The 89,126-nt window shown below is 69.0% G+C and carries 86 protein-coding genes, 15 pseudogenes and 1 riboswitch; of the genes and pseudogenes, 48 read left to right on the plus strand and 53 right to left on the minus strand.

The features are described 5' to 3' along the window. Nucleotides 1-527 precede the first annotated feature (527 nt). Entirely contained in the window at nt 528-743 is a 216-nt protein-coding gene (locus AB0D93_RS35125; RefSeq protein WP_362128628.1) for a hypothetical protein, read from the minus strand. Then, nucleotides 740-1,702 carry an alpha/beta hydrolase gene (locus AB0D93_RS35130; RefSeq protein ID WP_362128631.1) on the minus strand — a complete coding sequence of 321 codons (963 nt, stop codon included), beginning with the start codon at nt 1,700-1,702 and terminating at the stop codon, nt 740-742. Before AB0D93_RS35130 ends, AB0D93_RS35125 begins: the two co-directional genes overlap by 4 nt. A gap of 130 nt (nt 1,703-1,832) precedes the next feature. Between AB0D93_RS35130 and AB0D93_RS35135 the strand changes: the two genes are divergently transcribed. After that, on the plus strand, nt 1,833-2,486 hold the full coding sequence (locus AB0D93_RS35135; protein ID WP_362128634.1) for a helix-turn-helix domain-containing protein: 654 nt from the start codon (nt 1,833-1,835) through the stop codon (nt 2,484-2,486). Nucleotides 2,487-2,795: 309 nt separating this feature from the next. On the opposite strand, the gene AB0D93_RS35140 is transcribed toward AB0D93_RS35135, so the two are convergent. The 4 genes from AB0D93_RS35140 to AB0D93_RS35155 all read right to left on the minus strand — a co-directional run bounded on the left by AB0D93_RS35140 (nt 2,796) and on the right by AB0D93_RS35155 (nt 7,356). After that, the gene (locus AB0D93_RS35140) at nt 2,796-4,376 is read right to left on the minus strand and encodes an MFS transporter (RefSeq protein WP_362128637.1); all 1,581 of its coding nucleotides are present in this window, start codon (nt 4,374-4,376) and stop codon (nt 2,796-2,798) included. A gap of 386 nt (nt 4,377-4,762) precedes the next feature. Further along, entirely contained in the window at nt 4,763-5,227 is a 465-nt protein-coding gene (locus tag AB0D93_RS35145; RefSeq protein WP_362128639.1) for a pyridoxamine 5'-phosphate oxidase family protein, read from the minus strand. 267 nt (nt 5,228-5,494) lie between these two features. After that, on the minus strand, nt 5,495-6,034 hold the full coding sequence (locus tag AB0D93_RS35150; protein WP_362128641.1) for a hypothetical protein: 540 nt from the start codon (nt 6,032-6,034) through the stop codon (nt 5,495-5,497). Between the two features lie 164 nt (nt 6,035-6,198). Beyond that, nucleotides 6,199-7,356, minus strand: a complete 1,158-nt coding sequence (locus AB0D93_RS35155) for an aromatic acid exporter family protein (protein ID WP_362128644.1) — start codon at nt 7,354-7,356, stop codon at nt 6,199-6,201. Nucleotides 7,357-7,570: 214 nt separating this feature from the next. On the opposite strand from AB0D93_RS35155, the gene AB0D93_RS35160 reads away from it, so the two are divergent. After that, nucleotides 7,571-7,831: a hypothetical protein gene (locus AB0D93_RS35160; protein ID WP_362128647.1), complete on the plus strand. Its 261-nt coding sequence runs from the start codon at nt 7,571-7,573 to the stop codon at nt 7,829-7,831. A gap of 70 nt (nt 7,832-7,901) precedes the next feature. Here AB0D93_RS35160 and AB0D93_RS35165 read toward each other — a convergent pair whose 3' ends face one another. Together AB0D93_RS35165 and AB0D93_RS35170 are read right to left on the minus strand one after the other, a co-directional pair. Then, nucleotides 7,902-9,014: a histidine kinase gene (locus AB0D93_RS35165; RefSeq protein WP_362128650.1), complete on the minus strand. Its 1,113-nt coding sequence runs from the start codon at nt 9,012-9,014 to the stop codon at nt 7,902-7,904. After that, nucleotides 9,011-9,679, minus strand: a complete 669-nt coding sequence (locus tag AB0D93_RS35170; protein WP_362128653.1) for a response regulator transcription factor — start codon at nt 9,677-9,679, stop codon at nt 9,011-9,013. The genes AB0D93_RS35165 and AB0D93_RS35170 overlap by 4 nt, the downstream gene beginning before the upstream one ends. A 209-nt stretch (nt 9,680-9,888) precedes the next feature. Here AB0D93_RS35170 and AB0D93_RS35175 point away from each other — a divergent pair, with 209 nt between their 5' ends. Beyond that, nucleotides 9,889-11,160: a DUF418 domain-containing protein gene (locus AB0D93_RS35175; RefSeq protein WP_362128655.1), complete on the plus strand. Its 1,272-nt coding sequence runs from the start codon at nt 9,889-9,891 to the stop codon at nt 11,158-11,160. Nucleotides 11,161-11,211: 51 nt separating this feature from the next. Here AB0D93_RS35175 and AB0D93_RS35180 read toward each other — a convergent pair whose 3' ends face one another. From AB0D93_RS35180 to AB0D93_RS35190, 3 genes are all read right to left on the minus strand, one after another. Next, nucleotides 11,212-12,294: a PP2C family protein-serine/threonine phosphatase gene (locus tag AB0D93_RS35180; RefSeq protein ID WP_362128658.1), complete on the minus strand. Its 1,083-nt coding sequence runs from the start codon at nt 12,292-12,294 to the stop codon at nt 11,212-11,214. A 524-nt stretch (nt 12,295-12,818) separates the two neighbouring features. After that, entirely contained in the window at nt 12,819-13,655 is an 837-nt protein-coding gene (locus AB0D93_RS35185; protein ID WP_362128661.1) for a hypothetical protein, read from the minus strand. A 140-nt stretch (nt 13,656-13,795) separates the two neighbouring features. Beyond that, nucleotides 13,796-14,659: an LLM class flavin-dependent oxidoreductase gene (locus AB0D93_RS35190; protein ID WP_362128664.1), complete on the minus strand. Its 864-nt coding sequence runs from the start codon at nt 14,657-14,659 to the stop codon at nt 13,796-13,798. A gap of 209 nt (nt 14,660-14,868) precedes the next feature. On the opposite strand from AB0D93_RS35190, the gene AB0D93_RS35195 reads away from it, so the two are divergent. The 4 genes from AB0D93_RS35195 (at nt 14,869) to AB0D93_RS35210 (ending at nt 18,213) form a co-directional block, all read left to right on the plus strand. After that, complete coding sequence (locus AB0D93_RS35195) at nt 14,869-15,450, plus strand: Type-2Aa cytolytic delta-endotoxin (protein WP_362128667.1); 582 nt, start codon at nt 14,869-14,871, stop codon at nt 15,448-15,450. 482 nt (nt 15,451-15,932) lie between these two features. Continuing rightward, complete coding sequence (locus AB0D93_RS35200) at nt 15,933-16,370, plus strand: MscL family protein (protein ID WP_362128670.1); 438 nt, start codon at nt 15,933-15,935, stop codon at nt 16,368-16,370. 116 nt (nt 16,371-16,486) lie between these two features. Beyond that, on the plus strand, nt 16,487-17,125 hold the full coding sequence (locus tag AB0D93_RS35205) for an HD domain-containing protein (protein WP_362128673.1): 639 nt from the start codon (nt 16,487-16,489) through the stop codon (nt 17,123-17,125). Between the two features lie 167 nt (nt 17,126-17,292). Continuing rightward, the gene (locus tag AB0D93_RS35210) at nt 17,293-18,213 is read left to right on the plus strand and encodes an NADP-dependent oxidoreductase (RefSeq protein ID WP_362128676.1); all 921 of its coding nucleotides are present in this window, start codon (nt 17,293-17,295) and stop codon (nt 18,211-18,213) included. A 355-nt stretch (nt 18,214-18,568) separates the two neighbouring features. On the opposite strand, the gene AB0D93_RS35215 is transcribed toward AB0D93_RS35210, so the two are convergent. Next, nucleotides 18,569-21,028 (minus strand): SpoIIE family protein phosphatase, encoded by a 2,460-nt coding sequence (locus tag AB0D93_RS35215; protein WP_362128678.1) that lies wholly within the window; start codon nt 21,026-21,028, stop codon nt 18,569-18,571. A gap of 348 nt (nt 21,029-21,376) precedes the next feature. Here AB0D93_RS35215 and AB0D93_RS35220 point away from each other — a divergent pair, with 348 nt between their 5' ends. Then, entirely contained in the window at nt 21,377-23,662 is a 2,286-nt protein-coding gene (locus AB0D93_RS35220) for a PQQ-binding-like beta-propeller repeat protein (RefSeq protein WP_362128681.1), read from the plus strand. Nucleotides 23,663-23,821: 159 nt separating this feature from the next. Here the strand turns inward: AB0D93_RS35220 and AB0D93_RS35225 are convergent, their stop codons facing one another. Next, nucleotides 23,822-24,379, minus strand: a complete 558-nt coding sequence (locus AB0D93_RS35225; RefSeq protein ID WP_362128684.1) for a TetR/AcrR family transcriptional regulator — start codon at nt 24,377-24,379, stop codon at nt 23,822-23,824. 147 nt (nt 24,380-24,526) lie between these two features. Between AB0D93_RS35225 and AB0D93_RS35230 the strand changes: the two genes are divergently transcribed. Both AB0D93_RS35230 and AB0D93_RS35235 read left to right on the plus strand, forming a co-directional pair. Next, the gene (locus AB0D93_RS35230) at nt 24,527-25,354 is read left to right on the plus strand and encodes an alpha/beta hydrolase (RefSeq protein WP_362128687.1); all 828 of its coding nucleotides are present in this window, start codon (nt 24,527-24,529) and stop codon (nt 25,352-25,354) included. 151 nt (nt 25,355-25,505) lie between these two features. Continuing rightward, entirely contained in the window at nt 25,506-26,333 is an 828-nt protein-coding gene (locus AB0D93_RS35235) for a class I SAM-dependent methyltransferase (protein ID WP_362128690.1), read from the plus strand. Nucleotides 26,334-26,354: 21 nt separating this feature from the next. On the opposite strand, the gene AB0D93_RS35240 is transcribed toward AB0D93_RS35235, so the two are convergent. Next, a complete protein-coding gene (locus AB0D93_RS35240; protein WP_362128693.1) occupies nt 26,355-26,972 on the minus strand; it encodes a hypothetical protein in 618 nt (205 codons plus the stop codon). 123 nt (nt 26,973-27,095) lie between these two features. Between AB0D93_RS35240 and AB0D93_RS35245 the strand changes: the two genes are divergently transcribed. After that, on the plus strand, nt 27,096-28,160 hold the full coding sequence (locus tag AB0D93_RS35245) for a YihY/virulence factor BrkB family protein (RefSeq protein WP_362128695.1): 1,065 nt from the start codon (nt 27,096-27,098) through the stop codon (nt 28,158-28,160). Nucleotides 28,161-28,166: 6 nt separating this feature from the next. Here the strand turns inward: AB0D93_RS35245 and AB0D93_RS35250 are convergent, their stop codons facing one another. From AB0D93_RS35250 to AB0D93_RS35265, 4 genes are all read right to left on the minus strand, one after another. Continuing rightward, on the minus strand, nt 28,167-28,688 hold the full coding sequence (locus AB0D93_RS35250; RefSeq protein ID WP_362128698.1) for a hypothetical protein: 522 nt from the start codon (nt 28,686-28,688) through the stop codon (nt 28,167-28,169). Next, complete coding sequence (locus AB0D93_RS35255) at nt 28,672-29,163, minus strand: RNA polymerase sigma factor (RefSeq protein ID WP_362128700.1); 492 nt, start codon at nt 29,161-29,163, stop codon at nt 28,672-28,674. The genes AB0D93_RS35250 and AB0D93_RS35255 overlap by 17 nt, the downstream gene beginning before the upstream one ends. 120 nt (nt 29,164-29,283) lie before the next feature. Further along, entirely contained in the window at nt 29,284-29,904 is a 621-nt protein-coding gene (locus AB0D93_RS35260; RefSeq protein ID WP_362128703.1) for a class F sortase, read from the minus strand. Then, nucleotides 29,901-30,302 (minus strand): sortase-dependent protein, encoded by a 402-nt coding sequence (locus AB0D93_RS35265; RefSeq protein ID WP_362128705.1) that lies wholly within the window; start codon nt 30,300-30,302, stop codon nt 29,901-29,903. Before AB0D93_RS35265 ends, AB0D93_RS35260 begins: the two co-directional genes overlap by 4 nt. A 471-nt stretch (nt 30,303-30,773) precedes the next feature. On the opposite strand from AB0D93_RS35265, the gene AB0D93_RS35270 reads away from it, so the two are divergent. Both AB0D93_RS35270 and AB0D93_RS35275 read left to right on the plus strand, forming a co-directional pair. Beyond that, on the plus strand, nt 30,774-31,982 hold the full coding sequence (locus tag AB0D93_RS35270) for an FAD-dependent oxidoreductase (RefSeq protein WP_362128708.1): 1,209 nt from the start codon (nt 30,774-30,776) through the stop codon (nt 31,980-31,982). Between the two features lie 85 nt (nt 31,983-32,067). Continuing rightward, the gene (locus AB0D93_RS35275; RefSeq protein ID WP_362128712.1) at nt 32,068-33,054 is read left to right on the plus strand and encodes an L-threonylcarbamoyladenylate synthase; all 987 of its coding nucleotides are present in this window, start codon (nt 32,068-32,070) and stop codon (nt 33,052-33,054) included. Nucleotides 33,055-33,148: 94 nt separating this feature from the next. Here the strand turns inward: AB0D93_RS35275 and AB0D93_RS35280 are convergent, their stop codons facing one another. The 6 genes from AB0D93_RS35280 to AB0D93_RS35305 form a co-directional block, all read right to left on the minus strand. Continuing rightward, the gene (locus AB0D93_RS35280) at nt 33,149-33,790 is read right to left on the minus strand and encodes a carbonic anhydrase (RefSeq protein WP_362128715.1); all 642 of its coding nucleotides are present in this window, start codon (nt 33,788-33,790) and stop codon (nt 33,149-33,151) included. Between the two features lie 476 nt (nt 33,791-34,266). Beyond that, nucleotides 34,267-35,121: a DUF427 domain-containing protein gene (locus AB0D93_RS35285; RefSeq protein ID WP_362128854.1), complete on the minus strand. Its 855-nt coding sequence runs from the start codon at nt 35,119-35,121 to the stop codon at nt 34,267-34,269. After that, on the minus strand, nt 35,007-35,468 hold the full coding sequence (locus AB0D93_RS35290) for an ATP-binding protein (protein ID WP_362128718.1): 462 nt from the start codon (nt 35,466-35,468) through the stop codon (nt 35,007-35,009). Before AB0D93_RS35290 ends, AB0D93_RS35285 begins: the two co-directional genes overlap by 115 nt. 23 nt (nt 35,469-35,491) lie before the next feature. Continuing rightward, a complete protein-coding gene (locus tag AB0D93_RS35295; RefSeq protein WP_362128721.1) occupies nt 35,492-36,361 on the minus strand; it encodes an alpha/beta hydrolase in 870 nt (289 codons plus the stop codon). A gap of 512 nt (nt 36,362-36,873) precedes the next feature. Then, on the minus strand, nt 36,874-37,572 hold the full coding sequence (locus tag AB0D93_RS35300) for a TMEM175 family protein (RefSeq protein WP_362128724.1): 699 nt from the start codon (nt 37,570-37,572) through the stop codon (nt 36,874-36,876). 193 nt (nt 37,573-37,765) lie between these two features. Next, a complete protein-coding gene (locus AB0D93_RS35305) occupies nt 37,766-38,197 on the minus strand; it encodes a VOC family protein (RefSeq protein ID WP_362128727.1) in 432 nt (143 codons plus the stop codon). Between the two features lie 833 nt (nt 38,198-39,030). Between AB0D93_RS35305 and AB0D93_RS35310 the strand changes: the two genes are divergently transcribed. Next, on the plus strand, nt 39,031-39,639 hold the full coding sequence (locus tag AB0D93_RS35310; RefSeq protein WP_362128730.1) for a hypothetical protein: 609 nt from the start codon (nt 39,031-39,033) through the stop codon (nt 39,637-39,639). Nucleotides 39,640-39,900: 261 nt separating this feature from the next. Here AB0D93_RS35310 and AB0D93_RS35315 read toward each other — a convergent pair whose 3' ends face one another. After that, nucleotides 39,901-40,596, minus strand: a complete 696-nt coding sequence (locus AB0D93_RS35315) for a glycerophosphodiester phosphodiesterase family protein (protein WP_362128732.1) — start codon at nt 40,594-40,596, stop codon at nt 39,901-39,903. A 272-nt stretch (nt 40,597-40,868) separates the two neighbouring features. Continuing rightward, nucleotides 40,869-40,936, plus strand: a riboswitch (guanidine-III (ykkC-III) riboswitch). Between the two features lie 12 nt (nt 40,937-40,948). Here AB0D93_RS35315 and AB0D93_RS35320 point away from each other — a divergent pair. Further along, a complete protein-coding gene (locus AB0D93_RS35320; protein ID WP_362128735.1) occupies nt 40,949-41,827 on the plus strand; it encodes an MBL fold metallo-hydrolase in 879 nt (292 codons plus the stop codon). Nucleotides 41,828-42,151: 324 nt separating this feature from the next. On the opposite strand, the gene AB0D93_RS35325 is transcribed toward AB0D93_RS35320, so the two are convergent. The 6 genes from AB0D93_RS35325 to AB0D93_RS35350 form a co-directional block, all read right to left on the minus strand. Further along, complete coding sequence (locus tag AB0D93_RS35325; protein ID WP_362128738.1) at nt 42,152-42,568, minus strand: SsgA family sporulation/cell division regulator; 417 nt, start codon at nt 42,566-42,568, stop codon at nt 42,152-42,154. Between the two features lie 86 nt (nt 42,569-42,654). Beyond that, entirely contained in the window at nt 42,655-43,089 is a 435-nt protein-coding gene (locus tag AB0D93_RS35330; RefSeq protein ID WP_362128741.1) for a hypothetical protein, read from the minus strand. A gap of 872 nt (nt 43,090-43,961) precedes the next feature. Then, a complete protein-coding gene (locus AB0D93_RS35335; RefSeq protein WP_362128744.1) occupies nt 43,962-45,221 on the minus strand; it encodes a SpoIIE family protein phosphatase in 1,260 nt (419 codons plus the stop codon). A 703-nt stretch (nt 45,222-45,924) separates the two neighbouring features. Further along, nucleotides 45,925-46,122, minus strand: coding sequence for a hypothetical protein (locus AB0D93_RS35340; protein ID WP_362128747.1), 198 nt, complete (start codon nt 46,120-46,122; stop codon nt 45,925-45,927). Nucleotides 46,123-46,497: 375 nt separating this feature from the next. After that, complete coding sequence (locus AB0D93_RS35345; RefSeq protein ID WP_362128750.1) at nt 46,498-47,289, minus strand: hypothetical protein; 792 nt, start codon at nt 47,287-47,289, stop codon at nt 46,498-46,500. A 242-nt stretch (nt 47,290-47,531) separates the two neighbouring features. Beyond that, nucleotides 47,532-47,924 carry a peptidase inhibitor family I36 protein gene (locus AB0D93_RS35350; RefSeq protein ID WP_362128753.1) on the minus strand — a complete coding sequence of 131 codons (393 nt, stop codon included), beginning with the start codon at nt 47,922-47,924 and terminating at the stop codon, nt 47,532-47,534. 295 nt (nt 47,925-48,219) lie between these two features. Between AB0D93_RS35350 and AB0D93_RS35355 the strand changes: the two genes are divergently transcribed. The 3 genes from AB0D93_RS35355 to AB0D93_RS35365 all read left to right on the plus strand — a co-directional run bounded on the left by AB0D93_RS35355 (nt 48,220) and on the right by AB0D93_RS35365 (nt 52,812). After that, complete coding sequence (locus AB0D93_RS35355) at nt 48,220-51,435, plus strand: helix-turn-helix domain-containing protein (protein ID WP_362128755.1); 3,216 nt, start codon at nt 48,220-48,222, stop codon at nt 51,433-51,435. A 175-nt stretch (nt 51,436-51,610) separates the two neighbouring features. Next, nucleotides 51,611-52,069 carry an NUDIX hydrolase gene (locus AB0D93_RS35360; protein ID WP_362128758.1) on the plus strand — a complete coding sequence of 153 codons (459 nt, stop codon included), beginning with the start codon at nt 51,611-51,613 and terminating at the stop codon, nt 52,067-52,069. 86 nt (nt 52,070-52,155) lie between these two features. Then, nucleotides 52,156-52,812 carry a hypothetical protein gene (locus AB0D93_RS35365; protein ID WP_362128761.1) on the plus strand — a complete coding sequence of 219 codons (657 nt, stop codon included), beginning with the start codon at nt 52,156-52,158 and terminating at the stop codon, nt 52,810-52,812. Between the two features lie 45 nt (nt 52,813-52,857). On the opposite strand, the gene AB0D93_RS35370 is transcribed toward AB0D93_RS35365, so the two are convergent. The 4 genes from AB0D93_RS35370 to AB0D93_RS35385 all read right to left on the minus strand — a co-directional run bounded on the left by AB0D93_RS35370 (nt 52,858) and on the right by AB0D93_RS35385 (nt 56,596). After that, complete coding sequence (locus tag AB0D93_RS35370) at nt 52,858-53,751, minus strand: phosphorothioated DNA-binding restriction endonuclease (RefSeq protein ID WP_362128764.1); 894 nt, start codon at nt 53,749-53,751, stop codon at nt 52,858-52,860. Nucleotides 53,752-54,466: 715 nt separating this feature from the next. Next, nucleotides 54,467-54,862, minus strand: a complete 396-nt coding sequence (locus tag AB0D93_RS35375) for a hypothetical protein (protein ID WP_362128767.1) — start codon at nt 54,860-54,862, stop codon at nt 54,467-54,469. 659 nt (nt 54,863-55,521) lie between these two features. Continuing rightward, on the minus strand, nt 55,522-56,199 hold the full coding sequence (locus AB0D93_RS35380) for a TetR/AcrR family transcriptional regulator (protein ID WP_362128770.1): 678 nt from the start codon (nt 56,197-56,199) through the stop codon (nt 55,522-55,524). Then, nucleotides 56,192-56,596 (minus strand): PaaI family thioesterase, encoded by a 405-nt coding sequence (locus AB0D93_RS35385; RefSeq protein WP_362128773.1) that lies wholly within the window; start codon nt 56,594-56,596, stop codon nt 56,192-56,194. Before AB0D93_RS35385 ends, AB0D93_RS35380 begins: the two co-directional genes overlap by 8 nt. A 472-nt stretch (nt 56,597-57,068) precedes the next feature. Between AB0D93_RS35385 and AB0D93_RS35390 the strand changes: the two are divergent. The 3 genes and pseudogenes from AB0D93_RS35390 to AB0D93_RS35400 form a co-directional block, all read left to right on the plus strand. Then, nucleotides 57,069-57,215: pseudogene (locus AB0D93_RS35390) on the plus strand (transposase family protein); the annotation flags it as partial. A 21-nt stretch (nt 57,216-57,236) separates the two neighbouring features. Further along, a complete protein-coding gene (locus AB0D93_RS35395) occupies nt 57,237-57,410 on the plus strand; it encodes a hypothetical protein (RefSeq protein WP_362128863.1) in 174 nt (57 codons plus the stop codon). Between the two features lie 38 nt (nt 57,411-57,448). Beyond that, nucleotides 57,449-57,691, plus strand: a pseudogene (locus tag AB0D93_RS35400) (transposase); the annotation flags it as partial. A gap of 223 nt (nt 57,692-57,914) precedes the next feature. Here the strand turns inward: AB0D93_RS35400 and AB0D93_RS35405 are convergent. Continuing rightward, entirely contained in the window at nt 57,915-58,547 is a 633-nt protein-coding gene (locus AB0D93_RS35405; RefSeq protein WP_362128866.1) for a helix-turn-helix transcriptional regulator, read from the minus strand. Between the two features lie 286 nt (nt 58,548-58,833). Continuing rightward, on the minus strand, nt 58,834-59,268 hold the full coding sequence (locus tag AB0D93_RS35410; RefSeq protein ID WP_362128776.1) for a hypothetical protein: 435 nt from the start codon (nt 59,266-59,268) through the stop codon (nt 58,834-58,836). A 568-nt stretch (nt 59,269-59,836) separates the two neighbouring features. On the opposite strand from AB0D93_RS35410, the pseudogene AB0D93_RS35415 reads away from it, so the two are divergent. Continuing rightward, a pseudogene (locus AB0D93_RS35415) lies at nt 59,837-60,188 on the plus strand (chloride channel protein); the annotation flags it as partial. Nucleotides 60,189-60,315: 127 nt separating this feature from the next. Here the strand turns inward: AB0D93_RS35415 and AB0D93_RS35420 are convergent. Together AB0D93_RS35420 and AB0D93_RS35425 are read right to left on the minus strand one after the other, a co-directional pair. Continuing rightward, nucleotides 60,316-60,855, minus strand: coding sequence for a hypothetical protein (locus AB0D93_RS35420; RefSeq protein WP_362128779.1), 540 nt, complete (start codon nt 60,853-60,855; stop codon nt 60,316-60,318). Nucleotides 60,856-60,896: 41 nt separating this feature from the next. Continuing rightward, a complete protein-coding gene (locus AB0D93_RS35425; RefSeq protein WP_362128869.1) occupies nt 60,897-61,136 on the minus strand; it encodes a hypothetical protein in 240 nt (79 codons plus the stop codon). Here AB0D93_RS35425 and AB0D93_RS35430 point away from each other — a divergent pair. Both AB0D93_RS35430 and AB0D93_RS35435 read left to right on the plus strand, forming a co-directional pair. Beyond that, a pseudogene (locus AB0D93_RS35430) lies at nt 61,089-61,313 on the plus strand (hypothetical protein); the annotation flags it as partial. The gene AB0D93_RS35425 and the pseudogene AB0D93_RS35430 overlap by 48 nt on opposite strands. A 121-nt stretch (nt 61,314-61,434) precedes the next feature. Continuing rightward, a complete protein-coding gene (locus AB0D93_RS35435) occupies nt 61,435-62,055 on the plus strand; it encodes a LysE family translocator (RefSeq protein WP_362128782.1) in 621 nt (206 codons plus the stop codon). A gap of 120 nt (nt 62,056-62,175) precedes the next feature. Here the strand turns inward: AB0D93_RS35435 and AB0D93_RS35440 are convergent, their stop codons facing one another. After that, nucleotides 62,176-62,934 (minus strand): helix-turn-helix domain-containing protein, encoded by a 759-nt coding sequence (locus AB0D93_RS35440; RefSeq protein WP_362128785.1) that lies wholly within the window; start codon nt 62,932-62,934, stop codon nt 62,176-62,178. Between the two features lie 3 nt (nt 62,935-62,937). Here AB0D93_RS35440 and AB0D93_RS35445 point away from each other — a divergent pair, with 3 nt between their 5' ends. The 3 genes from AB0D93_RS35445 (at nt 62,938) to AB0D93_RS35455 (ending at nt 64,252) form a co-directional block, all read left to right on the plus strand. After that, nucleotides 62,938-63,309, plus strand: a complete 372-nt coding sequence (locus AB0D93_RS35445) for a hypothetical protein (RefSeq protein WP_362128788.1) — start codon at nt 62,938-62,940, stop codon at nt 63,307-63,309. A 170-nt stretch (nt 63,310-63,479) separates the two neighbouring features. Further along, on the plus strand, nt 63,480-63,833 hold the full coding sequence (locus AB0D93_RS35450) for a DoxX family protein (RefSeq protein ID WP_362128790.1): 354 nt from the start codon (nt 63,480-63,482) through the stop codon (nt 63,831-63,833). A 65-nt stretch (nt 63,834-63,898) separates the two neighbouring features. Continuing rightward, on the plus strand, nt 63,899-64,252 hold the full coding sequence (locus tag AB0D93_RS35455) for a DoxX family protein (protein WP_362128792.1): 354 nt from the start codon (nt 63,899-63,901) through the stop codon (nt 64,250-64,252). Nucleotides 64,253-64,542: 290 nt separating this feature from the next. Here AB0D93_RS35455 and AB0D93_RS35460 read toward each other — a convergent pair. Then, nucleotides 64,543-64,910: pseudogene (locus AB0D93_RS35460) on the minus strand (recombinase family protein); the annotation flags it as partial. A gap of 518 nt (nt 64,911-65,428) precedes the next feature. Beyond that, a complete protein-coding gene (locus tag AB0D93_RS35465; protein ID WP_362128795.1) occupies nt 65,429-66,343 on the minus strand; it encodes an RNA polymerase sigma-70 factor in 915 nt (304 codons plus the stop codon). 198 nt (nt 66,344-66,541) lie between these two features. Here AB0D93_RS35465 and AB0D93_RS35470 point away from each other — a divergent pair, with 198 nt between their 5' ends. The 4 genes and pseudogenes from AB0D93_RS35470 (at nt 66,542) to AB0D93_RS35485 (ending at nt 68,954) form a co-directional block, all read left to right on the plus strand. Further along, nucleotides 66,542-67,024, plus strand: coding sequence for a carboxymuconolactone decarboxylase family protein (locus AB0D93_RS35470; protein WP_362128799.1), 483 nt, complete (start codon nt 66,542-66,544; stop codon nt 67,022-67,024). Between the two features lie 70 nt (nt 67,025-67,094). Further along, nucleotides 67,095-67,589 (plus strand): annotated as a pseudogene (locus AB0D93_RS35475) (carboxymuconolactone decarboxylase family protein). Nucleotides 67,590-67,923: 334 nt separating this feature from the next. After that, nucleotides 67,924-68,076 carry a hypothetical protein gene (locus AB0D93_RS35480; RefSeq protein WP_362128802.1) on the plus strand — a complete coding sequence of 51 codons (153 nt, stop codon included), beginning with the start codon at nt 67,924-67,926 and terminating at the stop codon, nt 68,074-68,076. Then, entirely contained in the window at nt 68,073-68,954 is an 882-nt protein-coding gene (locus tag AB0D93_RS35485) for an NmrA family NAD(P)-binding protein (RefSeq protein WP_362128805.1), read from the plus strand. Before AB0D93_RS35480 ends, AB0D93_RS35485 begins: the two co-directional genes overlap by 4 nt. 318 nt (nt 68,955-69,272) lie before the next feature. On the opposite strand, the pseudogene AB0D93_RS35490 reads toward AB0D93_RS35485, so the two are convergent. The 3 genes and pseudogenes from AB0D93_RS35490 to AB0D93_RS35500 form a co-directional block, all read right to left on the minus strand. Next, a pseudogene (locus AB0D93_RS35490) lies at nt 69,273-69,431 on the minus strand (IS256 family transposase); the annotation flags it as partial. A gap of 53 nt (nt 69,432-69,484) precedes the next feature. Beyond that, the gene (locus tag AB0D93_RS35495; protein WP_362128808.1) at nt 69,485-69,706 is read right to left on the minus strand and encodes a hypothetical protein; all 222 of its coding nucleotides are present in this window, start codon (nt 69,704-69,706) and stop codon (nt 69,485-69,487) included. Nucleotides 69,707-69,781: 75 nt separating this feature from the next. Next, on the minus strand, nt 69,782-69,904 hold the full coding sequence (locus AB0D93_RS35500) for a hypothetical protein (protein WP_362128811.1): 123 nt from the start codon (nt 69,902-69,904) through the stop codon (nt 69,782-69,784). A gap of 1,318 nt (nt 69,905-71,222) precedes the next feature. On the opposite strand from AB0D93_RS35500, the gene AB0D93_RS35505 reads away from it, so the two are divergent. Continuing rightward, nucleotides 71,223-71,831 (plus strand): flavin reductase family protein, encoded by a 609-nt coding sequence (locus tag AB0D93_RS35505; RefSeq protein WP_362128857.1) that lies wholly within the window; start codon nt 71,223-71,225, stop codon nt 71,829-71,831. 555 nt (nt 71,832-72,386) lie between these two features. On the opposite strand, the gene AB0D93_RS35510 is transcribed toward AB0D93_RS35505, so the two are convergent. The 4 genes and pseudogenes from AB0D93_RS35510 to AB0D93_RS35525 form a co-directional block, all read right to left on the minus strand. Beyond that, the gene (locus tag AB0D93_RS35510; RefSeq protein ID WP_362128813.1) at nt 72,387-72,659 is read right to left on the minus strand and encodes an IS110 family transposase; all 273 of its coding nucleotides are present in this window, start codon (nt 72,657-72,659) and stop codon (nt 72,387-72,389) included. 79 nt (nt 72,660-72,738) lie between these two features. Next, nucleotides 72,739-73,068 (minus strand): annotated as a pseudogene (gene acnA, locus AB0D93_RS35515) (aconitate hydratase); the annotation flags it as partial. A gap of 251 nt (nt 73,069-73,319) precedes the next feature. Beyond that, a complete protein-coding gene (locus AB0D93_RS35520; protein WP_362128815.1) occupies nt 73,320-73,724 on the minus strand; it encodes an STAS domain-containing protein in 405 nt (134 codons plus the stop codon). A 144-nt stretch (nt 73,725-73,868) separates the two neighbouring features. After that, nucleotides 73,869-74,231, minus strand: a complete 363-nt coding sequence (locus tag AB0D93_RS35525; protein ID WP_362128818.1) for a DUF488 family protein — start codon at nt 74,229-74,231, stop codon at nt 73,869-73,871. Nucleotides 74,232-74,475: 244 nt separating this feature from the next. Here AB0D93_RS35525 and AB0D93_RS35530 point away from each other — a divergent pair. Then, nucleotides 74,476-74,833, plus strand: a pseudogene (locus AB0D93_RS35530) (Ku protein); the annotation flags it as partial. Between the two features lie 82 nt (nt 74,834-74,915). Here the strand turns inward: AB0D93_RS35530 and AB0D93_RS35535 are convergent. Beyond that, nucleotides 74,916-75,923, minus strand: a pseudogene (locus AB0D93_RS35535) (transposase). A gap of 290 nt (nt 75,924-76,213) precedes the next feature. On the opposite strand from AB0D93_RS35535, the pseudogene AB0D93_RS35540 reads away from it, so the two are divergent. Then, a pseudogene (locus tag AB0D93_RS35540) lies at nt 76,214-76,798 on the plus strand (DinB family protein). A 102-nt stretch (nt 76,799-76,900) separates the two neighbouring features. On the opposite strand, the gene AB0D93_RS35545 reads toward AB0D93_RS35540, so the two are convergent. Continuing rightward, complete coding sequence (locus AB0D93_RS35545; protein WP_362128821.1) at nt 76,901-77,878, minus strand: GlxA family transcriptional regulator; 978 nt, start codon at nt 77,876-77,878, stop codon at nt 76,901-76,903. A 137-nt stretch (nt 77,879-78,015) separates the two neighbouring features. Here AB0D93_RS35545 and AB0D93_RS35550 point away from each other — a divergent pair, with 137 nt between their 5' ends. From AB0D93_RS35550 to AB0D93_RS35595, 10 genes and pseudogenes are all read left to right on the plus strand, one after another. Beyond that, on the plus strand, nt 78,016-78,654 hold the full coding sequence (locus AB0D93_RS35550; protein WP_362128824.1) for an HD domain-containing protein: 639 nt from the start codon (nt 78,016-78,018) through the stop codon (nt 78,652-78,654). Nucleotides 78,655-78,766: 112 nt separating this feature from the next. Further along, a pseudogene (locus AB0D93_RS35555) lies at nt 78,767-78,961 on the plus strand (MFS transporter); the annotation flags it as partial. 53 nt (nt 78,962-79,014) lie between these two features. Next, entirely contained in the window at nt 79,015-79,554 is a 540-nt protein-coding gene (locus tag AB0D93_RS35560; protein WP_362128872.1) for a hypothetical protein, read from the plus strand. Nucleotides 79,555-79,577: 23 nt separating this feature from the next. Further along, entirely contained in the window at nt 79,578-79,949 is a 372-nt protein-coding gene (locus tag AB0D93_RS35565; RefSeq protein WP_362128827.1) for a hypothetical protein, read from the plus strand. Between the two features lie 164 nt (nt 79,950-80,113). After that, entirely contained in the window at nt 80,114-81,004 is an 891-nt protein-coding gene (gene sigJ / locus AB0D93_RS35570) for an RNA polymerase sigma factor SigJ (RefSeq protein WP_362128829.1), read from the plus strand. 180 nt (nt 81,005-81,184) lie between these two features. Beyond that, entirely contained in the window at nt 81,185-82,105 is a 921-nt protein-coding gene (locus AB0D93_RS35575; RefSeq protein WP_362128832.1) for an NADP-dependent oxidoreductase, read from the plus strand. A gap of 15 nt (nt 82,106-82,120) precedes the next feature. Then, nucleotides 82,121-82,603 (plus strand): cupin domain-containing protein, encoded by a 483-nt coding sequence (locus tag AB0D93_RS35580; protein ID WP_362128836.1) that lies wholly within the window; start codon nt 82,121-82,123, stop codon nt 82,601-82,603. A gap of 124 nt (nt 82,604-82,727) precedes the next feature. Continuing rightward, a complete protein-coding gene (locus tag AB0D93_RS35585) occupies nt 82,728-83,186 on the plus strand; it encodes a carboxymuconolactone decarboxylase family protein (RefSeq protein WP_362128839.1) in 459 nt (152 codons plus the stop codon). A gap of 445 nt (nt 83,187-83,631) precedes the next feature. Continuing rightward, nucleotides 83,632-83,799 (plus strand): annotated as a pseudogene (locus AB0D93_RS35590) (IS5/IS1182 family transposase); the annotation flags it as partial. Further along, nucleotides 83,792-84,737 (plus strand): annotated as a pseudogene (locus AB0D93_RS35595) (IS5 family transposase). The pseudogenes AB0D93_RS35590 and AB0D93_RS35595, both read left to right, overlap by 8 nt. Before the next feature lie 200 nt (nt 84,738-84,937). Here AB0D93_RS35595 and AB0D93_RS35600 read toward each other — a convergent pair. After that, entirely contained in the window at nt 84,938-85,585 is a 648-nt protein-coding gene (locus tag AB0D93_RS35600; protein WP_362128860.1) for a dihydrofolate reductase family protein, read from the minus strand. Nucleotides 85,586-86,240: 655 nt separating this feature from the next. Here AB0D93_RS35600 and AB0D93_RS35605 point away from each other — a divergent pair. Continuing rightward, on the plus strand, nt 86,241-87,215 hold the full coding sequence (locus AB0D93_RS35605; RefSeq protein ID WP_362128842.1) for a hypothetical protein: 975 nt from the start codon (nt 86,241-86,243) through the stop codon (nt 87,213-87,215). A gap of 64 nt (nt 87,216-87,279) precedes the next feature. On the opposite strand, the gene AB0D93_RS35610 is transcribed toward AB0D93_RS35605, so the two are convergent. Then, nucleotides 87,280-87,489, minus strand: a complete 210-nt coding sequence (locus AB0D93_RS35610; RefSeq protein ID WP_362128845.1) for a hypothetical protein — start codon at nt 87,487-87,489, stop codon at nt 87,280-87,282. A 107-nt stretch (nt 87,490-87,596) separates the two neighbouring features. Here AB0D93_RS35610 and AB0D93_RS35615 point away from each other — a divergent pair, with 107 nt between their 5' ends. From AB0D93_RS35615 to AB0D93_RS35625, 3 genes and pseudogenes are all read left to right on the plus strand, one after another. Next, the gene (locus AB0D93_RS35615) at nt 87,597-88,223 is read left to right on the plus strand and encodes a hypothetical protein (RefSeq protein ID WP_362128848.1); all 627 of its coding nucleotides are present in this window, start codon (nt 87,597-87,599) and stop codon (nt 88,221-88,223) included. Next, entirely contained in the window at nt 88,223-88,456 is a 234-nt protein-coding gene (locus AB0D93_RS35620) for a hypothetical protein (protein WP_362128851.1), read from the plus strand. The genes AB0D93_RS35615 and AB0D93_RS35620 overlap by 1 nt, the downstream gene beginning before the upstream one ends. A gap of 73 nt (nt 88,457-88,529) precedes the next feature. Continuing rightward, a pseudogene (locus tag AB0D93_RS35625) lies at nt 88,530-89,126 on the plus strand (transposase); the annotation flags it as partial.

The raw sequence follows: 89,126 nt of genomic DNA on the forward strand, positions 1-89,126 counted from the left end.
GGGGGGGTGTTCTTTAGTTTTTTTGTTGGGCTTTTGTGGGTTGGTGGGGTTGGGCGGCGCCCCCCCCGGGGCGCCCGCGCGGAGCCGAACGGAGCCGACGTCGCGTCAGGCGCAGTCTTCTCCACAGCAGTGTGACGGCGACGGCGCCCGCCAGGCAGGGGTTTCATCCCGGGCCGGCCCAGCTCCGGGGGGCAGTCCGGTCGCGTCGGAGTGTCCTTGGTCAGCAGCCCGGCCAGTCCGATGCTGGTGCCGAGCATGAACATCACGGTCGCGGCGGGCCGGGCCTACCGCTTGTCTTCCTTGACTGCTCAGGCCGTCGTGAGCCGGGCAAGGCGTCGAGCACTCCGTGAGTCGACTCGCGCCTGGGGCGTAGCTGGGACAGTCGGCCCGGATGCGGTCGTCCGTCAGGTGGGTGGTGCCGCGGTCGACGTGCGTGGCGATTGTCGCGACAGCGGGCGCAAGGCCCGCGTACCTCGTTCCGAGCGGCTCTCGTGCGCGGGGTGGGTTCGTCATCACGGCGCTGTTCTTCATTGGTCGATCAGGGCGATGCCGTGGTCGCCGTATCGGGCCCCTTGGGCCCCGGTGTCGGGGACGGTGGCGTCGATGTCGCCGAGGTCGGTGGCGGTCAGGTGCAGGTCGAGGGCGGCCAGGTTGTCGCGCAGGTGGGGGCGGCGGGAGCTGCCGGGGATGGGGACGACGTCGCTGCCACGCCGCGAGCAGCAGGACGCCGGCTCCTCCGTCACTTTGCCAGGGACGCGCGGAGGAACGCGAGGATCTCCGCCTGGGCGGCCTCGGCCTGTGGTTCCACGCCGGGCATGGCGAGGAACGCGTGCTTTGCTCCCGGGTATTCGGAAAGCCGCACGAGGGTTCCCGCCTCGCGCAGCTGCTCGGCGTAGCGGCGGCCGTGGTCGGCGATCGCGTCCTGGGTGGGCACCACTACGAGCGCCGGGGCGAGCCCGCCCAGGTCGTCCGCATACAGCGGCGAGACCGCGCGGGCGTCGGCTCCCGGCGGGACGGACAGCCGCTGGAAGAGCCGGAGTTGAGGCAGGGCCCGGGGCGGGCTGTATGCGTATTCGGCGATCGAGGGGTAGTCGAACATCGTCTCGGTCACTTCGACTGCGGGGTTGACCAGCACCTGCGCCTTGAGCTCCAGGCCGGCCTCCCTGGCCCGGATGGCCGTCAGCGCGCTGATCAGGGCGCCGCAGCTCTCGCCGAAGACGGCCGTGCGCGCCGGGTCGACACCCCACTGGGCGGCGTGCCGCATCACGTGCTGGAGCACGTCCCAGGCATCGTCGGCGGCGTTCGCGAGTGGGCTGTCGGGGGTGAGGAGGCGGTGCTCGACCGAGATGACGAGGGCGGGCAGCCTTGCGGCGAGGTGGCTGTTGGTCCAGTCGCACTGCACCGCCGTGCCCACGAAGCCGCCTCCGTGGACATGCACCACGAGTGGCAGGTCGGGTCGGGCTGCGGCTTCGTCGTCTCCGCTCCGGGCCGGCCGGTAGACCCGGACCGGTAGGTCGCGGCCGGGCAGGGCGAGCTCCTGCCAGACGATCGCGGCTCCGGTGTCCGGCTCTCCGAGGATCGTCCGCGCCGCGCCGGAGGCCCGGAAGCGGTTCTCCGCGTCGCGGTAGGCGCGCAGTTCCTCGGTCGTTATCACCGAAAAGTCGGGCTCGGGCGGTCGTGGCGCGCTAGTCGTCTCGCTCATGTGTCCTACTCCCCTCCCGGCCGGATGCCGGGTGTCGTTGTGGCCGGACAGTGCGTTGCCCTCATTATGCACGCAGTGCGTGCATCAACAAGTGCATAGGCTAGGCTGAGTCCCGGACGAGAGGGGCGAGATGACTGGCCGAAGGCGATGGTCGACCGAGGAGATCCTGGACAGGGCGGTGGAACTGCTGCGCACGAGCGACGCCGAGTCGTTCAGCGTGCGAAAACTCGCCGCAGCGCTCGGGACCGACTCCTCCAGCCTCTACCGGCACTTCCGCAACAAGACCGAACTGCTGCGCGCGGTTGCCGACCGGATCCTGCTGACCGCCATGGACGGCTACCGCCCTGAGGGCAACTGGAAGCAGCGCATCACCTCCCTGGCTCTGCGCCTGCGCGAGGCCTTCGGCGAGCAACCCCAACTCGCCTCGGTGTGGGGACGCTATGGGTCCGGCGGCACCGGATCCCGACTGGTCATGGAGGAACTGCTGCAGGCCCTGCGCGCGTCCGGCCTGCCCGACAAGGAGGTCCCGGTGCGATACCACCGCATCGTGATCCTCCTCGCCGCGCTGATCGCCTCCGAGGCCGGTATCAGCACCATCACCCCCGAGGAGTACGAACAGGGCATGGAGCAGTTCCGTGTCGCGGTGCTCGGCGCCGACCCCGAACGCTTCCCCGCCCTGGCCCACTTCGCCCGCGACATCCGTCCCCTCGGAGCAGATCGCCGCACCGCATTCGAAGAGATCCTCGCCGCCCAACTCGCCCACATCGAGACCCAGATCCCCTGACGCGCCGATCAGGCGTGCGATGCGGTCGGGGCGCGCCACTGCCGCAGGCTCGCTGCCCGAGGCCGGGTGCACGAGCAGCGGCCGACGGGGTCGATGCGGTCGTACCGCCTTCACTCGCTGGGCGATGTACGTCACCGCCGGCATTGGGCTCTCCCCGGCGTCTCCCGGGAACCGGGCCACCCCTCGAAGAGCTTCAGCAATAGTGCGAACCTCAACCGGTTCGCACCCCACTTGTTCCGCAGGCGCTCCTGGTCCTCCACAAGGGCCTGCCGTCGAAGACGAGGCGCGGTAGGAGGTCGTCAGGGATGACTACTCGGACTTCGCATCGGCGGCGGACGACGTCGTTGCGTGGTCGGCGATGCGGGCACGGACGATGCCCCATCCGACGAGCGCCGCGGCTACGACCGTCAGTACGAGGCCGGCACACGTGACCGCCTCGTGGAAGTCCGCGGTCTGGTGGGCGGTCCAGCTCGAGGTGGCGATGTCGCCGGTGAAGAACGCTGCGAGGATGGTGCCGCTGACCGCGACGCCGATTCCGGTGGTGACTTCGCCGGCGGTGTCGACCAGCGCCGCGCCGACCGTCGTGCGGTTCTGCGGGACGCCACGCATCACGTTCGTCCCGGCGACGACACCGACCACGCGCATGCCGACAGCGCTGAGCACGAGTGCGAGGGCGACCCACAGGTACCCGAAGCGGCTGAGCAGCCCGTAGGCAGCCAGTCCACACACAACCGCTCCGGCGCTGAGCCAGGCGGCCTTGTCGAGACCGACGCGCTTGACGACCGGACCGATGACAGCACCGCCGGCGATGAGAACGACGACCTGCGGCAGCATCCCGAGGGCCGCTTGCGCCGGCGTCCACCCCCAGTCGAGCTGCAGTTGCAGCGTCACCAGGTAGCCGAGGCCGGCGGTGGCCAGTCCGGCCGCCCCCTTGAACGCCAGGCCGCTCGAGACAAGGGGGTGAGCAATGAGCTTGGTGTCGAGGAGCGGGTGGCGGGTCGAGCGCTCGCGGACCACGAAGAGGATCCCCGTCACGATGGCTGCCGCCGTGGTCAGCCACGGGAGATACGACTCGGTGCCCGCCTCGACGAACAGCGTCGGGGCGACCAGCGCCAGCACGATCGTCGCGGTGCCGAGCAGCGCACCCGCGGCATCGATGGGATCGCGGTGCAGGTCGTCCGCCCGGTCAACGGGGATGCCGCGTCGAATGCCGATGAACGCGAGCGCGGCGATCGGCACGTTCACCAGCAGCAAGGCCTGCCACGGGGTGAAGGCGAGTACAAAACCACCTGCCGTGGGCCCGACCGCGAGCCCGATCAGGCCCACCGTCGATATGAGTGTGGTCGCACGGACGCGGAGCCCGTCGTCATCGAAGAGGCGGAACGCCAGGGCGAGTGAGCCCGGCGTCGTCATCGCGGCCGCTATGCCCATGGCCGACCGGACGAGGATGAGCTGCTCCGCCGTGGTGACGAACACGGTGGTCAGACTCGTGACACCGAGCAGTACCAGCCCGACCAGCATGATCTTGCGTCGGCCGACCCGGTCGGCCAGCGCGCCGAGGGCCAACATGAGGCCGCCGAACACGACGGCATACGCGCTGGTGACCCACTGCAGCGCGGTCGCCGAGGCGGACAGCTCGCGCCCGATGGTGGGGAGTGCGACGTAGAGGATCGAGTTGTCGAGCATCTCGAACAGGAACACGGCCGAAAGGCCGGCGATGGCCGCCCATGCCTCTTGGAGGGACCGTGGCGAGCGAGGAGGTTTGGTCGGTGTATCGAGATTCTCGACAACTTCACGGTGACGACGGGGATTCACTGCACACTCCTTCGATGTGAAGAAGTGGCGGCTCGTCAGACACCGCGTGTGCCCGTGAGTCAGCGACGGACTCACGATTTTACTTCCGATGGCCCCAGGCTAACACGCGCGTTGCCGCGCCCTGGGTGCCGGCCGACGACGCGACCGGGGACGCGGCCGGCCTCGCACGGCCCTTTGGGGCGAGCGCACACGCCGGGGGATCGCGGTCGCCGACAGGAGACGTCCCCATGACGGCCCGTGCACGTATGGTCCAGCTGGCTGCCGTCAACTTCCCTAGCAGACAGGGGATTTGAACCCACGGTGACTCGCGCCACGACGGCTTTCCACGTCTGGTGCGGCGCGCGGTTCGGCGACGCAACCCCCACGCTCTGAACCGGCCGTTCACGAAGGCGCCGACGCTGAGCGACAGCGCGATCAACAAGGTCGACGGCACGACGTGCTGGCGTTGCCTTCGGGACGGCCTACCCCTGTACTACGCCGTACGCCTCGGCCCAGGCACGTTTGAGGTCGGATTCGCTCCAGTGCCCGAAGGTGTAGGCGGGCGAATCCACCGGCAGCGCCCGTTGCACCCGGATCAGCACCGCCTCGTGACAGGGATAGGAGGGGCCGTGCGTGTCCAGCACCCACTGGCGGGACCAGGTGTACACGGGGTCGCCCTCACCACGGAGCTCAGCGGTTCCCTTGAACCGGAAGCCACGTCGGAGGAGAAAGTCGATCACATTCACCTCGAGGCGGGGATCCCGCCTGAGGTTCGCCGCCGTCGCGGGCGAGGCCATGTTCATGAACACCAGGTGGTCGTCGTCGTAGACACGCAGGGACCCCTTGGGCGACAGGTTCGGGGAGCCGTCCTCGCAGACGGTCGCCACGAACGCGAGCTTCGCGCTGTCGATGATCCCGCGCATGTCCGGTGTAATGATTCCCATCATGTACCTCGCCTGAGGGTGACCCACTGTTGACGGCCGAGCTTCGATGCCGCACCAGTGTCAGCGCGGTTCCCGCGGTGCGCATGGACGACGGGCGGCCGTGTCCGTCGAATGGCCGCCGGTTCAAGGCCTTCCGCAACGACCTGAAGACGCCCGACTGGGTGACGGCAGCGTCGTTTTGAAGAACAGGAGACGCGTGGGAACGGCCCGCGTCGCCGTGACCCGGCTGACGACGCAGTGGCAGGACCGAACGCCGCAGCTGTGGGCGGGTCAGCCCTCTTCCTCCTCCAGACCGGCCACGTCTCCAATGGCGACGCGGAGGTCGTGCATGCCCTGCAGGATGTCGATGAGGGCTTCCTCCGCCCCGCCCAGAGCCCGTCGGGTTCCCTCGACGTCACCGTTCTCCGCATGCACCTGGGCGCTGAGCGCATACACCGCCGTCATGGCGGCGGCGAAGGAAGCCTCCCGGCCCGGTGGGAGTTCCTCCGCGTCGGGCGCGACCTGCATCGCGGTGCGGTGCAGCCGGTTCGTGAGGACGTTGACCGCAAGACCCGGGTCAGGCCCGACCTGCTCCGACCAGCCGAGCATGGTGTCGAGGACGTCCTCGATCTCCTCTTCCTCCGTCAGACGCGTCGCGGCGGTGATTTCCAGCTCTGTCTTCGCCAGCAGGCACCCCAGCAGATGCAGCCGGTTCTCTTCCTGCGGCCCTTCGGGCGGGGCCTCTGGATCAGCGACCGGCTGAGCGCCGAGAGCGACCAACGCGGCATTGACCTGTTCAGCAGTCACCGGACGCTCGCTACTGATGCTCACCCCTTCAGTTTCAACCCGAAAGGGGCCGACCGCCGCCCGCACACACCGACGGGTTCCAAAAAGCGGGCCGAACAGCGCCTCGCGAGCAGCAGCCAGGTCGCCGGCAGGAGCACGCCGGTCAGGTCGACAGCCGTACGCGGGCGGATCCCGGGTGGTTCGCCCGGTCAGTGGACGTCCCCGCGGTCGAGGTCGCTCAGCAGTCGTTCCACGTCCGTCATGAGCGAGCCGTAGACGTGCCAGGCGCCTGGCTTGGTGAGCCTGCCCTGACCGATCATGTCGGTCATCGCATGGTGCCAGGTGAGCGTCCCGTCGATCGCTCTGCGCAGCCGCTCCCGGGGAGATGTGTTCGCGGTGTCCGCCACCGGGCGGGCCTGGACGAATCCCTGTACGGCTGCCGCGGCCAGTTGCAGGGCCTCGGCGTACCGGTCGAGGAACTGTTGCCCCAGATGGTGATCGGCGTGGTCGTCGTGGGCGCTGTCGGTGAGGGTGCGCGCGATTCCACGAACCTGGATCGACACGCCGCGCAGGACCTGGAAGGCGTCGGCATCGGTGTAGGTCATGTCCTTGCGCCGTGTGTGCGCGACGCAGCGCGTGTTCCAGCGCAGGCTCTCATCGGCCTGCTGTACCTGTTCCTCCGCTTGGGTGAGGCGCTTGTCCAGGTTGCGGGCCTGGTGCAGCCAGGCGTGCGCGTCCGAGGTCAGCTGTCGTCGGGCGAGGCCGGCACCCATGTCCTGCAGCAGCGCTCCCAGTGCGTGGGCGAGGTCGCGTACCGCGGAACCGGATTCGTTCAGATACAGGGGAGGCAGGACCAGGGCGTTCACCGCGATGCCCGCGGCCGCGCCGGTGAGTGTCTGCAGGACGGGGGACAGGAGATGGCCCATGGGGTCGGTCGCGGTGGCGGTCAATGCGATCACCGCCGTCGCGGCGACCTGGAGACGGTCGTCGGTGGTGCGGCGGGGGCCGGCCAGGACCGCGATGACGGCAATGACTGCGACGGCACCCATGGTCGGTCCGAGGAGTCTGGTGGTCGCGAGGGCGAGCACCAGGCTGGCGATCCTTGTCGCCACGCTTTGCGCTGATTTCCTTACGGACTGGTACACCGTGGAGGCGTTGACCATGAGTACGGCTGTGGCGACCGCCAGGTAGGGCTGGTTCCCGGGGGCCCATGGAGCAACGACGGCCCAGGTCAGTAGGGCCGCGATGACGGTCTTGACGCCGTGCACCACATGGTCGGCCGGTTTGATGATCCGGCGGGTGAGCGTACGCAGCAGTTCCCTGACGGCCGCCGCCGTACGCCCCAAGGGGATGGTTGAATCTTGCACGACATGGATGGTGGCACTGTTTGCCCTTTTTGGCCGTGATGTCGGCCACTCTCACCCGCGGACACCGCTGAGTCTCGGGTGTGTGCGGTGCCGCGGCGGTCCCGCCCCGTGCGAGTGACCTGTTTCACCGCAGTAGTTTATTGTTCAACCAACTGGAGGGGCGTAGCTTCCATGGCGCAGGAGCAACGGCGGTTCCACGCAAGGAGGAAAGACAATGAAGAAGATCATGTGGCGCATTTCTCGTGCAGGCATTTCCGCTGTACTCGTGGGAGGTGCCCTCCTGGCCGCCGGCGGCTCCGCGACTGCGGCCACCTCTCAGGCGGACGCGCGGGTCGCGCACCACCACCCTGACCCGTGGGTCGCGGGGCAGCTGGCGATGTTCGACCCTTGGATCACCGACCAGCTGGCGATGTTCGACCCCTGGATCAGCGACCAGCTGGCCATGTTCGCGCCCTCCGGCAGTCACGTTCGGTGAGACCCGGCGAACGCCTGGACCGCGGCACCCATGCGTGGGCGAATCCACCGGCCGACCGAAGCGCTCGGTGTCAGCGGGTGCGCTCGACCGGCAGTTCCATGTGGAGTTCGTAGCCGCCCTCGGCGGTGGAGCCGGATGTGACGGTGCCGCCGAGCAGCTGGGCCCGCTGGGCCAGACCGACCAGGCCGTGGTGGGCGCTCGGCAGGGACAGTGCGCGCCGGGTGGGGGCGGTGTTGGTGACAGTGGTGCACAGGGAGTCGCCACGGTGTGTGATGCGCACGGTCGCCATGGCACCGGGGGCATGCTTGCGGACGTTCGTGAGCGCCTCCTGCACCGTGCGGTAGACGGCGCGCTGCACCGTAGGCGGGATGTCGTCGGACAGATCGGTTTCCAGTTCCGCCTCGATACCGCTGGCGTCGACCAGGCGTTTCAGGTCGGCGAGGGAAGGCTGCGGGGTGAGCTCGGTGGGGCTGGTGCCGGAGGCGCGCAGGACGCTGACCATGTGCCGCAGTTCGTCCAGGGTCTGCACGCTCAGTCGGCGGATCGTGGCCGCGGCCTGCCTCGTCTCGGGGTCCCCGCTGCCGACCTGGAGGGCTCCGGCCTGTACGGCGATGAGGCTGACCTGGTGGGAGACCACGTCGTGCATCTCCCGGGCGAGCTGGGCGCGTTCCTTGGCGAGAACGCTCTGTGCGGTCAGCATCCGTTCGTTCTCGCGGGCCTCGCAGATGTCGGCGAGGCGCAGGGAGAGTTCACGCCGGGCCTGGACGAGCTGGCCCAGGAAGACGGGGGCGGCGGCGGTGGCGAGCGTGTAGCTGAGGTGGAAGAGGTTGTTCGTCTGGGACAGTTCGGTGGCGTCCAGGGACGACCACGGCCAGGGCAAGTAGTCGATGACCGCGTAGGCGAGGGCACAGCCGGCCAGCAGGCCGCGGTGGCGGTTGAGCGAGGAGAGCGTGTACAGAGCGGCCATGGGAGCGAGAACCGCGTCGGTCACCAGGGCCGTGGGGAGCGTGAGGACGAACGTCGTCAGGGGCAGGCGGCGGCGCACGGTCAGGGCGAGCGCCCCGAGCAGCGCGCAGCCGGCAGCCGGTTGGTCCGCGATGCCGGTGTGGGCCCACGCGTCGACCAGCGCCAACCCGACGAGGGCGAGGTCGAGCCGCAGATCCGACGAGGGTCGCGGGCTCACCGAGCGCCCTCGCCCGGCTCTGGGGAAAGCAGGCCCGCGCGCTCCGCGATCAGGGCTGCCTGGACCCGGCTGCTGACCCGCAGTTTGCCGAGCACGTTGGTGACATGACCTTTGACGGTGCCCGTGCTCAGGTGCAGCCTCTCGCCGATGTCCGTGTTGGCGAGACCCTCCGCCATGAGCGCGAGAACAGCGCGTTCGCGTTCGGTCAGGCGACCGGTGAGGCGGATCGCTGTGGGCTCGCGCACGCCGTGGTCGAGATAGCCGTCCACCACCCGTCGAGTGACCTTGGACGACAGCACGGTCCCTCCATGGGCCAGGGTGCGCACCAGGTGGGGAAGCTCCTCGGGGTCGGTGTCCTTGAGCAGGAACCCGGCCGCGCCCGAGCGCAGTGCCGTCGCCACGTATTCGTCGGCGTCGAACGTGGTGAGCATGGCGACCACCGGGGGCTGTGGCATGCGGCGCAGATCGGTCAGGATGGTGAGCCCGTCCACGTCCGGCATCCGGATGTCGAGCAGCACGACGTCGGGCCCCGTCTCCCGCACCGCGCGGATGGCCCGGCCACCGGGTACCGCCCTGACGACGTCGATGTCGTCCGCCGCGTCGAGGATGTGCGTGAGTCCCGTGCGGATCAAAGCTTCGTCATCGACCACCAGTACCCGGATCACGTGCGCTCCGCTCGTCGCCTGCCGCCGTGCGATGCCTAGCCCCGCAGGAGCCCGCTGCGGGGGACCGGCACGCGATACCAGCCGTTCGGCGGCGTGACCTCAGCCGGTCGGCAGAAGCCGGGTGGCGGGGGTGGCTCCGACCGGGTGGCGGGGGGACTTCGGAAAGCTGTCCGGGTGGTTGGGACGGGATCGCGGTGAACCGATGGAGCATGGCTCGCAATGCACTCTCGGTCCAGACGGCGCCAGTGTCACCGTCGACTCGGCGTGCCCGCGTCCCAGCCCCCTCCTCCGTCCCGGGCGGCGCGGCCCCGACGGGGCGGCTGGTCGGTATCGACCTGGCCCGCGGACTCGCGGTCTTCGGCATGTTCTCGGTCCACGTCGGGCCCGATGTGACCGTCGGAGGCCCGCTGGGATTCCTGCTGGAGACCGCGCGTGGCCGCTCCTCCGCCCTCTTCGCCCTGCTCGCCGGCTTCTCGCTGGTCATCATCACCGGCCGACCACAGCCGCGTACCGGGCGCGCAGGCCGTCAGGCCGTGGCCAGGATCGTCATCCGCGCCGTCGTCCTGCTGGTCCTCGGCTACGCGCTGACGGCCCTGGACACCGATGTCGACGTGATCCTCAGCTTCTACGGGGTGCTCTTCCTGGCCGTTCTCCCGCTGTACCGGTTGCGGGCCGGCCCGCTCGCGTGCATCGCCGCCACGGCCGCGCTCGTCCTTCCCCAGGTCCTGTACGTGAGCAGAGCGGCCATCGAGGACGGCAGCTGGGCGGACGCCGTCACCGCCCATGACCCGCTGGCCCGGGTCAGCGGCACGGACGGTGTCACCGAACTGTTGTTCACCGGCGCGTACCCGGTGCTCACCTGGATCCCGTTCCTGATCGCGGGCATGGCCGTGGCCCGGCTGGACCTTGCCCGCCCGGGCGTCAAGTCCATGCTGGCGCTCACCGGCGGGGCACTCGCCCTGCTGGGCTACGGCGGCTCCTGGCTAGCCCTGCGTTTGGTACCGCACGCCCTGTCCACCGTCGCCGCTGCCACGCACGGCCCGGCAGCGTCCGCGTGGTGGTCCGACACAGCCGGTGATCCCCCGGGGCACCCCCCGCTCGCCTGGCTGCTGGTGGCCGCACCGCACAGCCAGACCACCTTCTCCATCGTCGGCAACACCGGCGTCGCCGTGGCCGTGGTCACCGCGTGCCTGACCGTCGCCGAACGGATGCCGCGCCTGACCCGCCTGGCCACGCCCCTTGCCGCGGTCGGCACGACGGCGCTGACCGCGTACGTCCTGCACATCCTCGCGCTGTGGTTCTTCAGCGACGTCTGGTACGTGGCCGCGGTCGACAGCGACGCCCTCTCCGCGCTGACGGTGCTGGTCAGCTTCATCGTGGCCACCGTGCTCCTGTCGATGATGTGGACCCGGCTGTTCGGGCGCGGTCCCCTGGAACAGCTTCTCCACATCGCCACCCGACCGGCACGGAACATCAGATGAGCCGACCCCGTGTGCGTCCCGCCCGAGGTGCCACTGGTGCTCCCATCACCTTCACAGGGCGCGGGGGCCGTGCAGCCTGCTCTCACCGCCTTCGTCGAGCCGTTCAACGAGGAGCATCGCCGCATCGTCCGCCAGGTAGCCGTGGGTGTGCCGGATCAGTTCCTGGTGCAACTGCTCCAGGAACTCTGACGGGGAACAGGTGTGCACCGATTCCGTGGTCTTGGGCAGGGGGAAGAAGTCGCCGTCGGGGCTGCGGGCCTCGATCACGCCGTCGGTGTGCAGCAGGAGACGGTCTCCGGGAGTGAAGGGGTAGCTCTCTGCTGCGGCAGGCGGAACGGTGATGAAGTCTTCCAGGCCCAGGGGCGGCATGGGGCAGGCGGGAAGGAGGGCCTTCACCTTGCCCCGGCGGAGCACCAGCGGGGGCGGATGGCCGCGGTTGACGACCTCGACCACGTAGGCGTCCGACACCTGAGCCACGAGCGCGGTGACGAAATCCTCGGCCGGATTGTCCTCCTCGGCCTGATGAACCGCGCTGAGCGCCGCCCGTTCGCGTTCCAGCGCTGCCGCGCAGTGGTCGACCACCTCCGCCAGGTCCTCGTCGTAGTGCGCGGCCTCCCGGAACGCACCCAGCACGGCTGCGGCCAGGCGTACGGCGGGCAGGCCCTTGCCCCGGACGTCTCCCACGATCATCCGGACGCCGTACCGGGTGTGCACCGCCTCGTACAGATCGCCGCCGATCTGCGCACCCGTCTCTGCCGCGAGGTACTTGCAGGCCATCTGGACGGGCCCGAGCCGGGGCGGCACAGGCCGCAGCAGAACCCGTTGTGCTGCCTCGGCGACCCGGCGAACCTGGTTGAGCTCGCTCTGCCTGCGGGTACGCACCGCACTGCTCATCGTGACACTGGCCGCGGACACCACGAGGAGGGAGATGAGGTTGCTGTACACCTGGCCTCCCCAGCTGTGGTGGAGCGTGGCCGTGATGACGGTGACGGCGAAGGCCCCGGCCGCTGCTGAAAGGGGGCCCTTGGGGCCCATCGTCAGCGAGGCCAGTGCCGGCATGGCGGCAAGGAGCGGACCGGTGACCAGCGCGTGCGCAGGTGAAAGCTCGATCCCCAGCGCGAGCAGTATGATCACGAATGGCACACACTGCGTGAGTCTGAAGAGGAACCGGCTGTGACCGCCCGCCGCTGATGGTCCGGCTGGGCGGATGAGCGACCGCATGACTACAGCCTGCCTCCCCGGTGTTGGGTGTTCCACCCGACGCCGTCTGGAGCGCTCGGGAACGGCAGGCGGCCGCTGATTCCTGCCGGTATCCCCGGCAGCGTCGGACAGCCACGGTCGGTCACCCCGGCCACCGGGTAACAGACACACCGGCAGCGTCGCGACGAGCGCCGCGATCATGGTCCCGACGGACGCCATGGCGAGGGCGTGGCCAGCTGGATGGGCCCGGCCGGCGGTCATAAGGCCGAAGACGGCGAAGAACACGGCGCCGATCACCGCGACACCGGGCGTGGCGCCGATCTGCCGGACCGTCGACAGCACGCCGGAGGCGACGCCTGCGTCGCCGGGTGCGATCCGCGCCAGGGAGACGCCGGGCGGCCAGCCGGATCGTCGCCACGTCGATGCTGACCAGGGGTGATGACGACTCGGCACACGCCCTAGTAGCGCCGCTGCTGTGGCGCCGTCTGCTGCGGGTTCGGCGCTGCTGGTGCAGGTGGGGCCGTCTGCGCGGTGACCATCGACTGTACGAGTGTGGTGAGCACCTGGGCTCGTTGTACCTGGGTCAGTTGGGCGCCTGCGATCAACCGCTCTGCGGCGAGGTACCGGGCGAACTCCAGCGGTTGGTCGAAGTAGGCACGCAGGTGCGTGGCAGCGATGTCCTGGGAATTGACGAATGTTCGGCTGACGCATGCCGCGAGGGCCGCTGATACAGCCCCCAGAGCACCCGCCACCACGCTTCCTGCTGTGGTGGTTGCCTGCATGGCCACCGCCACGAACACGATCAAGAGCAGGAAGCCGCTGATCACGGCCATCTGCGCGTTGCGGAACGACCTGTGGGACTGAGCGGTGGCAATGCCGTGATACAGATCCATCCGGCTGTGGGTCACGGCCCACAACTCGGGCAGCGTGAGCTGCGACGACGCCAGCGGGCGCTCTGCGGCGGGGGAGGGCAACTCCTGGCTGAAGGGCGGCAGTTCCTCTACGTCGGGCAGCTGTGCGGATGCTTCGGCCTCTGGGAGGTTCTCAGGTTGGTTCTGCGCTACACGCAGTGCCTCCTCCAGGTTGCGCTCGGCGGCACGCACACGTTCACGACCCTCGATGATCCCCCTGTCCTCGCGTCGCACATTTGTGTATGCCGCCGTCCCCACAATGATCGCCCCCAGGAAACCGGTGGCAGTGGGTATCAAAGTTGAAGCACTTCGTTCGGACAGTGCGCTGCTGTCCCAATGGCTGGCGAGAGCCAGCAGGGTGAGAGCCAGGACAGCAAGAACCATGCGGAGCGTCCATCTGATCCTGGGGCGCCCACCTGAAGATTCACCGTGCGTCACGGGATCAGCCTGCAGGCTGCTGAACAGCCACGCCAGTCCTTCGGTGAAACTTCGTCGTTGCGGCCGGCGGAAGGTCGGACGGCGGATCAGACCACCGGCGGTCCCGCTTCGATGCGGCGCAGCACCGGAGGGAGGCGGTCCAGGTCGGGGCCGGTCTGGACCTGTCGCTCGTCCCACCAGGTGGCGCCGGCGTCGTGCAGGGGACCGACCACGTCCCTCGCCTTCGTCCCGTCTGCGGGCGTGGCACCGCCGAGAACCAACTCGAAGGGGCGCTCAGCCCCAGCGGTACGGTGCTTGCGCACATAGCCCACCAACTCGCGTACCTCCGCCACGTCGGGCACATGACCATGCCGGGCCGTCTCGAAGAGCGGCACCGCGCCGTCCCACCGCGCTGCCCTCCGCATGGGCGCACGACGCGGCCAGAACCCGCCGATCCACACCGGCGGACCGGGCCGTTGCACCGTGGCGGGCAGCAGCGCCACGTCCCGGACCTCGTAGTGGCGACCGTGGTGGTTCACCGGCTCGCCGGACCAGAAGCGGCCCAACAGCTCCAGTCCCTCGTCGAGCCGTTCGGCGAGCACGCGTGGCTCGGCGGTGTCGCCGAAGCTGCGGTATTCGTCCTCCACCGGACCGCCCAGGCCGGCGGCGAAGATCACCCGGCCACCGCTGAGGTGGTCCAGGGTGGCCACCTGGCGGGCCAGCTGCTGCGGCCGGTAACGGGGGACCGGTGTCAGCAGTGTGCCCAGTCGGATCCGGGAGGTGGCCAGCGCGGCCGCGGTCAGCAGCATCCAGGGGTCTCCGAAGGGACGCCCCTGGTGCTGTCGGTGCAGTACGTGGTCCCAGATGAAGAGCCCGTCCCAGCCGGCCTGCTCGGCGGCAGCCGCAACGGTCGCGACGTTTCGGGGGTCGGCGAAGTCACCGAAGTTCGGGATGTTGACGGAGAAGCGCATCCCAGCAGGATCCGCAGCCGGCCACGAAGCAGCAACTGGTTTCGAGTGCGGGTGCGTTCACCACAGACTGCGGACCAGGCACGGTTCCCGAGGATCCGCAGCCGCCCCGGCAGGCATGGTGCCGGTCGCACCGGTGCCCCGCGGGCCATGATGACGCGCCGCTAGGGCATACTGACGCCTCACCTATGCAACAAAATGTTTAAGGAGGGGTGTTGGCAGCCTGTTTCAAGACGGTCACCGAGGTGGGAGAGGTACATCTTGCCCAAGCGGAGGCACTGGGACGTGCCTTCCAGGAGGCGATCGCTCCCGCCACCGTCAACTACGACTTCGGTCACATTCGCGATGCCGCAGCCATGCTTCCCGACAGCGAAATCGTCAAGATGGTCCGTGGCTGGGGGCTTCAGGAGGAGGCGCCGATCCTGGTGATGGCGCTCTCCCTCAAGGAGGCCGTCCGCCAGGCCCTCCCACCGGAGGCGGCACAGGCGTCGTTCTGGGACACCGTCGAGCGCGAACTCGCGGACGCCTTCACCGGCCTCGCGGCGCAGGAGGGCGATCCGGGACTGTCCTACTACGAGGAGGGTCCGGACCACACGAGCTACTACCGCGACTTGTTCTTCGCCCTCCAGGACGAGGAAGCCGGCGCGTACCTGTACGCCGTCGCGTTCTGCGCCGACGTCACCGTCGGCTTCGGCAGGACCCGTGTGGGGACCCTGAGTCTGACCGACACCGCGCCGTTCGCGGTCCGGCTCAACGCGATCGTCGTGCGCCAGAAGCTCGCGAACACGGCCTGAACTTCCGGGCGTCGCCTGCCCCTTCACTTCGGGGCTGTCCTGCGTACGTCGTGCGGGCGGGCCTCGTAGGTCCCCGCGACCAGTCACGGCCCGCCGTCCCGGGCCGCCAAATCGCGCACCGCATACCGGGCTACCACGACGGCCCCTTCAGGGCAACGCAGGCAAGCTGCTGCGGGGCGGACGGAACTGGTCGCGGCTGCGGACAACGCCCCGCCCGGCGGGACGACTGCCGATCCCCATGCCGACCTGCTGACCGCTGATCATTGCGGGGACGACTCCTACTCCGGCTGCGATCGGGTGAATCCCGCCAGTTATGCGTTTCCTGGACGTATTCATTCATTCGATCGGCGTACCGGTCGCGGGCGGATCTCGGCGGGCGAGGGAAGAGTGCCTCCCATGTCCGCGCCGTAGCGCTCGAGGCATGCCGAAGAATGTAGCGTTCTTTCCGGTCCCGAACGGGGCCCTGTCGCGAGGAGCCGGGAATGCTCAAGGGTTTCAAGAACTTCCTGATGCGCGGCGATGTCGTCGTCGTAGCCGTAGGTCTCATTGTCGCACTGGCTTTCAGTACCTTGATCAAGGCATTCACCGACTTTGTGATCAATCCGATCATTGCGCGTGCGCAGGGCAGGCATTCGGTCGGCTTGGGGTGGCAACTCGGCCAGGCGGGCAACAAGGCCACGTACCTCGATATCGGCTCTTTCATCTCGGCGGTGATCTATTTCGTCATCTTCATGGCGGTCGTCTATTTCCTGATCGTCCTGCCGTACAAGTACTATTCGGCGCGGCACGGTGCGGTGGTCTTTGGAGAACCGGGGCCCGTCAAGACGTGCCCGGCCTGCCTGTCGGAGGACCTGCCGGCCGCTGCTGCCAAGTGCCGGCACTGCGGTACCGAACAGCCGCCCGTGACCCGAACTCCATGACTCCGGTTCGGTCAGGTCACGCGTGAGGAGGCCCTGGCTGGTCGACGCCGAGCGGATTCGCCTCCCTGGACACCTCGGCGGTGAAGTAGCACATCGCATCGGAAAGCGCGGATATCATGACCGACATCATCGCAGGGGTGGAAATGCCCGACACCTCTGCTGTCGCCGAGGCCACGGACTTTCTTCGGGTGAGGACGAGTCCTCTGATCTTCCATCACTCCCGGCGTGTATTTCTCTTCGGGTCCCTCCACGCTCGGGAGCTGGACCTGCGGCCCGATCCCGAGTTGCTCTATATCTCGGCGATGTTCCATGACGTGGGCCTTTTGATCCCGTTCTCCGACGCACAGCAGCGTTTCGAGCTGGACGGCGCCGACCACGCGCGGAGGTTCCTGCTCGACCGCGGGTTCTCCGAGAGCGCCGCCGAGGTGGTCTGGAGGGCGATCGCCCTGCACACGACGCCGGGGATCCCCGGTCGCATGGACCCGGAGGTCGCTGCCACGAACTACGGTGTGCTGACCGACGCGGTCGGCTGGGGGCTGGACAGGCTGGACGGCGACCGGCTGGACGAGATCGTCGCCGCTCATCCGCGCGGCGATTTCAAGAAGGAATTCCTGCAGGCTTTCGTCGAGGGCCTCAAGGACCGTCCCGACACCACCTACGGGACCATCAATGCGGACGTCCTGGAACGCTTCGTGCCCGGTTTCCGCCGTACGTCCATGGTGGACCGCATCATCGATGCTCCCTGGCCACGGTGAACCGGCAGCAGCCAGGCTGACCGCGTACCACCGTCGTAATGATGGCGGCCGCGCGTGCGCCCCCACCGATCCGTCCCCTGCCGTCGAGCGGCGACGGTTCCCCGTCGAAGATCCACTCACGTGTTGGCGTCTTGCATCTCTCACCCCACACCAAGGAAGGAACGCTCGTGCGAGCCATCACTGTGCGGGATCGCGAGGCTGGGATCACGGGACTGTCCCTCGAGGACCTTCCCTGTCCCTACGCTGCCGAGAACGACGTCATCGTGCGGGTGCACGCCGCCGGTTTCACCCGAGGAGAGCTTGCCTGGCCCGCGACCTGGGCCGACCGCGCCGGCCGCGACCGCACCCCGAGCGTGCCCGGCCACGAGGTCTCGGGGGTGGTGGCGGAACTCGGATACGGGACGACCGGCCTCACCGTCGGCCAGCGGGTCTTCGGACTGACCGACTGGGCCCGCAACGGCTCGCTCGCCGAGTACGTCGCCGTGGAAGCCCGCAACCTCGCCCCGCTCCCGGCCGACGTCGACCACACGGTGGCAGCCGCATTGCCGATCTCCGGACTGACCGCCTGGCAGGGCCTGTTCGACCACGCCCGTCTCACCGCGGGCCAGACCGTCCTGATCCACGGTGCCGCTGGCGGCGTCGGCTCGATCGCCGTCCAGCTCGCTCATGAAGCGGGAGCACGTGTGGTCGGCACGGGCCGCTCCGCCGACCGGAACACCGTCCTCGACCTGGGCGCGCATGCGTTCCTCGACCTGGGGGCCGGTCGGTGGGATGACGCCGGCCAGGTCGACGTCGTGTTCGACGTGATCGGCGGCGACATCCTCGACAGATCGGCCGCCCTCGTACGCCCGGGCGGCACGCTCGTCACCGTCGCCGCCCCGCCCACCGTGCGCCCTGACGAGGCGCGGGCCCTTTTCTTCGTCGTGGAACCGGACCGCGCACGCCTCGCCGACCTGGCCCAGCGCCTGCGGGGCGGCCGGCTTCGGGTACGGGTCGGCGCGGTTCGGCCGCTGGCCGAGGCAGCCGCCGCCCTCGCGTCGCGACAGCGCGTCCCCGGTCGCACGATCATTCGGGTCGCCGAGGACTGAGGGCGAGAGGGCGGGCCGACCGAGCGGCATCAACGTTCGTCGGGCCCGCCCGGATCGGTGCCCCTGATACGGCGGTCGAGGGGCAGGCGCGCCACAGCCACGCCTGCGCCGGTCCCTTGCCATGGGGGCGCTTCAAGGCGCTGCGGCCGCCGCCGTGAGGGCCGTTCCCGGCCGAACCGGTCAGCCGTTGACGGCGGTGGTACGGCACGCCGGCCGGTCTCGTACGTGGCGGTCTGCTGCCTGTTCCACGGCTCGCGGGGTGGCGGCCCGTGCTCGGCGGCGAGCCACGTCGGCGCTGTTTCAGGCGGCAGGCCCACCCGAGGGGGCCACTCGGCGGCCGTCTGTCATGTGGCCATCAGGCTGGACCATGTTCGGTGACGAGCAGCGCGATGTCGTCGGCCCGGTGGGAGGAGCCGCGGGCGTGGCGCAGGAGCCGGTCGGCGAGTTCGTCCAGTGAGTCCGCGCGAGCGTGGGCCAGTGAAACTCGCAGCCGGTCGATCCCCATGCCGATGTCGGTTCCGGGTTTCTCCACCAGACCGTCGGTGTAGAGGGCGAGGACGGATCCGGGTGGGAGAACCAGACGGGTGGGAATGTAGGCGCTGGCGTGGTCCACGCCGAGGACTGTTCCGACGTCGAGTTCGAGGGCGTTGGCCGTGCCGTCGGGGAGGCGGAGCAGGGGTGCGGGGTGGCCGGCGGTGACTGCGTAGGCGTGTCCGCGGTGGGCTTCGAGGTGGATGTAGCAGCAGGTGGCCAGCAGGTCGCTGTCGAGGTCGATGAGCGTGCGGTTGACGCCTGACATCACGTCGCCGGGTTCGTGGCCCGCCGCCGCGAACGCGCGTACGGCACTACGCAACTGGGCCATGGTGGCCGCGGCGGCGACGCTGTGGCCCTCCACGTCACCGATGACGAGGCAGACCCCGTTGTCCGTGGGGATGACGTCGTACCAGTCGCCACCGATGTCCATACCGCTGGTGGCGGGCAGGTAGCGTGCGACGATCCGGATACCTGGGACTTTTGGTAGGCGGTGCGGCAGGAGCGCCTGCTGCAACCCGTGCGCGACGGCATACTCCGAGTCGTACAGCCGTGCTCGTTCCAGGGCCTGGGCGATCAGCCCGGCGAGTGCCGTCAGGACGCCGCGGTCCTTCTCTGTGAAGTGATGGGGCTCGTCGAAGCCGAGGACGCAGGTGCCGACCGGGCGCCCGGAGGCGAGCAGGGGCAGATACACCCAGGAGCTCACCGGTCCCGTGGGGATGCCTGGATAGCCCCGGGCGAGATCCTTCTGGGACTCGATGAAGAGGGGAGCACCGGAGGTGAGGCTCTCCGTGCCGGGCAGGCGGGCGTGCAGGGGAACACCCTGCAGCCAATCGAGGAACGTCTCGTGGTGGCCGGTGTGGTGGAGAAGCTGCATCGCCTTGTGGCGCACCACATAGATCGCCATCTGCTGGCCCCCGAAGGCCGGCAGGAGCTGGTCGGAGACCACTTCGCAGACTTGCCGTGTGGTGACCGCCTCGGTCAGCGCGCTGCTGAGCTGCAGGACGTGGTACATGACGCCCAAGCGTGCTGGTGCGGTGACGGGTGCCACCGTCGGTGGAAAGGCGGGGGCTGCCGCGGCCGATGAAGGACCGGCAGTGGGGACCACCCGGCCGGTCACCCCGTCAGGCTGCGGGTGGAGGGAGAAGGCGAGCCACTGGTCGGGCGGCCGGCTCACCAGGAAGGAGGACGGCGCCTGCGAGATCATCGCAGAGCGGTGCCGGTACTCGACGCTGGGGTCGGAGAGCCACGGCAGCACGTCCCACAGGCACTGGCCGAGCACCTCGTCGGCGGAGACCTCCAGCAGGTCCAGGGCACGGCGGTTGGCGTAGGTGACACGCCCGTCGGGGGCCAGGGAGAACAGCCCGTCCGGCAGTCGTTCGACCGCTGCGACGGCCGCACCGCCCGCCCGGGCATCCACGACCGCGCCGACGAGATGCGTGACCGGGCGTGCGTCGTCGGCTTCCGGCGCACGACCCCACAGCTCGACCGTGCGGTATCTCCCGCCGCCGTCGCTGTGATCCCCTACGCGCAGTCTTCGAGCGGTGATCCGGCCCTCGCCCACTGCCTCGCGCACGCAGGCCCGGAAGGCGGCACCATCACCGGGGTGCAGGCACGAAGCAAGTGTTTCGGGACGTCCGTCGAAAGTGCTCGGATCGAGACCGAAGATCGCGCAGAACGCGTCGTCCACGCTGAGGATGCCGGAGCCGAGGTTCCAGTCGAACAAGCCCACCCGCACGGCCGCTGCCGAGTAAGCCGGGGTCTCGACGGCAGTCGCCCCGGCTTCGCACTCGACAGGATCACCGGTACGGGCCAGGAGTTCGGCCAAGGAACCACCGAGCCGACAGGCGACGCTCCGCAGGTGGCGACGCTGGGCCTTGGAGAGCCCCTCGCTGCCCGGTGAAGCCGGCCACACGATCGTCAGCGATCCGAAAAGCTCCCCACCCGCGCGCACCGGCACCGAGCAGGAGCCGAAGGCATACGGCAGGGCCACCGCGAGCTGCGGATAATGCCGCATCGTCTCGTCGGCGTTTGCCAGATGAACCGTACGTCCCGACGTGTACGCCACGGCGACCGGGATGGGACTGCTCACCGCGATGAGGCGCCAGCCACCCAGCAGAGACGGCGGCACGCCGCACGTCGCAGCAAGGACGAGCGACCGACGGTCGGGGGAGCGCAGGAAGATACTTCCCGCATACGCGCTCGTCCCCCGGACGGCCTCCACGACAGCGGCCGCGAGCAGGTCCTCACGCTCCGTCGCCCCGATGGGGATCAACCTGCGCATACATCCAGTGTGCGCAGGTCACAGCACGGGAGCCCACCTGGAGGTGGAGGTGGAGGTGGAGGTGGAGGTGGAGGTGGGCGCGAGGCAGTGTGATCCGGTGCTTCTACGTCCGGTACGTCACCGGCTTCGGCGGTTGTCCGGTCGGCATCAGGCAGTTTCCCAGCCACCGACAGTCGGGCAAGCCTCTGGGCACCGCAAGGAGCACCGGACACCGGTGTCCCGGCGCGCTCCTGCGCGTGAGCGGACGGGCGATGTCTGCTGTCGCCCGGGCCCTGTGTCATCGGAGGGGCACGGTCTACGATCAACGCTGCCGAGTGAAAACCGCTTACCGTCGGGGGACTTGGGGTCGTGGACGACCGGGATCTGATACTCGCTGACCGCTACCGCCTCCTGCGCCCGCTGGGGCAGGGCGGGATGGGGGAGGTGTGGGAGGCCCAGGACGCCAGTCTACGGCGGCCGGTCGCGGTCAAGGTGATCTCGGTCCTCGCGGGCGGCGGCAGCCGGGCCGACGAGGCGCGCGCCCGATTTCTGCGGGAGGCGCGGATCACCGCCGCGCTTCAGCATCCCCATATCGTGACTGTCCACGACCTCGGTGAGGCGACCACCGGCCAGGGCACGACGCCGTTCCTCGTGATGGAACTGCTCCGGGGCGAGGGCCTGGACGCCGTTGTCCGGCGCGGACCTGTCGGCGAGGAGGAGGCGGCGCGGTGGGGCGCGCAGGTGTGCGACGCCCTCGGTGAGGCGCATGCCGCCGGCATCCTCCACCGCGACATCAAGCCCGCAAATCTGTTCGTCGCGGCCTCGGGCAGCCTGAAGGTGCTCGACTTCGGGATCGCCCGCGCCGCCGACGCCTCGGCTACCGGTGACCGGCTGACCCACACCGGGTTCATGGTGGGCACGGCCGCGTACATGGCGCCGGAGCAGGCACGCGGGCGCCCCGAGCAGCGCAGCGACCTGTACTCCCTCGGGTGTGTGCTGTTCGAACTGCTCACCGGGCGGCCGCCGTTCGACGCCCCGGACACCCTCGGGTACGTCACGGCGCACCTTCACGATCCGCCCCCCGCGCCGAGCAGCCTCGTGCCCGGCCTCTCCGCTGCGTGGGACCGCCTGGTCGGTCGGCTGCTGGCCAAGGACCCGCGCGAACGATACGAATCGGCCGCCGTGCTCGCCGACGAGCTGCGGCGCTTCGGTGGTGTGCGGCAGGCCGTGCCCGCGGTTGGCTACACCCCCACCGTCGCCGACCGAGAGGAGCACGGGGCGAGCGCACCGCCTTCGGCTGACTCCCGGTCCGACGGTCTCGCGGCGGCACCCACGGTCCAGGCACCCGCCGGTCCGTTCGGCGGAACAGGCATGAGCCGGCGCAGCCTGCTCCTGGGGGGCGCGGGGCTCGCGGCGGTCGCGGTCGCCGGCGGGGCGGCGGCGATGTACCTGACCGGCGACCCCGAGCGGGACCCGGTCACCTGGTCGCAGAAGATCGCAGACATCGACTTGATCAACTCCGACGGTCCGGACGTCGTCCTGGCCGCCGGCCGGTGTCATGTGGCCGCCGGCCACTACTACAAGGAGACCGCCGCGCTCCACACCTTCGACCTTGCCACCGGTAAGCGTCTGTGGGAGGCGTCCCTCAACGTGGCCTGGGCCCGGGAAGCACGCTTCACGGTCATCGGTGACACGCTGCTCGCCCTGACCCAGGACTCCGATCACAAAGGCGGAGAGCTGCACGCCTTCGACGCTGCCACCGGCGAGCGCCGGTGGCAGCAGTCGGTCTCCAGCAGTGCCATGGGCCTGGATGTGCACCGGCCCAGCGGCCTGCTGATCACCGGAGAGGGGGGTCTGGTGACCGGAGTCGATCCGCGCACCGGCCAGCAGCGATGGGTGATCGACGTATCCTCCCCCTACGACGCCACATGGATCCTGGCCGGCGACCTGATCCTCTGCAGCGGCGGAATCGCAGTACGCGGCAAGACGGGCAACAAGCTGTGGACACGCTCCGGCTTCCAGCCACAGGGTGACCTGGCGCAGCCCCTGGGTGAGGGCCTGCTCTGCTACGAGGTGGGCAGGACAGTCCCCGTCGACCTCGTCTGCCGCAAGGCGGACACAGGTGAGGTGATGTGGCGGAGCCCGTTCCAGAAGACCAAACCGGACACCCTCAGCACCGGGGCCTTCCAGCCACTCGACGAGTTGGTGTCGGGAACCACCGTGTTCCTCCCGCTGGCCGCGGGGTCCCGCCGGAAACCGACCGCACTGAACGGCCTCACCGGCGAGCAGACCTGGACCTACGGCAGTACGTACCAAGAGGTCGACCTGGAGGAACAGGGGACGATCAGCGTGGCCGGCGGGTTCGTCCTGTCCACGGGATCGGGACCGGTGTGCCTGGCCGCCGCGGACGGCACCATCCGGTGGCACGCCGATACTCGTAGGGTGCAGACCACCGGCGAATACGTCGTGCTCTCCGGGACAGGCCAGGCGCGCGTGTTCCAGCGTTGGACCAGCGTGCGGATCGTCGGAGTGGAACACGGCCGCACGCTCTGGACAGGCCAGTTCGACAGCACGGCCCTGAGCGATCCTGTAGCGAGCGGCGACTCGGTCGTTCTCCTCGACGGCAGTGGCTCACTGTGGGCGATGCGCGTGTGACCTTTTGGGCTTGGCGGGAGAGCGGCCCCGGCCGTCGGCTGACCTGCGTCTTCGGGCAGTGCCCCTGCTCCCGCTCACCCCCGCGTACCCGCTGCGTACGGCTTACGGCGCCTCCGGACGCCCGGCGACCGAGTCAGTCATGTGACGAGGTCAAGCAGGTCAGCGGACCGGTGCGCCCAGGACGGCGTGTGCGGCCCTCGCGAGGGCATCCGAGGTGGCTGCGCGGTCGAGGTAGCCGCCGACCATGGCGCCGTCGCGCAGCATGACCAGGGTGCCGGCGGCGGTGGACGGGTCGGGATGTCCGCAGGCGGCGGCCAGAGAGACGAGGGCCTCGCGGAACCAAGTCCGGTGCTCGTCGATGAGCCGACGGACCGCGTGCTCCGGGTCGGGGTATTCCGCGGCGGCGTTGATGAACGGGCAGCCCCGGAAGCCGGGCCCGCAGGACTCTTCGGAGATGCCGGCGACGAGCAGGTCGAGCACCTGCCGGGGTGTACCGGTGCCGGCAGAGGCGGCGGCCAGCCGTGCGCGGATGCCGGCGTCGCGGCCCCGCAGATAGGCCAGCACCAGGTCATCCTTGCTGGGAAAGTGACGGTAGAAAGTGGCCTTGGGGACTTTGGCCTCGGCGATCAGCCGGTCCACCCCGACCGCGTGGATGCCCTCGGCGTAGAAGAGCTCCGACGCGGTTTCCAGCAGGCGCTCGCGAGGCTTCGACCTCACGGCGGCAGGGTCGGTCACAGCATCCATCCGACCAACGTAACAGACAGGTCTGTCTCATCGCTTGACAGCAGGTGATGGGCGCATTCACTCTGGGCGAGAGACGAGACAGACCTGTCTGTCTCGTATGAACAGAGCAAGGAAAGAGTGATGACCATGTCCCCGCAGTCCATCGTCCTGGTCCACGGCCTGTGGCTCAGCCCGCACAGCTGGCAGCCCTGGATCGACCGCTATCGAGCCCAGGGCCACACGGTCCACGCCCCGGCCTGGCCCGGCATCTCCGAGCTACACGAGCCGCTCGACCACGACCGGGCCCCCGCCGGCCTGGGAGTGAGGGAGATCGCCGACCACTACGAGTCCTTCGTGCGCACACTGGCCGAGCCGCCCGTCATCATCGGCCACTCCTTCGGCGGCCTGATCACCCAGATCCTGCTCGACCGCGGGCTCGGGGCCGCCGGCGTCGCCCTCCACCCCGCCCCGGCCAAGGGCGTCCTCCGTCTGCCGCTGCCCACCCTGCGGGCCACCCGGCCAGTCCTCGCCAACCCCGCCAACCGCCACCGCACCGTCAAGCTCACCGACCGCCAGTTCCACTACGCCTTCGCCAACACGGTCTCCCCGGACCAGGCCGCCGCCGAGCGCGCCCGGTGGGCCGTACCCGGCGCGGGCCGGCCCCTGTTCCAGGCGGGCTTCGCCAACATCACCCCCGCCGGCCGTGCCGCCACCGCGGTCCGATTCGCCAACTCCGACCGCGCCCCGCTGCTGCTGGTGGCCGGCACGGCCGACCGCATCGTGCCGCCGGCGGTCGTCCGCGAGACCCACCGCCGCTACCGGCGGTCCGCCGCACTCACCGAGTACCGGGAGTGGCCCGGACGTGACCACGGCACCGGCTTCCACGACGGCTGGGAAGCCGTCGCGGATGACGCCCTCGCCTGGGCCCTGCGGGCACGGCGTCCCGCCCACTCCTCCTGCAACAGCTAAAACACAATGCGGTCGATCAGCGACGATCGACGTACCCGGGGCCGGGGGTGAGCGTTCATGGTCACCAGCCGCGTCACCGGCGGCAGCGCTTCAGCGGGCGCCGGTAAACCCAATGGCGTCTCCGCGGTCGAGCCCCATAGCTTGTGCGTTCGTGACCGACGAGCAGGAGATGCCCCCGAATCGACACGACCTCGGCCGGGTGTTCAACGAGGTCCCGGAGCTCTACGACCGGGTACGCCCGGGATACCCCGCCGAGTTGTTCGCGGACCTTCGCGCCATCACCGGCATGGACGAAGGGTCGTCGGTGCTGGAGGTGGGCTGCGGTACCGGTCAGGCGACGCGCTCGCTGGCAGCGCTCGGCTGCTCAGTGACCGCCATCGAGCCCGGCGCAGACATGGCCGCACTTGCTCGCCGGCGGACCGCCGCCTGCCGCAACGTCGAAGTCGAGATGTCGACGTTCGAGGAGTGGGACGACGGCAGCCGGCGCTTCGACGCCCTCGTGGCTGCGTCCTCGTGGCACTGGGTCGACCCGTCGATTGGCTGGCAGCGTGCGTACGACGTGCTCCGTCCCGCAGGGTGGATGGCGCTGCTCGGCAACGTCGTTGTCCGCAGGCCGGGAGAGCCGGAAGTTTACGCCGAGACCGCCGATCTCCACGAGCGGTTCTTTCCGGGCAACCCCGGCTGGGGTCATCCGCCGCTGGAGGACGAGGTGTGCACCACCGACGAGGGTTGGGGCCTGGTCGACGATCCCGGCGGATTGTTCGGCCCGACGATCGTGCGCTGGTACCCGACCGTTCAGTGGTTCGACGGGGACGGCTTTGCCGATCTCCTTCGCTCGACGTCGCTGTATCGAAGGCTCGACGGTGACGTTCGTGAGTGCCTGCTCGACGCCATCGCCGAGCGCGTGCGCACCCGGATGGGCGACCGAGCGTCACGCCGTTACCTGAGCGTCCTTCGTGTGGGTCAGCGAGCCAAGTGACGTCGGGGGCCGATCTCTGACCTACCGGCCGGCTTGGTCAGAAGCTGGAGAGGGATCCGCTGCTGCATAGAGGAACTCCAGGAGCTTGCCGTATGCCTCGCTGTGCGCTCTATCGTGCTCTTCCCCGTGCTGCGGCGTCTCTGATTCGTTGTCAACCGCGTGCAACCACTCGATGACTGCGCCGAAAAACGGCACCAGAGCGCCTGTTGCGGCTTGGGCGGCAGCGCCCATCTCGGTGGGACCTTCCATGAAAACGATGTGCTGAAGGCGGTCGAGCCGGCGGTGCAGGGCTCGTGCTTCGTTCCAGAGGCGGCGGGCGGCTTGGCGGCGCTCTTCGCGTTCCTCCGGAGGGTCGCTCGCCGCGATGCCTCCGAGTTTGATGCCCGCTTCGCTCAGCGTTCCGTGTACCAGGTGACAGCCTTCGGCGAAGGACAGGTAGGCACTCTTGCGTGATGCGCGAAGAGCACGTGTCCGTTCGGCATCTATCTGAAGGCGGACTTGCCTCAACTGTGTCTCGGACTGGATCTCGGCCTGTCGCTCTGCCTTCCTTCCGGTGATCCAGGCGGATGCCGTAGCACCGACGGCGCCGACCGCGGCGCCGATGACGCCACCGAGGAGTCCTGCAAGTCCTGCGTCCATAGCGTGATTCTGGTGGCCGGGCAGTGCGCGTCACCAGTGGGGGACGGGGGAGGTGTGCACGGCACATGGATGCGATCAGGCGCTGATGGCGTAGGTGGCGCCCTGGGGGTTACCCGGAGGGTTATGGCGAAGCTGCATCTTCCAGGGCGGAAAGCGGACCACGGCAGCGACGAGGCGGAGGCACGCGAGATGCCCGCGCCCGAGGACGTCGGGCCCGGGCCCGAGGTGGAGCGTCGGGCACCGGACGCGCCGACGAAGCTGCCCAAAGGGGCCTGGGGTGCCGTGCTCAAAGGCGCGCTGCGGGAGTTCAAGGACGATGAGCTGACCGACCGTGCGGCGGCCCTGACGTACTACGGCGTGCTGTCGCTGTTCCCGGCGCTGCTGGTACTCGTGTCACTGCTGGGCATCACCGGCAGGTCGACGACCGACGCTGTGCTGGCCAACATCAGGAAGTTCGCCCCTGGCTCGGCCCGGGACATCATCATCCGGGCTGTGGAGCAGTTGCAGAGCAACGCCGGCGTCGGCTCGATCATGGCGATCGTCGGCATCGTGTTGGCGGTGTGGTCGGCATCCGGCTACGTGGCCGCGTTCATCCGCGCGGCGAACGCCGTCTACGACATGCCGGAGGGCCGCCCGGTGTGGAAGATCCTTCCGGTGCGGGTCGGTGTGACGGTCGTGCTGATGGTGCTGGCAGTGATCAGTGCGCTGATCGTGGTGTTCACCGGCGGCCTGGCCCGTCAGGCGGGCACCGCACTCGGCATCGGGAACACGGCACTGACGGTGTGGTCGATCGCCAAGTGGCCCGTCCTGATCGTCCTGGTCACCATCATGATCGCGATCCTGTACTGGGCCAGCCCGAACGCCAGGGTCAAAGGCTTCCGGTGGATCACCCCGGGCAGCTTCCTCGCCCTGATCGTCTGGATGACCGCCTCCGCCGCCTTCGCGTTCTACGTCGCCAACTTCGCCTCCTACAACAAGACCTACGGCACCATGGCCGGCGTCATCGTGTTCCTCCTGTGGCTGTGGATCACCAACCTGGCCATCCTGCTGGGGCTGGAGTTCGACGCCGAGACCGTACGCCAGCGGGCGATCGCGGGCGGCCTGCCGCCCGGGACCGAGCCCTACACCCAGCCCCGCGACACCAGGAAGTGGGACGAAGAGGACCGCCGCCGACTTGGCGATGTCTGATGCCCCTCACTCGTGGCGGGTACCGGCGGCGGAAGGGGTCGCCGAGCGCGCCGGGTCCGTCGATGGCCCCACCGTGCGCGGGCGGGTGGGGGTCGGCGGCTCGGGTTCGGTCGGGACCGTAGTGGGGGTGGCGGAGGGCGAGGCGGTGGCGGCCGGGCGGCGGCCGGGAAGGGCCGTCGTACCCGTCGAGGGGCGTGCGCTGGGGCGAGGGGTGACCCTCGGGGGAGCGGACACGGCGGGGGTCGGCAGGGCCGTGGGGCTGCTCACGGGAGGCGGGGCGAGGGGGACCGTCGGAGAGGCGGGGTCCTGGTGGGTGGTGCGCAGCAACGGTATGGCGAGGAGGGCGGCGACCGTGCACGTCGCGCCGGCTCCGACGACAGCGCGCAGGACGCGGCGGCGGGCCGCGCCACGACGGATCTCCTCGTACCGGCCGGGGGGCGGGGCGAGGTGCTGGGAGGGCGGCCGCATGATGACGGCGAGAGGGTCGTCGGACTCGAAGTCCGGACCGTCGTCATTGTATGTGATCAAGGCTTCTCCTCAGGTGGGCGCGGAGCAGTTCGCGGGCCGCGTGCAGGTCGGCCTTGACGGTTCCTTCCTTGCGCCCGGTCAGCACGGCCACCTCCCGGATCGGCATGTCAGCGTAGTAGTGCAGGAGGGTCGGTATGCGCAGTCGTTCGGGGAGCGCCTGGACGAGCAGGCGGACCGAGGGGTCGGTCTGCTCGGTGGACGGGTGGATGGACGCCTCCACGGTGGCGCGACGCATGGCCGTACGCTCGCGCTCCAGCCGGCGCCAGTGGTCCCGGACGATGTTGGCGGCCGTGACGTAGAGGAAGCCCCGGGGTTCCGACACGGACGTCCAACGGGCCCATAGACGGGTGAACGCCTCCGAGGCGATCTCGTGGGCGGTCTCGTCGTCGTCGACCAGGCGACGGCACCAGCCGGCCAAGCGCGGGTAGAGAGCGGCGAACAGCTCTGCTGCCGCCTTCTCGCGGGACCGTTTCAACGCTCTCCATGGGGGACGGGGGCACTCTTCGCGCCCGGGGCGCGAAGAGTGCCCGTGGGAAAGACCCCGGATCGACGGCGTACGTTCCATCGGCCCGGGACCGGGGCGGGCGGCAACCGGTCAGTGACTCGCGCTGCTCAACGCGGCGAAGACGATCACGTTGTCGCGATAGCCGTCGCCGGTACGTGGTCCGCCGCACGTGATGAGCCGCAACTCCGGCCGGTCGACGTCGCCGTAGACCGCCTTGGTCGGAAAGTCGGCCTTGGCGACGGTCCGAACGGAGGTGACGGTGAACTCGGCCGATCTGCCGTTCTCCAGGCGCACCGTGATCCCGTCGCCCCGGCGCAGCCGGTCGAGGTGGCGGAAGACTCCGTCCCCATAGGCGCCGACGGTGACATGGCCGAGGATCACCGACGGACCTGTCTGACCCGGTGTCGGAGAGTGCTGGTACCAGCCTGCCTGGTCGTGCGCCGTGATAGGGGGCACCTGCACGCTGCCGTCCTGCGCCAGCCCGAGTCGCATGACCGGCGTGTCGACGCCGATCTCGGGAATCCGCAGCCGCGCCGGGAACGAACGGCCCGGCGTCTCCGGCGGTTTCACCGGGTCCGCGGAGGACCGGGCGGTCACGTGCGTGCCCACGGGGCGGGTGGTGGATGCCCCGTCGCCGCCGTGGCCGGCGCAGCTCACGAGCAGCGAGGCCAGCGCCGCGGTGACGAACGCGCGCCTGGAGAAGTGCGTCATGCCCCGGTCGCCCGTCGGCGGCGCACGAGGAAGACCGCCGCGCCGCCCACCGCGAGGGCGCCGGCGGCACCGCCGCCCATCAGCATGCCGCCCGACCCGGAGTCGTCGGAGCCGGTGGTCACGCCGGTGTTGGGAGCACCACTCGGTACGACACCGACCTGACCCCGCCCCTCGCTGGGCGCGACGGTCGGCACCGGGGTGGCCGCGCGGCTCGGCTCCCGGGTGGGAACCGCGCTCGGTTCCGCGCTGGCCGGCGCGCTGGGCCGGGCCGACGGCTGGGAAGTGGCAGAGGGACGGGGGGTCGCAGAAGCGCTCGTCCCGTGGGCGAACGCGGGCACCGTGCTCGCCAGCACGGCGACGCACGCGGCTGCCGTGGCGCTGAGGACTGTTCGGCGCATGAATCGCTCTCTTTCGTCGGCCGGCCCGGCGGGTGGCCGGACAGGCTGTGTGATGGATCGAGCGAAGAGACGAGGCAGGACCAGCACAGGTTGTAAAGGGTCGGCAAAGTCGCGCGGGGCGCGGACTGGCCGTACACCCCTTCGTCCGCTGCTCCGGCACAGCTGGTCCCGAAGCGGTGAACGACTCGGAGGGTGGGAGATGGCGGTGCGGACGCACCGCGTTCAGCCGGCTGTTTTGACTGGCTTGGGTCAAGGGGTATTGAAATCCTGGGCGGGCAGTGGCTGAGGGGTCACACTCGGTCGTGGAGGGGGGATCGCGTGCGGTGGGCCGTTGGCCGCCGTGGCGTTCCGAGGTGTCGCGCTGCCCTGGGGAGGGCGGCGGGCTGATCGGTTGGGGGATGTGTGACGCAGTCGCTTCCAGGGCAGCACGCTGCCCGCGAGCGGGCGGTCGGGGGGCGCGAAGGGCTTCCGGTGGTGGTGATCGGCGCCGGTCCGTACGGGTTGTCGGTTGCCGCTCATCTGCGGGCCGCCGGGGTTCCGGTGCGGATATTCGGGGAGGTGATGGGCAGTTGGCGGCATGCCATGGCCACGGGGATGTTCCTGAAGTCGACCCCGGACGCCACCGATCTGTCGGCGCCCGAACCAGGGGGACGACTGTCCGACTTCCGGCGCCTGCACGGTGAGTCGGAGCTGACGGAACTGACGCCGATCCCGTGCGACGTGTTCGTGCGGTACGGACAGTGGTTCCGGCACAGGTACGTCGGTGACGTTGATCCGGCCAGGGTCGTCGACGTCGACCGTGGCCCCAGCGCTTCCGGGTTCGTCGTAGGACTCGACGACGGCCGGCAGTTGGCGGCGGCGGCGATCGTGGTGGCGACCGGCCTGAACGGACTGGCGTGCATACCGGAGGAGTTGCTGCGGCTCGCGCCCGAAGGGCCGGGAGCCGGTGCCCTGGTGTCGCACACCAGCCACCACAGCGACCTGTCGAGGTATGCCGGCCAGCGGATCGCGGTCATCGGGGGAGGTCAGTCCGCGCTGGAGAGCGCCGCCCTGCTGCACGAGGCCGGAGCCCACGTCCAGGTGCTGGTGCGGGACAGGCGCGTTCGGTGGGGCTCGGTTCCGCAGCCCGACCGGCCTTGGCCGCAACGGCTCGCGCAGCCCGCTTCGCCCTTGGGGACGGGCTGGACACTCGCGGCGGTCTGCCGGGCCCCAGGCGGAGTGCGACGGTTGCCCGTTGCCGCCCGGTTGTTGCTGTTCCGCCGGGCGCTGGGACCCTCGGGCGGCTGGTGGCTGCGCCATCGGGTCGAGGATGTCGTGCCGGTGCGCACCTCGTGCCGTGTCATCCGCGCCGAGGCGTCCGACTCCACGGCCAGGCTGGACCTCACCGGCCCGGGTGGTTCGGAGCGTCTGACCGTCGACCACGTGCTGGCCGCCACCGGCTACCGCCTCGACATCGACGCGCTCGCCTTTCTCGCCCCGGCGCTACGGCGCGGCATCGTGTGCGTGCCCGGCTCCAAGGCACCTCGACTGACCAGCATGTTCGAAACATCCATGCCTGGGCTGTACGTCACCGGTTCGCTGGCCGCCCCGATGTTCGGCCCCATGATGCGCTTCGTCGCCGGAACGGAGTACGCCGCCGCTCGCGTCGCCCGCGATGCCGCTCGATGGGTCGCCGCTTGACCGAATCCGACGCCCACGTGTGGCCAGGTTCCATGAGCGCGACCGGGCCCGACCTGGCAATCGGGCGCAGTGGAACAGTGAGAGGATGGCGAGCGTGACGGCACGAACCACTGACATCGAGAAGGCAGCCGGCGTGCTGCGTGGCGGCGGCCTGGTGGCTTTCCCGACCGAAACCGTCTACGGCCTGGGCGCCGACGCCGAGGATCCCGCCGCCGTCGGGCGTATCTTCCAGGTCAAGGGGCGCCCTCCCTCCCACCCGCTGATCGTCCACATCGGCGGCGCGGAGCAGTTGGGCGACTGGGTCGAGGACGTGCCCGCGACGGCACGCCTGTTGGCCGAACGCTTCTGGCCGGGGCCACTCACTCTGGTCCTGCGGCGCGGTCGCCGGGTGCCGCTCGAAGCGACCGGCGGCCTGGAGACGGTGGCCGTGCGCGTGCCCGACCACCCCGTCGCCCTCGCGCTGCTGTCGGACTTCGGCGGCGGTGTCACGGCCCCGTCCGCCAACCGCTTCGGCCAGGTCAGCCCCACCACGGCGGACCACGTCCGTGCGGAGCTCGGGGACGCCGTGGACTTTGTACTGGATGGCGGTTCCTGTGCCGTCGGTGTCGAGTCGACCATCGTCGACGCCACGGGCGAGATCCCGAGCATCCTGAGGCCCGGCGGGGTGACGCGCGAGGACCTCGAAGCGGTGCTGGGTTTCCCGCTGGCGGTTCCCTCGACGAGCCCTGTCAGGGTGCCGGGCCAGCATCCGTCCCACTACGCACCGCGTGCGCGGGTCGTCCTCGTCGAGCCCGACAAGGTCGTCGCCGAAGCGGAACTCGCGCAGGAGCTGGGGCACCAGGTGGGCGTCTTCCTTCCCTCCTCCCTCGCCGGCGCCGCGGTGAAGGCGCACGCCGTGGTGACGGTCCCCGGTTCGACGACCGCCTACGCGCGCGGGCTGTACGGGTTCCTGCGCGAGCTCGACCGGCAGGGGTGCGACCTCATCGTCGCCTCCCTGCCGGCGGAGGAGGGCCTGGGGCTCGCGATCGCCAACCGGCTCCGCCGCGCCGCCGGGCCCCGGACCCCCGCGTAACCGGTATCAACGCCGTTCGACGCGCCTGCCGGATCGCCCACGGACGCACTGCCCCGGTGGGCGGCCTCGTGCCCGATCCGCAGGACCGTGCTCCTCACACAGCCGGGGCAGCGGGCATGTCCAGGCCATGTGCCGCGACGAGGCGTGCGGTCCCGTCGGCCAGGCTGTAGCACAGGCCCACCACAGCGGCGTGCCCGGCGGCGACGCGCTCGGCAAGGAGGCGGGAGCGGTCCAGCAGCAGGTCGACCGTGTGCCTGACGTGCTCCGCGAGGATCTCTTCGCCACTCACGCGTCCGGCGGCCCTCGCCGCCAGCACGCTGGGAGTCACTCGCTCGACGACGTCCCGGACGTAGCCGGCCGGCGCCATGCCGTCCTCCAGCGCGGCGCACGCCGCGCCGACCGCCCCGCACGAGTCATGACCCAGGACCACCACCAGAGGGCAGTCCAGCACGTCGACGCCGTACTCGATGCTGCCGATCACTTCCGGCCCCATGACGTGGCCGGCGGTACGCACCACGAAGAGATCGCCCAGACCACGATCGAAGATGATCTCGGCGGCCAGGCGGGAGTCGGAGCACCCGAACAGCACCGCGAACGGGCGCTGGGACGGAGCGACCTCGGTGCGGCGGGTGGCGTCCTGGTTCGGGTGCGCCGGGGCACCCGCGACGAACCGCTGGTTACCGGCCAGCAGCAGCTCGAAGGCTTCACGGTGGTTTTCGGCCTGGATCTCTGTCATGGCCGCAGGTTACGGCCGACCCACCAGATACGCGCGGGCGGGTCGACGACCACGCAACCCCCAGTGGCCGAAACGCCCCGATGTCGGGTGGTGTCCCCTCGCGGGTGGGTAGTCGGTGACTGCGAGGCCCTGTGCCTCGGTGGCGCGCCGCAGTTGGCTGTAGATGTCCTGCGGGCCGGTGGCCTTCTGCCACGTTGTCCAGGACGGTCCTGTGGGGGGAACAGTCCGGCCTGCCGGATGACGTAGCCGATGCCGCGGCGCAGTTCGTGGGGGGTGATGGCGGCCCGAACGGCTCGCCTTGGCCTGCTCACCGAGGGCGTCCCGCGCGCCGGGAACGAAGGAGCCGTCATCGACCATCGTGGGCGCGGCGTGCTCGGCGAGCGCGATCGGCCGACAACCTCGTGAAAAGAACCGCAGGAGCGCGGCGCGTTCCAGTTCGGCGACAGGCCCCGGATCCGGGACTGTTCCGGCAGGCGTCAGTGGGCGTTGACCTCGTCGACGTCCAGGCCGCGGTCGACACCGTGTGAGATGACGTTCTGTCCGGGTTCGGGCTGCAGGCGCGCGCCGTCCAGATAGACCTCGACCCTGTCCGCTTCGAACGACACCAGGTCGTTGACCTTGTCGACCTCTCGGTAGGCGTTGCGGTACGACCAGGCGGCGCGGTGCGCCTCGTCGATGTCGTAGTAGTCGCACAGGCCCTTGTAGGGGCAGAAGGTCCGGCCGTCGACCGGACGGAGGCGGGACTCGTCGATGTCGGCGCGCGGGACGTACCAGCGCGGCGCGAATCCGGACTCGAAGAGCACCACAGGGTGCTCCGAGCGGGCGATCACGGTGTCGCCGAGGCGGACTTCCAAGGTGCGCGAGGTGTTGCGGATGTCGATGCGGTGGTAAGGGTCAGCCGCATGCCCCAGGATGCGTTCGTCCTCCTCGTAGAAGGCGTCCATCGCCCGCCAGGCGAACGCGATGCGGCCCTGGAGTTCGGCCGCATACTTGGGCAGCGCGGTGAATTCCCAGGCGGCGCGTTCCGTCGTGCGGTCTCCGGCGTGCACTGCGTACCAGGCGGTGTCGCCCAAGTCCTTGTGGTGGGTGACCTTCTCGCCGGCGACCAATGCCTGCGCGTCGACGTCCTCACGGGGGAAGTAGGCGACGGGGTAGCGGCCCGGTTCGTGGAGCAGGATCACGTCCTCGCTGTCGGCGACCCAGGTGTCGTTGAACTTCACGCGCATGCGACGGCGCAGGCGCTCGGCGAACAAGAGGCGTTCGGGCAGTGGTTCGGGGGTGAGGAAGTGTCCGATGGCGCCTGATGAGAGGGGCCCTTGCTGCCAGGACAGTCCCATGGCGGGATTCCTTCCGGTACGGGGTGTGCGGGTGGCCGCACACCGAGGTGGGTGGCTCTTTCCCGACGGTCGTGGACTTCGACGTGGAGGCAGTCCGGGTGCCGGATGAGGCGGACCAGGTAGGCGTGGCTGTTCGGGCTTCCGTGCCGGACCGCGTTGCCGGCCAGTTCCGACACGCAGATCCGGAGGTCGTCGCCGCGTCGGCATCCGCCCCAGCTGCCGAGGGCCTGCATCGCGAAGTCGCGTGCGACGCGGACGGTTTGCGGGGTGGCGCTGAAGGTGTGTTGGGCGAGGTGTCGCATGGCGGGTCCTTTGCCGGCTGCGGCGGAAGGGGTGGACATACGTCCGCCGCCAGCCCTTCGCGTCAGGCGAGGACGCGGGCGAGGAAGTCGCGGATGTGCTCGGTGATGGTCTGCAGGTGGCTTTCCAGGGCGAAGTGCCCGGAGTCGAGCAGGTGGATCTCGGCGTCGGGCAGGTCCTGGCGGAACGCTTTGGCACCCTCCGGGCCGAAGATCTCGTCGTTCGCTCCCCAGACCGCCAGGAGCGGGACCCGGGAGTCGCGGAAGTACTGGTGGACCTGCGGGTAGAGGTTCACGTTGGTGGGGTAGTCGCGGAAGAGCTTGAGCTGGATCTCGTCGTTGCCGGGGCGGTCCAGCAACGCTTGGTCGTGGACCCAGTTGTCGGGGCTGACCAGGCTGGGGTCGGCGACTCCGTTCACGTACTGCCAGCGTGTGATCTCCGGGGTCAGGGCGGCACGCATGGGGGCTTCGGTGTCCGGGCCCGGGGCCTTGGCGTAGGCGAAGACGCCGTCCCAGAAGGGCCTGACGAAGCCCTCTTCATAGGCGTTGCCGTTCTGGGTGATGATCGCGGTGACGCGGTCCGGGGCCTGGAGGGCGAGCCGCCAGCCGATGGGGGCGCCGTAGTCCTGTACGTACATCGCGAACCGGTCCACGCCCAGCTGCCGGAGCAAGCCGGCGGTGACGTCGGTGAGGGCGTCGAAGGTGTACGGGAAGTCCCGCAGGGCTGGCATTGCGGACTGGCCGAACCCGATGTGGTCGGGGGCGATGACGTGGTAGCGGTCGGCCAGTGCCGGGATCAGGTGGCGGAACATGTGCGAGCTGCTCGGGAAGCCGTGCAGAAGCACGACTACGGGCGCCTGGGGGTCGCCGGCCTCCCGATAGAAGACCTCGAGACCGTTGACGGCTGTGCTGCGGTGGTGGACTGCGGAAGACATGTCCCTAACCCTTCTATCGAGCTTGGGTGGTTACATATCCAGTCGAGCACGCTCGATCTAACCTGTCAAGTCGACTTTACTGGTTAGGTCGCGGTGATGGGTGTGCGCTGCTGCGCCCGACGGCGGGCCGTGGGCCTGCCTCAAGCCTCCGCCCGCGAAGGGGTGCCAGCCAGCGCACCGCCCCGCTCGGGCTCGCTCGGGCGATCGATTTCCGTGGGCGCCGGCCGGGAGTGAGCGTTCTTGGCCCCTCCGTGCGCCGCTGCCACGACCGCCGCCAGAATGACCTTGGCCTCCTTGAGGGCTTTGCGGCGACGTGTAGGCGAGAAAGGCCCCGATGGTGACGGGGGAAGCGCAGCGCTCTCCAGTAGCCCGGTATCGACCCTGGTGTCGGCGTTGGCCAGGGCGCACCCGCGACGCCGCAGCCGGGTAGCGCCTCCGGCGGTCGTCCCGGTGCCGGGGAACGCTCCGGGTTCACCGGCACCGGAGGCAACGACGGACGCGGCCATCGGCCGTCAGGCCCGATGGCCACGGTGGCGCCGACGCCTGACCTCGGTGATCTCGCCCGCGATGGGAAGCCAGTAGTAGAGGATGAAGGCGGCGATCACCGCCACGCCGAGTGGGGGAAACAGGGCCCCGAGCAGGATTCCGGTAGCGAGCCAGACAAGGGCGAGGCGGAAGCGCCGGCTGATGGCTTCGACACCGGCTGAATCGATGGTGGCGGTGAGCAGCCGGCGATCATGGCGGACGTAGCCCCAGATGACGTTGAACAAGATGGCCAGGAGCTCGAAGGCGGCGCCGTGGAGGACGACGGCGACGCGCTGGCCGTGTCCGTCACGGAACGCCTGAGCCAGCACCGAAGCGGCGAATGGCAGGAACGCGACGTCCATGAGCAGCACGGTGTTGAGGAAGAGCACCGCGCGGTCGACGCTGCGGATGTGGTCGAACATGATGTGGTGGTTGGCCCACACCTGGCCGATCAGCATGAACGTAAGGACGTAGGCCAGGTAGGACGGCCAGAGCGTGGCCAGGCCGTGCATCAGGTGCCGGGTGTCGTGCGGCGGGCGGATATCCAGAACGAGCAGCGTGATGGCGATGGCGATGACGCCGTCGCTGAACGCGACCACCCGGGCAGGATCGCGCTCCACGCCGAACGACGTCGCCGCTCCTTCTGGTCCCTCTTGTCCAGCTGGCCCGTCAACAGGCTCGCTCATCGCCCCAACCTCCGGCACGGGCCGCTCCTACGTGCGCACCCGAGGACCGTTGCCCCGGCGGTGCACGAACCACAGATCCTCATCCACATCCGCCGCCGCCGTCGTCGTCGCCGTCGGCTCGGGGCCACAATCGCATCTGCCGATCGCTCTGCCGCCATCCCGCCGCCAACCCGGTCGAGGCGGTGGCTCCACCTCACGAGCGAGGAAAGCCGCGCTCCTGCAGCGTCCACGTATTGCCGTCGGGGTCGGAGAACTCGGCGAAGCTCGCGTAGTCGCGGTGCTCCGGGTCGGCGCCGGGCTCGAAGCCGCCCTGCCACGCGTCGAGAGGTGCCTTGTGCCTGATCTCCCCGACATCGACCCCGCGCTCCACCAGCTCGCCCCATGCAGCTTCAAGATCGGGGACCACCAGGTACAGGCCCCGCGCTGAGCCAGGCTCGGCGTCGGTCAGACCGACACCGATCTGCACCGAGCACGCGGAACCGGGAGGCGTCAGTTGCACGACGCGGAAAGCGGGACCGGGCCCGTAGTCCACGTCCAGGTTGAAACCGAGACGCTCGGTGTAGAAGACCAAGGATCGATCGACATCGCTCACAGGCAGGATGACGACCTCGAGCATGCACTCCATGTGATCAGTTTCGTGTGCATGGGGCGGTGCCACCACCTCGCGGGCATGCGCGCCACGAATGATCCGCCCAGAATGAGCACATGGACGCGGCCTCCGCACCGCCCTGCCGGCGAAGAATCCCGGCGGCTGCACCAAGATTCGTGATCATGGGCTCGCGGCGGCATCCTCCCGCTCGCTCGCTGTCCATGCGGAAGAAGAGCACCGGCTCCACCTGCCTCGGTGGCGCCCTTCACCGCTGACTCCGGTACCACCCGGCGGGTCGGCTAGGCGGTACGCCTTCTCCGTCGAAGCGGTCCGTTGCTTCGTTCCGCACGAGCTGATCGACACCCTGGGCCTGGGCCTGTTCACGGCGACGATCGGCGGGCCTGCTCGGCAAGGGCGAGGAAGACAACTCAGGTGCCTTGGCCGGCCTCGGCGACCAGCCGCGCCAGGGTGGAAACGAAGTCCTCGGCAGCCGCGGCGGCTTGGGGCGCCGGCGCGCACGGGAAGGCCAGGCGCTCGCGTTCGCGCGGAGATACGGCCCTCCGCAGACTGGTGCTGTGAGCGGGAACGTTCACCGGGACGGGCCGTCCGGTGCGGCGATGTCGGCGACCCGGGTGTCCGCGCCGCCGTCGGGCCGAGGGACGAAAGCCCGTAGTTCGCGCTCCCGACTTGCCGGCTGGAAGCGGGCCCGGCTGCGGGACACGCGGGCCCTGGGGGAGCTGCGGGGAAACGTGTTCTGTGCCCTGGGTGCGCGGCGTGAGGACGAGCCACCGCAGTGGTCGGCGGTGATCGACGCAGTCGGGGGAGCCGCGCTCCGGTAGCGAGCTGCGACAGCCAGCGGGGCCGAACCTATGCTGACGATCGTGCACGTACTGGGCATGAGCAGCGAGGACGAGATGATCGCCTGCTTCTTGAGCGGCGAGCTGTCCAGCCGGAGGTTCGGCCGGACGCTCCGGTCCCATCTGACGGGCGGCGGGCAGCCCGAGCAGTTGCTGACGCATCCGGACTTCTCCGACGCCGGGGCGAACCACGCACGTCGCGCTCTGCTCGCTGCGACGCGCGGGTATGGCGAGAACCGCGACCTGTTCGAGAACTTCCCCGCTCAAGTCACGTGGATCAGGGCACTCCTGTCCGCCGACGAGACGGCCGGCGTGCGCTACCTCGACTATTCCTACTGGGTCGAACTGTCGGGTGGCAGCCGTCGGCCGACCGACGCAGCGGCACGCATCAAGGCAGGCCTAAGGGCATTCGACGTACCCAACGAACTGTTCGTCGACGCAGCCCGGGCGCTCATCAGAGGCGAGCGGTTTCCTCCGGTCATCCTCGTCGGAGAGGGGCAGGACAACCTGGTCTGCCTTGAGGGCCACCTGCGCCTGACCGCCTACGCCCTCGCCGGCTTCCCGACCGACGTCGAGTGCCTCATCGGCACCGCACCGACGATGGGACGTTGGGCGCAGTAGCCTGATCGCAGGCGCTCCGAACGAATGTCGGACGCCCACGGTCTTCCGCACTCGCAGCCACCACCAGTAGGCGCTGGGCGGAGAGATCGTCGGGGATCCGGGGGACCGTGGCGCCGTCCGGGCAGGCGGCCCGGATGCACTCGAGCGCGGCAGGGCTGTGGTCGGTTCTCTGCTATCCGGTAAACGGGCCTTCCGGCCACTTCGCGCACACGGCTCACGTCCGACCGCACCGGCGCCCGCTTCGGCCCCGGACCTCTGAGTTCAGGCCGTGGCCTCGACCAGCCGCTTCATGCCGGGCTGGTCGGTCACGCAGCCCACCAGGCCGAGCGTCCGGGCCAGCGCCAGGTCGCACTCGTCGTTGACGGTCCAGGCCATCACGTCGATGCCGGCGGCGCCGCACTGCTCCACGATGGCCCGGTTCAGCTGGCGCAGTTCCACGCTGACCAGGCTGGAACCGACCTTCTGAGCGCGGCCGACGAAGGTGGGGCGGTGCGCGCTGGGGCCTGCCACCAGGACGGTACGGGCCTGCGGCAGCAAGTTGTGGATCTCGATCAACGCCACGTCGTGGAACGACAGTACCGAGACGCGGTCCAGCAGGTCGCGGTCGGTGAGCACCCTGGCCAACGAACGGGCGGCGGCCACGTCCTTGATCTCCGCCTGGATCGGCAGCGCCGGCCCGACGGCGTCCAGCACCTCCCCGAACGTGGGGATGCGCTCGCCGAGGCCGGCGTCGAGCTTCTTGAGCTGCCGCAACTCCTGGTCGGCGATCGGACCGGAGCCGTCCGTCGTGCGGTCGAGGGTGTCGTCGTGCATGACGACCAACTCACCGTCCTTGCTCAGGTGCAAGTCCAGTTCGATGCCGTCCAGCCCCTCGCGTTCGGCCCGCAGGAAGGAGCGCAGGGTGTTCTCCGGCTCGGCAGCCATGACACCGCGGTGACCGATGGTGAAGAAAGACACTCGGTTGCCGTCCTTGAGTGTGGTGGTCCGAGGCAGCCGCACGAGCGCCGCACCCCCGCCGGCCGACGGGCGACCGCCCGTCGGCGCGCCCAAGCCTAATACCGTTCATCACTGAGTTCGGCGGCCGAGCTGCGCTCCCGCGGATCTGTCCACCACGCGCGTTCCCCCCGGGTACCGAGTTCCTCGTCATGCCGACGGTGCCTCCTGGACAGGAGGCACCGTCGGCCCCTGCCTGGCCAAGAGCAGCTGATCAGCGTCGTGGTAGCTTCACGACGGAGGCTGACAGCTGCCTGCCCCGGACGAGATGTGCGCCGTACCCGGCCTGCTAAGACGACGCACTCAAGGAGGCGTCATGGGTGCAGGCATCCCCTTCATTGACTTCGCGGGCCAGGCTCCCCGGCCTCGCGAGCTGGACGTCCGCTGGATCCACGGCTCACCGTCCGCCAAGCACAACACGGACCCAGATATCCAGCTCTACTGGTACGACGAGCACACGGTCATCCTGCGGCAGAACATGGCGATCCACTACGAGGCGCCGTTCCTGTTCCTGCTGTTCGGAAACTCTCAGGCGGTTCTGATCGACACCGGTGCCACCGCATCCGCCGAATTCTTTCCCCTGCGCCGAGTGGTTGACGAACTCCTCGGCGGCTGGCTCGCCCGCCATCCCAGGGAGAGGTATCACCTGCTGGTGCTGCACACGCACCCTCACGGCGATCACATCGCCGGCGACGGCCAGTTCGTTGACCGCCCTGACACCACGATGGTCGGTGCGGACCGCACCACTGCCTGGGCTCATTTCGGATTCGACGAGGACGCCGACAGCGTGGCGCGCGTCGATCTGGGGGGCCGTGTGCTTGAGTGCCTGGCTACCCCTGGCCACCACGAGGCAGCCGTCACGTTCTACGACCCGTGGACCGGGCTCCTGCTCACCGGCGACACGGTCTACCCCGGCCGACTGTACGTCCGGGACTGGTCCGCCTTCGCCCGGAGCATCGACCGCCTGATCGAGTTCTCCGAGCGCCGACCGGTCACACACATTCTGGGCTGCCACATCGAGATGACCACCGAACCGGGCGTGGACTATCCGGTCCGCACCACCTACCAACCCGACGAGCCCCCGCTGCAGATGACCACGGGTCACCTGCACGAGATCCGCGCCGCGCTCAACGAGATCGGAGACCGGCCCAGTCGACGCGCCTTCCCTCTCTTTGTCCTCTGCCCAGACGACTGAGCAACCTCAACGACGCGATCTTCGAGCGATCCGGCACATCTGGCTCTGGCCGCGGTCTCGTGAGTGATCGCGCGCGCCCACCGCGCCGAAGCCGGTGATGGCCGGATCAGGCCCGGCGGGCAGTAGGTCCACGGCCGGATTCATGCCCTTCGGGGATGACGAACTCCGTGCGGGGGCGCGAAGGCGGCACTCCGGGTGCTGGCTGCTGCTGTCCCTGAAGCAGCTACGAATGCCGCCTCCGCTGTCCATAGGGGGCTCACGTACGGGGCGCCGTCGAACCGTCCGAGACGGGTGGCTTCCGTACCGGGTGGCCGTCTGGCGCGCTCACGGTGCCCCGTTCAGGAATCGGGTGAGGTGGTTCTCGAGGTCCAGCGCCTGGGCCTCCTCGGCAGTCGGCACGAGCTGGTACGTGGAGTGAAGCCATCGCTCGACCTCCGGGAGTGAGGTCAGGAGATGGGCGGAACCGTGAGGCGACGACAACAGGAGGTGCAGGACCGCCTCGGTGTCGCTTCCGGTGGGCCAGATACGCACGTCACCGGTCCCGCTGGGGCCCCGAGTCCCTGAGGCGAGCAGGTCGCGTGCGAACACCCAGGGGATCAGGCCTCGGATGCTGTCGTAGAAGAGGAGCTGTACCGCGAGCGGGTCCTGCGACCTGTAGAGCAGATGGGTCGGTACGACGATCCGCTGGCCCGGAAGGGAGACGAGCTCCATATCGAGCATGTGGTCTATGCAAGTGGTCATGATCGCGACTCGTTTCGGGGCTCGGGCGCCGGGTCCGGGCGGTTACGACTCGTGCCCGGACCCGGCGCTCGCCATGGCCCGTGCGCTCAGCGGGAGACGCTGCCGTCGAAGCCGGGCTCGTCGCTGATCACGACGATCCACATGCCGCGCTCCCACTGGTAGAAGCGGTGACCGTCGAAGCGGTAGTGACGACCCTGGTCGGGGCTGTACCAGTACCGGACTCCCCGCTCCCAGCGGCGGTGGCCGTCGAAGCGCCACTCGCCATGGTGGTGCCCGCGGTACTCGTCCCAGTGGTGGCGACGGTCGTGTCCGTCTCGCTCGTTCGATCCGTCGCCACGGTTGTTCCGCTCTCCGTCGTGATCACCGTAGGGTGTGGCGTTTGCGACATGGGAGACAGCGGCGTGGTCGGCGGCCAGGTTCGGAGCGGCCGAGGCGGCGGTGCCCACGGCCAGCAGCGTGCCGGCTGTCGCGGCGAGAGTGACGGCCGTGGTGACGACGCGACGTCCGAAGGTGTGATTCATGGACTTTCTCCTTGATGTGCACCGTGGCCCTGTGGGGCCCGGGCGGGCGCCCCGGGGTGGTGGGGCAGGAGCGACGCTACTCCAGAAAAGTTGAAGATTGAACTAGGATGAGTGTGACATGGTTCATCCTTTTTGGATCCTTTTTCCGGTTCACTGGGCGTCGGCTGTTTCTTCCGGTGCCGGTGCAGTTCCTCGGCGAAGCGGTCGGCTTTCTTCTGCGGCGACCGCGACCCGGGTGCGAGGTACTGGCAGGACTCCCGCGCTGTTTTCCATCCAGAACCGGGGCCTGTCAATCGCGGCTGTGTACGCGGGAGCCGATCGACGCCGAGGGTCGTCCCTGCGGGTCTGCCGAGTCGTGGACCGACCTCTGCCGCACATGCCACAGGGGAAGCACAAGGTCAAGAAGGAGGCGCCGCACCCACCGTCGAGGGCCGGGAAGCGCGAAGGAGTGAGGCGGACGAATGACCTCAGCTCAAGCCGGACGGTGCCGCCGTACCACGGCCATTGTCCGGCTCCTCATCTGCCGGGCGAACCGTTTCTTCCAGGTCCCCCCGCGGCGACTGCTTCCGCACGGCCATCGCAGCGGCCGCCCGAGCCAGCTGCGCTTGCACCTGCTCGAACGCTCGCGACGCCGACCGCTTCCGCTTATGACTTCCGCTCATACACGTTCAACGCCCGACGGCACTGTTCGTAACCCCAATACCGCCGAATGGAGTACATGACTTCCGGCCCCGGGCGACGTCATCCGACGACCGCCGAGGAGAGGGGATCGCGACCCGGGACCGTCTTCCCAGATGTGCTGGGCTACGACCGCGCCGAGCCGGCCGCCCATCCCCACGGCCGCAGGATCACCGACGACGGCATCGTCCTGATCAGAACGGTCGGGTCGTCCGGTCCAGGCGGACGACGACGATCGCGATGTCGTCGCCTGCGCCGCTGGCGAGGCCCAGCCGGGCGAGGAGGGCGTCGGCAAGGTGTTCCGCGCCGAACTCGGTGCAGGTGGCGAGCGTGGAGATCAGACGGGTCAGGCCGGTGTCGATGTCCTCGTCTCGGCGTTCGATCAGGCCGTCGGTGTAGAGGATGAGGGTGTCGCCGGGGGCGTAGGTCTTGTTGGCCTGGGGGCGGGGGATGTGTTCGGGGCGGGCGCCCAGTGGTGGGTCGGTGGCCTGGTCGAGCAGGTCGCAGCTGCCGTCGGGGTGCAGGAGGATGGGCGGGGGGTGGCCGGCGCTGCTGTAGATGAGCAGGTGGCTGTGGCAGTCGACGAGGACCTGGACGGCGGTGGCGGCCAGGGCTCCGTCGACCGAGCGCGCGTACAGACCCAGGACCTCCAGTGCTTGGGCGGGGCCGTGGACGGTGCGGGTGGCGGCGCTCAGTGCGCTGCGCAGCCTGCCCATGACGGTGGCGGCCGTCAGTCCGTGGCCGACGACGTCGCCGACGGTGACGGTGAAGCGGTCCGCGGGCAGGTCGACCGCGTCGTACCAGTCGCCGCACACGTTCAGTGATCCGGTTGCGGGCAGGTAGCGCACGGCGATGTTCGGGTGCCGGGCCAGGTCCGGGGAGTGGAGCATGGCTTCTTGGAGGGCGACGGCGATGCGCCGTTCACGGGCGTGGGCCTGTCGCAGTTCCTCGTTGAGCTGCTGCAGTTGCCGGGCCCGGGCGTACAGCTCGGCTTCCATGGCCGCTTCCCGGCCGGGGCTGACCGCGGGCTGGTGCGTGGTGCGGCGGGCGCGGACGACGTCGGTCATGTCCTCAGAGCGGTGGATGATCCAGGCGACGCTTCCGTCCGGGCCGAGGACGGGCACGTTGATCGCGGTCCACCACCGCTCCTTGAACACCTCGCGGTTGCCGGGGACCGGGATGTCGTACTTCTGCAACGCCATGTGATCGGTCTGGCGGGAGGACAGGACACGGTGCAGTGAGGCTTTCAGCGTCTCCACCCCGTCGGCCGCCGGGTCGGTGGGATTGTCCGGGAAGACGTCGAACAGGTACTGGCCGAGCAGCTCGGCCCGGCTGCGTCCGGTCACCTCGCAGAAGGCCGAGTTGGCGTCGACGATCACCAGGTCCGTGCCGAGCACCAGGCACGGGCTCGGAAGGGCGGCGAACACCCCTGGGTAGTCGATCTCCGGTGTCACACGCATTCCCTGCCACTCGCTCGCTCCTCAATCTACGAAAGGTCCCGCTCCCGCGCCTGCCGAGCTCGCTCGTGGGCAGCGGGTGGCAGCGGCGTAGGCTCATCGGACGACGCCGTGATCGGGTCCGCCTCGCGTGCGAGACCGGGGGGACCTGGAGCCATCGGTCACAGCCGAACCTACTGGCCGGTTACTTGTTCTCTCACGGTGTCCTGCTGTCGTCGGGCCCACTCCAGCAGCCTGTAGGGAAGAGCAGGACTCAGACCCTCGTCCGTGCTGGTGAGCCGGCGCAGGGTCTGCCGTCCGGCCGTCGCGCCCCCACCGCCAGCCGCAGTACCCGCCGACTTCCGTGCAGTGCTCAGCGGAGCGGAGCACGAGGCGGCCGTTGCCCTTCAGCAGCGTCGGTTTCTCCGCGCCCCAGCCTGCGGCCGCGCGGCCGCCGCAGCGGTCCGACGCCGGCGCCACATCGTCCTCCGCGAAGGGTTCCTCGTCCCGGCGTCGGCAGAAACGCACTACACCCAGCGCCCGGCCGGGCACGGTGAGTGGCGCGACGGGCAGGGAGTGCGGGTCCGACCGGGCGATGGCGCTGGCCCGTGCAGGAACCGGGTGTCCAACGGCCGATCCCGGACGCAGGACAGCTACCGCCTTTCCCGCATCGCCGCCCAGGTCGGTGCCGCTATCAGCCACGTCCTCACCGCACCATCGGTCACGGGCTCGCGTGGGTCTTCTGGGGAGCCGGCCCGATCGGCGCCTTGGTCCCGTCCAGCCGGACACCGAGCGGGACCAGCACGCACCTGTCTGCCTGCCCGAGCCGGCCCTCGGCGTGCACCCGCCAGCCCACACGCACCCGTGGTGTGGCGTGATCGTCCTGCCCCTGCTTCGTCAGCCACGTCAGCCACGTCACGGTCGCCGCCGACAGTCTCGCCGCACTGCCGCGGAACTGCTCCAGCGCCTGGACGAAGCCCTCGGACGGCAGGCCATGCAGATGCAGGCTGTGCAGATACAGCAGCGGCAGCGCCTCGGAGAACGCCGGCGACTTGTGGCACCGGCCTCCGGGGCGGCGGCGAGCATCCAGCGCGCACCCTCGCGCACGATCCCGTCGACCAGGAACCGGAATCGGTGGAGCCCTGGTCGGTGACTGCGCTGAGCATGCGCGTGCCCTTCATTCGGGGAGGTACGCCCGCGGCGTCCCTCACAGCGCTGATCCACAAGTCTCGTGCATGGCTCGGCCCGTATGGCTGCCCCGACTTTGCGAACACGAGCCAGCGGTGCAACTGCGCTACCGCCGACCGACCTTGGTCAATGCCCGGCTGACCAGATCCTGGTACGCCAGGATCTGTGTGGCGCGCTGCTGGGCAACTTGCTCGCTGTAGTGCCGATCGAGAGCCCGGACGAGCCGCGCTCTCCTGACCCGCCGATCGCACCGGGCGTCGTCGAGAGCCTGCGCCATCTCCGACTTCCGAACCGCAACTGCCTTGGTGGGCAAGGGCTTGTTGCCCGAGCCTGTGAATCGGCGCCTGGCGTCATCGGGAGTACGGTAGTGGTACCCGAGGGCCGCCATGCACGCGCTCCAGCGCCGGTCCGACGCGACGACCCTGGGGTCGCGCCGGACATGGTCCTCTATCTCGAAACGGAGATTGACGACCACCGTGTCGGCGAGGACCCAGGACTTCAGGTCGCCGTAGACACTCTGCTCTGCTCGGCTCGTGCATCCGTCCGTGTAGACGAAGGTGACTTCCCCGTTGGGCAGGGTGATGTCCAACTGGTGCCGGGGCGTGCCGAAGAGGGCCTCGGAGTACTTCTGGCGGTTGTCGTTGGACAGGCGCTGGACGTAGTCCTCATTGGGGTCGGCCGACCGACTCGTGGCCGTGGTGGCGACTCCATAGCCCACGGCGCGGTGCAGCGCCACGTCATCACCATGGCGGGGGTCCTGCGCGACGGGCTCCGGTGCCGGTGGCTGCCAGGGGACGGGCCGATAGCGCCAGCCTCGTGCCGTCATACAGCGGCTGACGGCTTCTTCCTGAGCGTCGAAGAGGAGCTTCTGCTTGCCCTCTTGAGTCAGCTTCTCCATGCGTGCACCGGAGATCGTGCCAACGGCGGGAGCGGGGACGCGGGACGATGCGGTGTGGCAGCCGGCGACGGCACCACAGAGGACCATGCAGCACGCGGAAACCACGGCCACGGCTGGTCGGATTCGGTAGTCAAGTATGCGCATGAAAACCGGCCTTTGCGTCGTGAATGGGCCAGAGAACTCCCTGGGCGGCAGTCTGCCGCCCAGGGAGAACTGCTCTTACCTGTTCGCCCGAGTGCCTGTCAGCAGTTGCTCGTCCACCGGTTGCCTTCGCCTCGGTTCGCGGGGTTGTGGTGCCACCAGCCATGACCTCGCGGGAGGCAGCCGAGAATCCGTCCACCGTCCCCGATGAGGTAGACGCCCAGCCCGCTGGTCCCCGAGTTCCAGGAGGACTGGTCGTTGTGGTAGGCCCCGGACTGTGAGGTCGCGAGCCAGTTCGGGTTGCTGTACTGGAACTTGAACCGGGTTCCTTCGTAGCTGTCGAGCGTCCACACGCAGTAGTAGCCGGCGACGCACTGCTGCGCCTGTGGTGAGGCGTTGTCGGCAGCGGCGGTGCCAGTGGTGCCGGCGATCGCGCCAACAGCCGTGAACGCCACGGCAGCTGCTGCCGCGGTGAGACGGGAGCGGAGCTTCATTGCGATACCCCTCCATCGAAACGGGAACGGCGGATCACACAGGGACTGCACAGCGGCGTTCCGCATCAGTGTGATCAGTGGTCGATATCGGCGTGCTGTCTGACGCCGACCACGCACCAGAGTTCTGCGCCCCGTCGTTGTTGCGCACCTCTCCACCGTCGCGTGCAACAAATCTCCGGGCCGTTGACTGCATGCCGCAATCGGCTGAAACGCGCTGTTCAGAGGCGTTGCAAGTGGCTCAGGGCGGTGCGAGGGTGGTCCCTCACCGGCCGAAGTCGTCAGCGGGGGATCACGGATGGGGCGTCGCGAAGGTGCGCTGGATCCGGCGGCGGGTCCGGTCCAGTCGTTCGCTTTCGAGTTACGCAAGCTGCGCCAGGAAGCCGGAGGTCTGACCTACCGGACCATGGCGCAGCGCGCTGGCTATTCGGTGGCAACGCTCTCGCGAGCGGCTGCGGGGGAGAACCTGCCGTCTCTTGATGTCGCGCTCGCCTATGTCCGAGCGTGCGGCGCAGACGAAGCGGCGTGGGAACAGCGCTGGCGCGCGGTGGCCCTGGAGGCTTCCACGCCGGAGCCGGGCGACGATACGCAGGCGCCCTACCGTGGGCTGGCCCGTTTCGAAGCCGCCGACGCAGAGATGTTCTTCGGCCGGGACGAGCTCGTGGCGCAGCTTGCCGAGCGGGTGCATGCCCACCGTCTGGTCGCCGTGGTCGGGGCTTCCGGAAGCGGCAAGTCCTCACTGCTGCGTGCAGGGCTGATCCCTCTGCTGCAGAGCGAGACAGCCACCAACCGCCGGCCGGCGGCCATCCGCATCCTCACCCCCGGTCCCCGGCCCATGTCCGCCATCGCCACCGTGATGAGAGCGAGCGACGAGCGCGGGGACACGGTTGTCGTGGTTGACCAGTTCGAGGAGCTGTTCACCCTCTGCGCCGACCCTGCGGAACGACGGGCCTGCCTGGACCGGCTGTTGACCGCGACGAACGCCGAGAACAAGGTGCGGGTCCTGATCGCCGTACGCGCGGACTTCTTCGGCCACTGCGCCGACCACCATGCCTGGGCCGCCGCGCTGCGCGGCGCCACCCTGCTCGTCGGCCCGATGAGCCCCACCGAACTACGCCAGGCGATCGTCAGACCCGCGACTGCCGCCGGCCTGATCGTCGAGCGGGACCTGACCGCGCGGATCATCAAGGACGTCACCGAGAAACCCGGCGGGCTGCCGTTGATGTCCCACGCTCTGCTGGAGACCTGGCGCCGGCGAAAGGGACGTACCCTCACCCTCACGGCCTACGAGGCCGCCGGTGGCGTCGCGGGCGCTCTCGCCCAGACCGCGGAACAGCTTTACACCCGTCTGTCCCCGCACGAGGCCCGATCAGCCCAGCACATCCTCCTCCGGCTGATCACTCCAGGGGAAGGCACGCAGGACACCTGCCGGCCCGTGTCGTCCGAGGAACTGGGCACGGACGACACCGAGGGCTCCACGGCCACCAGTGAGGTTCTGGAGCGGCTGGTCAAGGCCCGCCTTGTGACGCTCGACGGGCAGACGGTCAACCTCGCGCACGAAGCGCTGATCACGGCCTGGCCGCGGCTGCGCCTCTGGATCGACGAAGCCCGGGAGCGCCTGCGAGTCCACCGTCAGCTCACCGAAGCCGCCCGCACGTGGAACGACCTCGACCACGACCCCGGCGCGCTGTATCGCGGCACGCGGCTGGCAGCAGCCGAGGAGGGCTTCGCCGGGCGTCGCGCGGACCTGATCCCGGCCGAGCGTACTTTCCTTGACGCCAGCATCGCCGCACGCGAACAGGAACAGCGCGTGGCATGGCGAACGGCTCGACGATTTCGACGACTGCACGTGGCTGTCTCCGCGGTCGCGGTCTTGGCGATGATGGCCGGCCTGGTGGCGTGGCAGCGGGACCGGACGGCGCAACAGCGGCTGGCCGACGCGGCATCCCGGCGCGCCGCAGCGGTCGCCGAAAGCATGCGGTACGCCGACCCGCTCACCGCTCTCCGCCTCAGCGTGGCCGCATGGCGCATCAGCCCCACGCTGGAAGCCAGAGCGGCTCTCATGGGCGCTTCCACCCAGCCCGATCAAGATGTCTTCGCCGAGCCACGCGCGGCCGGCAAGGACGCGTCGGACCCCTTCTTCCTGAGCGCTGACGGCAGCACGCTGGTGACCGGCGGCACGGGACGTGCGCGGCTGTGGGACCTGACAACCCGCCGTCTCCTCCGTGCCCTGCCCGTCGGCGGGGACGACCGCCTGATGGAGGCGTCCTCCGACGCACGGCGGTTGCTGTTCCGTGCCTCGGATGCCTGGGAGGTGCGCGACGCGGTCTCCGGCGCAGCAACCCGACTGCCGCTCCGCTCCTCCGACGGAGTGGTTCGCTTCGGCCCCGACGAGGACACGTTCGTTGTCCTGGACAACGGTCTCCGCTTTACGAAGCTGTGGCATCTGCCGCGTCACCATCACGCACGGGTTGCTGCCGAGCGGACGAATCAGCAGCTGGGGACGGTATGTACGCGGACAGGCGACCTGCTGGTGTGGGGCGGCGGCAGGCAGCGTCGTCTGGCTCGTCGGGGATCGTGGGCCTCCGCCGTGCGACTGGCCTGCGGTCCGCGTGGCGATGCACTGGGGCGGTACCCGCTGCACATGGATGAGGAACACCTCGTCATCGTCGCCGGCAACCGGATACACATCTGGAGCCTGCGTACGGGAGAGGAAGGCCAGTCCATTCCTGCCTCGGCGCCCACCTGCCTGTCCATGACCGCCGACGGCCGATTCCTGACCGTCGCAGACAACAGGGCTCTTGCTCTGTGGCGGCTCGGCAGCCCCGCGCGCCAGGTCTTCCGGTATTCCCTGCAAGGCCGCCGCGTCAGGGGGGCGAGCCTCGACCCGCGCCGGAAGGTGATCCGGTACATGGAAGGGGGGTACCAGACCGGCCCCGTCATCCGGTCCCTCTACGTCGGGGACGCCCTGGACCCTGCATGGAGGACCGACGAAGTCCGGCAGCCGCCTCCGGCCACTGATCCCAACTACCCGGTCGAGAGCCAGATCACCGCTATGGACGCCGCCTCCGGTGACGGCGGCCGCGTGGCGACCGGCGACGGCACGGGCTGGGTGACCCTGTGGGACCGGTCGTTCAAGCACCGGTTCGGTCTGTTCGACGCCGTGCCCGCAGACGCGGCGGACGGCAGACCCCACGCGGTTTCCGCTCTCGCCTACTCACCGGACGGCCGCATCCTGGCTGCCGCCGGCGGCGGGAACGTCCGGCTGTGGGACGCCGCGACCTCCCGGCCACTGGGGACCAGCCTGCTCGCAGCCGGGGACGACGTGGTCTCCTTGGCCTTCAATCATGCGGGGACAAGCCTCATCGTTCATGGAGCCCATACACCGCCACGCGCCTACCCGGTGTCAGCTCAGCAGGTGGCCGCGTCCGTATGCGCCCGCGCAGGATCCGGCCTGAGCACGGCCGCCTGGAAGACACTCATCCCGGATGTTTCCTACCGGCGGACCTGCTGAACCGCATGCAGCCTCGTCGGCGATGTGACGCCGGCAGACCGAGAGGAGTTCCAGTCCGTCCCGTGAAGAGAAGGATCTCGGACGAAGCATGGCACCTCACCACTGTCGGGCATGACGACCTTCGTGGAGGGGTAGCCACTGGTACCTCAAAGGCAGCGCGATCGAGCGGGGGGCCATGCAACTTCCGGACAGTCTGCGCCTTGTCGACGGGTCACTGATTTTCCCCGATTCAGTGTGTGCCCTCCATGTGAGCGACACGGGCGAGATGTTGCTGATTCGCCAGGACCGCACGGCGCACGGCCACCACACCCTCGAATTGCCTGGGGGGAAGGTCAATGAGGGGGAGCCTCTCGTGGACGCGGCCTTGCGCGAGCTTTCCGAAGAGTCCGGCTGTGTGGGGATGGACGCGGACGAGCTTCTCACCCTTGATATGGACTTTTCGGTGTCCGTGCACCGCACGCACCTGGTGCGCGTGCGCAAGCTCACCGTAGATGCCCGCCGCACCGCGGAGTTCGATCTGGTGTGGATGCCGGTCGGGGAAGCACTCAGCCACGTCTTGGAGGGCAAGATCACGCATGCACCCACGGTGGCGGGGATCCTGCTCTCGGCGAGAGAAGACCGAGCCGAGCAGTGAGCGTGCTGACGAACGGGGTGCCCTCTCTTGCGTCTGAGGTGGTCGGCGGCTTACTCCTGGTCGTGGGTACGGCTACCGCCCATCGCATGACCGCAGCCTGGAAGACACGGGCGGAACGAAGGATGTGGCGGCCGATACTCAAGAACGGCCGCCCCTTGAAGCTCGTACTCACCTGCCGGAAGGGGCCGTTTCCCCGGAGCACGCATCGTACGAGCATCAACGAAGTACGAGTCCTGCTGGAGTTCACTCCGATCTTCGAAAGCATCGGCATCGAGTACAAGATCACGGACTCGTTGGAGGCGCCGGACACAGAACTTTCCTCAGCGAACCTCCTTGTATTGGGCGGCCCGGCCGTGAACGACGTCTCCCGGCGGACCTTCGGCGCCATCCAGGACACCTTGCCCGTCAGCATCAACCTGGAAGAGGTCGCGATCACGATCGCCAATCGGAGATACGCGCCCGAGTACGACTCCGAGGGCCAGAAAGTCGTCAAGGACTACGGTCTGGTTGTGCGCTGTCAAAACCCGTTCGACCCCTCCCACAAGACCGCCGCCTTCATTGTGATGGGCTGTCACGGATTTGGTACGGCTGGCTCGGCGCAGCTTCTGCGAGACCGTAACCTGGCGCGACAGTTGGCCGCCGAAGTGGATCAACGTGACTTCGTGGCCATCGCGGAAATCCGGGTGCACGGCTACGAGTACGACACCCGGATCATCGAATCCTTCCTCTTCCCACGCCGCTGAAGCAACGAGCCCGTTTCCGGCCCCAAGACGTCGCCTCAGTATTCGTCAGGCAGCCCCAGCCGAGCGCGGCTCACCGTGGAAGACCTGGCGGGCGTGCCAGTCGCGGTGAGCGGCAGCGACAGGGCGCAGGCCGGGTTGTGGGCCGACGAGCGGGCGGCCCGCGAGGGCTATGACGTGCTCGCGGGCGGCTGGACTGTGACCGACGAAGCGCTGTGAGACCAGGACCCGGTGACCGTCTCCGACCCCCAGGACGCCCTTGTCGAACAGCTTGTGGTGCAGCGAGCACAGGCACAGCCCGTTGTCGACGGCGTCGGGGCCGCCGAACGCCCACCATCGCACGTGGGCGGCCTCCAGCCCGACCGGCACCGCGCCGATCCTGCCGTCGTAACCGCAGAAGGCGCACCGGTATTCGTAGGCGGTCAGCACCAGCTCCCGCATCCGCCGGTCCCGTTGCCTGCGTGCCGGCGACACGGATTCCGTCTCCGCCGGCTCGAGCTCCAGGCCGACGGCTTCGCACAACTCGCCGTGCAGGGACGGCGGAAAGTGCAGATCAAGGAGCAGCCGCGCCATCCTGCCGAGCAGTTGCGGATCGCGTCGCAGCGCTGTTCGCAGGTCGGGCGCGAGCCGCCCGGTGGCACCCGTCTCACGGAGGTCCTGTACTCCGCTTCCGGGACTGCCGGGCCCGCGATCGGTGCGCACTTCCCATACGCCGTCGCTGACGAGGTGATGGAAGGGGTAGGCGGGCGTCGTCTTGTTGGGCGGGCCGTACTCGGTCAGCAGTCGCTGCAAGTCCTGCTCCACCGCGCTGTATCGCAGGTCGCTCTCCGCGTCTTGCTGGAACCGGCCGAGGGCGTACAGGAGCAGAAGCGGTTTGTGTGGGGCGCGCGTCCCGCTCCTGGTCCACTGTCTCAGCTTCGTGGTCCGCTCCAGCCAGTCCATGACGGTCGATCGTAGACGGACCTCTCGGGTGCCCGGTGTGTGGTCGCGGCCTACGCAGTGGTCTCCGACCGTGTCGGTGCTCAGGCACAGGGAGCAGAGGACCGCGTCGTGGGTGGCGCAGGCGGTCAGGTCCGGGCACTCGTACGGCTGGTGGCAGGCGTGGCAGTCCAGGTGATGAGACTTCCTGGATTCGGCCAGAGCTGCTCTTCCTCCTCGGTTGATCTGGTTTTGAAGGGTGTGGGGAGACTGGGGAGCGCGAGCCATGAGGGGCCGGCCGTGAGGGCAGTTGCGGGTTGCCGTGGGCTCCAACGGGCCGCGTTTGTCGACGAGTTGACGCCGAGGGCGAGTGACGGCTTGGGTGGCGGTGGGAACTCTGGCCGTGTCTGCGGCGGTGGGAGCGCCGCCTCACGCAGGCGGCGGGCCTGGGCCTTGTCACGTTCATGCTCGCGCTGCCGTTCGTAACCCATCATCCCCCCGGTAATCGCCTCCGATCGTCATCAGGATCGGCGGATGGGCTTGGACCCGGCCAACCGTACTTGCGGGGTTGCCTGTTGCAAACGGCATGTTCCGGTACCAGGACATGACTGAACCTTGCCGTCTTCCGGCAGGGTTCAGCCAACGAGCCCTGCCTCGCACCCGACGCACGCGTCGGACATACGGGACAGCCTTTGGCCGGGAGTTGCCGTATACAGCGGAGCGGTCGCAGTTTGGCCGCTCAGGTTTGGCACTGCGCCGTGCCGGCGGCGGACCACCCGCTCCAGGCGGCCTTGTCGGCACGGGCGTGTACGCGAATCTCGACCTTCACGGGCCCGCACACCCGGGTCGAGCTTCCCACCTGCGTGGGTTCGACGGTCCCGCCTGCCGGGACATAGGTGCGACCGCTGCCCAACTTCACCCAGTGACCACCGTCGACGACACGAAAGAACGCCTCGTAGGAGACGTTCACCGGTCTCGGCCCCGTGTTGCGCGCCTTGATGTACGCCGTGATCTCCCGCGTGTAGATTCGGCCTTCCTTTCCGCGTTGGGCGCTGATGCAGCCGTTGACGGCCACCCGGCCGGTCGACACCCCACCGCCGCAGGCGACTGCTGTGGCGTGCGCGTTCGTCGGCATGACCAGCATGGTGAGCGCCGCAGCGCTCAAGATTGTTCCGATACGCCTCACATGCACAACCCTGCTCCCTTCGGCCGTGATTTGCCTCAGAGAAACCATGACGGGTTGAGGCGTGGAGGGCAGCGGCTCGTCGCGTTCTTCACTCCAACGGAAGCGGGCCGTGCTCCGGCACGCGAGGCAGAACAATCGAAGTTTCTGACACGGGCGCTGACGCAACGCCACGCCCTGACGCCCACGGACAACCTTAGGCGTCAGCACGTACGCCTCCCAGTACGCCGGGCCAGCGGCGCTCTCCGCCGTGCGGGACGGAGAGCGAAGTCGCCGGAGCTTCTGCCGGGACGCGGCCGACGCGCAAGCCGCGGAGGCGATGGAGAGGGGTGAGGGCGCACCGCAGTCGAAGACCATGTGGTGGGCCGGCTGCTGGCGCGCTGCTCGGCCGTACCGGACCCGCGCCGTGTGAGACGTCGCTGATGCCGCTCAAACGCCTGCCGGTTCCGCTCCCGCACCACAGCGCGGCGAATTGCGCCGGCACTGCCGCAAGGGGGTGGATGGCGAGCCGTTTTCCGGCCTGCGCGGGCCGGCCACCGGCCGCTGCGCCGGTCGTCGGCCGATGAGAACGCCGGCGAGGCGGAGTGGAGCGTTGTCCAGGGCAGAGCAGTTCACGTTTCGTGGCGGCCATGGTGCGCGCGTGAGAGGGCGGCGGCGCCGTGGCAGGCGAGGGTGGCGGCATCGTCTGCGTACTGGGGAATGTCGTCGGGCCATTTCGAGGTCGGCTGGAGGATCAGCAGCGAGACGGCACCGTGCAGGCACGCGCAGATGGCCCGGGTCAGCGCCGTCACATCGCCGTGGAGCACGCCGGCGTCGGCGCATCGCTGCACCGTTTCCCGCAGGAATCGGAAGCAGGCGTCGGCGACCTGCTCAGTGGCGGCTGTCGCGGGTCCCGTCGCGACCAGGCGGTAGCGCAGGGGATGCTCGAGCCCGAACCTGATGTAGGCGACACTGCGCTGGTGGAGTTCGGCGAACGGGTCGGTGGTCTGGGCGCTGATGCTCAGCATCCGTCGGCCGAGCTCGTCCCAGACCCCGAGGCACACGGTGTGCAGCAGTTCGAGCCGGTTGTCGAAGTGCAGATATACCGAGGGGGTGCTGACCCCGACAGCCTGTGCCACCGCACGGATGGTCACGCCGTCCTCGCCGGCGTCGTCGAGCAGCGTGCCGGCTGCTTCGATCAGCTCGTCCCTCAGCCGGCCGCCGTGGCCTCGCTTGGCGCGACTGCGCCGACGGCCTTCGGTTGTGCTGGCGCGGCCGTCGGCCGTGGTCTGGCCGGGTCCCTCAGTCATGGCGCCTCCGGAGGGCGACGAGCTGAGTGACGCGGACGCAGAGCCGGTCCTTGTCATCCCTGATGTCGATTTCCACGGCGACCGTTGACTTGCCGACGTGCAGCGGGCGGGAGGTCGCGAAGGCGCCGGTGCCGTGTACGGGCCGCAGGAAGTGGGTGGTGGATTCCATGGTCGCGGGGACGGTGCCGGCGGTCCCGTTCAGTGTGGCGCACACGGCGCCGGCTACATCGGCCAGCCCCATCAGTGCCCCGCCGTGCATCGCGGCGCCGATGGTGGACTGCTCGGGCGTGTAGGCGAGTTGCGCGGTGACGGCGTCGGCCTTGAGGGATCCGAAGCGTATCCCGAGCGTCCTGGCGAACGGCGCCAAGGTGTAGACGTCTTGCGCGGTGATGGTCATCGCGGCTCCTCAGGTTGTCACCGTTAAGTTAACGGTGACATGTTATGCGGACGTCACGGTTCGCGTCCACGCCTGTGGCGCGAGGCTGCAGGGCTGCGCGGTCTTCCGGTGGCGATCCGAGGCGTGCTGACAGCGCCGAGCTGTCACCCGGATGAGACAACTCCAAGTGTCCGGAGAACCGCCCCACTTCGGCTCGGCAGCCCGCCCCGGCGTCAGGACAGGGTTGTTCAAGGCGGTGGTGAGCATCGGCTCGGGCAGCCTCCAGGGCATGCCCGGATGTCTTCCACGCGGTCCGCTGTCGGCGACGCCTGAATCGTGGTTCTGGATCACTTTCAGTGCTGGAGCCACGGGCGGGGGCACCACAGCCGCGATCATGAACGGCCGTGGCTGATGTACTCCTCGAGGACCTGTGGTTCCACCAGGTCGAAGGTGTGTGGTCGAAAGTGTCGTATCCAACGGCGAGTCGGTGGTGGTGCGGGCCCGGACGGCTGCGAAGCGGGCTGCGTGTCCCGCGTGCGGAACGGCGTCGGTGCGAGTGCACAGCCGGTATGTTCGTCGGCTTGCCGACAGCGCGGTCGGCGGCCGCCCGGTGCTGATCGAGTTACAGGTCCGGCGGTTTCGCTGCTCTCAACAGGGCTGCTTGCAGGCGACGTTCGCCGAGCAGGTCGACGGGCTGACGTTCCGCCACGGCAGACGCAGTGCCGGGCTGCAGAGAGTGCTGGAACGGGTGGCGGTGATGCCGACCGGCCGGGCCGGTTCCCGCCTGGCCCACGCGCTGGCGGCCAAGGTGAGCCGTCGGCCCGGTTACGACTGATCCGCCGCCTGCAGGACCCCGGGACGTCGACACCGCGGGTGCTCGGGGTCGACGACTTCGCGCTGCGCAAGGGGCACAACTACGGCACCATCCTGCTCGGCATCGAGACACACCACCCCGTCGGCCTGCTGCCGGACCGCACCACTGCCACTGTGGCCCGGTGGATCGCGGGGCATCCCGGTGTCGAGGTGATCTGCAGAGACCGTTGCACCGCTCACGCCGAGGCCGGACGCCTCGGCGCCCCGGATGCGGGGCACGTCGCAGATTGGTGGCCCATCTGGTCGGACCTCGCCGAGGGCGTCGAGAAGGCCGTCGTCCAGCACCGTGCTCTGCTGCGCGAGCCCCAAGACACCACCACTGCTGCGGCGGCCGCGGCGCTGGAAGGGCTGGACGTCGCCCTGGCTCCCGCAGGGCCGCGGACCACCGGCCGCCTGTCCGACCGAGTTCGCGAACAGCCCAAGGCCGTTCACGCTCTGCTCGAACAACGCATTGCGATGCGGGCCATCAGCCGCCGCCTGGGACTGGCCCGCAACACCGTGCGCCGCTCTCGGTGGCCGCGTCGAGGACGAGCAGCGGGCCGTGCGGGTACACACCGCCGGGCGCGGGCGTGTTCGCCGGGGCGGCTTTCGTCGCCCCCGGACGGCGCGAGCCCCGCGATTCGCGCTCGGCACGCGGGCCCGGCGCGGCGGCCGGTGCCCGGACGGCCGCTGGGGGAGCGGAGGGGGCATCCTCTGGCCCGGCCCGGGCGGTGGCCGTGCTGTCCGGTGCCTCGCTCGGCGGTGCCTTCGTCGGGCTCGCCGTCGGCGTCGACGGCGCTGCGGCCGTGGCTTGGGCTGCGGGTGCCGCAGCGGGCTGCGGCCCCGCGGTGTCCTCCTGCTCGGCACCGGTGCTCTCGGGGGTGTGGTAGAGGGTGGCGAGCTGTTGCAGCAGGCGTGCGTAGGCCTCTCGCTCCGGTGGCCTGGGCTCGGTCTTGCCCGACTCCCAGCCGTCGACGGTCGCCCGCCGCAACTGCAGCGCGGCGGCCACCTCGTCCAGGGCGAGCGCGTGAGCCTGGCGCAACCGCCTGCGCTCCGCCGGCGGCGGCAGCGGGGACCGGGTCGCGACCAGCGCGTCCACGGCATCGAACGACTCGGACATGAAACACCTCCGTCCCCGTCCTACCGGCCCGAGCGTACTTTCCCGTACCAATTGCGTACTTTCTGCGTACTGTGGGTGTACCGGTGGTAGCTTTCCGTGAAAGCCCTCGGGGGTAACGGCGGGGGAGGGCGCCGCGGTGCCGGAGTCGCTGGACGCTGGCGTCGGGAGGTGCTGGCGGCGTCGGCCGGGGCGCTGCCGGTCCAGGTCGGCGGGCACTGACGGCTCCGCTCGCGGCTGCCCGGGGCGGTGCCGGGTACCGGACCCCGGCTCACCGCCGTCGTCGCTCTCAGCCGGTGATGCCCTTCTCGAGGATGGTGCTGGGGTCCACCGGATCGTCCGGCTGCTCAGGCTGCGCCGGGGGGTCGGCCGAGGGGCCCTCCGGCTCCTCGTAGGGGTTGGGCGGGGCCTTTTCGGGCGTGTCCACCGGATTGTCGGGCTGCGCCGGGGGCGGGGGGTCCCCGGTGATGCCCTTGTCGAGGATGGTGCTGGGGTCCACAGAATCGTCCGGCTGCTCGGGCTGCACCGGGGGCGGGGGGTCCGCCGGGAAGGGGCCCATCGGGGGGTCTACCGGATCCACCGGCGAGGCGGTGGGTGCCTCGGTCCTCGGGGCTGCCATCGCCGTGGTGGCGGGGAGGACGACGCCTCCCGTGACCGCCGCGGCCGTCGCCGCGATCGTCGCGACCCTCAGGCGGACCGCGTTCTTCCGGAACGTGCGAGCCATGGATGTCTCCCGCTGGTAGTGAAGGGCGCTCATCTGGCGTCCTTGGCCTCGGTTCCAGTAGGCCGGAGCCACCCCTGCGGGGTCATGCGCCGGGTTTTCGGGGCTTGACACCGCAAGGGCCGGCTGCCACTGCCTCGCGTTAGCGGGCCCGCGGAGGACGACGCGAACGGCACGAGGCCTCCGGGCCCTCCCGGCTCCCGGAGCCTCGCTTGATCCGGGCCGGCCGTACGCCAGGCAGCGCAAGCGTCGGTGTCACGCCTAGTCGATGCCGAGCTCTCGGAGTGCGTCGAACTGCTCCGTGTTGACCTTGTCGCGCCTTGTCTTGGTGTTGCTGTACCTTCCCCGGACCCTTCGTCGCGCTCGTGGCGGCTGGTTGCTGGGGACAGCATCTCGAGCGGCGTCACGCCCAGCTGTGAGAGCCGTTCCTGCTGCTCGGTGGAGAGCTGTGCCCAGGTGGCTGGCTTGCGCTCTGCTGGGTGCCCGAACGGCCGCCGGGAGCGGAGAGAGACTCCTGTGGCCCGGCCGTGGTCGCAGCATCCGGTGCCCCGCTTCTCGGCGGCTCGCAGGGCTCACCATTGGCATCGGCGGCTCCGGCGGCGTCTTCGCCCCACCCTGTTCATCGGCGCCATGCTCGGCTCCGCCTTCGGCCAGACCGCCCGCCACCTCCTGCCCCACCTCGCCGGCCCGGCCGGCACCTACGGCCTGATCGGCATGGGCTCGGTCTTCGCCGGCGCCGCCCGCGCCCCCATCACCGCCGTCATCATCCTGTTCGAACTCACCGGCGAATACACGATCATCCTGCCCCTGATGGCAGCCATCGTGCTGGCCACCGGCGCCAGCCGCCTGCTCACCGGCGAAACCATCTACACCGCCAACTCCGCCGCCGCGGCGTCGACACCGACACCCCCGCCCCCGGCTCCCCGGCCGCGGCGCTGACGGTCCGCGACGCCCTGTACCGATGTTCCGAGCGCCGCCAATTGCATCGGATGCGAAAGTTCGAGTAAACCGAAGCTGGTTCAGCGTGAGCTCGCGGGTGATTGGTGTGCTTCAGGTCGGTGAGTCCGTGGGTAGCGAGGGACCTTGAGGCTGTTGCGTCACCCGACGAGCCTCAGTCGTGACCTCTGCGTCGACTTTCGCAAGCGTTCTGTCGCGGTCCTCGAGGGATTGGTGCTCTTCTTCGAGGTCCTGATACGCATAGTCGAGCAGTGCGAGCCGTTCAGCGACGGGCAGCTCGTATCCGATGTACTGGTTGATCTGGCGGGCCAGTTCCCGTGGTGTCAGCTCGCCGGCCAGTATCCGTGCTGCAAGTGCTCGTGCTGCGACTTCCTGGGCGGCAACGCTTCCCACCGGACAGAAGGGGAGGCCCAGTTCTTCGAACACAGTAGGAAGGATGACGGGCACGACGTCGTCGGCCTCGCCGGGTGTGCACAACGCCAGCAACGCCAGCGTCTGAAGTGTGGGGCTGTCGAGCCCGGCGTCGAGTGCGTTGCCTGCGGCGCCGACGACCTCGATTGCGCGTACTGCACCGATGCTCCACAGAGCCGTAGTGTCCTGCAGGTTGCGGGCTGCTGTTTCGATGGACGGCACCCACACATGATCCCTGCACGATGCGGCCCGGTCGAGGAGGCTTAACGCTCCTGCTCGGCCGCCTCCCCGAGGAGCGCGCGTGCTAGGTCCGCGTAGCGGATCGCGGTCTTCTCGTCGAGCCCGAACACCTCGGCGAGGTGGAGCGGGTCGGGGCCTTTGGCCATGGCCTCTTCGAGCTGCCGGTCAACGCGGAGTCTCTCCAAGGGCGCCCCCTGCCCGCCGCGCAACGTGAGCACCCGGTGCTGGACGAGGACGTCGCCCGGCTCTCCCCGCTCAAGCACGCCAACCTGAACATGCTGTGCCGCTACAGCTTCCGTCCCTCCGGCCCGGCTGGCGGCGGGCTGCGGCCCCTGCGGGACCCCGCGGAGGCGATGGATGGGGACGATGAGGCGAGCCGGACTGAGCGTCAGAACCAGGGGGAACGGATAGTCGATGTAGCTGGCTGTCCGCCGCCGTAGATCGTGGCCGGGTCGGCCTCGGTCAGCGGCGGGTTCTCCCGGTAGCGGCGGACCAAGTCCGGGTTGGCCAGGCAAGGTAGCCTATGGACACGATCGGCAGCGGGACTCCACGATGAGGCCCATGCTGAGCACCCTTTTCGCCTTTCTCGGCGCCTGCACCCTGATCGCGGCCTCGCCCGGCCCGAGCACGATGCTGATCATCCGCCAGTCCTTGCGTAGCCGGCGTGCCGGTTTCCTCACTGTGCTGGGCAATGAGACTGGCGTCTTCATTTGGGGTGTCACTGCGGCACTCGGACTCACCGCAGTGCTCGCGGCCTCCCAGTTGGCGTACGACATCATGCGGATCGCCGGTGCCGTGACTCTGGTCGGCTTCGGTATCAAGACGCTGCTGGACGCCCGTGGCGAGCAGGGAGAAGGGGAGAGCCAGGATGCACAGGCAGTGCAGTCGGGCTGGGCTTCGTACCGCTCGGGCCTACTGCTGAACCTCGCCAACCCCAAGGCCGCAGTGTTCGCGATGTCCTTCCTGCCGCAGTTCGTGCCCGCAGGCACCCCTTATCTGTCCACCGTGATCGGCCTGGCGGCCATCTGGGCCGTCTTCGAGGTCGGCTACTACGGACTATATGTATGGTTCGTCGGCCGAATGAAGAAGATCATCTCCCGAGCCCAGGTACGCCAGCGCCTCGAGCGAGTCTCCGGCACTGTGCTGGTCCTTCTTGGTGTTCGGATGGCCATGGAGAGCTGACGACGGCTGACGCCGTGGGTCAAGTCTGACCAGACCGCCGAGGCGTAACGGGCTCAACCGTTCTTCCTGCCACTACCTACTGGCGGAGGCTCCAAGCAGGGAGCCGACCGGGTGGCCGGTTCAGGGCATCCGGCAGGTCGGGGGCTGCCCCATGGAGGCGGGCGTGCGGCCGAGGAGGCTGCGGGCGGTGCGGGCGAGATGTGCTTGATCGGCGAAGCCGGCTGACGCGGCGGCCGCCGCCACCGTGGTGCCGGGCAGGGCGGCAACGGCGGTCCGCAGGCGCGCCCACATCCTGAGCTGTACGAGCGGCACTCCCACTGACGTACGGACCAGGGCGCGCAGACGTGCCGGAGACAACCCGACGTTGGCGGCGATGGAGCCGATCTCCGCGGGCGGGGTGTCGCGGGTGCTCACCTCGATCGCATGGGCCACGCGGGGATCGAGACGGTGTGCGGCGCCGGTCAGAGCGCTCAGTTCGACTGCGGCTGCGGCGAGGTCGGCGTCCGGACCAGGTGCCGCGTTTGGGTCCAGGGCGGCGAGGACACGGCGCACGGCGGCCCGGTCGAGGTAGGTCAGACCCAGGTCGGGAGGCAGCTTCCAGGGGTCGAGGAAAAGGGCGGTGTAGGAGGACGAGGCCCCGGCCGTGTGGACGAGCCGAGGGGGCACGATCACGCCGGCCGAGGTGACCGGACGCTTTCCTGGCAGCCGGGTCGCGACGAGCCCGTCGGGCGACAGGACGACCTTCCACACCGGGTGGCGGTGCGCGGTGACGCTGAACGCGCCGGTCTCGGCGAACATCGCCCCGTTCGGATCCGAGGCGAACACCAGGCGGCGATCGTTTCGTTCAAGCGCCCAGGCGCGGGCAGGGGCGATGCTCACGCCATGAACCGTATCGCGGCCGTTTCGCTGGGGATCTTCCTGTCGGGGGTGGGGGTGGCGCACTTCGTGGTGCCCGGTTACTTCCGCACCCTGGTTCCACGGTGGCTTGCCCGGCCCGGGCTCTTGGCCGCCACCGCCGGCGCGGCGGAGATCGCGGTGGGCGCGCTGGTGCTGACCCCGCGGTGGCGTGCGGCGGGCGGGTGGGCCGCCGCCGCGCTGATCACCATCTATCTGGTCTCCCACCTCGACGCCCTGCGGTCTGCCCGTGCCGACCGGGCCCGGTTCCTGGAGCGGCCGGTCGGAGCGGCGGCCCGGATGGTGGTCAACGTCTTCTACATCTGCTGGTCGATCGCGGTCGCCAAGGCGGCCGCTTGATGCGGTACCCGACGGGGACGAAGGACGCCGACCACCGCTCCTCGGCCGCCACGCCCACGCCCCGACCACGGGCCTTCGGTGTCGATGTCACGAACCGCCGCGCCGCCCCGTCTCTCCGATGTGCCCCTGCTCGACGCACGCAGATCCGAACCTGTGAAGGAGCAACAACTGTGGTCCAGCCCTGGTGGCCGCTGGCCGGCCTCGCCGTCATCCATCTCGCGGACGCCGCGATGTGCCTCAAGCCGGTCGGCTTCATCCGCGACTGCCTGCGGGACGTCGGATTCCCCCGCCGGTTCTGGCCGCTCCTGCCGCTGCTGAAGACCGTGACGGCCGCAGGACTGGTCGCGGGCATCTGGTCCGCCCCGCTGGCGGTGCTGACCAGCGCCGCCGTCGTCTGCTACTTCCTCACCGCCGTGGGCATGCACATTCGCGCCCGCGATCTCGGACGCAACCTCTTCCTCAACGCCACCGGCATGCTCGTGCTCTGCACGGCCACCTTCGTATTCGCCCTGCAGAACGCCTGAGAACGTGTTGTGAAGCCTGGTCAGATCGGCTTCGCGACGCCAAGGCCCGAAGAAGGAGACTTTTCGTGTTCGCCACCTACCTCGTGGTCATGATCCTCACCTCGGCCGTCAACGGCTTGGCCGCCATGGCCAACTTCATCGGCCACGAGTACCCCAAGCGCCAGGCGGACAAATTGCGCGTGCCTCGGTCCTGGATGCGCCCGCTGGGCGCACTGCTGGCGGTGGGGGCGCTGGGACTGCTGGCCGGGTTCGCTGTGCCGGTGCTGGGCACGCTCGCCGCAGCTTGTCTCGTGCTGTACTTCCTGGGTGCGTTCTGTGCCCACCTGCGGGTTCGTGACCACCAGTTGGGCCCCTGGGCCGTATTTTTCTGTCTGCCGGTGGCCGCCCTGGCCGTGAGCTTGGTGTACAGCGGCACGTGATGGCCTCTGGGGAGGAACGGCCGGTAGCGGGAGCGGTCGGCCGGTGGTGAGCTGCCCGGGGATGCGACCGAAGGCGCGGATTTCCTGTAGGTCGGGGATGTGGTTGCAGAGGGTACCGGGGCTGGCGCCGAGGATCTTGGCGATCGAGGTGATCGAGGTCTCGGGGTTGGGGAGCATGTCGCGGGCGGCACGGATGATCTCGGGGAGGCGACGGTGGGTCGGCCGCCGACGCGGCCGCGGGCGCGTGCGGCGTCCAGGCCTTCGCGGGTGCCGGAGACGATCAGCTCGCGGATGAACTCGGCGAGGCCGGCGAAGACGTGGAAGACGAGCCGACTGCCGGGGGTGGTGGTGTCCAGGCGCTCGGCAGCGAGCAGAAGCGGATCTCGCGGCGCCGCAGTTCGCCGACCATGTTCACCAGGTCCTTGAGTGAGCGGCCGTAGCGGTCGAGCGCAGGCACCACGAGGGTGTCGCCGGCGGCGAGGAAGGAGTGACGGGCCTTCAGCTCGGGTCGGAGGTCGTCCTTGCCGGACGTCTTGTCGGCGAAGATCCGCCGGCAGCCAGCACCGGTGAGAGGGTCGATCTGGCGGTCGAGCTTCTGCCCGCCGGTTGAGACCCGGGCGTAGCCGATGAGGATCTCGGTCGGGTGGGCGGGTAACACGCATCCTGCGCGAAGCTGTAAAACGCCTCAAAGTCGAGGGGGCCTGCGGCGAGTTTCACCACCGGCCAGCGCCTGGCCGACCAGATCGAAGAACTCGCCGGCGCCTGCTGATCCACGGGCGGCACAGGCGGGGGCCGCTTCGGTCTTGCCAGGGAACCGATCGAAGAGGCACCTGGGCCGAAGGATTCCTGTACGACGCTGCGGGAGCGGTCGAGGGTCTCGTACGTGGGCACGCTGTCCTCCGGGCAGCACGACGAAGCCCCGGCAGTTCGGTCGGCCCTGTAGATCTGGTCGCCTTATCGGCTGGTCGCAGGACGAGATCGACAACCGGTGTCGCCCTTCGGATCGAGCTGGGACAGTTCGGCGCCAGGCGCCGGGCGATGCAGGCCCCGCGCCCCGGCGGCCAGCCTCACGCCGCTTGGTCCGGCGCCGGCAATGATCACATCGATCATCAAATGCCTGATTTTCCCCAGGGCGTACTTCGGGCAGCGGGCCTCCCCACCGCTTGAGGTGTGAGTTCAGCGGTGCAGCGCGGTCTCCCGCTCCAGGCGCGACAGCTTCTCCGGATTGCGCACGAAATACAGCCCGGTGATAAGGCCGCCCTCGGTCCGCACCGCCAGGACGCCCTCGACCTGCCCGCCGATCCGCATGATCAGTGCCGGGTGGCCGTTGATCTGTGCCGACTCCACCGACGCGGTGCCCGCGATCCTGCCCAGCCCCGCCGTCAACAAGGCAGCGACCGGATCGGCCCCCGCGATCGGCGCCAGCGCGGCCTGGACGACTCCGCCGCCGTCGCTCAGGAACACGACATCCGGGGCGAGCTGATCGAGCAGGCTCTGCAGGTCACCTGTTTCGACCGCTCGTTGGAAGGCCAGCAGTGCCGCGCGGTTCTGGGCCTGGGACACGGCAGCACGTGGTCGCCGAGCCGCGACATGGTGCCGGGCCCGGTGCGCGATCTGCCGGACAGTGACCGTGTTCTTGTCCACGGCCTCGGCGATCTCGTCGTAGTCCAGAGCGAACACCTCCCGCAGCACGAACACCGCGCGCTCGGTCGGCGTCAGCGTCTCCATCACCAGCAGCATCGCCATCGACACGCCCTCGGCCAACTCCACATCCTCGGCCACGTCCGGCGCGGTCAACAGCGGCTCGGGCAGCCAGGGACCGACGTAGGACTCCTTGCGCCGGCGAAGCGAACGCAGCCGCATCAGCGCCTGGCGGGTGGTGACGCGGACAAGATACGCGCGCGGGTCTTGCACGGCGTCCTGGTCGACCTTCACCCACCGCATCCAGGTCTCCTGCAGGACGTCCTCGGCGTCGGAGGCTGAGCCGAGCATCTCGTAGGCGACGGTGAACAACAGGTTCCGGTGGGCGATGAAGGACTCGGTGGCCTGATCGGCAGGCCCGCCTTTCAACTGCGGCTCGTCGCCGTCCATGGTTCGGTCACTGCGCTCGCTCATCACCGGCTCCATCCGTTCCGGATCTTCCTATTGCCGCACACGAGATGCCGGCCCCGCAGGTCGCGTGACACCCGCCGACAGTGACATGGGTCACGCGGCTGCGCTGTCACGTCGCTTGGGCCGCCGGCATCTCCTGGTCGATTGCGCCACGACAACATGCAAGGAGTACACATCATGACCGCTCGCTTGAGCCTGTTCGGCAAGCCGGACGCGACCGCAGCCAAAGCTGCTACCCAGTTCGGCGCGGCGAGCAAGACGATCCTTCAGGAGTCGGCCCTGCCCGCAGCGACCCAGAAGCTGGTACTGCTGCGGGCCAGCCAGATCAACGGCGACGGCTACGCCACCGACGTGTGGACCAAAAACGCCGCGGCCGCCGGGGAAAGCGCCACCCGACTCAACCTGGTCGCCGCCTGGCGCGACTGCACGGTCTTCACCGACGCCGAGCGCGCCGCCTTGGAGCTCGCGGAGCAGGGCACTGACATCGCCTACGCCGCCGGCGGCGTCAGCGACGACGCCTGGGCGGACGCCGTCAAACACTACGACGAGGACCAACTGTCCGATCTGGTGATGCTCGTCGCCCTGATCAACGCGACGAACCGCATGAGCGTCATGGTCCGGAAGCCCGGCGGCGGCTACGAGCCTGGCCGCCTCGGCTAGTCGGCGGCCGACCCCCGCAATACGCGATCCGATATCCGTCGCGCGAAGGACCGGCGCGATACCCAGGCCCATGAGTAAGGACCCACATCATGGAACCCCCAACCTGCTGGCCAACCCCCTTGGCGCCAAGATCGCCAAGCGCATCTGCAACGTCGCCCTGGCGATCGTCGACTCGCCGCTGCCCAGGCCACCCAGAACCTGGTGATGCTGCGCGCCAGCCAGACGGCTGCGGCTTCTGCGTCGCCTACCACACCAAGGACGCCACCGTCGCCGGCGAGACCGTCGTCCGACTCAACCTGGTCGCGCCTGGCACGAGTCCACGGTGTCCACCGGCGCCGAACGCGCGGCACTGGCACTCACCGAGGGAGGCACCCGCATTGCCGACACCCGCCAGCCCCTGTCGGACGACACCTGCACACGCCTGCGCGAACACTACGACGACGACCAGATCGCCACGCTGGTCTCCCTGATCGCCGTGATCAACGCCAACAACCGGCTCAACGTGATCGTGCGCAACCCCGGGGGCTCCTACCAGCCCGGCCAGTTCGCCGACATGGCCAATTGACTTCCCTCACGCCCACCACCAGCCCGGCCCGGGAGCACCCACCCCGGGCCGGCATCAACGACCGCATCCAAGGAGAGCCATGAACCTCGCATCTGGATCGCCGCTGGCCTGCTCGCCCTGGTCGCACTCACCGGGGGCCTCACGAAATCCCTCATCCCGACGGCGAAGCTCGCCACCATCCACGGCGCCGAATGGACCGCCGGATTCGGTGCCAGCGCCAGCAGAGCCCTGGGAGCCCTCGAACTCCTTGCCACGGCCGACCTGGTCCTGCCCAAGGCGCTCGGCATCGCACCGGTCATGGTCTCAGTGACCGCCCGCCTGCTGGATCGCCCTGATGATCGGCGCGATGGTCACCCACGGCCGCCTCGGCCAGTACAAGTTCGTCGCGCTCAACGTCGTCCAGCTCGCTTTCGCGGTCTTCATCGCCGTGGGCCACCAGCCCACCACCCGGCCTCGTTCTCGACACCGCTACCGGAGGGAAACATGATCACCGTTCTCGTGACCGGCGCCACTGGCACCCAGGGAGGCGCCACAGCCCGCGGTCTGCTCGCCGCCGGACAGCGTGTCCGCGCCCTCGTCCGCGACCCCCGCGCCCCCGCCGCGCAGGCGCTCGCCACCGCCGGCGCCGAACTGGTCCGCGGCGACATGGGCAACCGCAACTCGCTCGACGCGGCCGCCCGCGGGGTCGACGGCGTCTTCAGCGTCCAGCCCACCCTCGGCTACCCCGGCACACCGCCTGGTTTCACCATCGACGACGAACTCCGCTACGGCCGCAACGTGGCCGATGCCGCCGCCGCGGCCGGCGTCCGCAGCTTTGTGTACGCCTCCGTCGGCGCGGCCGACGCCTCGCACGGCATCGCGCGCTGGCAGACCAAGCACACCCTGGAGCAGTACGCCCTTGACCTGGGCCTGCCCCTGACCGCGCTGCGACCGGTCCGATTCATGGAGAACCAGGTCCACCCACAGATGGGCCTGCGCGATAGCGTCCTGACCGACGTCGTCCTGCCGAGCGTGCCGCTCCAGATCGTCGCGGCCACCGACATCGGCGCGTTCGCCACGCTGGCCTTCACCCGTCCAGCCGCTTACACCGGCCGGACCATCGAACTGGCCGGCGACGAGCTGACCATGCTGCAGATCGTCCGCGCCATGGAGCGGGCGCTGCGGCAGCCCATCACCTACCGGCCCATCCCGCGCGAGGCGCTGGCCGGTCGCGGCTCCGACGCCGTGGCCGGCTACGACTTCGTCAATCACGGCGGCTGGCACGCCGACATCGACGCGCTGCGCAAGGAACACCCGGGCCTGATGGACTTCGCCACCTGGCTCGACCGGGAAGGTGCTGCCGCCTTCACGACGGCCCGCCCCTGACGGCCGCCGGCCACACAGGCCGGCGCCGCCCCGGCCCTGCGCGTCGGATCATGTCACCGCGCCCGATCGGACGGTGGCGTTCACCCGGGTACGGGGGCTGGGCAAGGCGGAAGCCGTGCTCAGGTCAAGCCGCTTGTCCATGCCGAGGCGGACGGTGCCGTACGGGTGACGTTGGACCAGAACAGCCCGACCAGTCAGAGGCGAACGCCGATGACTCATGCCGCATCGTTGGTGGTCGTCAGCCGCACAGCCACTGCTCCCAGGCTCTGCGGCCGGTCAAGGGTCTGTCAAACAAGCGGTGTAACTGGCTAGTTGGGGTTACTGGCGGGCTGCCGACAGGCGGCCGTCGAAGGTGATGTCGAAAGCATTCAGTGCGGTCTTCCAGCGCATGGTCCAGCGGGCCTGGCCCTTGCCGGTGGGGTCGAGCGACGTGATGGGCATGTAGACGCACTTTAAGGCGGCCTGCTCGTTCGGGAAGGCGATCCGGGTGTCTTCCATTGTGTGGAAGGTCGTCGGGGTTGGCGGTCCGATCAGGACGGTCGTTCGCACCCTGGTCGGCAGTCCACCTGAGAAGCGTCACCGGGGTGGTCGACGAGGACGACCACTCGGCCGTGGCTCGCCAGGTCCTCGGCGAGGGTTGTGCCGAGCGTGCGGGAGTCACCGCCGCCGGGTGAGTACACCAGCACCGGCCGTCGCCCGGGCAGCGGCGGCGCCCCTACGTACCCGTGGGTGAGGACCGCCCTCCAGTCCACCGTTCCCGGCTCCGGAAGTCCCGGATGAACGTGGGGCGCGAGGCCGGCGAACTCCCGGGCCTCGGCCGGGGTGAGCTACGGGGCCGGGGAGAAGCCGCGTACCGATCGGGCCGGGTACAGGACGGTCAGCATCAACTCCCGCACGCCGCCCACCCACGGGTCGGTCCGGGCCGGGTCCGTCAGATGGACCGTCTCCATGCCTACGGTGTACGGGCCGGCGGGCGCGGGCAGCCGGAGGATCGGGCCGCCACCGGAGGCAGACGCAGCCGTGGGCAGCAGGGCGTCGGCACTCCTTACGCTCGGGCCGCTACGTGGCAGGAGTGCGTCCGGCGCATCCCGCCGCGCCGGCCTACGAGGGTTGATGCGTACCTGGGCTATCTGCGGCGACGCTGGGAGGAGGGCGAGCACACTGCGATGGTGCTGCACCAGGAAATCGTCGCCAAGGGCTACGGCGGCCACTACCAGCGGGTCAAGTTGGTTATCGCGCCGCTGCGACGCGGTCTGCCGATCGGCGCGAGCGACCACTCTCACCCCGCCAGGTCGCTCGCTGGATCACCGTCGAGTCCGCCCGGCGCAGTCTGCACGCAGCCGAAGCACTCCGGCAGCCGTTCGCGCACTGCCCGGAACTCGCCCGTACCACGACCTGGTACGGCAGTTCGCGGTCATGCTCGCCACCCGTGACGCCGACCCGCTGCCGCACTGGCTCGAACAACTCGCAGACTCCAGGACCAGTACGCCGTCGTGCAGGGCCTCACCACCCCGTTCAACTCCGGTGTCAATGAAGGCCGGATCACGGATCTGAAGCTTCAGAAGTGGATCATGGCTGGCCGTGCCGGGGTTCCGCTACTTGCCAGCGCGTCGTCCTCATAGCCCGATTCCGACGCCGCTACCCGTGACCGAGCGTCACTGGCGCACGGTGGCACACCCACGCTTCACGGATATCATGCCAGGGCCACGTTCGCTTGTACGTGGACACCTACTACAGCGCAGTCCGCGGTGGCTGGTATGCCGCGGTTGGCCCCGCCAGCCTCGCTGTGATCCTCTGGGCATACGCCAACCATCGTCCGCACCGCGCCCGCCGCGAGTAGGCCGGCCTTGCCCGCCGGGCCCGCGCACGCCGCGCCGAGCCGGCTGGCCCGCCGTCGCTGCCGTGCTGCTCTTTCTGGCTGTAGTCCGACGGCGCCGTTCACGGCCTCGACTGCAGCCACCCGTCGATCGCACGCTACGGACCGCCCCTCACCGGCGCCGAGCGGGCCGTCTTCGCTGAGATCGCCGCCCACTACAACGGCCGGAGCGCAGCATGACCGCATCCTTCAGCACTCCGCGCGGCGAGCATGTGCCCCGCGCTGCCGACCGGCGCGGTGATGGCCTGGATCGGGCTAGCGGAGCGCGCAGGCGCACTTCGCGGACGACGACGCAGCGGCTCGACGCGGAAAGCGCGGGTCTGGCCTTCGCGGCGCGACACGCGTTCGCAGCCGACAAACGCCCAAAGCGCGTGGGGTCGATACTGGTGCGCATGCGCGTCGAATTCGACCCTGAGGCGATGAGCAGGACGGCCTTCTACAGGTTCCTGACGTCGGTCGTCGTTCCACGGCCGATCGCGTGGGTCTCGACGATCACTGCCGATGGGAGCACGGAAAACCTCGCACCCCACTCCTTTTTCAGCATCGCCAGCACCGACCCGCCGATTGTTCAGTTCACCTCCATCGGCCGTAAGGATTCCTTGCGCAACGTCGAGGACACCGGGGAGTTCGTCGTCAACTTCTCGTCTGAACCGCTGCTGGAGCTGATCAACGCGACCGCCATCGACTTCCCTCGGTCGGTCAGCGAATTCGATACTGCCGGTATCGAGCGGGAGGCCAGCACATGTGTGCGGCCGCCCAGAGTGGCCTCCTCCCATGTGGTTCTGGAGTGCCGTTCACACACCACCCTCCGCATGGGCAACTCCACCCTGGTCTTCGGACGGGTGGTCCGTGCCGCGGCACACGAGGAATACCTCGTCGATGACCGTCCCCACAGCGAACTGCTGCGCCCGCTCACCAAGCTCGGCGGCGATGAATGGGGCACTCTGGGCGAGGTCCTCCATTTGAGCCGCATCCCCTACGAGGAGCCTGGCGCCGACTAAGCTTCGTCAGCGGTGCTGCTCAGAGTGGGGATGGCCCGAGTGGTGGGCGTGTGGTTGTCAGAGGCTCTTGATCAGGCTGCCGTCGATGGTGAAGTCGGCGCCCTTATGTTGCCTGCGCGGTCGCTGGCGAGCATCAGGACGAGGTCGGCGATCTTCTCAGGGCGGGTGCAGCAGTCGGTGTCGAATCCGCCGGCGTCTGATCTGGTTGACGGCCGTATCGTGGTCCACGCCCATGGCCGCAGCGACCTGTTCCGCCAGCCCGCCGCTGCCCACCTTCCAGGTGCCGTCGGCCGACCACAACCGATGACGTCCATAGACGGTCCTTGAGCTGGCTGACGAGGCGACGGGTCGCGTGGGTCTTGCCGGTGCCTTCGAGGAAGTAGTCGCCGCCGAGGTCGCTGTATTCGATGTCGCGGGTGAACATGTGCCAGATCGAGATGAGATGGAGTGTTGCAGAGCGACCGGTGCCCGTCGGCGGCCGCGGCCGACCAGGCGTCGGTAGCGGGAGGCAAGGTAGGTGTCCTTGGTGCGGCAGGCGGAGATCGCGGCCTGGCCTCAGCACGCCCTTGAGTCACGGATCGCCGGCCGGGTGCAGCCCGCCGGGCTCTTGCCCGCGGACTCGTAGTTGCCCGGACACACTCCCGCCCACGAGGCGAGGTGACCGGCCGAGGGGAAGCGGCTTATGTCCGCACCGATCTCGGCGAGGATCACCTCGGCTGTGTGCGTGCTCATCCCGGGAATGGTGGCCAGCAACTCGACCTGCCGCTGGCGAGCAGGCGGCACACCACTGCGGCCTGCTTCCTGCCAGGTGAGCGCGTAGTGTGACATCGCGGGGCGACGTGATGATGGCGTCTCGTTCGGTGCCAGGAGGAAGGACCATGGCGCACCATCCGTGGCAGCGGCGAATGGTGTAGGTTTCCTTGCCGGTCAGGCCGAGGGATTCGCGGCTGTCTCCCGGGGCGAATTGCACGGGCAGGACGCCCAGGTCGATGAGGTTGGAGCGGTGAATACGTTCGTAGGATTCGGTGAGTACAGCCTTGACGCCCAGCAGGGCGGTGCCCTTGGCGGCCCAGTCGCGCGAGGAGCCTGAGCCGTACTCCTTGTCGGCGATCACCAGCAGCGGAACGCGCTCGTCGGCGTAGAGCATGGCGGCGTCGAAGACCGTGGTCTGCTCTCCGTCGGGCGGGTGGCGGGTGACGCCGCCCTCGGTGCCGGGGGCGAGCAGATTGTGCAGCCGGTGCAGCCGGTGCCCTCATGGACGCTGCACTCCCCGTGAGGCACGGTCCCGTGCACGGGCCTCGGCGTAGCGTGGCGATGCGCCGAAGACGGACGGCTTGCACCGACCACCGACGTGCCAGGAGGTGAAGGCGTGCCGGATGAGCGATGGCAGCCGGAAGAGGCAGCCGGACACGTGACCGTGGCGTTGAAGACGACGGGCCACTGCCGGGCGGAGAGTCGTTCGAAAAGTCGGCGAAGCGGCAGCGTTCCTCAGCTCGAGCGATGGGGCCAGTGCGCGAGGCTGCCGGGCGAGGGAGCTGATTGCGTGGCTTCCGCTGTCGAGGGGTAGATCTCGTAGCTCTCGCGCATGCCGCTCAGGTCGAAGATCCTCAGCATCCGGCTGGAGACGGATGCGATGCGCAGTGAGCCTTCGTGTTCACGGATGCGTTTGGTGATCGCGACGATCACGGCCAGCCCCATCGAGTCCATGAAGGTGACAAAGCCCAGGTCCAGGACGCAGTGGCGGTGTCCCTCATCGACGAGCTTAATCACCGCTTCGCGGATCATGGGGGCTGTGTGGGCGTCCACCTCACCGTCGACCTCGACAACGGTCCAGTCGTTGACCACGTCGTAGCTGACCATCATGCTCTCGTGCCGGATGATGTTCGTTCGCATTGCCATCCCTCTTCACATCCACGGACGGCGCAAGATGCCTGGCACGGTGCGGAGGAGACGGCCGGCCCCTACCCGATCGCGGCCTGGGAAGTGCGACTTCCCGTGGGACGGGTGACCGCCACCCCGCTGGCGCCTCACTTCCGATCACCGGCTTTTGGTCAGCCACTCGGCGAGAACAGCGGCCTGGCTGTGGTCCACGTCCTTGGTGGCGGTCAGCAGCATGAGTCCGTCGTGCGACGCAAGGTCACGCAGATGTTCAGCCGCCTCGCGGTGCCCGGCGTCGCGCAGCTCCGCCAGATAGCGGCGTCGGAATTCGGTGAAGCGGCTGGGCTCGTGGCCGTACCACTTGCGCAGTTCGCTGGAGGGCGCGACGTCACGCAGCCACTCGTCCAGATGCGCGTCCTCCTTGCGCATGCCGCGGGGCCAGACCCGGTCGACCAGCACGCGCTTGCCGTCCTGCGGCGCGGTCTCCTCGTAAACTCTGCGATAGGTGATCTGCTTGGCCATGATGGCGCCCTTCCAGATCGGTCGGCCACCCCGGCGTTGAGTGGGGTGGCCGGCTCCGCGCCCTGCTGCGAGACGGATGATCCCGACTCGCCCATTTTATCGGGGTCGGCCCGTGCGAACCCGTCAGGATCCTGCCGGCTCAGTCCCCCCGGCGCCCGGGTGCGGAGCGACGGCGTCCCGTACGGCGTAGACGACGACCTGTGGTGGCTCGGTCACCTTTTCAGGGTGCGGTGCGGGGCGGGCCGTACAGAGCGCGACCGAAGGTCACAATATCCACTTCCATCAGTACCACCTGGCCGACATGGGGCGTGTCCGCTACTGCAAGCTGTGTGAGCTGGAGAATCGCGAGGTCGACCAGTCCGAGATCGGCACGGGATACGAGCTGACCACGGACAGGGTCATCCCGATCACGGATGAGGAACTGAGCAACCTCCCGCTGCCGACGGCGAAGGCGATCGAGATCGACGCCTTTGTGCCACTGGAGGACATCGACCCGATCCGTATGGGCGCCGGGTACTACCTTGCCACCGGCGGACAGGTCGCCGCGGAGCCGTACAAGCTCCGACGTGCTGCGCCGCTCCAGAAGGGTGGCCATCGCGAAGTAGGCGTGGAGCGGCATTGAAGGCTCCCCTCCCTGAAGGGAGGGGACTGGTCACCCTCCAGGGCTGAGTGGGGTTTTACGGCTCAGGCCGCCACGGGAGCCGGCGGCTCGGGTGGTCTTACGCCCTCGGTACCGTCCGGGTTCCAACCTGCCCGGACCAGCATCACGCGGGCGGAGTCGCTGGGGACACCGCTTCGCACGCGGTGCAGGCATAGGTTCTCATCGCCAGAGGTAGTGCGTGCTTGGTTCTCGCTCCGCACTGAGCACAGTCCATCGTGGTGTGCGCGGGGTGCACGAGACGGACGTCCCGTGCGTGCATGCGGCCCATCTCGATCAGGGCGCGCTTGGTGGCGGCGATGGCGGCATCGGCCGCCTTGTGGGCCATGGTGGTCTTCGCGAGGAACTTCGGCCTAAACTCCTCCACCGCCACCCCGTCATGGCCGCGCATCACGGACTTGGCCCACTTACGGGCGGTGTCCTGACGCTGCCGGCCCCTTTCTCGTTCAGCTTCGCGGCCTGTGCCTGCGCCTTCCGGTAGCCGGCGGATGCGGGCTGTCCCTTCGGGCGCCTGAGGGCCAGCCGCTGCGTGGCCCGCTTGCCGGGCTCGGCATGCGGGAGATCGTGGCGTCGTCGGTGGTGGTGGCGGTCTGCTTCACACCCCCGTCCACCCCGAGCACGCGCCCCGTCGGGGCGAGCGGTTTTCGCTCTGCGCGGGGACGACGAAGGACGCGTACCAATGTCCGAGCGTGTCCTGGTACACGCGTACGCTGGAGGGGTCGGCCGGAAGGCCCCGCGACCACACCACGCTCAGCACGATCTGGCCCGCAAGGTGCAGGCGGCTGTCCCTGAGGCTAAAACCGCGCTTCGTGTAGTTCAGACTGGGCCGCGCCTGCCGTTTCTTCTTCCAGCGGGGCATCCCGGCCGGACAGGCCATCGGCAACCGGTCCTTGATGTCCTTCAGCGCCTTGGCGCGGGGACGTGGCGAAGTCGCGGATCACCTGCTGCCGCGGCACGCTTGCGCCCTCAGCCAGCCACGGCGTCACCCGCCGTGCCTCGGTCAGCATCCTGTCCAACTGCCCCGGACCTACGATGCCGCCCTCATGGCCGTTACCCGTCCGCCGGAGGCGTCCGACGACACTAAAACTCGCTCCCGCACGTGAGGGGTGGCCCAGCGGTGCCCGGCACGCTACTGGGCCACGACGGCGGTGTGCCTAGCGGAGCGCCAGACGGGCCAATTTTAGAGGTTGTCTCATGTGGCAAGTTTCGCGAGCTTCTTGCGGCAGCTCAGGACAGTGGCCATGGCCAGGCTTCGGCTTTTCCGTCGTTGCGTCCACGTACGGGATCTTGAGGCCGCGAGTAGTCCATGGCAGGCTCATGCCGCATGATCGATGAATTCGCCAAGGACAGCCTGCACGGGAGACTGCGGCGGGACCGCAAGGCGCTGCTCTAAAAGCTCGACGGCTTGTCAGAATACGACGCCCGCCGACCACTGACAGCGACCGGGACCAACCTCCTCGGCCTGGTCAAACACATGGCCAGCGTCGAGGCCAGGTACTTCGGCGAGGTCTTCGACCGCCCTTCCCCGGAACCGCTGCCTCGGTGGCAGGACCATGACGGCAGCGATCTGTGGGCGACCGCGGACGAGACCCGCGATCAGATTGTCGAGTCCTACCGGCGCACGTGGGAACACTCAGACGCGACGATCAATGAGCTTCCCCTCGACGCCCCCGGCCACGTGCCGTGGTGGCCGGAGTCTTATCCCAACACGAACCTGTTCGCCATGTTGGTCCACGTCCTCGGCGAGACCAACCGGCATGCCGGGCACGCCGACATCCTGCGCGAAGGCGTCGATGGCCGAACCGGGATGCGGCCCGAATACGAGATGCAGATCGATGAGGAAGCCCGCGACGCCTACTGCGCGAAGATCGAGCAGGCCGCCAGATCGGCCGCATCGGTCAAGGCATAGGGCGCGATCGGTCAAAGCGCGCCGCCGACACCGACGCGAGTAAATCGCACCCGGGCAGCGCAACCGCCTGTGACGCATCGGTGTCCGTGCAGCAACTTCGCCTTACCGTTCCTTCGCGTTGGCTCGGCGTGCTGTGCTGAAGCGTCGCTGATAGGCGGCGGGGCTGAGCGACAATTCCCGCACGAAAACTCTGCGCATGCTCTCGTAATTCGGAAATCCGGCAAGGGATGCCGTCTGCGTTGCGGTATGCCCTTGGTCGAGTAGAGCTTTGGCCATGTCGAACCGGATCATCTCCACGTACCGGGCCGGCGTAGTGGACAGCTCGTCCTTGAAGAGCCGCGTGAGATGCCGAGGGCTCACATTGAGGTGCTTGGCGAGTTCGCCGAGTGAGTGGTTTCCCCCAGGATTCGCCGTGATCAAGTCGGTGATTTTGCGAACGGCCGGAGACCGAGGCGGCGGTCCTTGCAGTGGCGCGGAGAACTGTGACTGGCCGCCCGAGCGCTGCAAATAGACCACCAGGGCGCGGGCGACGTCGCGGGTCAGATCAGGACCGTGATCCTCTTCGACGAGTGCCAGTGCCAGGTCGATGCCGGCGGTCACGCCCGCCGAGGTGTAGGTGGTGCCGTCACGGACGTAGATCGCGTCGGGTTCGACGCGGCTGGCCCGGCAGCGGGCGGCGAGCTCGTGCGCGACCTTCCAGTGCGTGGTCGCGCGCTTGCCGTCCAGGAGGCCGGCGGCGCCGAGGATGAATGCTCCGGTGCAGATGGACGCGACCCGGCCGGCCCGGCCCGCCAGCGTTCGCGTGGCCTCGATCAGATCACGGGGAACTGGCGTGCGCGGGTAGCGGTCTGCGCCGGCCACCAGGAAGGTGTCGGGAGAAGGCTCCGTGGCGGCGGCGTCGACCGCGATCCGGATCCCGATGGACGAGGTGACATCGGCACCGGTCGGCGACACCAGCACGATCTTGTAGTCGGCACCGAGCCGGTTCGCTTCCCCGAATACCTCCGCGGGGCCGACGACGTCCAGGAGTTTGACTCCGTCGTAGACGAGGATCGCAACCCGATGCGTGGCGGAGCCCACAACCCCGCTGCCCGCTTGTCCGGATTCGGGTGACTCATGGCCGGACCGAGGGAGCGCCGGACGCCGGGCGGTTGGCAGTGTGGAAGACGGACGCACCGTCCATTCGTAACACACCGATATCGCAAGGAGCAGGGGTTATGAGCGAGATCATCGCGGGGGTAGAGATTCCTGAAACGGTGGCGGTCGCCGAGGCCACCCGCCTCATGCAGGAGATGACCAGCCCCCTCATCTACCACCACTCCCGGCGCGTTTTCGTCTTCGGCGCCATGCATGCTCACCGGCTCGGCCTGGAGCCCGACCCGGAGCTTCTCTACCTGTCCGCCATGTTTCACGACACCGGCCTCTTGACGCCGTTTTCCGACGCGGAGCAGCGCTTCGAGGTCGATGGAGCCGACCACGCACGCAAGTTCATGCTCGACCGCGGTTTCCCGGCCACGGCCGCCGAGGTGGTGTGGACGGCGATCGCGCTGCACACGACCCCGGGGATTCCCGGGCGCATGGACCCGGAGATCGCCATCACGAATCTGGGGGTTCTGACCGACGTGCTCGGCCTGGGCCTGGATGAACTGGATCGCAGCCAGGTGGACGAGATCACCGCCGTCCATCCGCGGGGTGACTTCAAGAACGAGTTTTTGCAGGCCTTCGTCGAAGGACTCAAGCACCGCCCGGAGACCACGTACGGAACCGTGAATTCGGATGTGCTGGAGCATTTCATTCCCGGCTTCCAGCGCACAACCATGGTCGAGCGCGTCATGGGCGCTCCCTGGCCGAGCTGATCAAGACGCCATAAAAGGCAGCGTGATGAAACGTATGAGTGGCCCTCGCGACGGGCGTCGTCTCGGGCGAGGTGCGGCCTTCGCCGTGCTGGCCTGCGCCAATGTGGTGATGATGGCCACGGCAAGCGCACCGTCACCGCTCTACCCGCTGTACCGGGAGCGTTGGGGCCTGTCGGTCACGATGCTGACAGTGATCTTCGCCGTGTATGTCGTGGGTCTGCTCGGCGCCCTGCTGATGCTCGGATCGCTGAGCGACCAGCTGGGTCGCCGCCCGGTGCTGGTCGCCGCCCTTCTGGTGGCGGCGACCAGCACGGCGATCTTCTGGACGGCCGACGGCGTCGTCTCCCTCCTGATCGCCGGGTGGTGCAGGGCATCGCCACGGGGACGGCCACGGGCGCTCTTGCCGCCGGACTGGTCGAGCTCTCACCCAAGAGATGTCCGCATCTGGGGCCCACGACGACGGCGGTGGGCACGAGTATCGGCATGGCCACCGGTGCCGGAGGGGTGGGGCTGCTGGTTCAGTCGACCTCACGCCCCGATGCCTATGTCTTTCCTGTCCTGACGCTGACCTTCGTCGTTCCGGCCGCGGTCGTCCTCACGATCCCTGAGACACTCGTCCCGCGAGCGGTGGGACTGACGTCGTTGCGACCCAGAGTCCGGGTTCCTCGGGAAGCCCGGCCGGAGTTCTTCGCCTCCGTTCCCGCCCTCGTCGCGGGATGGTCCGTCACGGGTCTGTTCCTCGCGCTCACTCCGTCCCTGGTGAGCAATGTCCTGCATGTGCGGTCCGGCGCTGCGGGCGGGCTCAGCATCGCGGCGCTGTTTGTGGCCAACAGCGTGGGCGGGTTGTGGTCCGTTCGGCATGCGGCTCGGCTCGCCACCTTGCTGGGGCGGTTCTCCTGACTTTGGGTGCGTCCGGGCTGGCGGTGGCCATCGCAGTCGCTTCGCCGGCCGTATACGTGGGCGGATCGGTCGTCGCGGGGCTGGGCGTCGGCCTGACGTTCAACGGCAACCTCCGCGCCATCAGCGCGGTCACCACCGTGAAGTCGCGGTCGGAGGTCTTCTCGGCCGTCTACGTGATCAGCTATGCGGCGTTGAGTCTTCCGGCCCTCGCGGCCGGGCTCGCGGCGCCCTCATGGGGGCTGGAGACCACGGGCTGTCTGTACGCCGGCTTCGTCGTGGCGCTGTCCTTGGGTGCGGCCCTGTGCGCCGGACGATCACGTGCTCACAGGCCCACCGGCGATCCGGTACGCACGGGCTGGGAAAGTGGACCTCGCAGCGAACGGTCCCGCTGCTGAGCGCGCCGCACGCCCTATGCCGACACCATCCTCAAAGCAGCTTGATCAGGACCTGTGGCTGTCGTGTCGGAGCGGGTCGGCTCGCCTCTGCGGAACTGTCTTCGAAGATCCTGAGATCGAAATAGCTACGCTGCATCCGCAAGCTCGGGAAGGTTGCGATCTGTATGGGTGACGGGCACGGGCCCGGAGGGTCTGAGCAGGACGACCCGCTCGGAGCCGAATGGGAGAGGCACCGGCCCGCGGTCTTCGGTGTGGCCTACCGGCTGCTGGGGACTGTGGCTGATGCCGAGGATGTCACCCAGGACGTGTGGCTGCGGGCGGCCGGAGCGGATCTGCAGGACATCGATGATCTGCGGGCCTGGCTGGTGACGGTGGCCGCGCGACGGTCGTACGACATTCTCAAGAGCGCCCGCTTCCGCCGGGAGACCTATGTCGGGCCGTGGCTGCCGGAGCCGCTGCTGACAGGGCCGGACGCGTCGCAGCCCGTGCTCGTCGACGAGTCCGTCAGTTCGGCGATGCTCCTGATCATGGAAGAGCTGAGCCCGCCTGAGCGGGTGGCCTTCGTCCTGCACGATGTCTTCGGTCTTGACTTCGGCCGGATCGCCGAAGTACTGGACGTCTCCGTGCCGGCTGCCCGGCAGCTCGCCTCGCGGGCACGACGGCGGGTGGCCAAGGCGAAGCAGTCCACGCCGCAAGCGTCGAAGGCGGAGCGCGAACGCATCCTCACCGTCTTCCGCGCCGCCTACGAGGCCGGGGACCTGGTCGGCCTGGTCAGGCTCCTCCACCCAGACGCCGTCTACGTCACCGACGGCGGCGGCAAGGTCTTGGCGGCACGCAAGCTCATCCACGGCGGCGAGCGCGTCGCCGAGGTCATGGTGCGGACGGGACGCCAGTGGCACCCGGACCGCATCGACTTCGCCGAGGTCGGCGGCGAGCTCGCCCTCGTGTTCCACCGGGAAGGCCGGGTCTACTCCGTCGACACGGTCCAGATCACAGACGGCCTGATCACCGCGTATCGCAGGGTCCTCAATCCCGACAAACTCGTGCGCGTCTGAGCTGTCACACACGTAGGGGCCACCTCGTCTCCCTGTCGAGAACGCACAACGGGTGACCAAGGAAGACGCCGGAGCAGGTGAGATCGATCATGCGGCACGGCATACATCCACCTGCAGCCGCTATGAGCCCTGCGCGCGAGCGCTGTGCGCTCGGGTCGCCCCTCCGCAGTAAGGACCTGTATGCAAGCCATCACTGTGCGAGACCGTGACGCCGGCCTTGCCGGGATGTCCCTGACGGACATGCCCTACCCCCATGCGGCCGAGAACGACGTCATCGTGCGGGTGCACGCCGCCGGCTTCACCCCCGGCGAGCTGGACTGGCCCGCCACGTGGACCGATCGCGCCGGCCGCGACCGCACGCCGAGCGTGCCCGGGCACGAGCTGTCCGGTGTCGTCGTAGAACTGGGGTACGGCACCACCGGCCTGAGCATCGGACAGCGGGTGTTCGGCCTGGCCGACTGGACCCGTAACGGCACGCTCGCCGAGTACACCGCGGTGGAAGCCCGCAACCTCGCCCCGCTGCCGGCGGACATCGACCACACCGTGGCCGCCGCGCTGCCGATCTCCGGGCTGACCGCCTGGCAGGGCCTGTTCGACCACGGCCACCTCACCACAGGCCAGACCGTCCTGATCCACGGTGCCGCGGGCGGCGTCGGCTCGATCGCGGTACAGCTCGCCCGCGAGGCCGGCGCCCGCGTCATCGGCACCGGCCGGGCCTCCGGCCGGGACAAGGCACTCGCACTCGGCGTCGACACCTTCATCGACCTGCAGAACGACAAGCTGGAGGACGCCGGCGACGTCGACGTCGTGTTCGATGTGATCGGCGGCGACATCCTCGACCGCTCGGCCGCCCTGATCCGCCCCGGTGGCACGCTCGTCACCATCGTCATGCCGCCCAAGGTCCAGCCCAAGGACGGGCGGGCAATCTTCTTCGTCGTCGAACCTGACCGCGCTCGGCTCGCCGACCTCGCCACGCGGCTGAGGGACGGTCGGCTCAAGCCATTCGTCGGCGTTGTGCGGCCACTCGCCGAAGCACCCTCCGCCTTCGCCCCCGGCAAGCGCACCTCAGGCAAGACGATCATCGGCGTCACGGAAGACTGAATCAGGAGATCCATCGTGATCGGAACACGAATCGCCGCCGGCATCCTGGCTGTCGCCACGCTGACCGCAGCCACGGCCTGCTCGACCTCCCACCAGCCCACCCACGCCAAGGGCACGACCGCAGCCGTGGTGTCGCCTGCGGCCATGGCATCGACACACCCCACCGAAACCCTCAAGCCACTGCTCCAGCAGACCCTTCCGAACGTGAAGGGCAAGACGTTCACCTCAGCGATCGTCGACTTCCCGCCCAACGCACGCGCGATGCCGCACCGGCACGGCCAGGCGTTCGTCTACGCCTACGTCCTCGAAGGCACCGTGCGCAGCCAGCTCGAGGGCAAGCCCGTGCACACCTACCACCAGGGCGACAACTGGGTCGAGCCGCCGGGTGCCCACCACCTCCTCACCGAGAACACCAGCCCGACCGAACGGGCCAGGCTCCTGGTCGTCTTCGTCTCCAACACCGGAGAAAGGCTCAAGGTCGACGACCCGGCGTCATAGCCCGGGGCACGCAGCGGGCGGCACCGCCCCGCCCACCACTCGGCCCCTGCCAAACACACCCGACCGGCCACCCCCACACACGCCAAGTGCGCGGCGCAGGCCACCCGAACGAATCGAAGGAATCATGACCGAGCCCCAGCGCGTCAACATCGGCAAGCAGCACCCGGCCGCCTACAAGACTCTCATCGCCCTGTCGTCACAGGTGGAAGAGGCCACCGCCGCAGCGGGCCTCGACCCGCTCCTGGTCGAGCTGCTGAGGATCCGCACCTCCCAGATCAACGGCTGCTCGTTCTGCCTGCGCATGCACACCCGTGACGCCCTCAAGAAGGGCGAAAACCCCGACCGGATCGCCGTGCTGCCCGCGTGGGCAGAGACCGGCTACTTCTCCGAGACCGACCGCGCCGCCCTCCGCCTGACCGAGGCGATCACACGCGTGCCGGACGGACACGTCAGCGACGAGGACTTCAACGCCGCCGCGGCCGTACTCACCGCAGACCAGGTCTCGGCAATCGCCTGGCTGGCAACCGTGATGAACGCTTTCAACCGCGTGGCGATCACCAGCCGGTACCCCGTCGGCAGCTGACCTCGACGGTGCCACCGGCGCGATCCGGGCCGCCGCAGCCTCTACCGTCGCGAAGATGATGGTGGAATCACTCGGGGCAGCTTGTGCGAGCTGCCCCGGCTCGCACAAGCGCGGAAGGCCGCCGCCGGCGTACCTGCGCGGGGAACACCCAGGGGAGCCAGGTCGAGCCGCTTGTCCATGTCGAGGCGGAAGGTGCCGTACGGGTTGACGTCGAACCAGAACAGGTCGGTCAGGCCGCGCCGGTCCATCGGATCCCTGAGCGGTGGAAGGCGAACGTGGTTCCCAGTGGGGTGATCCTGGTCGGGAGAGCATGGAGACGGGGCCTCCTGAACTGCTCGTGGGTGTCGAGTCCGTAGAGTACAAGGAGGCCCCTGTGCTGCAGTCTTCGGTGTCGGTGGCTGGGCGGTCCGACTCGGCTGCTCCATCGGATGATTGCCTCGCGCACGTGTACGGCAACGCGGCTGACTGGCCTCAGCGGCAGCGTCCTTATCCGTCGGACTCGACGGATACCGAGTGGGCGGCGATTCGACCGCTGCTGCCGGCGCTGGGCTGGCTGCGCGGTCCGGGAGGCCGCCCGCAGGGGTACTGCTACCGTGCGATGCTCGATGCCGTCCGTGGCACTTCGCTACGACTCCACCGAGTTCTGGCTTGTGACTATCGACGGACTGCTCGTTGGTCTGGTCGTGGGAAAGCGTCAGTCGCGGGCGTGGGTCGTGTCGGATGAACTGTGGTCGCTGGTCGAGCCGTTGTTACCAGAGCCGGGGCCGGAACTGGCGGCGGGCCGGCCACGGGTGCCGGACCGGCAAGCGCTGTGCGGGATCCTGTTCGTGCTGCACACCGGGATCCAGTGGGAGTACCTACCGCAGGAGCTGGGCTTCGGCTCGGGCATGACCTGCTGGCGGCGCCTGGCCGCCTGGAACGAGGCCGGTGTGTGGGACGAACTGCACCTGGTGCTGCTGAAGAAGCTGCGCTCGGCGAAGAAGCTGGACTGGTCGCGGGCGGTGATCGATTCCTCCCACGTGCGGGCGGCCCGGCGGGCCCAAAAGCGGTCCCAGCCCGGTCGTCCGCGCACGGCCGGGCAGCAAGCACCACATCCTCACCGACGGGCAGGGCATCCCGCTCGCCGTGTCGCTGACCGGCGGCAACCGCAACGACGTGACCCAGCTGCTGCCCCTGTTGGACAGGGTCCAAGCCGTAGGTGGCCTCGTCGGCCGGCCCAGACGACGGCCCGACATGCTGTTCGCCGACCGCGGCTATGACCACGACACGTACTGGCGACTGCTCTGGCAACGGGGCATCTGTCCCATCGTCGCCGAGCGCGGCCGACAACACGGCACCGGTCTGGGTACCTTCCGCTGGGTCGTCGAGCGAACCATCTCCTGGCTGCGCGGCTTCCATCGCCTGCGGATCCGCCGGGAACGACGAGACGACATCCACGAAGCTTTCCTCGGCCTCGCCACCTGCCTCATCTCACCGCCACGTCCAACGCCTTTGTTAGGACCTCTGAGGCCGTCATTGTCGCAGCAAGCGCCCATTTCAGGCTTCCAGTGATACAGACCCGCAGCAGCGGCCGGGTGACCCGCCGAGTCCGAGTGACGGGCATCGTCGGCTCGGTACGGGACCGGTGCGCGACCAGCCCCGGCTGTGAGCCGAGCACATCCACGTGGGCAGATAGCTCGGCCCGGAACGACACGTTCATCTACCGGAACGCTCGCGTCGGCCGTGCCGAGGTTCCCGCATGGTCTCTCTTGTCATTTGTGCCAGAACAGGTGGTGGGTGACGCCGCTCGGGCTGGGCACGACCTCCATGTGGAACCGGTCCAGCAGCTGTTCGGGGGAGTCCCACAGGCGTAGCCCGGATCCGAGCTTCACCGGTGAGACGGCCACATGCATGGTGTCGACGAGGTCGGCGTCGAGGAACTCCCGGATGGTGGTCACGCCGCCGCCGAGCCGGACGTCCTTGCCCTGCGCGGCCTCCCGCGCCTGCGCGAGAACGGTGGCGGGGTCGCCGTCCACGAAATGGAACGTGGTGTCGGAGAGCGTGAACGAGGGACGCTTGTGGTGGGTCAGGACGAACACCGGCGTGTGGAAGGGCGGCTCGTCACCCCACCAGCCGCGCCACTCGTGGTCGCGCCACGGGCCGCGCTGGGGTCCGAACTTGTTGCGGCCCATGATCTCGGCACCGATGTTGTGGCTGAAGTCCCGGACGAAGTAGTCGTCGAGGCCCCGGCTTCCCCCGGGCGCGGTGCGGATGGGCCAGCTGGCCGTGGCGCCGGCCCATGCGAACAGCCTTCCCGGATCGATGTTATGGCCGAAGGGCCGCTCCAGACTCTGGTCCTCGCCGGCGGCGACGCCGTCGCTCGAGATGGTGAAGTTCTGCACGCGCAGCAGCTGATCCATGTGTTCCCTCATCAGATCCTGTCGCCTCCTCGTATGGCGAGGCGTCCTACATCAGAATGTCGAACGGGACGTGGCCGGATCGACAGCGGCGCCTGAGTTCTTCCACAGCGCGCCCTCGCGCGACGTCCGCCTACGTCATTCGGCGGCATCCCGGTGCCCACTGATGCGGTGCCGAGTCGCCAAGAGTCTCGATGGCTGCGATCATCGTCTTGCGGCGCCACGACAGCGAAGTGATGAAGGCCGTGGCGGACGCAGCTAAGCGCGCTACCAGCGCAGCATCTCAGTGCCAAATCCCGTAACGGTGCCGGCATGGCACTCAGACCGTGATCGCCACCGCTCGATGCCGTCGGCGGCCTTCGCCTTCGGCCCCGCCTCCACGATCGAGACGGGGCGGTCGTGTGTCTCCGTGTGGTTTGGCCCGCTCCGTCGATTGACCGGCGCGCCAGTGGGCACGGCCTCGCCTATCCCGGTCGTTGGCTCAGGCTGTCCGGAGGACACGGTCGGTGTGGCGCCCGGCCGGGTTGATCTTCCTATCTACGTTGCGCGATGGGCGGGCCGAACCGGGCCTGACGAGTGCACGAGGAGCACGATGTCTCTGCGTACAGACCTACCGGCGCGGAACCGACGCGCTCTGGCCGCAGCCACGGTCGCCGCAATGACTGCAGCGGCAGGCCTGATCGGCGCAGTCACAGCCCAGGCGGCTCAGGTGATCCGAGTTCAGTGCCCGGCCCAGAACCTCCAGAACGTTATCGACAACGCACCCCCGGGCTCGACGCTGCTGGTCAGCGGGACCTGCACCGGCAACTTCACCATCACCAAGAATCTGAACCTGGCTGGACTCCACGCCACACTCGACGGGAACCACGCAGGCACCGTCGTCACTGTTAACCAGGGAGTCCAGACACAGCTTTCTAATCTGACCATCACTCACGGCAACAACATCAATGGTGGTGGCATCACCAACAACGGCTCGCTGACGCTGGCACACTGCACGGTCACAAACAACAGCGCCACAAACGTGGGAGGAGTCAACGGCGGCGGCGGCATCTACAACGCCGACGCCAGGCTGACGGTGAGCGATTCCACCGTAAGCGGTAACACGGCGAGCAACCCCGTCGGCGGCAGCATCGGTGGCGGCATCCTCACCTCTGGCACGATGACGCTGACTCGCTCGACGGTGACCGGCAATGTTGCAGACGTCGGCGGCGGCATCTACCACGGGGGAGGTACTTCAACAATGACTCTCTCCGTGGTGAGCCGGAATACCGCGCACATCGAGGCTGGCGGCTTCGACACGGCCGATGGAACGGTAACGCTGACTACTTCTACGGTTAGCGGCAATACGTCTGCGCAGTCCGGTGGCATCCAAGCCGACGGCGGCACGACCAGGCTGAACGGCTCGCGCGTAAGCTTCAACACCGCTACCGGACTCGGCGGCGGCATTCTCGTCAACTTCACCTCCACACTGGTCGTGAGTGGGTCCGCTGTGGATCACAACCACGCAGGCACTGATGGCGGCGGAATTTACAAGAGCCCTGACACTGTCGTTCAGCTGACCCGATCACAGGTGTTCGCCAACACTCCGAACAACTGCGCACCGCCTGGGTCCGTTCCCGGTTGCACCGGCTGACCAACCAACGAGTGGCGCGCGCCACCGGCCCCGGTGAAGGTGAGCCCGGGGCCGGGCTCCCGCGTCAGTGCTTCCAGCCTTTCGGTCCGCCGCCGCGCCACTCCACCGAGTCCGCGGTCGCCATGTCCTCCGGCTCGACGCCCTCCACGCCGGCCTCTTCCAGGAACTCGGCCACGTCGAGCAGCGAGTACGCCATCCCCACAAACCGAGCACCGACGCGGACTCGGCGGCCCCCGTCCTCGGCGGGTGGGTAGATGACGACCTGCACTGTCATGACCCCAGCGTCGGCGATGGGCGCGCCGGTCGCGAGTCGGGGGCCGTCCGCGTGCGCTCTCGCTGGTCAGCGCGTACATGTGGGCTGTGGTCCTCACACCGCCGATCGTGCCGAAGCTCGCCGAGGCCTGGTCTGCTTCCGCCCGACGGGGCACTGTCGGGCGGCCTCGCGATCGAGCAGACGTCGGATGGATACTGGCCCTGCTCTTCGCACGGCCCGGCCACGCCTACCTGCAGTCCCGCAACGGCGCCGATCTCACCCCAGCCTTCCCCGACCTGGCCGCCGCCGCGCTCGCCCTCGACCGCCCTCTGGTCCTCGACGGCGAGCTCGTCGTCGTCCATGACGGCCGACTCCACTTCGGGGCGCTGCAGGCGCGATCCCGGCGCCGCGGCCGAGCAGCAGCGAAAGCGGCCGCCGACCGGCCAGCCCGTCTGGTTGTGTTCGACATCCTGAAGGCTGACGCCGAGCTGATGGGCTGCCGTACCGCGAACGTCGCGCGATCCTCGAGGGCCGGCCTCTTCGCGGACGGCGTCCTCGTCGCGGACGGCGTCCTCGTCGCTCCGTTCACTCTCTGCCCGGCCACGACCGACCGGGCTGTCGGCGAAGACTGGCTCGACGCCACCCGGGGCACCGCCGGGATCGAGGGCGTCGTCGTGAAAGGCCTCGCCCAGCCGTACCGGCCCGGCAACCGCGGCTGGATCAAGGTGCGCACCCGAGAGACAGCGGAGGACTGATGGGCGGGATCACCGGCACGGTGCGGGCATCGGGGACGCTGCTGATCGGCCGCTACGACAACACGGGCCACCTTCGGCTCGTCGCGCGGACCACACCGCTGCCGACCGCCGCGCGCCGGGACGTCGACGCCCTACTCGCCCCGGGCGGCCCGATCACCCTAGGCGCGGAGTCCGGTTCTCCGCCGGGTGGGGCCGTGGGGATTTCGACTTCACCCCGGTTCAGCCTGAGCTAGGGCCTGTGTGAGGTCGTGATCAATCTTGCCGATCCGGGTCCCGTGCGGGGCGGGATCTGGTAGGACGCTGGGTGTGACGCGTGGGAAACTCACTGACGAGCAGTGGGAGTTCATCGAGCCGTACCTGCCGATAGGCGAGTACGGTCCGTACCCCGCGCGGCTGCGGGAGCAGTTCGAGGGGGTGATCTGGCGGTTCCGGTCCAGCGCCCAGTGGCGAGAGACGCCCTCCGAGTTCGGACCGTGGGCGACCGTCTACGGGCGCTTCGCGTCTGACGGGACGCCGGGGTCTTCTCCGCTCTTCTGGAAGGCATGATCGCCGAGGCCGCCCGCCGGGGACAGACGGACTTATCCATGGTCAGCGTGGACTGCACCACTGCCCGTGCCCACCACGACGCGGCCGGGATGCACATCGGCAAGGACGTCATGGAGGCCCTTGAGGAAGCCGCCGCCGAGCAGGAGCGGGCACGGCAAAAAGGGGCGGCCCGCCAGAACGGAACGGACAGGACGGCAGGGACGGCCCCGAGCAGGAAGAGCGACGGCGTATCCGGCGACGGCGCAGGCTTCGCTTGAACCACGCCCTGCTCGGCAGATCTCGTGGTGGTCTGACGAGCAAGATTCATCTCGCCGCTGACCTCAAGTGCCGTCCGCTGTCGCTCGTACTGACCGCAGG

It is taken from the genome of Streptomyces sp. NPDC048191 (assembly GCF_040652655.1).
Classification (GTDB): Bacteria; Actinomycetota; Actinomycetes; order Streptomycetales; family Streptomycetaceae; genus Streptomyces.

Bases quoted from the DNA above. Each gene is read 5' to 3' on its own strand.
- AB0D93_RS35130 (WP_362128631.1), bottom strand. From the start codon at position 1,702: ATGAGCGAGACGACTAGCGCGCCACGACCGCCCGAGCCCGACTTTTCG.
- AB0D93_RS35135 (WP_362128634.1), top strand. From the start codon at position 1,833: ATGACTGGCCGAAGGCGATGGTCGACCGAGGAGATCCTGGACAGGGCG.
- AB0D93_RS35145 (WP_362128639.1), bottom strand. From the start codon at position 5,227: ATGATGGGAATCATTACACCGGACATGCGCGGGATCATCGACAGCGCG.
- AB0D93_RS35160 (WP_362128647.1), top strand. From the start codon at position 7,571: ATGAAGAAGATCATGTGGCGCATTTCTCGTGCAGGCATTTCCGCTGTA.
- AB0D93_RS35175 (WP_362128655.1), top strand. From the start codon at position 9,889: ATGGCTCGCAATGCACTCTCGGTCCAGACGGCGCCAGTGTCACCGTCG.
- AB0D93_RS35185 (WP_362128661.1), bottom strand. From the start codon at position 13,655: ATGGTTCTTGCTGTCCTGGCTCTCACCCTGCTGGCTCTCGCCAGCCAT.
- AB0D93_RS35190 (WP_362128664.1), bottom strand. From the start codon at position 14,659: ATGCGCTTCTCCGTCAACATCCCGAACTTCGGTGACTTCGCCGACCCC.
- AB0D93_RS35200 (WP_362128670.1), top strand. From the start codon at position 15,933: ATGCTCAAGGGTTTCAAGAACTTCCTGATGCGCGGCGATGTCGTCGTC.
- AB0D93_RS35205 (WP_362128673.1), top strand. From the start codon at position 16,487: ATGACCGACATCATCGCAGGGGTGGAAATGCCCGACACCTCTGCTGTC.
- AB0D93_RS35215 (WP_362128678.1), bottom strand. From the start codon at position 21,028: ATGCGCAGGTTGATCCCCATCGGGGCGACGGAGCGTGAGGACCTGCTC.
- AB0D93_RS35230 (WP_362128687.1), top strand. From the start codon at position 24,527: ATGACCATGTCCCCGCAGTCCATCGTCCTGGTCCACGGCCTGTGGCTC.
- AB0D93_RS35240 (WP_362128693.1), bottom strand. From the start codon at position 26,972: ATGGACGCAGGACTTGCAGGACTCCTCGGTGGCGTCATCGGCGCCGCG.
- AB0D93_RS35245 (WP_362128695.1), top strand. From the start codon at position 27,096: ATGGCGAAGCTGCATCTTCCAGGGCGGAAAGCGGACCACGGCAGCGAC.
- AB0D93_RS35260 (WP_362128703.1), bottom strand. From the start codon at position 29,904: ATGACGCACTTCTCCAGGCGCGCGTTCGTCACCGCGGCGCTGGCCTCG.
- AB0D93_RS35265 (WP_362128705.1), bottom strand. From the start codon at position 30,302: ATGCGCCGAACAGTCCTCAGCGCCACGGCAGCCGCGTGCGTCGCCGTG.
- AB0D93_RS35275 (WP_362128712.1), top strand. From the start codon at position 32,068: ATGGCGAGCGTGACGGCACGAACCACTGACATCGAGAAGGCAGCCGGC.
- AB0D93_RS35280 (WP_362128715.1), bottom strand. From the start codon at position 33,790: ATGACAGAGATCCAGGCCGAAAACCACCGTGAAGCCTTCGAGCTGCTG.
- AB0D93_RS35290 (WP_362128718.1), bottom strand. From the start codon at position 35,468: ATGTCCACCCCTTCCGCCGCAGCCGGCAAAGGACCCGCCATGCGACAC.
- AB0D93_RS35295 (WP_362128721.1), bottom strand. From the start codon at position 36,361: ATGTCTTCCGCAGTCCACCACCGCAGCACAGCCGTCAACGGTCTCGAG.
- AB0D93_RS35300 (WP_362128724.1), bottom strand. From the start codon at position 37,572: ATGAGCGAGCCTGTTGACGGGCCAGCTGGACAAGAGGGACCAGAAGGA.
- AB0D93_RS35305 (WP_362128727.1), bottom strand. From the start codon at position 38,197: ATGGAGTGCATGCTCGAGGTCGTCATCCTGCCTGTGAGCGATGTCGAT.
- AB0D93_RS35310 (WP_362128730.1), top strand. From the start codon at position 39,031: ATGCTGACGATCGTGCACGTACTGGGCATGAGCAGCGAGGACGAGATG.
- AB0D93_RS35320 (WP_362128735.1), top strand. From the start codon at position 40,949: ATGGGTGCAGGCATCCCCTTCATTGACTTCGCGGGCCAGGCTCCCCGG.
- AB0D93_RS35325 (WP_362128738.1), bottom strand. From the start codon at position 42,568: ATGACCACTTGCATAGACCACATGCTCGATATGGAGCTCGTCTCCCTT.
- AB0D93_RS35330 (WP_362128741.1), bottom strand. From the start codon at position 43,089: ATGAATCACACCTTCGGACGTCGCGTCGTCACCACGGCCGTCACTCTC.
- AB0D93_RS35345 (WP_362128750.1), bottom strand. From the start codon at position 47,289: ATGGAGAAGCTGACTCAAGAGGGCAAGCAGAAGCTCCTCTTCGACGCT.
- AB0D93_RS35350 (WP_362128753.1), bottom strand. From the start codon at position 47,924: ATGAAGCTCCGCTCCCGTCTCACCGCGGCAGCAGCTGCCGTGGCGTTC.
- AB0D93_RS35355 (WP_362128755.1), top strand. From the start codon at position 48,220: ATGGGGCGTCGCGAAGGTGCGCTGGATCCGGCGGCGGGTCCGGTCCAG.
- AB0D93_RS35360 (WP_362128758.1), top strand. From the start codon at position 51,611: ATGCAACTTCCGGACAGTCTGCGCCTTGTCGACGGGTCACTGATTTTC.
- AB0D93_RS35365 (WP_362128761.1), top strand. From the start codon at position 52,156: ATGACCGCAGCCTGGAAGACACGGGCGGAACGAAGGATGTGGCGGCCG.
- AB0D93_RS35370 (WP_362128764.1), bottom strand. From the start codon at position 53,751: ATGGACTGGCTGGAGCGGACCACGAAGCTGAGACAGTGGACCAGGAGC.
- AB0D93_RS35375 (WP_362128767.1), bottom strand. From the start codon at position 54,862: ATGCCGACGAACGCGCACGCCACAGCAGTCGCCTGCGGCGGTGGGGTG.
- AB0D93_RS35380 (WP_362128770.1), bottom strand. From the start codon at position 56,199: ATGACTGAGGGACCCGGCCAGACCACGGCCGACGGCCGCGCCAGCACA.
- AB0D93_RS35385 (WP_362128773.1), bottom strand. From the start codon at position 56,596: ATGACCATCACCGCGCAAGACGTCTACACCTTGGCGCCGTTCGCCAGG.
- AB0D93_RS35405 (WP_362128866.1), bottom strand. From the start codon at position 58,547: ATGTCCGAGTCGTTCGATGCCGTGGACGCGCTGGTCGCGACCCGGTCC.
- AB0D93_RS35410 (WP_362128776.1), bottom strand. From the start codon at position 59,268: ATGGCTCGCACGTTCCGGAAGAACGCGGTCCGCCTGAGGGTCGCGACG.
- AB0D93_RS35435 (WP_362128782.1), top strand. From the start codon at position 61,435: ATGCTGAGCACCCTTTTCGCCTTTCTCGGCGCCTGCACCCTGATCGCG.
- AB0D93_RS35445 (WP_362128788.1), top strand. From the start codon at position 62,938: ATGAACCGTATCGCGGCCGTTTCGCTGGGGATCTTCCTGTCGGGGGTG.
- AB0D93_RS35465 (WP_362128795.1), bottom strand. From the start codon at position 66,343: ATGGACGGCGACGAGCCGCAGTTGAAAGGCGGGCCTGCCGATCAGGCC.
- AB0D93_RS35470 (WP_362128799.1), top strand. From the start codon at position 66,542: ATGACCGCTCGCTTGAGCCTGTTCGGCAAGCCGGACGCGACCGCAGCC.
- AB0D93_RS35480 (WP_362128802.1), top strand. From the start codon at position 67,924: ATGATCGGCGCGATGGTCACCCACGGCCGCCTCGGCCAGTACAAGTTC.
- AB0D93_RS35485 (WP_362128805.1), top strand. From the start codon at position 68,073: ATGATCACCGTTCTCGTGACCGGCGCCACTGGCACCCAGGGAGGCGCC.
- AB0D93_RS35500 (WP_362128811.1), bottom strand. From the start codon at position 69,904: ATGGAGACGGTCCATCTGACGGACCCGGCCCGGACCGACCCGTGGGTG.
- AB0D93_RS35505 (WP_362128857.1), top strand. From the start codon at position 71,223: ATGCGCGTCGAATTCGACCCTGAGGCGATGAGCAGGACGGCCTTCTAC.
- AB0D93_RS35510 (WP_362128813.1), bottom strand. From the start codon at position 72,659: ATGTCACACTACGCGCTCACCTGGCAGGAAGCAGGCCGCAGTGGTGTG.
- AB0D93_RS35520 (WP_362128815.1), bottom strand. From the start codon at position 73,724: ATGCGAACGAACATCATCCGGCACGAGAGCATGATGGTCAGCTACGAC.
- AB0D93_RS35525 (WP_362128818.1), bottom strand. From the start codon at position 74,231: ATGGCCAAGCAGATCACCTATCGCAGAGTTTACGAGGAGACCGCGCCG.
- AB0D93_RS35550 (WP_362128824.1), top strand. From the start codon at position 78,016: ATGAGCGAGATCATCGCGGGGGTAGAGATTCCTGAAACGGTGGCGGTC.
- sigJ (WP_362128829.1), top strand. From the start codon at position 80,114: ATGGGTGACGGGCACGGGCCCGGAGGGTCTGAGCAGGACGACCCGCTC.
- AB0D93_RS35575 (WP_362128832.1), top strand. From the start codon at position 81,185: ATGCAAGCCATCACTGTGCGAGACCGTGACGCCGGCCTTGCCGGGATG.
- AB0D93_RS35585 (WP_362128839.1), top strand. From the start codon at position 82,728: ATGACCGAGCCCCAGCGCGTCAACATCGGCAAGCAGCACCCGGCCGCC.
- AB0D93_RS35600 (WP_362128860.1), bottom strand. From the start codon at position 85,585: ATGGATCAGCTGCTGCGCGTGCAGAACTTCACCATCTCGAGCGACGGC.
- AB0D93_RS35605 (WP_362128842.1), top strand. From the start codon at position 86,241: ATGACTGCAGCGGCAGGCCTGATCGGCGCAGTCACAGCCCAGGCGGCT.
- AB0D93_RS35610 (WP_362128845.1), bottom strand. From the start codon at position 87,489: ATGACAGTGCAGGTCGTCATCTACCCACCCGCCGAGGACGGGGGCCGC.
- AB0D93_RS35620 (WP_362128851.1), top strand. From the start codon at position 88,223: ATGGGCGGGATCACCGGCACGGTGCGGGCATCGGGGACGCTGCTGATC.